General features: G+C 72.4%; 93 protein-coding genes and 4 pseudogenes (2 of these 97 running past the window's edge). 46 read left to right on the top strand and 51 right to left on the bottom strand.

What is annotated here, in order from left to right:
* The 5 genes from ACSMXW_RS32225 to ACSMXW_RS32205 all read right to left on the bottom strand — a co-directional run.
* Nucleotides 1-73, bottom strand: partial view of an aldo/keto reductase gene (locus ACSMXW_RS32225; protein WP_485801542.1) — the 5' portion only. The gene continues 914 nt to the left of window position 1, outside the view; the window shows 73 of its 987 coding nt (coding positions 1-73); its start codon is at nt 71-73; its stop codon lies beyond the left edge, outside the window.
* A 121-nt stretch (nt 74-194) separates the two neighbouring features.
* A complete protein-coding gene (locus tag ACSMXW_RS32220; protein ID WP_485801540.1) occupies nt 195-1,211 on the bottom strand; it encodes an NAD-dependent epimerase/dehydratase family protein in 1,017 nt (338 codons plus the stop codon).
* Nucleotides 1,212-1,399: 188 nt separating this feature from the next.
* A complete protein-coding gene (locus ACSMXW_RS32215) occupies nt 1,400-3,133 on the bottom strand; it encodes an IlvD/Edd family dehydratase (protein ID WP_485808447.1) in 1,734 nt (577 codons plus the stop codon).
* 187 nt (nt 3,134-3,320) lie between these two features.
* Complete coding sequence (locus ACSMXW_RS32210; protein WP_485801539.1) at nt 3,321-4,151, bottom strand: SDR family NAD(P)-dependent oxidoreductase; 831 nt, start codon at nt 4,149-4,151, stop codon at nt 3,321-3,323.
* 162 nt (nt 4,152-4,313) lie between these two features.
* Nucleotides 4,314-5,459, bottom strand: a complete 1,146-nt coding sequence (locus ACSMXW_RS32205) for a LacI family DNA-binding transcriptional regulator (protein ID WP_485801537.1) — start codon at nt 5,457-5,459, stop codon at nt 4,314-4,316.
* Nucleotides 5,460-6,021: 562 nt separating this feature from the next.
* Here ACSMXW_RS32205 and ACSMXW_RS32200 point away from each other — a divergent pair.
* The 4 genes from ACSMXW_RS32200 to ACSMXW_RS32185 all read left to right on the top strand — a co-directional run bounded on the left by ACSMXW_RS32200 (nt 6,022) and on the right by ACSMXW_RS32185 (nt 10,728).
* Nucleotides 6,022-7,407, top strand: a complete 1,386-nt coding sequence (locus ACSMXW_RS32200; protein WP_485801535.1) for an ABC transporter substrate-binding protein — start codon at nt 6,022-6,024, stop codon at nt 7,405-7,407.
* A gap of 31 nt (nt 7,408-7,438) precedes the next feature.
* Nucleotides 7,439-8,395, top strand: a complete 957-nt coding sequence (locus ACSMXW_RS32195) for a carbohydrate ABC transporter permease (RefSeq protein WP_485801533.1) — start codon at nt 7,439-7,441, stop codon at nt 8,393-8,395.
* Nucleotides 8,388-9,176 (top strand): carbohydrate ABC transporter permease, encoded by a 789-nt coding sequence (locus ACSMXW_RS32190; RefSeq protein WP_485801532.1) that lies wholly within the window; start codon nt 8,388-8,390, stop codon nt 9,174-9,176. The genes ACSMXW_RS32195 and ACSMXW_RS32190 overlap by 8 nt, the downstream gene beginning before the upstream one ends.
* A gap of 106 nt (nt 9,177-9,282) precedes the next feature.
* The gene (locus ACSMXW_RS32185; protein WP_485801530.1) at nt 9,283-10,728 is read left to right on the top strand and encodes a glycoside hydrolase family 5 protein; all 1,446 of its coding nucleotides are present in this window, start codon (nt 9,283-9,285) and stop codon (nt 10,726-10,728) included.
* A 57-nt stretch (nt 10,729-10,785) separates the two neighbouring features.
* Here ACSMXW_RS32185 and ACSMXW_RS32180 read toward each other — a convergent pair whose 3' ends face one another.
* Together ACSMXW_RS32180 and ACSMXW_RS32175 are read right to left on the bottom strand one after the other, a co-directional pair.
* Nucleotides 10,786-11,598: an FHA domain-containing protein gene (locus ACSMXW_RS32180; protein WP_485801528.1), complete on the bottom strand. Its 813-nt coding sequence runs from the start codon at nt 11,596-11,598 to the stop codon at nt 10,786-10,788.
* A gap of 19 nt (nt 11,599-11,617) precedes the next feature.
* Nucleotides 11,618-13,534: a serine/threonine-protein kinase gene (locus tag ACSMXW_RS32175; protein ID WP_485801526.1), complete on the bottom strand. Its 1,917-nt coding sequence runs from the start codon at nt 13,532-13,534 to the stop codon at nt 11,618-11,620.
* Nucleotides 13,535-14,312: 778 nt separating this feature from the next.
* Here ACSMXW_RS32175 and crcB (ACSMXW_RS32170) point away from each other — a divergent pair.
* The 3 genes and pseudogenes from crcB (ACSMXW_RS32170) to ACSMXW_RS32160 form a co-directional block, all read left to right on the top strand.
* Nucleotides 14,313-14,813, top strand: coding sequence for a fluoride efflux transporter CrcB (gene crcB, locus ACSMXW_RS32170; protein WP_485801524.1), 501 nt, complete (start codon nt 14,313-14,315; stop codon nt 14,811-14,813).
* On the top strand, nt 14,810-15,184 hold the full coding sequence (gene crcB / locus ACSMXW_RS32165) for a fluoride efflux transporter CrcB (RefSeq protein ID WP_485801522.1): 375 nt from the start codon (nt 14,810-14,812) through the stop codon (nt 15,182-15,184). Before crcB (ACSMXW_RS32170) ends, crcB (ACSMXW_RS32165) begins: the two co-directional genes overlap by 4 nt.
* A 36-nt stretch (nt 15,185-15,220) precedes the next feature.
* Nucleotides 15,221-15,481 (top strand): annotated as a pseudogene (locus ACSMXW_RS32160) (class I SAM-dependent methyltransferase); the annotation flags it as partial.
* Nucleotides 15,482-15,955: 474 nt separating this feature from the next.
* On the opposite strand, the gene ACSMXW_RS32155 reads toward ACSMXW_RS32160, so the two are convergent.
* Complete coding sequence (locus ACSMXW_RS32155; RefSeq protein ID WP_485798791.1) at nt 15,956-17,158, bottom strand: IS110 family RNA-guided transposase; 1,203 nt, start codon at nt 17,156-17,158, stop codon at nt 15,956-15,958.
* Nucleotides 17,159-17,678: 520 nt separating this feature from the next.
* Between ACSMXW_RS32155 and ACSMXW_RS32150 the strand changes: the two genes are divergently transcribed.
* On the top strand, nt 17,679-18,134 hold the full coding sequence (locus ACSMXW_RS32150; RefSeq protein WP_485801520.1) for a hypothetical protein: 456 nt from the start codon (nt 17,679-17,681) through the stop codon (nt 18,132-18,134).
* 385 nt (nt 18,135-18,519) lie between these two features.
* On the opposite strand, the gene ACSMXW_RS32145 is transcribed toward ACSMXW_RS32150, so the two are convergent.
* Entirely contained in the window at nt 18,520-19,374 is an 855-nt protein-coding gene (locus tag ACSMXW_RS32145) for an SDR family oxidoreductase (protein WP_485801518.1), read from the bottom strand.
* A gap of 624 nt (nt 19,375-19,998) precedes the next feature.
* Between ACSMXW_RS32145 and ACSMXW_RS32140 the strand changes: the two genes are divergently transcribed.
* Nucleotides 19,999-20,208 (top strand): hypothetical protein, encoded by a 210-nt coding sequence (locus tag ACSMXW_RS32140; RefSeq protein ID WP_485801516.1) that lies wholly within the window; start codon nt 19,999-20,001, stop codon nt 20,206-20,208.
* A gap of 289 nt (nt 20,209-20,497) precedes the next feature.
* Here ACSMXW_RS32140 and ACSMXW_RS32135 read toward each other — a convergent pair whose 3' ends face one another.
* Genes ACSMXW_RS32135 through ACSMXW_RS32120 form a run of 4 tightly spaced genes read right to left on the bottom strand, consistent with a single transcriptional unit; the run spans nt 20,498 to nt 23,015 of the window.
* On the bottom strand, nt 20,498-20,659 hold the full coding sequence (locus tag ACSMXW_RS32135; RefSeq protein ID WP_485801514.1) for a hypothetical protein: 162 nt from the start codon (nt 20,657-20,659) through the stop codon (nt 20,498-20,500).
* 39 nt (nt 20,660-20,698) lie between these two features.
* Complete coding sequence (locus ACSMXW_RS32130; RefSeq protein ID WP_485801512.1) at nt 20,699-21,589, bottom strand: TIGR03619 family F420-dependent LLM class oxidoreductase; 891 nt, start codon at nt 21,587-21,589, stop codon at nt 20,699-20,701.
* 22 nt (nt 21,590-21,611) lie between these two features.
* Complete coding sequence (locus ACSMXW_RS32125) at nt 21,612-22,247, bottom strand: NADPH-dependent F420 reductase (protein ID WP_485801511.1); 636 nt, start codon at nt 22,245-22,247, stop codon at nt 21,612-21,614.
* 33 nt (nt 22,248-22,280) lie between these two features.
* Nucleotides 22,281-23,015, bottom strand: coding sequence for an SDR family NAD(P)-dependent oxidoreductase (locus ACSMXW_RS32120; RefSeq protein ID WP_485801509.1), 735 nt, complete (start codon nt 23,013-23,015; stop codon nt 22,281-22,283).
* A gap of 145 nt (nt 23,016-23,160) precedes the next feature.
* On the opposite strand from ACSMXW_RS32120, the gene ACSMXW_RS32115 reads away from it, so the two are divergent.
* Complete coding sequence (locus ACSMXW_RS32115; RefSeq protein WP_485801507.1) at nt 23,161-23,772, top strand: TetR/AcrR family transcriptional regulator; 612 nt, start codon at nt 23,161-23,163, stop codon at nt 23,770-23,772.
* Between the two features lie 502 nt (nt 23,773-24,274).
* On the opposite strand, the gene ACSMXW_RS32110 is transcribed toward ACSMXW_RS32115, so the two are convergent.
* Complete coding sequence (locus tag ACSMXW_RS32110) at nt 24,275-25,186, bottom strand: LysR family transcriptional regulator (protein WP_485801506.1); 912 nt, start codon at nt 25,184-25,186, stop codon at nt 24,275-24,277.
* A 450-nt stretch (nt 25,187-25,636) separates the two neighbouring features.
* On the opposite strand from ACSMXW_RS32110, the pseudogene ACSMXW_RS32105 reads away from it, so the two are divergent.
* From ACSMXW_RS32105 to ACSMXW_RS32095, 3 genes and pseudogenes are all read left to right on the top strand, one after another.
* Nucleotides 25,637-26,529, top strand: a pseudogene (locus ACSMXW_RS32105) (SDR family oxidoreductase).
* Nucleotides 26,530-26,579: 50 nt separating this feature from the next.
* Nucleotides 26,580-27,266 (top strand): NADPH-dependent F420 reductase, encoded by a 687-nt coding sequence (locus tag ACSMXW_RS32100; RefSeq protein ID WP_485808446.1) that lies wholly within the window; start codon nt 26,580-26,582, stop codon nt 27,264-27,266.
* Between the two features lie 247 nt (nt 27,267-27,513).
* Nucleotides 27,514-27,705 carry a hypothetical protein gene (locus tag ACSMXW_RS32095; protein WP_485801505.1) on the top strand — a complete coding sequence of 64 codons (192 nt, stop codon included), beginning with the start codon at nt 27,514-27,516 and terminating at the stop codon, nt 27,703-27,705.
* A 290-nt stretch (nt 27,706-27,995) separates the two neighbouring features.
* Here the strand turns inward: ACSMXW_RS32095 and ACSMXW_RS32090 are convergent, their stop codons facing one another.
* The gene (locus ACSMXW_RS32090) at nt 27,996-29,195 is read right to left on the bottom strand and encodes a LacI family DNA-binding transcriptional regulator (RefSeq protein ID WP_485801504.1); all 1,200 of its coding nucleotides are present in this window, start codon (nt 29,193-29,195) and stop codon (nt 27,996-27,998) included.
* A gap of 220 nt (nt 29,196-29,415) precedes the next feature.
* On the opposite strand from ACSMXW_RS32090, the gene ACSMXW_RS32085 reads away from it, so the two are divergent.
* The 3 genes from ACSMXW_RS32085 (at nt 29,416) to ACSMXW_RS32075 (ending at nt 33,088) form a co-directional block, all read left to right on the top strand.
* Complete coding sequence (locus tag ACSMXW_RS32085) at nt 29,416-31,476, top strand: glycogen debranching N-terminal domain-containing protein (protein ID WP_485801502.1); 2,061 nt, start codon at nt 29,416-29,418, stop codon at nt 31,474-31,476.
* 302 nt (nt 31,477-31,778) lie between these two features.
* The gene (locus ACSMXW_RS32080; RefSeq protein WP_485801500.1) at nt 31,779-32,483 is read left to right on the top strand and encodes an SH3-like domain-containing protein; all 705 of its coding nucleotides are present in this window, start codon (nt 31,779-31,781) and stop codon (nt 32,481-32,483) included.
* Nucleotides 32,480-33,088, top strand: coding sequence for a nitrile hydratase subunit alpha (locus tag ACSMXW_RS32075; RefSeq protein ID WP_485801499.1), 609 nt, complete (start codon nt 32,480-32,482; stop codon nt 33,086-33,088). Before ACSMXW_RS32080 ends, ACSMXW_RS32075 begins: the two co-directional genes overlap by 4 nt.
* A gap of 117 nt (nt 33,089-33,205) precedes the next feature.
* Here ACSMXW_RS32075 and ACSMXW_RS32070 read toward each other — a convergent pair whose 3' ends face one another.
* The 9 genes from ACSMXW_RS32070 to ACSMXW_RS32030 form a co-directional block, all read right to left on the bottom strand.
* Nucleotides 33,206-34,801, bottom strand: a complete 1,596-nt coding sequence (locus tag ACSMXW_RS32070; protein ID WP_485801498.1) for a flavin monoamine oxidase family protein — start codon at nt 34,799-34,801, stop codon at nt 33,206-33,208.
* Between the two features lie 306 nt (nt 34,802-35,107).
* Complete coding sequence (locus ACSMXW_RS32065; protein ID WP_485801496.1) at nt 35,108-35,848, bottom strand: FadR/GntR family transcriptional regulator; 741 nt, start codon at nt 35,846-35,848, stop codon at nt 35,108-35,110.
* A gap of 93 nt (nt 35,849-35,941) precedes the next feature.
* A complete protein-coding gene (locus ACSMXW_RS32060; protein ID WP_485801495.1) occupies nt 35,942-36,829 on the bottom strand; it encodes a carbohydrate ABC transporter permease in 888 nt (295 codons plus the stop codon).
* Nucleotides 36,826-37,782, bottom strand: coding sequence for a carbohydrate ABC transporter permease (locus tag ACSMXW_RS32055; RefSeq protein ID WP_485801494.1), 957 nt, complete (start codon nt 37,780-37,782; stop codon nt 36,826-36,828). Before ACSMXW_RS32055 ends, ACSMXW_RS32060 begins: the two co-directional genes overlap by 4 nt.
* Nucleotides 37,779-39,128: an extracellular solute-binding protein gene (locus tag ACSMXW_RS32050; protein WP_485801492.1), complete on the bottom strand. Its 1,350-nt coding sequence runs from the start codon at nt 39,126-39,128 to the stop codon at nt 37,779-37,781. Before ACSMXW_RS32050 ends, ACSMXW_RS32055 begins: the two co-directional genes overlap by 4 nt.
* The gene (locus ACSMXW_RS32045; protein WP_485801490.1) at nt 39,125-40,327 is read right to left on the bottom strand and encodes an enolase C-terminal domain-like protein; all 1,203 of its coding nucleotides are present in this window, start codon (nt 40,325-40,327) and stop codon (nt 39,125-39,127) included. Before ACSMXW_RS32045 ends, ACSMXW_RS32050 begins: the two co-directional genes overlap by 4 nt.
* A gap of 39 nt (nt 40,328-40,366) precedes the next feature.
* Nucleotides 40,367-41,356: an aldo/keto reductase gene (locus ACSMXW_RS32040; protein ID WP_485801488.1), complete on the bottom strand. Its 990-nt coding sequence runs from the start codon at nt 41,354-41,356 to the stop codon at nt 40,367-40,369.
* Nucleotides 41,340-42,968: a GH39 family glycosyl hydrolase gene (locus tag ACSMXW_RS32035; protein ID WP_485801487.1), complete on the bottom strand. Its 1,629-nt coding sequence runs from the start codon at nt 42,966-42,968 to the stop codon at nt 41,340-41,342. Before ACSMXW_RS32035 ends, ACSMXW_RS32040 begins: the two co-directional genes overlap by 17 nt.
* A gap of 222 nt (nt 42,969-43,190) precedes the next feature.
* Entirely contained in the window at nt 43,191-44,219 is a 1,029-nt protein-coding gene (locus ACSMXW_RS32030; RefSeq protein ID WP_485801486.1) for a LacI family DNA-binding transcriptional regulator, read from the bottom strand.
* 205 nt (nt 44,220-44,424) lie between these two features.
* Between ACSMXW_RS32030 and ACSMXW_RS32025 the strand changes: the two genes are divergently transcribed.
* Together ACSMXW_RS32025 and ACSMXW_RS32020 are read left to right on the top strand one after the other, a co-directional pair.
* Complete coding sequence (locus tag ACSMXW_RS32025) at nt 44,425-47,004, top strand: PA14 domain-containing protein (RefSeq protein ID WP_485808444.1); 2,580 nt, start codon at nt 44,425-44,427, stop codon at nt 47,002-47,004.
* 322 nt (nt 47,005-47,326) lie between these two features.
* Nucleotides 47,327-48,496, top strand: coding sequence for a PP2C family protein-serine/threonine phosphatase (locus ACSMXW_RS32020; RefSeq protein ID WP_485801484.1), 1,170 nt, complete (start codon nt 47,327-47,329; stop codon nt 48,494-48,496).
* Between the two features lie 305 nt (nt 48,497-48,801).
* Here ACSMXW_RS32020 and ACSMXW_RS32015 read toward each other — a convergent pair whose 3' ends face one another.
* From ACSMXW_RS32015 to ACSMXW_RS32005, 3 genes are all read right to left on the bottom strand, one after another.
* Nucleotides 48,802-49,602, bottom strand: coding sequence for a DUF427 domain-containing protein (locus tag ACSMXW_RS32015; protein ID WP_485801483.1), 801 nt, complete (start codon nt 49,600-49,602; stop codon nt 48,802-48,804).
* A gap of 263 nt (nt 49,603-49,865) precedes the next feature.
* On the bottom strand, nt 49,866-53,216 hold the full coding sequence (locus tag ACSMXW_RS32010) for a glycoside hydrolase family 172 protein (protein ID WP_485801482.1): 3,351 nt from the start codon (nt 53,214-53,216) through the stop codon (nt 49,866-49,868).
* Nucleotides 53,217-53,597: 381 nt separating this feature from the next.
* The gene (locus ACSMXW_RS32005) at nt 53,598-55,358 is read right to left on the bottom strand and encodes a glycoside hydrolase family 183 protein (protein WP_485801480.1); all 1,761 of its coding nucleotides are present in this window, start codon (nt 55,356-55,358) and stop codon (nt 53,598-53,600) included.
* A 484-nt stretch (nt 55,359-55,842) separates the two neighbouring features.
* On the opposite strand from ACSMXW_RS32005, the gene ACSMXW_RS32000 reads away from it, so the two are divergent.
* The 4 genes from ACSMXW_RS32000 (at nt 55,843) to ACSMXW_RS31985 (ending at nt 63,184) form a co-directional block, all read left to right on the top strand.
* Complete coding sequence (locus ACSMXW_RS32000) at nt 55,843-56,991, top strand: glycoside hydrolase family 3 N-terminal domain-containing protein (RefSeq protein ID WP_485801478.1); 1,149 nt, start codon at nt 55,843-55,845, stop codon at nt 56,989-56,991.
* 56 nt (nt 56,992-57,047) lie between these two features.
* Nucleotides 57,048-58,856: a serine hydrolase domain-containing protein gene (locus ACSMXW_RS31995; RefSeq protein ID WP_485801477.1), complete on the top strand. Its 1,809-nt coding sequence runs from the start codon at nt 57,048-57,050 to the stop codon at nt 58,854-58,856.
* Between the two features lie 375 nt (nt 58,857-59,231).
* On the top strand, nt 59,232-62,555 hold the full coding sequence (locus tag ACSMXW_RS31990) for a lectin (protein WP_485801475.1): 3,324 nt from the start codon (nt 59,232-59,234) through the stop codon (nt 62,553-62,555).
* Nucleotides 62,556-62,785: 230 nt separating this feature from the next.
* Nucleotides 62,786-63,184: a DUF2255 family protein gene (locus ACSMXW_RS31985; protein ID WP_485801473.1), complete on the top strand. Its 399-nt coding sequence runs from the start codon at nt 62,786-62,788 to the stop codon at nt 63,182-63,184.
* A 784-nt stretch (nt 63,185-63,968) separates the two neighbouring features.
* Here the strand turns inward: ACSMXW_RS31985 and ACSMXW_RS31980 are convergent.
* On the bottom strand, nt 63,969-64,613 hold the full coding sequence (locus ACSMXW_RS31980) for a TetR/AcrR family transcriptional regulator (RefSeq protein ID WP_485801471.1): 645 nt from the start codon (nt 64,611-64,613) through the stop codon (nt 63,969-63,971).
* 112 nt (nt 64,614-64,725) lie between these two features.
* Here ACSMXW_RS31980 and ACSMXW_RS31975 point away from each other — a divergent pair, with 112 nt between their 5' ends.
* Nucleotides 64,726-65,946 carry a glycosyltransferase gene (locus tag ACSMXW_RS31975; protein ID WP_485801470.1) on the top strand — a complete coding sequence of 407 codons (1,221 nt, stop codon included), beginning with the start codon at nt 64,726-64,728 and terminating at the stop codon, nt 65,944-65,946.
* 212 nt (nt 65,947-66,158) lie between these two features.
* On the opposite strand, the gene ACSMXW_RS31970 is transcribed toward ACSMXW_RS31975, so the two are convergent.
* The 5 genes from ACSMXW_RS31970 to ACSMXW_RS31950 form a co-directional block, all read right to left on the bottom strand.
* Nucleotides 66,159-66,782 carry a DsbA family oxidoreductase gene (locus tag ACSMXW_RS31970; protein ID WP_485801469.1) on the bottom strand — a complete coding sequence of 208 codons (624 nt, stop codon included), beginning with the start codon at nt 66,780-66,782 and terminating at the stop codon, nt 66,159-66,161.
* Between the two features lie 90 nt (nt 66,783-66,872).
* A complete protein-coding gene (locus tag ACSMXW_RS31965) occupies nt 66,873-67,727 on the bottom strand; it encodes an alpha/beta hydrolase fold domain-containing protein (protein WP_485801467.1) in 855 nt (284 codons plus the stop codon).
* Entirely contained in the window at nt 67,724-68,443 is a 720-nt protein-coding gene (locus tag ACSMXW_RS31960; RefSeq protein ID WP_485801466.1) for a nitroreductase, read from the bottom strand. Before ACSMXW_RS31960 ends, ACSMXW_RS31965 begins: the two co-directional genes overlap by 4 nt.
* Before the next feature lie 22 nt (nt 68,444-68,465).
* Entirely contained in the window at nt 68,466-68,975 is a 510-nt protein-coding gene (locus tag ACSMXW_RS31955; RefSeq protein WP_485801464.1) for a DUF4863 family protein, read from the bottom strand.
* A gap of 98 nt (nt 68,976-69,073) precedes the next feature.
* Nucleotides 69,074-69,688: an NADPH-dependent FMN reductase gene (locus tag ACSMXW_RS31950; RefSeq protein WP_485801462.1), complete on the bottom strand. Its 615-nt coding sequence runs from the start codon at nt 69,686-69,688 to the stop codon at nt 69,074-69,076.
* Between the two features lie 172 nt (nt 69,689-69,860).
* Here ACSMXW_RS31950 and ACSMXW_RS31945 point away from each other — a divergent pair, with 172 nt between their 5' ends.
* Together ACSMXW_RS31945 and ACSMXW_RS31940 are read left to right on the top strand one after the other, a co-directional pair.
* Nucleotides 69,861-70,541 carry a TetR/AcrR family transcriptional regulator gene (locus ACSMXW_RS31945; protein WP_485801461.1) on the top strand — a complete coding sequence of 227 codons (681 nt, stop codon included), beginning with the start codon at nt 69,861-69,863 and terminating at the stop codon, nt 70,539-70,541.
* A gap of 271 nt (nt 70,542-70,812) precedes the next feature.
* Complete coding sequence (locus tag ACSMXW_RS31940; protein WP_485801460.1) at nt 70,813-71,529, top strand: nitroreductase family protein; 717 nt, start codon at nt 70,813-70,815, stop codon at nt 71,527-71,529.
* An 85-nt stretch (nt 71,530-71,614) separates the two neighbouring features.
* On the opposite strand, the gene ACSMXW_RS31935 is transcribed toward ACSMXW_RS31940, so the two are convergent.
* Together ACSMXW_RS31935 and ACSMXW_RS31930 are read right to left on the bottom strand one after the other, a co-directional pair.
* The gene (locus ACSMXW_RS31935; RefSeq protein ID WP_485801459.1) at nt 71,615-72,151 is read right to left on the bottom strand and encodes a cupin domain-containing protein; all 537 of its coding nucleotides are present in this window, start codon (nt 72,149-72,151) and stop codon (nt 71,615-71,617) included.
* A 129-nt stretch (nt 72,152-72,280) separates the two neighbouring features.
* Nucleotides 72,281-73,165: a PDR/VanB family oxidoreductase gene (locus ACSMXW_RS31930; RefSeq protein WP_485801457.1), complete on the bottom strand. Its 885-nt coding sequence runs from the start codon at nt 73,163-73,165 to the stop codon at nt 72,281-72,283.
* Between the two features lie 277 nt (nt 73,166-73,442).
* Between ACSMXW_RS31930 and ACSMXW_RS31925 the strand changes: the two genes are divergently transcribed.
* The 6 genes from ACSMXW_RS31925 (at nt 73,443) to ACSMXW_RS31900 (ending at nt 78,844) form a co-directional block, all read left to right on the top strand.
* On the top strand, nt 73,443-73,676 hold the full coding sequence (locus tag ACSMXW_RS31925; protein WP_485801455.1) for a hypothetical protein: 234 nt from the start codon (nt 73,443-73,445) through the stop codon (nt 73,674-73,676).
* A gap of 2 nt (nt 73,677-73,678) precedes the next feature.
* Nucleotides 73,679-74,767, top strand: coding sequence for a response regulator (locus ACSMXW_RS31920; RefSeq protein WP_485801454.1), 1,089 nt, complete (start codon nt 73,679-73,681; stop codon nt 74,765-74,767).
* A 108-nt stretch (nt 74,768-74,875) separates the two neighbouring features.
* Nucleotides 74,876-76,042: a Nickel transporter NicT gene (gene nicT, locus ACSMXW_RS31915; RefSeq protein WP_485801452.1), complete on the top strand. Its 1,167-nt coding sequence runs from the start codon at nt 74,876-74,878 to the stop codon at nt 76,040-76,042.
* A gap of 395 nt (nt 76,043-76,437) precedes the next feature.
* Nucleotides 76,438-77,433: a DUF1996 domain-containing protein gene (locus tag ACSMXW_RS31910; RefSeq protein WP_485801451.1), complete on the top strand. Its 996-nt coding sequence runs from the start codon at nt 76,438-76,440 to the stop codon at nt 77,431-77,433.
* A 119-nt stretch (nt 77,434-77,552) separates the two neighbouring features.
* Nucleotides 77,553-78,113, top strand: coding sequence for a sigma-70 family RNA polymerase sigma factor (locus ACSMXW_RS31905; RefSeq protein WP_485801449.1), 561 nt, complete (start codon nt 77,553-77,555; stop codon nt 78,111-78,113).
* Nucleotides 78,110-78,844 (top strand): anti-sigma factor family protein, encoded by a 735-nt coding sequence (locus ACSMXW_RS31900; RefSeq protein ID WP_485801447.1) that lies wholly within the window; start codon nt 78,110-78,112, stop codon nt 78,842-78,844. Before ACSMXW_RS31905 ends, ACSMXW_RS31900 begins: the two co-directional genes overlap by 4 nt.
* Nucleotides 78,845-78,955: 111 nt before the next feature.
* On the opposite strand, the gene ACSMXW_RS31895 is transcribed toward ACSMXW_RS31900, so the two are convergent.
* Complete coding sequence (locus ACSMXW_RS31895) at nt 78,956-79,708, bottom strand: N-acetylmuramoyl-L-alanine amidase (RefSeq protein WP_485801445.1); 753 nt, start codon at nt 79,706-79,708, stop codon at nt 78,956-78,958.
* 215 nt (nt 79,709-79,923) lie between these two features.
* Between ACSMXW_RS31895 and ACSMXW_RS31890 the strand changes: the two genes are divergently transcribed.
* The gene (locus tag ACSMXW_RS31890) at nt 79,924-80,844 is read left to right on the top strand and encodes an SCO0930 family lipoprotein (RefSeq protein ID WP_485801443.1); all 921 of its coding nucleotides are present in this window, start codon (nt 79,924-79,926) and stop codon (nt 80,842-80,844) included.
* Nucleotides 80,845-80,957: 113 nt separating this feature from the next.
* Here the strand turns inward: ACSMXW_RS31890 and ACSMXW_RS31885 are convergent, their stop codons facing one another.
* From ACSMXW_RS31885 to ACSMXW_RS31860, 6 genes are all read right to left on the bottom strand, one after another.
* Nucleotides 80,958-81,884, bottom strand: coding sequence for an alpha/beta fold hydrolase (locus ACSMXW_RS31885; RefSeq protein WP_485801441.1), 927 nt, complete (start codon nt 81,882-81,884; stop codon nt 80,958-80,960).
* A 146-nt stretch (nt 81,885-82,030) separates the two neighbouring features.
* A complete protein-coding gene (locus tag ACSMXW_RS31880; protein WP_485801440.1) occupies nt 82,031-82,891 on the bottom strand; it encodes a fumarylacetoacetate hydrolase family protein in 861 nt (286 codons plus the stop codon).
* Nucleotides 82,888-83,721, bottom strand: a complete 834-nt coding sequence (locus ACSMXW_RS31875; protein ID WP_485801439.1) for an enoyl-CoA hydratase/isomerase family protein — start codon at nt 83,719-83,721, stop codon at nt 82,888-82,890. Before ACSMXW_RS31875 ends, ACSMXW_RS31880 begins: the two co-directional genes overlap by 4 nt.
* 42 nt (nt 83,722-83,763) lie before the next feature.
* A complete protein-coding gene (locus ACSMXW_RS31870) occupies nt 83,764-84,252 on the bottom strand; it encodes a winged helix-turn-helix transcriptional regulator (protein ID WP_485801437.1) in 489 nt (162 codons plus the stop codon).
* Between the two features lie 649 nt (nt 84,253-84,901).
* Nucleotides 84,902-85,300 carry an SseB family protein gene (locus ACSMXW_RS31865; protein ID WP_485801436.1) on the bottom strand — a complete coding sequence of 133 codons (399 nt, stop codon included), beginning with the start codon at nt 85,298-85,300 and terminating at the stop codon, nt 84,902-84,904.
* A gap of 224 nt (nt 85,301-85,524) precedes the next feature.
* Nucleotides 85,525-85,932: a hypothetical protein gene (locus ACSMXW_RS31860; protein ID WP_485801434.1), complete on the bottom strand. Its 408-nt coding sequence runs from the start codon at nt 85,930-85,932 to the stop codon at nt 85,525-85,527.
* Nucleotides 85,933-86,119: 187 nt separating this feature from the next.
* Here ACSMXW_RS31860 and ACSMXW_RS31855 point away from each other — a divergent pair, with 187 nt between their 5' ends.
* Entirely contained in the window at nt 86,120-90,529 is a 4,410-nt protein-coding gene (locus ACSMXW_RS31855) for a cation-translocating P-type ATPase (protein WP_485801432.1), read from the top strand.
* A 187-nt stretch (nt 90,530-90,716) separates the two neighbouring features.
* Nucleotides 90,717-91,277 (top strand): annotated as a pseudogene (locus ACSMXW_RS31850) (PaaX family transcriptional regulator); the annotation flags it as partial.
* A gap of 278 nt (nt 91,278-91,555) precedes the next feature.
* Here the strand turns inward: ACSMXW_RS31850 and ACSMXW_RS31845 are convergent.
* From ACSMXW_RS31845 to ACSMXW_RS31825, 5 genes are all read right to left on the bottom strand, one after another.
* A complete protein-coding gene (locus tag ACSMXW_RS31845; protein ID WP_485801430.1) occupies nt 91,556-93,100 on the bottom strand; it encodes a DEAD/DEAH box helicase in 1,545 nt (514 codons plus the stop codon).
* Nucleotides 93,101-93,334: 234 nt separating this feature from the next.
* Entirely contained in the window at nt 93,335-93,538 is a 204-nt protein-coding gene (locus ACSMXW_RS31840; protein ID WP_329315148.1) for a cold-shock protein, read from the bottom strand.
* Nucleotides 93,539-93,886: 348 nt separating this feature from the next.
* Nucleotides 93,887-94,225: a MerR family transcriptional regulator gene (locus tag ACSMXW_RS31835; protein ID WP_485801428.1), complete on the bottom strand. Its 339-nt coding sequence runs from the start codon at nt 94,223-94,225 to the stop codon at nt 93,887-93,889.
* A 344-nt stretch (nt 94,226-94,569) separates the two neighbouring features.
* Complete coding sequence (locus ACSMXW_RS31830; protein WP_485801426.1) at nt 94,570-94,926, bottom strand: hypothetical protein; 357 nt, start codon at nt 94,924-94,926, stop codon at nt 94,570-94,572.
* Between the two features lie 62 nt (nt 94,927-94,988).
* Nucleotides 94,989-96,530 (bottom strand): aromatic amino acid lyase, encoded by a 1,542-nt coding sequence (locus ACSMXW_RS31825; protein ID WP_485801424.1) that lies wholly within the window; start codon nt 96,528-96,530, stop codon nt 94,989-94,991.
* A gap of 257 nt (nt 96,531-96,787) precedes the next feature.
* Here ACSMXW_RS31825 and ACSMXW_RS31820 point away from each other — a divergent pair, with 257 nt between their 5' ends.
* The gene (locus ACSMXW_RS31820; protein ID WP_485801423.1) at nt 96,788-97,216 is read left to right on the top strand and encodes an organic hydroperoxide resistance protein; all 429 of its coding nucleotides are present in this window, start codon (nt 96,788-96,790) and stop codon (nt 97,214-97,216) included.
* 142 nt (nt 97,217-97,358) lie between these two features.
* On the opposite strand, the gene ACSMXW_RS31815 is transcribed toward ACSMXW_RS31820, so the two are convergent.
* Complete coding sequence (locus ACSMXW_RS31815; RefSeq protein ID WP_485801421.1) at nt 97,359-99,569, bottom strand: hypothetical protein; 2,211 nt, start codon at nt 99,567-99,569, stop codon at nt 97,359-97,361.
* Between the two features lie 416 nt (nt 99,570-99,985).
* On the bottom strand, nt 99,986-100,720 hold the full coding sequence (locus ACSMXW_RS31810; RefSeq protein ID WP_485801419.1) for a hypothetical protein: 735 nt from the start codon (nt 100,718-100,720) through the stop codon (nt 99,986-99,988).
* A 238-nt stretch (nt 100,721-100,958) separates the two neighbouring features.
* Between ACSMXW_RS31810 and ACSMXW_RS31805 the strand changes: the two genes are divergently transcribed.
* Entirely contained in the window at nt 100,959-102,161 is a 1,203-nt protein-coding gene (locus ACSMXW_RS31805; protein WP_485798791.1) for an IS110 family RNA-guided transposase, read from the top strand.
* On the opposite strand, the gene ACSMXW_RS31800 is transcribed toward ACSMXW_RS31805, so the two are convergent.
* Together ACSMXW_RS31800 and ACSMXW_RS31795 are read right to left on the bottom strand one after the other, a co-directional pair.
* A complete protein-coding gene (locus ACSMXW_RS31800) occupies nt 102,131-102,667 on the bottom strand; it encodes an ABC transporter substrate-binding protein (protein ID WP_485801418.1) in 537 nt (178 codons plus the stop codon). The genes ACSMXW_RS31805 and ACSMXW_RS31800 overlap by 31 nt on opposite strands.
* 1 nt (nt 102,668) lies before the next feature.
* Nucleotides 102,669-102,935, bottom strand: a pseudogene (locus ACSMXW_RS31795) (carbohydrate ABC transporter permease); the annotation flags it as partial.
* A 545-nt stretch (nt 102,936-103,480) separates the two neighbouring features.
* On the opposite strand from ACSMXW_RS31795, the gene ACSMXW_RS31790 reads away from it, so the two are divergent.
* The 10 genes from ACSMXW_RS31790 to ACSMXW_RS31745 form a co-directional block, all read left to right on the top strand.
* A complete protein-coding gene (locus ACSMXW_RS31790) occupies nt 103,481-104,524 on the top strand; it encodes a fatty acid desaturase family protein (RefSeq protein WP_485801416.1) in 1,044 nt (347 codons plus the stop codon).
* 704 nt (nt 104,525-105,228) lie between these two features.
* Nucleotides 105,229-106,068, top strand: coding sequence for an ABC transporter ATP-binding protein (locus ACSMXW_RS31785; protein ID WP_485801414.1), 840 nt, complete (start codon nt 105,229-105,231; stop codon nt 106,066-106,068).
* A complete protein-coding gene (locus ACSMXW_RS31780) occupies nt 106,040-106,873 on the top strand; it encodes an ABC transporter permease (RefSeq protein WP_485801413.1) in 834 nt (277 codons plus the stop codon). The genes ACSMXW_RS31785 and ACSMXW_RS31780 overlap by 29 nt, the downstream gene beginning before the upstream one ends.
* A 16-nt stretch (nt 106,874-106,889) precedes the next feature.
* Nucleotides 106,890-107,909 (top strand): ABC transporter substrate-binding protein, encoded by a 1,020-nt coding sequence (locus ACSMXW_RS31775; protein WP_485801412.1) that lies wholly within the window; start codon nt 106,890-106,892, stop codon nt 107,907-107,909.
* A gap of 1 nt (nt 107,910) precedes the next feature.
* Nucleotides 107,911-109,368: a UbiD family decarboxylase gene (locus tag ACSMXW_RS31770; RefSeq protein ID WP_485801410.1), complete on the top strand. Its 1,458-nt coding sequence runs from the start codon at nt 107,911-107,913 to the stop codon at nt 109,366-109,368.
* 65 nt (nt 109,369-109,433) lie between these two features.
* Complete coding sequence (locus ACSMXW_RS31765) at nt 109,434-110,138, top strand: GntR family transcriptional regulator (protein ID WP_485801409.1); 705 nt, start codon at nt 109,434-109,436, stop codon at nt 110,136-110,138.
* Between the two features lie 62 nt (nt 110,139-110,200).
* The gene (locus tag ACSMXW_RS31760; RefSeq protein WP_485801408.1) at nt 110,201-110,692 is read left to right on the top strand and encodes a (2Fe-2S)-binding protein; all 492 of its coding nucleotides are present in this window, start codon (nt 110,201-110,203) and stop codon (nt 110,690-110,692) included.
* On the top strand, nt 110,692-113,160 hold the full coding sequence (locus ACSMXW_RS31755) for a xanthine dehydrogenase family protein molybdopterin-binding subunit (protein WP_485801406.1): 2,469 nt from the start codon (nt 110,692-110,694) through the stop codon (nt 113,158-113,160). Before ACSMXW_RS31760 ends, ACSMXW_RS31755 begins: the two co-directional genes overlap by 1 nt.
* Nucleotides 113,157-114,077 (top strand): FAD binding domain-containing protein, encoded by a 921-nt coding sequence (locus tag ACSMXW_RS31750; protein WP_485801404.1) that lies wholly within the window; start codon nt 113,157-113,159, stop codon nt 114,075-114,077. Before ACSMXW_RS31755 ends, ACSMXW_RS31750 begins: the two co-directional genes overlap by 4 nt.
* Nucleotides 114,074-114,315, top strand: partial view of an alpha/beta fold hydrolase gene (locus ACSMXW_RS31745; protein ID WP_485801402.1) — the 5' portion only. It continues 604 nt past the right edge of the window; only the first 242 of its 846 coding nucleotides appear in the window; its start codon is at nt 114,074-114,076; the stop codon falls past the right edge of the window. Before ACSMXW_RS31750 ends, ACSMXW_RS31745 begins: the two co-directional genes overlap by 4 nt.

Genomic DNA, 114,315 nt, shown 5'->3' with positions numbered 1-114,315 from the left:
CGGTGCGGCCGAACGGCCGGGGGACGGCGGGGTCGGGGACACCGGAGGCCGGTGTGGGAGGGTGCGCGGTCATCGTGGGTCACCGCCTCGGGGGGATGCCGGCGGAGTGCGGGGCCGGTGCTCTGTGACCGGGGGCCGGTTCTCCTGGGTGCTCATGGCCCGCTGCCAGGGGCCCGGCGCGGGCGGGCTCGTCCTCATGGCGCGAGCGCCGCTGCCGCCTCGGCCGCGGCGTGCCTGGCCCGCACCAGCCGGTCCAGCACGGCGTCGGTGACCGCGTCGGGGCGTGCCGCGTCCTGGTGCCCGGCGCGCCACTCGCGCAGCCGCCGGGCCCCCTCGGACCAGGTGATCACCGGGCGGAACGCCGGCACATAGCGCCGTATCTTGCTGTTGTCGAAGACCACGCTGTGCTGGAGGTCGCCCACGATCAGGTCCGAGAAGAACCAGTCGGGGGCGATGGCGGGCAGCAGCTCCGAGGGCAGGTGCAGCAGCCGTGCGGGGGATCCGGTGACCCGGCCGACGACCGTGTATATCTCGTTCCAGGACAGCACCTCGTCGGACGTGATGTGGAAGTCCTCGCCGACGGCCTGCCCGTTGCCGATCAGGCCGGTGAGGCCCACCGCGAAGTCGTCGGCGTGGGTCAGCGTCCAGACGCTGGTGCCGTCGCCGGGCACCACGATCTCGGCGCCGCGCGCCACCCGGTCCCATGCCGTCCAGTCGCCGGGCAGCGGCGGGTGGGCGTCGTCGTAGGTGTGCGAGGGGCGGACGACGGTGGCCGGGAAGTCCTCCTCCTCGTAGGCGCGGCGCAGGACCTCCTCGGCGGCGATCTTGTCCTGGGCGTAGCGGAGGTAGGGGTTGTGCAGGGTGGTGGACTCGGTGATCGGGAGCCGCCTGACGGGCTTGTGGTAGGCGGACGCCGAGCTGATGTGGATGTACTGGCCGGTGTGCCCGCGCAGCAGGCGGACCATCGCGGCGGTGTCCTCGGCGCCGAAGGCGAGGAAGTTGACGACGCAGTCGAAGTCCCGGCCCTTCAGCGCGCGTTCGAGGGAGTCGGGGTCCTGCACGTCCGCGGTGACGGTGGTCACCGCGCCGGGCAGCGGTCGCTTCTCCGTGCGGCCCCGGTTGAGGACGTGGACGTCCGCGCCCTGGCGCACCGAGGCGCCGACGCAGGCCGAGCTGATGGTGCCCGTGCCGCCGATGTAGAGGACTCTCATGTGCTGCTCCTGTGGGATGTGGTGCTCGGGGCGGGGCGGGGCGGATGCGGTTGCTGGAGTTTTGCGCGGTTCCCCGCGCCCCTTCGGGGTCCGTCGTGCCTCTTCGGGATTCGTAGCCGGCTTGCGGCCGGTGGGGCTTGTCGCGCAGTTCCCCGCGCCCCTGATTGGGGCGCGGCTTACAGGAGGGGTCAGTGGGAGTCGCGGGGTACGGCGTGGCCTCTGGTGCCGGTGAGGAAGTCGAAGTCGGCGCCGAGGTGGGCCTGCTGGACGTGTTGCCGGTAGAGCCAGGCGTAGCCGCCGGCGGTGCCCGCGGTGCCGCCCGGACCGGCCGGGGCGCCCGGGGCCTGCGTTGCGGACGCGGCGTCCGCGTCCGCCTGGGCGCGGGCCTGGGTCCTGCGCCGCTCCAGCTCGGCGTCGTCGACGAGCAGGGACAGCTCGCGCGCGGGCACGTCGAGCCGGATCCGGTCGCCGTCCCTGACAAGGGAGAGCGGCCCGCCGACCGCGGCCTCCGGGCTGACGTGCAGCACCACGGTGCCGTACCCGGTGCCGCTCATCCGGCCGTCGCTGATGCGCACCATGTCGCTGACGCCCTGCTTGAGGAGCTTGGTCGGCAGGGCGACGTTGGCGACCTCCGGCATGCCCGGGTAGCCCTTCGGGCCCGCGCCCCTGACCACGATGACGTCCTCGGCGGTGATGTCGAGGTCGGGGTCGTCGCTGACGGCGTGGTAGGCCTCGGGCGAGTCGAAGACCCGCGCCCGGCCCTCGTGGACCAGCAGCTCGGGGCTGGCCGCGGACTGCTTGAGGACCGCGCCGTCCGGGCAGAGGTTGCCGCGCAGCACGGCGGTGCCGGTGCCGGCCGGCTGGTAGGGGTCGGCCCAGGTGCGGATCACGTCGTCGTTGAAGCACTCGGCGTCGGAGACGTTCTCGCCGATGCTCCGGCCGGTGACGGTCAGGCAGTCCGGATGCATCACACCGGCCTCGACGAGCCGCCGCAGGACGACGGGGAGGCCGCCCGCGTAGCAGAAGTCCTCCATGAGGTACTTCCCGGACGGCATCAGGTTGACGAGGGTGGGCACCTCGCGGCCGAGCGCGTCGAAGAGGTCCAGGTCGAGGTCGACGCCCTCCAGGCGGCCGGCGAGTGCCATCAGATGGACGAAGGCGTTGGTGGACCCGCCGATCGCGGCATTGGCGCGGATGGCGTTCTCGAAGGCCTGGCGGGTGAGGATGTCGCTGGGCCTGATGTCCCGCTCCACCAGGTCCACGATCCTGCGGCCGGCCTCCTGGGCCAGCTCCATGCGCCGGGCGTCCACCGCGGGGTAGGCGCCGCCGCCGGGGAGCTGCATGCCGAGCGCCTCGGCCATGCAGGCCATCGTGGAGGCGGTGCCCATGGTCATGCAGTGTCCCTTGGAGCGGGCCATGCAGCCCTCCGCGGCGCGTGCCTCGCACTCGCTCATCCGCCCGGCGGCCATCTCGGCCTCGAACTTCCAGACGTGGGTGCCCGAGCCGACGTCCTGGCCGCGGAACTTGCCGTTCAGCATGGGGCCGCCGGTGACCATGATCGTGGGGAGGTTCACGCTGGCCGCGCCCATCAGCAGGCCCGGGGTGGTCTTGTCGCAGCCGGACAGCAGGACGACGCCGTCCAGCGGGTTGTTCCTGATGAGCTCCTCGGCGTCCATCGCCATCAGGTTGCGGAAGAGCATCGCGGTGGGGCGGATGATGGTCTCGCCGGTGGAGAGCACGGGGAACTCCAGCGGGAAGCCGCCGGACTGCCACACCCCGCGCTTGACGGCCTCGGCGATCTCGTCCAGGTGGGCGTTGCAGGGCGCGAGCTGTGACCAGGTGGTGGCGATGCCGATCACCGGGCGGCCGTCGAAGACCTCGTCACCGTAGCCCTGGTTGCGCATCCAGGAGCGGTGGATCATGCCGGCCCGTCCCGAGGCGCCGAACCACGCCTGGCTGCGGCGGTCGGGGCGGGGTGTGCCCGCGCGGGGCCCGGGGGTGCCCTCGCCCGCGGTGGTCGCGCGGGGGCCGGACGTGCCCTCGCCCGCCGGAGTGTCCGTGCCGTGCGTGTCGTTGCTGCTCATGCTGGTGCGGCCCCTGCCTTTCGTGTCAGATCCATCCGCCGTCCACCACCCAGTTCTGCCCGGTGCACAGCGCGCTGTCGTCGGCGGCCAGCCAGAGCACCATGCGGGCCACATCGGCCGGGACCAGCCGCTGCGGCAGGCTCTGCGAGGCGTCGATGAGCCTTTCCGCCTCGGGCGTGACCCAGTCCCGCAGCTGGCGCTCGGTCATGATCCAGCCGGGTACGACACAGTTGACGCGGATGCCGTCCGGGCCCAGCTCACGGGCGAGGGTGCGGGTGAGGCCCTCCACGGCCGACTTGGACGCGATGTAGGCGGGCATGCGGGTCAGCGGGATGTGGGCCGAGCACGAGCCCATGTTGACGATCGAGCCGCCGCCGAGATCCCGCATGCCGGGAGCCACCGCCTGGATGGCGAAGAAGTGGTGCCGCAGGTTCACCGCGACCTTGTCGTCCCAGTAGGCCTCGTCGATCCCGGCGCTGTCCCTGCGCTGGTCGTCGGCCGCGTTGTTGACCAGCACCGAGATCGGGCCGAGCGCCCGGGCCGCGGTGGCCAGCGCCTCGGTGTACGCGGGCACGTCCCGGACGTCCGCGGGCAGGAAGAGCGGGCGGCTGCCGGTCTCCTCGGCGACCGTGTCGCACAGCCGCGCGGCGGCCGGCTCGTCGATGTCGGCGAACGCCACCGTGGCGCCCTGGGCGGTGAACTGCCGGACGAACTCCGCGCCGAGGCCCGTGGCGCCGCCGGAGATCCAGACCACCTTCTCCGCCAGGCTGGGATAGCGCGCGTACCGCTCCGGCCGCTCCCCGCGGCGGGGTTCCTCGGCTCCGGCGGTTCCCGACAGGGTGCTGTGGTCCGGCACGGCATCCCCTTCGCAGAAAGTTTCTGACCTGTATCGGAAATTTCGCCGCAACCGTAGAACGCGCTTTCCACGGGGGTCAAGAGGCCCCGCAGAGGTCGGGCGGCCCACACGGGCCGAGCGGCGACGGAGGAGAGTGCGGCGACGCCACGGCCGTCGCAGCGCTCAACGCCGTCCGCCCGTGCGCCGCCGGGGGGCCGAGGTGCTCTCCCGCACCACGAGACGAGTGGCCAGTTCCAGTCGCAGCGGCTGCTCGGGGGAGTCGGCGGCGGGCTCCAGGACGCCCCGCACGGCGAGCATCGCCATCTGCGCCAGCGGCTGCCGCACGGTGGTCAGCCGGGGCGTCATCCAGATGCACGGGTCGACGTCGTCGAAGCCCACCACGCTCAGGTCGTGCGGGATCCGCAGCCCCCGCTCGTGCGCCTCGTCGTAGACGCCGCGGGCCTGCAGGTCGGACAGCGCGAAGACGGCGGTGGGCGGGTCGTCCAGGTCGAGCAGCCCGGCGGCGGCGCGGCGGCCGCTCTCGGCGTAGAAGTCGCCGGTGCGCACCAGTTCGGGGGCGTAGTCGAGGCCGGCCCTGACCAGCGCGGCGCGGTAGCCGTCCAGCCGTTCCCTGCTGCACCGCACGTCGTCGGGGCCGGTGACGACGCCTATGCGGCGGTGGCCCAGCCCGGCCAGGTGCTCGGTGGCGGCGAAGCCGCCGGCGAAGTTGGAGGCCCCGATGGTGGGGACGTCCCGGTCGTACCCGCCCATCTGGTCGATGACCACGAGGGGCGTGCCGACCGGGCTCAGCCGCTCCGCGGCGAGCTGGCGTGCGTGCGAGACCACGAAGACCACGCCGTCGGTCGGGCGGGAGGCCAGCGTGCGCATCCAGTCGCGGGGGCGCGCCTGGCTGTCGTGGGTGACGCTCAGCACGAGACTGGCGCCGAGCCGGTAGGCCTCCTGCTCGGCGCCCGTGAGGAGTTCGCGTGCCCAGGGGGTGTCCACGGTGCTGATCACGAAGTTGACCAGGCCGGTGCGGTCGGCCCTGGCGCGGCCGCGCCGCCGGTATCCGGTGCGCTCCAGGGCCTGTTGCACCCGTTGGCGGGTGTCGGCGCCCACGTGGTGACGGCCGTTGAGCACCTTGCTGACGGTGGGGACGGAGACGCCCGCCTCCTCGGCGACCATGGCGATGGTGACCCGGGCGTCGGCCGCGCCCCGGGCCTGCGGTGCGGGCGCCGGCGCCGGCGCCGGGCGCCTCGTCCCGCTCTGTTCGGGCTGTTGGGGCTGGTCGGGGGCGTTCGCGGTCGCGTCTCGCCGTGCCGCCGTCACAGTGCTCTCCCGATGCCCGGATCCGTGGTACAGAAAGTTTCTTTACCCTAGCACCGGTTTTTCCCTGCGGCCCCGCCTGCGGCGGGGCATCGGGTCCAGCCCCGTGCGGCTTGTCTTCCTTCCACCCGCCGGTGGGGGCTTGGCGCGCGGTTCCCCGCGCCTCTCGTCGGGGCCCGCCGTATCCCCTGCGGTCTCATGGCCGGCCGCCCGACGGTGGGGACCGTCCGCGCCCGCGCCGCGGAGCCGCGGTGCCGGTCCGCCCCACCCACGCTGCGGCCCCGTGCCGGGAGGCCGTTGGCGACGACGTCTTGACACCGGAGCGCCGTCGGTGGTTCGTTGTTTTCAGAACAGTTTCCGAAAGTTTCGCACTCGTTTTGCGGCTCTGCGGGGCGTTCACCGTGTGCCGGCCGGCCGCGTTCCGCTGCGCCCCGCGGCCCTCCCGCGAGCGTGCCTCCCGTGCCGCGGCCGCACCCCGACCAGCCCCGCGCACGGGCGCCACGGCAAACCCACCGCACCGAACGGCACTCCCCCACGAGCGGCCCAGGCCCGAAGGAGAGCGCATATGCCCGGATCCGCGACAGTCCCGAGGCGGCGGCTGATGGGGGTCGTGGCGGCCGTCGCCGCCCTGCTGCTCAGCGCCTGCGCGGGCGGCCCGCTGCCCGAGACGAAGGACAGGGGCCCGGCCGACTCCGGCTCGCTGACCTGGTGGGGGTGGACACCGGACGAGGCCCCGGCCAAGGCCTACATCAAGGCCTTCAACAAGGTCTATCCACGGATCAGGGTGACGTACAAGAAGCTCACCATCGACGGCTACAACGCCGCACTGCGCCCGGCGCTCGCCTCCTCGGTGGGCCCCGACGTCTTCGCGGTGGCTCCCGGCTCCGGCAACGGCCCCGTCAAGCAGTACAGCGTCTTCGCGGTCGACCTCGCGCCCGAGGTCAGGAAGGAGCTCGGCCCCGACTGGCGGTCCAGGCTGGCCCCGATCGGCGTCAGCAGCCTCACCGCGGACGGCAAGCTCGCGGCGCTCTCGGCGGGCGCCGCCTACGCGGGGCCCCTCTGGATCAACAAGGACCTCTTCGACGAGTACGGCCTCAAGGCACCTGCGGACTACGCCCAGTGGAAGCACGTCTGCGCCGTCTTCAAGGCCCACCACGTCGGCTGCTTCGTGCAGGGCGCCGCGCAGACCGCGTTCAACGAGGACACCCTCCAGGCCCTCGCGGACAACGTGCGGCCCGGTGTGTGGGAGAAGGCGATGGCCGGCCGGGTGCCATGGACCGACCCCACCATCGTCAAGGCACTCGGCCTGTGGCAGCGGCTCTTCAAGGACGGGATCATGCAGAGCGGCGCCCTGGGCACCATGCAGTACCCGGACGCCAACAACGCCTTCATGTCGGGCAAGTACGCCATGATCATGATGGGCACCTGGTACATGCAGTACGCGACCAGGCAGGGCGCGACCGCGGCCATCTCGGGGGCGGGCGTGGCCCATCCCAGGCCGTTCGCCCTGGTCCCGGTCCCGTTCCCCGACGTGGCGGGCACCGGGCACACCGGGGCGCTCTTCGGGGACGCGGACTTCGGGCTCGCCGTCAACCGGCGCTCCCGGCACATCGCCGCGGCCACCACCTTCGCCACCTGGCTGGGCACCTCGGCGGCCGGCCAGCAGACGGTGGCCAACGTGCTCAACGACGTTCCGGCGCGCAAGACCGCCACCCCCGACTGGGCCGCGGTCAGGCTGACCGATCCCGCCGTCCAGCAGCCGGCCCTGCAGAAGCTGCTCGACGACGTCGGCAGGTCCACCGAGCCGCGGTTCGCCACCGTCAGCGCCGACATGCAGACCGCGATCGGCGAGGCGTCGACCACGGTCGCCGGCGGCACCTCCCCCGAGAAGGCCGCGGCCACCCTCCAGAAGGCCGCCGAGAAGGACGCCGCGGCCCGCCGGACGCACTGAAGACCGCCACCGACCAGACGGGCAGGAGACGATGACGTCGACCATCTTCAAGGCGAGCGGGGCGCCCGGAGCCACGTCCGGCGTGGACGGGGCCGGGGCACGCGCCCCGCGCAAGAGCGCGTTGCCCTCCGGAGTGCCGTGGATCATGCCGGCGTTCGTGCTGGTCGTCGGCCTCATCTACTACTGCATCGGCGAGACCGGATATCTCTCCACGCTCGACTGGGACGGCACCTACCCGTATCCCACGCACGTCGGCATGGCCAACTACCGGGCCATCCTGCACGACCCGGTGTTCTGGCAGGCCATCTGGCACACCGCGGTGTTCTTCGTGGTCACCTTCTTGGTGCAGACCTTCCTGGGTTTCCTCTTCGCGGCCCTGCTGCACTCCAGGATCAGGCTGGCCGGTCTCTACAAGGTCATCGTGTTCACGCCGGTGGTGCTGGCGCCGGCCACCATGGCGCCGGTGTTCCGGCAGATGTTCGCAGCGGACGGGCAGTTCAACTGGTTCCTGCACCACATCGGTCTCGGCTTCGCCGCCCAGCCCTGGCTGGCCCAGTCGAGCACCGCACTGCCGGTGATCATGTTCATCACCGTCTGGCAGTTCACCGGCATCACCTTCGTGCTCTACTACGCCGCGATCGCCCAGCTCGACCCGCAGACGCTGGAGGCCGCCCGGATCGACGGCGCGGGCAACGTCAGGACGCTGGTCAGCATCGTCTGGCCCGGGGTGCGCGGCACCACCGTCGCGCTGGCGATGCTGGGGGTGATCGGGGCGCTCAAGACCTTCGACGTGCCCTACCTGGTGACGGCCGGCGGGCCGAACTACAGCACCGAGTTCCTCGGCACCTACATCTACCGCGTCAGCCTGCCGCTGGCCCATGTGGGCTATGGCGCCGCGCTGTCGGTCCTGCTGCTCGTGCTGGCGCTGCTCGGCGCGTTCGTGATCGCGTCCCGGGCCCGCCGGGAGAAGGGAGACCCCCGTGTTTGAGGCGCGCAGGATCCCCACCAGGGTGCTTCTGCAACTGCTGGCGACGCTACTGGTGGTCCCGTACCTCTTCCCGGTCGTGGTGATGGTGCAGGGCGCCCTGTCGGGCCGCGGCTGGGGCAACTTCAGGGCGGTCCTCACAGTCGGTGCCGTGCCCACCTTCTTCAGGAGCAGCGCGATCATCGCCGTCTGCACCATCGTGATCGTCTGGGCGCTCACCATGGCGGCGGCCTTCAGCTTCGCCAAGCTGCCCATCCGGGGCAAGGAGGTCTACTTCTGGATGATGGTGGCGGCGCTCACCCTGCCCGAGGTGGTGCTGCTGACGCCGCTGTTCGCCACGACCGTGCACATCGGCCTCTACGACACCTACGGGGCGGTCGTCCTGCCGCTCGCCGCGGTGCAGCTGCCGTTCACGGTGCTGCTCGCCCGGAACTACGTCGCCGGGATCCCCGACCAGCTCTTCGAGGCCGCACGGGTCGACGGCGCCGGGGTGTTCGCCGCGTTCCGGTACATCATCCTGCCGATGACCCGGCCGATCGCCGCGGCCATCGTGGTGCTCGTCCTGATCAACTCCTGGAACGACTACCTGCTGCCGCTCGTGATGCTCCAGGACCCGGCCAAGCAGACCGTGACACTGCTGCCGCAGTACTTCGTCAGCCAGTTCAGCAACGACCAGACGAAAGTGCTGGCCAGCGCCGTGATCACGGCCGTTCCGGAGATCGTCGCCTATCTGTGCCTGCAACGGCTCTTCGAGCGGGGCCTGGCCGCCGGTGCGCTGAAGTGACCGCACCGGCCCCGCCCCGGCCACCGCCGGCACACCGCGTGCCGTCCCCGCGGCGCGCCGCGTGCCGCCCACTCCCCCGCCCCCCATCCCGATGAGGACGCACCCCATGACACCGGACTCCACGCCCCTGCTGCGCACCGAGGGAACCCGATTCGTCGACGGCTCCGGCGGCACCGTCCGGCTGCGCGGCACCGCCGTCGGCGGCTGGCTCAACATGGAGAACTTCATCACCGGCTACGCGGCCAACGAGGCGCTGATGCGCTCCACCGTGCGCGCCGTGCTCGGCGACGAGCGGTACGAGCTGTTCTTCGAGCGGCTGCTCACGGCGTTCTTCACCGAGGACGACGCCCGGCTGCTCGCCGACGCGGGCCTGAACTGCGTACGGCTGCCCGTCAACTACCGGCACTTCGAGGACGACCGGCGGCCCTTCGAGTTCCGCGCGGAGGGCTTCAGGCACCTGGACCGGGCCGTCGCGGCCTGCGCCGCGCACGGCATCTACACGGTCATCGACCTGCACGCCCTGCCCGGTGCGCAGAACCACCACTGGCACTCCGACAACTTCACCCACCGCCCCGCCTTCTGGGACCACCCGCACTTCCAGGACCGGGTGGTGGCGCTCTGGGAGGTCATCGCCGACCACTACAAGGACGACCCGTGGGTGGCGGGCTACAACCTGATCAACGAGCCCGCCGACGAGTCGCGCGAGGTCGTGGGACCCTTCTACCGGCGCCTGGTGGCGGCCGTGCGCGCGGTGGACCCCCGCCACATCCTCTTCCTGGACGGCAACACCTACTCCACGGAGTTCGACGTCTTCGACCGGCTCCGGCGGAACGGAGCGCACGCGGACCGGGCGGACGGGGAGAGCGGGGGCAGCCGGGAGGACTGGGAGAACGTCGTCTACGTCTGCCACGACTACGCGGCCCCCGGCCTCGGGGGCGGCGGCGACTACCCGGGCACCACCGACGGCCGGTACTACGACAGGGCCGCGCTGGAGGAGAAGTACGCGGAGCGCACCGCCTACAGCAGGCGGACCGGTACACCCGTCTGGGTGGGCGAGTTCGGGCCCATCTACACGGGCGACCCGCGGGTCGACGCGATGCGCGCGCGGCTCCTCGACGACCAGCTCGACATCTACCGGCGCGACGGCGCCGGCTGGTCGATCTGGATGTACAAGGACCTGGGCAGGCAGGGCCTCACCACGGTCGACGCGGACACCCCCTACCGCAGGCGGTTCGACGCCTTCGTGGCCAAGAAGAACCGCCTGGGCGCCGACAACTGGGGCAGCGACGGGAGGGGGATCGCGGAGGTCACGGAGCCCTTCCAGGACATGATCGCGAGGGAGTTCCCCGGCTTCGACCCCTATCCCTGGGGCCGCTTCGACTGGGTGCGCACCCTGATCCTCAACGTGACGGTCGCGCAGCCGCTGGCGTACGAGTACGCGGAGCTCTTCCGGGGCCTCGGCGACGACGACCTGATCGCCCTCGCCGACTCCTTCGCCCTGGCCAACTGCACGCCGCGCACCGGCCTCCTCCAACAGCTGCGGAACGGGTGAGGGATCCGGGAGCGTCAGGCCGGCGCGGGCCGGGGCCGCCGCGCCGGCCCGCCCCCGTCAGGTGAGGTCGATCAGCGCCAGGTCCATCGGCACCAGTGTCATCGACGCCATCAGCGCCCGGATGAGGTGGTCGTTGAGCGCGTTGCCGACCGGCTCGCCGACCTCCTCGCGGGTCAGCCAGGGCACCCCGTCCCTGGAGAGCATCAGCCGCACCTTGTTCACCATGTGCTCGACGCGCTTCTCCCGCCAGTCGGCCCAGGGCTGCAACTCGGCGAGCTGGGCCGCGGTCTGCCGCCAGGTCAGGGGCTGGGGACGCGGGTGGTGCAGCAGGTAGCGCTGGCCGAGCACGACGAGGGCCAGCCGCTCCTCGTCGGTGAGCACCCACACCCTGGGCGGGCGGGTGACGTCCTCGTGCCTGGGCGCGGGCCGTGCCCCCTCGGGGCCGGAGACGTAGACCTCCATCAGGTGCTCGCGGTTGCCGGTGCCGCGGACGAAGAGCGGGGTGTAGCCGGTGGCGAGGGGCAGCGGCTCCTCGCCCTTGAACAGCAGCCGGCCACCGGCGCAGCGGATCGGCAACCGCCCGGTGGTCGTCACCCACCACTGGCCTCCGCGGTGGGTCAGCGTGCCCTGTCTGCGGCTGACCTGCGCGTCGTCCTCACCGAGGCAGACGTGCACATCCGGGCGGTTGCGGCCGAAGACGACCTCGCGCCCCTCCCCGGGGCCCAGGGTCATGCCGCCGGTCAGCGAGAGCGCGAAGACGGTGCCGGGTACCGCCTGCGGCACACCGCGGGCGAGGCTGCCGTGCGAGGCGGGCAGGGGGGACCCGCCGGGCGCCCGGCGGGGGCCGCGTGCGCCGGGTGCCGCCCGCATGCCGTGGCCGTCGGTCCGTTCATACCGTCTGCAGCTTCCTGACCACGGCGGTCGCCAGCGCCTCCGCCGTGTCGCACAGCTTCTCGTCCGGCTGCGGCCCGTAGGTCTCCAGGTAGACGTACTCGATGGTGTGGTCGCCCGCGACGTCCACGTAGGTGCGGTGGACCGACATGACGACGCAGGTGTGGTCGCCCTCGTACCCCGGCGCCACGTAGGCGTCTCTGCCGCCCAGTGTCCTGCGGTCGCCGTCGTCCGCCAGGTCGTCGTCGCGGTCGAACTTGAGGTGGACGCCGGTGTCCGAGGACGTGCCCTCCCAGGTGCATCCCCAGCTCGCGAAGTCGGGTTTCCTGCCGGCCTCCGTCACGCCGGGGAAGGCGGCCAGCGAGGCGGAGTCCAACAGGTCGCACGCGTCGAGCCGGGCGAGGGAGTCCGCCGGGAAGGGACTGGGCCGCCGGGGCACCGGGCCGCGGTTGAGGACGCCCACGGCGTGATCGGTGGCGACCCGGGCGAGCGCGCACGGGTCGATCTCCCGCGAGTCGAGCTGCTTGGCCGTGATCCAGACCTGGTTGCCGTCGGCGAGCCGGAGGTTCCGGTCGCACGCGCCGTCCTCGCCGGGGAGCTCCACCACGGTGACCTTGCCGGCCTCGTGGGCGCGCGACTGGGAGTCCAGCTCCGCCGGCTCGGAGGCGAAGTTCACCTCGACGTCCGCGATGTCGCCGTCGCCCTTGTTGATGAGGACGTCGCAGCGGTCGAACTCGCCGTAGTCCGTGTCCATGTAGGGGTCGCCGCCGAACACCTTGAAGGACTTGGTGTCGAGCAGCCCGCAGGGGTCGGCCGTGCGGACGTCGCCGAGCGAGCCCGCGGTGCCGGGGGCGGGCGACGTGCCCTCGGGGGCCGGGGCCCCGGGCGCCCCGGAGTCCCACGGCTGGAGGACGAAGAGTCCCAGCAGCACCGCCGCCACCGCCGCGAGGGCGACACTCGTGACCGTCCACGGGCGCCAGGGCCTGCCGAAGGGCGCCGGCCCGCGCAGCGAGTGCCGCTGCTCCGGCGCGGGACGCAGCCGCATGGTGAGGGAGGCGTCGATCAGGGTGCGCTCCTCGTGCAGCCGCTCCTGGACCTGGCTGGACAGCGGCGTCACGCTGCTCAGCAACTGCCGCGCCCGCACCGCGTCGGGGCGTTCGAGGGGATCGCCCGCCGTCAGGGCGAGCAGCGGCTCCCTGAGCCGGCCGGCGCGCTGCGGCTCCCTGACCGCCGCCCGGGCGGCCAGCTCCACGTACTTCTGCGGGGTCCGCCCCGCCCCGTAGGGGGAGTGGCCCTCCACGGCGGCGTACAGGGTCGCGCCCAGCGAGAAGACGTCGGACGCCTTGACGGGGGGCCGGCCCTGCGCCACCTCCGGTGGGAGGTAGCTGGGCTTGCCGTGCACGCCGATGGCGCGGGTGCCGTCGTAGGTGGGCTCGGACCACAGGGCGCGGGAGATGCCGAAGTCGGTCAGCTTCGCCACGCCGTCCGCCCTGACGAGGACGTTCTCCGGGGTGACGTCGCCGTGCACCACGCTCTCGGCGTGCGAGGCCGCCAGGGCGTCGGCGATCTGGCATCCGATGGCGCCCACCTCGCCGGGGTCGAGGAGGCCGCGCTCCGCCATGATCCTGGCGAGGCTCGGGGCGGGCACGTACTCCAGGACGATCATGCAGGTGTCGCCCTGTTCGACGAAGTCGAAGACACCCACGATGTTGGGGTGATGCAGGCGCGCGGCGTTGACGGCCTCCGTTCTGAGCTTGGAGGCGTCGGCGACGTTCGCCAGGTGGGCGAACTTCACCGCGACGGGGCGCTCCAGCAGCTCGTCATGGGCCCGCCAGACCTCGCCCATGCCGCCTCTGCCCAGGGGTTCCTCCAGGCGATAGCGGTCGGCCAGCCGCTCGCCCCTTGCCCTTGCCACACGCCACCCCGTCGCTTTCGGACTCCGCGTCGCCACGGAGCGTACTCCAGCATGGAGTTGGGCGGGCAGCCTGTGGACGGAGACATGCCGGGGGCGGCGGACCGGGCGGCGCCGCGGTCGGGCAGGACGCGCCGGGCGAGGGCGCGGGCGCGCACCGTCAGGGTCGGGCCCGCCCCGCGCCGGCCGCAGGCAGTCGCACGCCACCGTGTCACGCTCCGCCGATCACACGACGACATGGTCGACACACGCGCCGTCGAGGTCCCGCGGGGCCGCCTGGACGGGCGTCGGATCGCCTTCCAGCAATCAGGGCACGGGACGAATGCCGACCATTCGGGGATAACAGGACAAGGAATGTCATCCGTACGGGCACCGCACCGGTGATCACGTGAGCCGCGCGCCGCCCACCGCGGCGGGGCGGGCCACCCGACCGCTCCGGGCGGACGTCCGGGACCCCGCGACAGGCATGACGCCCTGGACGGCGGTGGGCGTGAGGGCCGGGACGGGCGGCGGCAGGCGGGGTCCCGGTCCGGCGGCAGGCGTGCGGCCCGGACCGGCGACAGGTGCGGCCCGGACCGGCGACAGGTGTGCGGCCTGGACCGGCGGCAGGCGTGAAGTCGGGGATTCGGGCAGGTACCATCGCCGTGCGGTGCCCGGGGCGCCGCACGGCGGTGGGGCTCGCCGTACCCGAACCGCGGCGACGGCGCCGCCGACAGTCCCTACTTGCGACACGCATCCGGTGCAGTGCGAGCATTCCGGTGCCGGCGAGTAGGAGACGCGCATGGCCAAGGCCCGGCCCCTGAGGGGCGAACCCGTCGACCCCGACGTCGATCTGCATGTCCCCGCGCAGCGGCGCGAGCTGCGCCGGGGCCATGGGGCGGTGGTGGCGGTGGTCGCGCTCGGCGGCGCGCTCGGCGCCACGGCCCGTTACGGAGCGGCCCTGCTCTGGCCCACGGCGGCCGGCACCTTCCCGTGGACGACCCTCCTCGTGAACGTCACCGGGTGCGCGCTGATCGGCGTCCTGATGGTGCTGGTCTCGGAGGCCGGGGCGGCGCACCCGCTGGTCCGGCCGTTCCTCGGCACCGGCGTCCTCGGCGGCTTCACCACGTTCTCCACGTACGCCGTGGACATCGACCGCCTGATCGACGGCGGCCGTCCTGGTACGGGCCTCCTCTACCTGGCCCTGACGCCGGTCGCGGCGCTGGCGGCGGTGTGGGCCGCGGCCGTCGCGACCCGGCGCGTGCTGCGGTGGCGGCGTCTCGGAGAGCGGGGTGTCTCGTGAACTGGCTGCTGGTGATCGCGGGAGCGGTGGTCGGCGTCCCGCTGCGGTATCTCACCGACCGCGCCGTCCAGGCCCGGCACGACTCCGTGTTCCCCTGGGGCACGTTCACCGTCAACGTCGTCGGCTGCCTGGTGCTGGGCCTGGTCACCGGCGCGGTCACCGCGGGGGCGGCCTCCTCCCAGGTGCAGCTGCTCCTCGGCACGGGGCTGTGCGGCGCGTTCACCACCTACTCGACCTTCTCCTACGAGACGCTCCGCCTGGCGGAGAGCGGCGCGCGCCTGTTCGCCGCGGTCAACGCCGTGGGCAGCGTGCTCGCGGGGCTGGGCGCCGCGTTCGCGGGTACGGCTCTGGCCGGGGCGTTCTGGGGCTGAGGCGCACCGGCCGGCGGCCGGCACGGCACCGGCTTCTACGCCCGCCACGCCAGGGCCCTGGGCGCCTCCAGGGTGCTGGGGATGGACGTCTCGGAGGCCATGCTGGCGTACGCCGGGGATGTGGCGGCCCGGAATCCCGCGGGCATCGAGTACCTGGCGGCCGACGCCGCGGCGCTGCCGGCCTCGCTCGACGCGTTCGACGTCGTGACCGCGGTGTTCCTGCTCGACTACGCGGCCGACCAGGAGGCCATGACCGCGTTCCTCCGCAGCGCGCGGCGGCATCTCGCCCCGGGCGGGGAGCTCCTGGCGTACGGCATGGACCCGGACTTCGCCTTCGACCGGCCGTGGCCGGCCAGGTACGGCCTGGAGATCGCCGTGGAGCGGCGGCTGCCGGACGGCGTCCAGGCCCGCGCCACGGCCGGCCTCGACCCGCCGATGAACCTGCGGGGCTTCGTCCTGGCCCGCCGGGCGTACGAGGCGGCGGCAGCGGCGGCCGGCTTCGGCGCCCTGGAGTGGGTTCCGGTGACGGCCCCGGGCGGGGCGCGAGTTCCCCCCAGGCTTCTGGGACGAACTGCTCGACAACCCGCCGTGGGTGATGCTCCGTGCCCGGGCGGAGGCGGCACGGCAGCGGCAGCGGGTGGTGGGCGGGGCGTTCTGGTGAGGGCAGGCGCACCGAGGAGGGCAGGCGCGCCGAGGGGGCGGCGGCGGTGGTCGCCGGGATCGAGGAGCGGGTCGCGGCGGGCACGGGTGGGGGTGCCTCTATGTCTTTCGTCAAGCGAGGCGTGGGGTTCTGGGTTCGTAGAAGGTGCCGTCGCGGAGCATGGCGAACAGGACGCTGATGCGGTGGCGAGCGAGGCGGAGAAGGGCTTGTGTGTGGGTTTTTCCGCGGGCTCGGCAGCGGTCGTAGTAGGTGCGGGAGGCGGGATCGTGCAGGGCGGCGAATGCGGAGAGGAACATCGCGCGTTTGAGTTGCCGGTTGCCGCCTCTGGGTGCGTGTTCGCCGTGGATCGAGGTTCCCGACGACTTCGTTGTCGGGGCGAGGCCGGCGTAGGAGGCCAGGTGGGCGGCGGTGGGGAAGCTGGTGCCGTCGCCGACGGTGACCAGCAAGGTGGCTGCGGTCCTGACCGCGACCCCCGGAATCGAGGTCAGGACCTTCGAAAGAGGGTGGTCCTCCAGCAGTGTCCCGATCTGGGTTTCCAAGGCCCGGCGCTGGTCGTGAACGGCGGCGAGGGAGCGGGCCAGGGACGGGATCACGACGTCGAGGGTGCCGGTGCCTGGGACCACGACGCTCTGTTCGTCGAGCGCGGTGAAGACGTCGTCGATCAGTCGCTGGGCCATGCGTGGGGCTTTGGGCCGGATCACCTCCACGAGCCTGCGACGACCTGCCCTTCGCAGGGCGGCTGGGGAGCCGTAGCGTTCCAGCAGCCAGGTGATGGCCTGGTGGTCCAGACGTGGCCCGAGCACGCGTTCCAAGCTTGGGTGGAACTGGGTGAGCAGGCCGCGTATCCGGTTGGAGGTGCGGGTGGCCTCGGCCGCGAGGTCCTGGTCGAAGCCGACCAGGACGGTCAGCTCGGCGGTGATCTCGTCGGTCATGTGAAGCGAGCGCAGGGTGTGCGGCATGGTGCGGGCGGCATCCGCGATCACCGCGGCGTCCTTCGCGTCGGTCTTGGCCTCGCCCGGGTAGAGGTCGGCGATCCGGCGCATGGCCAGGCCTGGCAGGTAGGCGACCTTGCAGCCGGCGTTGCGGGCGACGGTGAGTGGGAGGGCTCCGATCGAGGCAGGCTGGTCCACGATCACCAGGACGGTGCCGAACTTCGCGGCGAGCTTGTCGAACACCGCTCGCAGCTTCGTCTCGCTGTTGGGCAGCGGCTTGTCGAAGATCTTCTTGCCGGCAGGAGTCAGGCCGTGTCCGTGATGGGCGCTCTTGCCGACGTCCAGGCCGAGGAAGACGCCTACGTCGTCGATGTCGTACAACCCGTCCTCCCGAACAGGGCTCGTGCGGTGCTGGCCAGGGCGATGGAGCCGTACGCGCGCATCCACGTTATGCAGACCTGCCGCCCGCAGGATGCCGGGCGTTGCGCCCGGCCAGGCGGTAGTCGGACCTCTCATCAGCGTCTCCCACGGCACCCCACGGGCCCGGTGACACCACCCCCCAGGTCATCCCATCGACAGGGGGACACAGTCATACCGGACCCGGAGGCCAGCGGCCCTCTTGCAGGACCGCGAAGAAGATAACGGGGGCTGCCCCCGGTGCCGGACGACGAACCGGCACCGCCGGTGCGGCGGAACGTGCCGCTGGGCGAGATGTTCCGCGGCGCGTACCGGCGCCGCACCGTCATGCTGTGGATCTTCCAGGTGCTGCAGACGGTGGCGTACTACGGCTTCGGCTCGCTGGCACCGGTGGTGCTGGTGTCCAAGGGCTACGAGGTGACCGAGTCCCTGACGTACGCGGCGCTGAGCTTCCTCGGCTTACCCGATCGGCTCCGCGCCGGCGGTGCCGCTGACCGACCGGATCGAGCGCAAGCTGCTGATCACCGGCTCGGCGGCGGGGATCGGCGTCTTCGGCATCGTGTTCGCGGCTGCGCGCCTGCCCTGGCTCATCGTCGCCGCCGGGTTCCTGCTGACGGTGTGCAGCAACGTCTTCTCCAACGCGTTCCACACGTATCAGACCGAGATCTTCCGCACCGGGATGCGCAGCTCGGCGGTCGGCATCGCCTACTCGCTCTCCCGGCTCACCTCGGCCGTGCTGCCGTTCGTGGCCGTGCACGTCCTGGACTCCGCGGGGCCGACCGCCGTTCTTCACCGGCTCGGCCGTACTGATCGTGCTGCTCTGCGTCGACATCGGCGTGCTCGGCCCGCGTACCACGGGCCTCGCCCGCGTACCACGGGCCTCGGACTGGAAACGGTCGCCGAGGAGCCGTCCGGGACCTCGGACGGCTCCTCGTCCTGAAGTGACGGCCCGCGCCGCCCCCGCCAGGGGCGCGGGGACTGCGCGAGCAACCACCGGCCCACCGGTCGGCCCGGACACGGCAGAACCTGCCCCTCCGGGACGGTGCCGGCCTGACGGTCTCGTCGTGGCTGATCGCGCCCAGGCGGCGAACCGCACGATGGCACAGCCCCGCACCCCTGTCGGGGCACAGCCCCGCCCGGCAGGGCGCGGGGAACTGCGCGAGAACCCCACCGGCCGGTGGTCCGAACACGACGGAAAAGCCCCTCCGGGACGGTGACGACCCGCCCCTCTCCTCGCGGCTGATCGCGCCCACGCGGCGGAACCGCACAAGGACGCAACCCCACATCCCGGCCGGGGCGCAGCCCCTTCGGCGCAGCCCCTTCGCTCAGGCCCGGAGGGCCGCCCTGATCGCATCGGCGATCGGTGTGGTCGGGCGGCCGAGAAGCCGGGAGAGGTCCCCTCCCGTGCCGGCCAGTTCGCCCTTCTCGATGGACGCGTCCACACCGGCGAAGACCGCGGCGGCACCCTCGGGCACCCCGGCGCCGACGAGGATGCCGGTGTACTCCTCGACGCTCACCGGACGGTAGACGATCTCCTCACCGGTCTGCCGGCTCAGCTCGGCGGCGTACTCGGCGAAGCTCCAGGCGGTGTCGCCGCCCAGCTCGTACGTCCGGTTCTCGTGCCCCTCACCGGTCAGCACCGCCACCGCGGCGCCCGCGTAGTCGGCGCGGGACGCGGAGGCGACCCGGCCCTGCCCGGCGGCCTGGACGACGGCACCGTGCTCCAGGACCGGGGCGAGCTGGGCCGTGTAGTTCTCGTGGTACCAGTTGTTCCGCAGCAGCACATACGGCAGGCCGGACCGCAGAAGCACCGCCTCGGTGCCCCGGTGGGCGTCAGCGAGCGCGGCCGTCAGGCTCCCGGGGGCGCTGGTGTACGCGAGGAGCGCCGCGCCGGCGGCCTCGGCGGCCTCGATGACGACCGTGTGCTGGGCGACGCGGTCCTTGTCGACCTCGCTGCCCGAGATGAGCAGCACCCGGTCGCCGGCCGAGAAGAGGCCGTCGAAGGTCTCGGGGGCGTTGTAGTCGGCGATGTGCAGCCCGACGCCCCGCGCGGCGATCGCGGCGGCCTTCTGCTGGTCGCGTACGACGGCGACGATCTGCTCGGCCGGGACCGTGTCCAGCAGCCCGTCGACGACGTGACGGCCGAGGTGTCCGGTGGCTCCGGTGACAACGATGCGCATGGCTGAGATCTCCTTGTGGGGCGTGTCGTCAACCGACCCTAGACGGACGAGCCCACAGCCAGACCAGCGCCCCGCCGCCGGACCTCGCTGACGCTTGCCCGGGGCGCCGCGGCGGGACGATCCTGCGGTAGCGGGCCGGGCCCGCCGACCGCGAAGGCGGCATCGGCAACCAGGTCCCCATCGTCCTGCAGCAGCCGACTCCCGCCGGTCGGTTGCAGGCCCTCGACCCCGGGCCCGGCCCACCAGCTCGTCGGCCCGAGTCGGTTCGGCCGGCGGCGACACGGCGGAGCCTGTACGGCCGACAGGCTGCTTCACCGGTTGATGACCGTATCCTCCTGCGCCGGGCGGGTCATATCGATGCGGGGCGTACATCGCCCTCAGCCGGGCCGACCACGACCCGTCATCGCCCAGCAGTACCTAGTGCCGCAACAGGCAACGTTCGCCCCGTCGCGACGCCCGGCACGCCCTCTCGCCGCACCGGCCCAAAGCCCAAGTACATCCAGTACGAGGACTTCCGGCCGGCACACCGAGAGCACGCACCGGACGCCGCTCCTTGACGGGCAAACGTCGCCTGCCGCGGCACTAGTCCGCCTCGCCGCCGTCGGCGCCTCCTCGGCAAGGTTGATGACCGTCGGCTACGCGGCCCGGTGGTTCGCGATGTTCCTTCGTACCCTGCCCGGCGAGGGCCGAAGGCCGGGCGACGTCGGCCGGGACGGCGTGCTCGCCTACCTGCGCCGGCTGACGCACCGAGCCCGCGACACCGGCGACTTCCAGCTTCTCGACGAGGACGACCCGGTACGGCAGATCGTCGCCGAGTCGGGAACAGCCGGCTGATCGCCGCAGATGCTCCGGGACCACCCCGGACAGCCCCAGCCACCCGCAAGCCGCCCGGCCCTTGAGAAGAGGAGCGGCCGCCGGCGCGTGGAGCCGCTGCCGCCGACCGACCTCTGACCGACCCCCCCGGCCGCCTCGAACCCGACGGACGGAGTCGCTGCGGATGTGACCGCATGACCAGGTGAGGCCCCTCCAACGCTCCGGAGAGGCCTCACCGATATCCGGAACCACCGGTACACGCCCCGGTCACGGTCTCGAACTCCTGAGACCGAAGAACTCGGGCGGTCGGTCAGGACCGATCTTCGCCTGCCACGATCTCGCTGATGAGCATCGCCCTGGAGGTGAGGTCCGCCAGTCTGTGGACAGTCTGTTTGGCTTCCACGACGGACTCGCGACTGATGAGCGGCTCATCGCCGAGCGGGCTGTTCGGCACCGCGTTCTCGGCGGGCAAGCAGGCGAGGACGTCCTTTGTTGTCCGGCTCTTGGGTGGTCACAACCGACCGGTGCGCGCGATCACCTGGCTGGCGAAGTCAAGCATCTGGTCAAGGCCGGTGAACAGTGCGAAGGCGTCCACGAACGCCTCGTCCGCACCGGACCCGGCGAAGCGCTTGAGCTTGTCGGCCAGCGAATCAACGGTCGTGCCCGGTTCGAGGTTGATACGTATGGCCTTCTTCAGCGCGTCGGGATCGCGGCCGGCCTCCTGCGCCGCCTGGCGCGCGAGCGACCACAATCGGTCGGCGACCTCGTCCGGCAGAAAATCGACCCCGAGCCAGCCGGTGGCGCTGCGGCCGACCCGGCGCATCGCGGCCTCGCTGGCGCCGCCGATCCAGATGGGCGGCCCGCCCGCTTGCACCGGGCGCAGGTCGGCGTGGACCGGCGGCAGCGAGAAGAACTCGCTGTCCCAGGACACCGGGTTGGCCGTCCACCACTCGTGCAGGAACGCCAGCAGGTCATCGAGCATCCGCCCGCGCCGGCGCCAGTCCGCGCTGCGGGCGATGTCGTGCTCGTCCTTCATCCACCCGAGTCCCACGCCGACCTCGAGACGGCCGTCGCTGAGCACGTCGAGCGTGGTCAGCATCCGGGCCAGGTGCGGCGGCTCGTAGTAGAAGGTGCTGAGCGTGCTGGCATTCAGCCGTACCCGGCTGGTCGCCGTCGCGGCGACGGTCCACAGCAGCACCGGGTCGAGGTAACGCTTCATCTGCGGCGGGTACGGCTGCTCTTTGCCCGGATAGACGCTATGCATATCGACCGGCTGGACCAGGCGATCGCCGACCCACAGCGTGTCGTAGCCAAGGTCCTCGATCCCTCGACAGAACGCGCTCAGGCCGGCTGCGCTGCTGATGGCGGGCCCGATTATGGGAAGTGTGAAACCAAGCTTCATGACGAGTCCTCTCGGCGGTCCGTCAACCGTTCACGCGGACGGGAAGCTCGGTGATGCTGAGGGCGAAGTCCAAGTTCCCCACCCCGTGGTTGGCGAGGCCCACCGTGACCACGCCCGCTCCTTCCAGCCAGTGCGCCATTCTCAGGCCGCCGACGTCCAGCGGGCGCAGCCCGATGCTCTCGATGAACGCCTCCACACGTGCCTTGGCCTGCGCATTGTCGCTGGCGATGAAGACGTCGGGCCGGCCCTTCTCCAGGACATGGCGGAAGATGGTGTTGAACGCCTTCACCACGCTGGCGCCGGCCGGGGCTGCCTTGGCGACTTCCTGCGCGATCGAGGTCTCCTCGCGGTGGGCCAGCCCGTCGAACGTGGAGTTGAACGGATTGCTGATGTCGACGATGACCTTGCCCGCGAGAGCGTCTCCGTACTGGGCGACGGCCGGCACGACACCGTCGTACAGCAGGGCCACGATGACGATGTCCCCGGCCGGGGCGGTGCCCCATTCTCCCGTCGTGGTGCCGCCGCCGAGAGCCTTGGCCAGGTCAGCGGCCTTGGCCTGGTCGCGGCCCATGATTTCGACGGTGTTGCCGCCCGCTATCGCCCGCGCGCCTAGGGTGCGGGCCATGTTCCCGGTGCCGATGATGCTGATGCTGCTCATGAGATGTCCTGCCCTGGTTGTGGGTCGTTCGGTTCAGATGGCGGTGGTGCCGCCGTCGGCGACGAGTTCCATGCCGTTGACGTAGCTGGAGTCGTCGGAGGCGAGGAAGAGGGCAGCGGTGGCGATCTCGTCGGGGCGGCCCATCTGGCCGCGGGGGATGAGGGACTCGAAGTGGCGCTTGGTGGCCTCGTCGAAGAGCTCTTCCTGCTTGGCGGTGGCGACCTGGCCGGGGGTCAGGACGTTGACGCGGATGCGGCGGTCCTTGAGTTCGTTGAGCCAGATGCGGGCCCAGGCCTGCTGGACGGCCTTGCTGCCGGCGTAGACGCTCCAGCCGGGGAAGGCGCCGAGGGAGGCGTTGGAGCCGGTCATGAGGATGGAGCCGCCGTCGTTGAAGAGCGGGAGGGCCTTCTGGACGGTGAACAGGGTGCCGCGGGCGTTGAGCCCGAACCAGGTGTCGAACTGGGCCTCGGTGATCTCGCCGAGCGGGGCGGGCTCGCCCCCGCCGGCGCTGGCCCACAGCACATCGAGACTTCCCTTCTCCCGCTTGACGGTGTCGTACAGGCGGTCAAGGTCGTCCAGGTCGGCGGCGTCGCCCTGCACGCCGGTGACGTTGCGGCCGATCTGCTGCACGGCCGCGTCCAGGGCGTCCTGGCGGCGGCCGGTGATGAAGACGTGCGCTCCCTCGTCGACGAACAGCTTCGCGCCGGCCAGCGCCATGCCGGTGGTGCCGCCGGTGATGACCGCGACCTTGCCGTCGAGCTTTCCCATAGTCGTTCCCTTGAGTCGGTGGTGCCGTGTGCACCTGGGGAGACGGTGCTATGTACACCGCCCTGTGTGCTTACCGTACGGGGCGGGGCGGCCGCGACGCAAACTATGTACACCGGTCGTTACCTAGCTGCGGTACTCTGGATCCATGACGGAGTTGGAGAAGGGCCCCACGGGCCGCCGCCGCGGCCGGGGCGCCCGCGAGCGCATCCTCAGCGCGTCCCAGCAGCTGTTCCGCGAGCAGGGCATCAACCGCACCGGCATGGACCAGCTCTGCACGGCGGCCGAGGTGTCCAAGCGCACGGCCTACCAGCACTTCGGCAGCAAGGACGAACTCGTCGCCGAATACCTGCGCAGGTTCGACCCCTCCGTTCTGTCCGGCGTGTTCGACCGCACCGACCTCACGCCCCGCGAACGGCTCCTCGCCGCCTTCGACGTCCCCGCCACCACGCCCCTGTGCCCCTACATCGCCGCGGCCGTCGAACTCCACGACCCCGAGCACCCCGCATCCCAGTACGCGCGCGACTACAAGAAGGCCGTCGCCGCGCGGCTCGCCGACGCCGCCCGTGAAGCCGGCGCCGCCGACCCCGAGCAGCTCGGCGAGCAGCTCGCGCTGCTCATCGACGGCGCCGCGGCCCGCACCCGGGTCCTCAACGCCGACGCCTTCCCCACCGCCGCCGCCATCGCCGCCGTCCTCATCGACAACGCCATCCCCGCCACAGCCGGCGATGACCGGCGACGGGAGGAAGTGCCGAGTTGACTCGGCACTCCACGGGCGGGCTGGACGCGCTGCCGATCGGGCGGCCGCACCCGCTGGTTCGCGACACCAGCCGCCGGGCACCTCGCCCAGATCTGCCGGCTTTCACGCTGCCCGCCCGCCTGCTGCAGGCCGCAGCAGAAGCGGCGGGGAGACGGCGACCCCGAAGGCTTCAGGAGTTCGAGGCCGTCATCCCGGCCCAGGGCGCTGACGGGCCGCCGGTTCGAACAGACGGCTGATCGCATAAGTCCGTCATCCGGCTGTAACCCGCCGTCGGGTTCTGGATCCCGTGGACCGCTCCCGCCACCACGAACGGCGGACCGCCGGCGATCAGCCGACTCGAGCCGCGTCCGCAGCACGTACTTCCAGTCGGCCTCAGATGCTTCGGGGCCCCTCGGGCAACTGCCGGCCGAAGAACGGCCGGCTCAGAGGACACCCGCAACGGCACCACTCCGTCAGGCCACTTCACTCTCCAGCGCAGGCGAGCGGGGGTCAGCCGAACTACTCAGGCGTGCCTTGAGACGGCATCGCCTCCAAGCTGCCACATCTCATAGTTCCCGCACTCCGCCGTGACCTCGGCCGTCGACCGAGCCGCAGTGACGAAGTCATCCACTACCGGCGACGTGTGCGATGCCGCCACTGCGATGCACACCTGTTCGGGCGCCAGATCCGGGATGGGCACATAGACGACGTCTGGATGCGAGTAGAACACGGACGCCGAACGGGCCAGGAAGGAGATGCCCCGTCCGGCCGCGACGTGCTCGAGCGTCTCGTCCACCCCGCGCACCGGGTACCCGGCATTGGGGAGCGGGCGCTTGGTGGGCTGCGTGCTCGGGTCACCGTGCCAGACCAGTGGTTCGCCGGCCAGGTCGGCCTCGGTGACCTGCTCCTTGCCGGCGAACCGGTGTCCGGCGGGCAGTACCGCTACCCGCGGCTCGGTGTACAGCGGGGTGACGCGCAGGCCTGCATCGTCGATGGGCAGCCGCACATAGCCGACGTCGATGCGGCCGTGGAGCAGCATCGCGGCCTGGTCGTCCCCTTCGATCCGCTGCACGTCCACGACCACGTCCGGGTGCCGGTCCTCGAACGCACGGGCCGCCGGGGTGACTGCGACGCCGGCCCGGAAACCGACCATCAGCCGCCGCTTGCCGCCGGCGGCCGCGGACACCCGGCGGCGGACCGCGTGGGTCGAGGCGAGCAGCGGACCGGCGTCGGCCAGCAGTTGCCGGCCCGCATCCGTCAGCTCCACGCCGTGGCGATCCCTGGTGAACAGCGAGGCGCCGAGATCCTGCTCGAGCGCACGGATCTGCCGGCTGAGCACCGGCTGCGCGATGTGCAGCTCGTCGGCGGCGCGGCCGAAGTGCAACTGGTCGGCCACGGCGACGAAATAACGCAGTTTGCGCAGGTCCAGATCCATGGCGCCCCCACTTGGTGATGCCTCCAGGGCATCACCACGACTGAAAGAAGTCTTGGACGCCCACTCAGGCCAATGGCAACCTGAATAGGTACCTAATAGTCCGAGCGAATTCGGCACAAGAATTCGACATCGGAGGCCCAGGCCCAGAACGAGCACATCAGGAATTGAACGCCCCCCATCGCGTCATTCGACGGCGTCGACGACACAACCGTCAACAACGACGGGGTGGGCATGGCGTCCAATCCAGCCCCAGAAAGCAGGAACTCCATGAGCAGCACACCAATTTCTCCCTCGGCATCACCCTTCTCGGCTGAGCAAACCCCTTACCCCTACCTTTCGTGCCGCGTTACGCCATTTCACTTGCGGCACGAAAAGACCCTGCACCTACCCTCACAAGGACAATGAGATGCGCGTTTTGTCGCCGGAGGGACCGGCCATTCCGGTTCGTACATCATCCCCGAGCTGATCGCCGCCGGGCACGAGGTCACCGGCCTGGCCCGGTCGGACGCTTCCGCGGCGGCCTTGTCCGCGCTCGGCGCGAAGGTGCGTCGCGGCGACCTTCAGGATCTCGACGGGCTCAAGGAGGCAGCCTCGGGCTCCGATGGCGTCATCCACGTTGCCCACAGGCAGGATCTGCTGCCCTCCGGCGGGATGGACGCCGTGGCCGCCGCGGAGCTCCCGATCATGCTCGCGTACGGCGAGGCACTGGCGGGAACCGGAAAGCCACTGGTCACGGCGGGGAGCATTGGCTCACCCGGGCAGCACCTGGGCCGGCCGGCCACCGAGGAGGACCCGGCCCTCCCCGCCGGCGAGGAGCACAAAGGCACCCTGCGGATCCGCAACGTCGTGGAAAGGGCCGTAGTCGACCTCGCCAAGCAGGGGTGCGGTCTTCGGTCGTGCGGATCGCCAACATCGCGCACGGCACGACCGATCGTGCCGGCTTCCTCCCCACGCTGATCGCGCTCGCGAAGGAAAAGGGGTTCGTCGGCTACCACGGCGACGGCGCGAACCTGTGGAACGCCGTGCACATCCGCGATGCCGCCACCTTGTTCCGCCTGGCGCTGGAGAAGGGGCCGGCCGGCAGATACTGGCACGCGGTTGGGGACGGGGCCATCCCGTTCCGCGAGATCGCCGAGGCCATCGCCAGCCGTCTGGGCCTGCCCGCCGTGAGCGTTTCCAACGATGCCTTGATGACGCCGGGGTACTTCGGGTTCCTCACGAATATCGTCACGCAGAGCTACCCGGCGTCGAACCTCATCACCCGCCGGACCCTCGGCTGGGAACCCGCCCAGCCCGGCCTGCTCGCCGATCTGGACAACGGCCATTATTTCCCCGCCAGCTGACGGCAGGAACCCGGATCCAACGAGCCCGGCAACCGGCACGTTCGGCTCTTCTGAAGGACGTTGAGTATATGACGACTGTGGGATTCATCGGAAGCGGAAGCATCGGCAGGACCATCGAGCGGCTCGCTGTCGGGGCCGGGCACCAGGTGGTGCTCAGCAACTCGCGCGGTCCCGGAACGCTCGTGGACACGGCCGAGGAACTGGGGCCGCGGGCGTCCGCGGCGACGAGCGAAGAGGCCGCGGCGGCCGGTGACGTCGTCGTGGTCGCGGTGCCGGTCAGCGCCTTCCCCCACGTGCCCGCCGCGCCACTGGCCGGGAAGACGGTCATCGACACCTGCAACTACGGCCCCGAGCGTGACGGGCACATCCCCGAGCTCGCCAGAAAGTCACTCACCTCAAGCGAGTTGCTTCTGCGGTACGCACCGGACGCCCTGCTCGTAAAGGCGTTCGACAACATCTTCTTCAAGCACCTGCTGTCACTCGCACGCCCGGTAGGGGCGGCCGACCGCTCCTACCTGCCGATCGCCGGTGACTTCGCACCGGCGAAGGCGGCGGTGACCGAATTCATCGACTCCATCGGCTATGGCGTGGTGGACGCGGGAACGCTGGCCGACAGCTGGCGGCAGGCGACGGGCACGCCGGTGTGGGGAATACCGTACGGGCCGTACTCGAACGAGAAGGGCCAGCCGGCCGGCGAGGACGCCATCCGCGCGGCACTGGCCACCGCAACGCGGTAACCGTCGATCAACGCGGACCGTGATGTGGTCCGGCCGTGACATGGCCCCGCCCGGTGATACCGGGCGGGGCCATGTTTCGCACGCAAAGGAGTCGAATCCAGCGAAGGGTTTGCCCCTGCGTCTCGTCGCGCGGAGTCAGCTTCGACGTCGCCGGGTCAGGTCGCGGACTGCTCCCTGGGCGGCCAACTGCCCGCGCAGATTCGCGTCAGCCTCCTTAGCTGGTGACTTGGCCCCGCAAGCTGCCGTAGTGCTGAACATCCTCAGCGCCCTGCCGGACAGATCAGACGAGACGATCGGGCGGCAGCAGTCGATCGGCGGGGCCGCCGTCACGGACGACGCCATGCTCGCCGTCGCGCTCCACATCTGCGCTCAGGAACTGAGCCTGCGGGAGATCGCCGAGCGGCTCGTCATCTCCACCGAGAAGAGCAGCGTGCCGTGAACTGCTCGTTGGCCCATGGCAGTCGACGGGCGGGGCGAGGTCGCGACGGGCGAGGGCGCCATGGTGGATTTCCAGGCCCAAGCGGCCGGCGATCCCCCACTCGCCGCACCGGGCACAAGCCCACGTACGCCCAGCACGAGGACTTACACCCGGCACTCCCCCAAGCTCTTCGAGCAGGAGGCACCCCCAGAACACGCACTGGGGGCACCTCCCACGCCTTCGAGGCAGTGGGGGAGCCGCTCCTTCTGCCACCGAGATCCATCAGAAACCCCCTGATCCATCAGAAACCCCTAGCGGGCGCGGCGTCGACCGATGGGTGCCGGGCTCGCGCTGGACGCGCGGATGACCAGCTGCGGCGTGAGCAGTTGCCCGCCCGGAGACGAACGCGTGGCGGCCGTACGGGAGACGGGTCCGGGGGCCACGCCAAGGGCGGGTGCGGTGGCGGGGGCCGGGCCAGGGACGGGTCCGGTGGCCGGGCCGGGACCGGGGGCCGCGCCGGGGGCGGGTGCGGGTGCGGTGGCGGCGAGGAGTGCGGCCATCACCTGCCGCCCCGCCTGCTCGACGGGCTGCCGGACGCTGCTGAGGTCGAGCGCCGCCGCCGTGGGGGTGTCGTCGAAGCCGACGATCGCGAGGTCCCGGCCGACCTCGGCACCCCACTGCCGGGCGGCGCGCAGCACGCCCACCGCGAGGGTGTCGGTGGCGGTGACGACGGCCGTGGGCGGCTCGGGCCTGGCGAGCAGGGCGTAGGCCATCTCGGCGCCGGCGGTCACCGAGTCCTCGCCCCGGACGTCCAGGGCCCCGGACTCGGCGGTGAGGCCGTGGCGCTCGATCGCGGTGCGCCAGCCCTGCGCGCGCCGGTCGCCCACGGTGTCCCCGGCGGGCCAGCCCAGGTACCCGATCCGGCGGTGCCCGCGGAGCACCAGGTGGTCCACGGCTGCCGCGGTGCCCGCGGTGTTGTCGACGTCGACCCAGGCGTACCGGTCGGTGTCCGCCGCGGTGCGGCCGAAGGCGACGAACGGCACGCCGAGGCCGAGCAGCGCGCCGGGGCGTGGGTCGTCCGCGGCGACCTCGTACAGCACGAGCCCGGCCGCGGTACCGCTGCGGCGCAACCGGGCGGCCGCCTCGACCTCGGCGCGGGCGTCGTCGGCCGTGAACAGCAGCAGGTGGCGGTCCGCGGCACGGCCGGCCTCCGCCAGGGCGTGCAGGAAGCGGTCGTGGAGGGAGGTCAGCGCGCCCGGCGCGACGGGCCTGATGCGGTAGCCGATCATCCGTGAGGCGCTGGCGCGCAGATCCTGGGCGGCGCGGTTGGGCTGGTAGCCCAGTTCGGCGATGACCTGCTCCACGCGCCGGCGGGTCTCGGCGCGTACCCGGTCCGGGGCGTGCAGGACGTTGGAGACGGTCTGCCGGGAGACCCCGGCGGCCAGGGCGACGTCCACGAGTGTGGGCTGGGCGGCCGGCGCCGCCGCGCCCCGCTGCCGCTGGTCCGCCATGGATCCCTCGCCTCCCTCTCGACGAACGCGCCGCCGGGCCGCCGTCGGAGCGCCCCGAGCTCACCCGCCCCCGGGCTCCGGGCCCCGGCCGGACGTCGGCGCCGGCCCCCGGGCGTTGGCGCGGCCCGCACCGATCAGGTACGGTTCCGGCCATATTGCACGTTCAAATTTGTCCCGCGGCACAGCCTACCAAGGCGCGCGGCGGGTCTCCGGAGGCGAAGTGAGCCACTACCGCCAGCCCCCTCTGCACGAACTGGTGACCGTCCTGCGGGCGCCGTCCGTCTGCCTGAGCGCGCCGGACGGCCAGATCCGCGCGGCCGGGCTCGACGGCTTCTACGACAGCGACCGCAGGGTCGTCTCCCGCCTGGAGGCGGCGGTGGAGGGCGCCACGCTGGTGCCGGTGGGGCAGCGCATGGACGGCGCCACGGCGGCGGTCTTCAGCGCCCAGGTGCGGCCCGGCACCGCCGAGGGCGCCCCGGTGCTGCTGCACCGGCACCGGACGGTGCGGGCGGACGGCCTGGCGGAGCGGTTCGAGCTGGTGGCCGCGGGCCCGGACCCGGTCACGGCCCGGCTGCTGGTGCGCTGCGCCACCGACCTCGCGCCGGTGCACGAGGTGCGCGGCGGCCGGCCCCCGGCCCCGGTCCCGCCGCGGCCCACCGCGGACGGCGTGCGCTGGTCGGACGGCGGCAACGAGGTGGTCCTGACCGCGGACCGCCGCCTGGAGGCGGTGCGCACCGAGGACGGCGCCGCGGAACTGGCGTTCACCTTCGCCCTCACCCCCGGCCGCCCCCTCTCCGTGACCCTGCACGTCTCCGCACACGGCACCACGCCCCAGACCGGCACCACGCCGCACGCCACCGCGCCCGGCACCCGCACCGCGCACGACGCCCCCACGGCGGCCTGCTCGGGCCCCGCCACCGGCGCACCCACGCCGGTCACGCCCGCCGAACCCGCCACCGACGTCCCCGCGCCGGCCACCCCCGGAGAGGCCTTCCTCCCCCTGCCCGCCGGCGCCGCGCCGGTCCTCCCCACCGCCCCGCCCGGCGTGGAGCCCCCGCGGGACCCGCTGCGCCGCAGGCTGCTCGAGGTGAGCCTGCGGGACCTGGAGGCGATGCTGCTCGCGGATCCCCAGGACCCGGCCGACATGTTCGTGGCGGCCGGCAGCCCCTGGTACTTCACCCTCTTCGGGCGTGACTCCCTCTGGTCGGCGTCCCTGCTGCTGCCGCTGGGCACCCGGGTCGCCGCGGGCACCCTGCGCGCCCTCGGCCGCCGGCAGGGCAGCCGCAGCGATCCGGGGGCGGAGGAGCAGCCCGGCAAGATCCTGCACGAGGTGCGCCGGGAGACCCTGCGGCTGCGGGACATGGTCATCCCGCCGCGCTACTACGGCACCATCGACGCCACCATGCTCTGGGTGCGGCTGCTGCACGACGCATGGCGCGCGGGCCTGCCCGCGGCGGAGGTGGCGGAGTTGCTGCCGCGGCTGCGCGCGGCCCTCACGTGGATCACCGAGTACGGCGACGCGGACGGCGACGGCCTCGTGGAGTACCGGCCGTCCGGGCACGGCGGTCTGGCGAACCAGGCGTGGAAGGACTCGGCGGACGCGGTGCGCTGGGCCGACGGCCGGCACGCCCGTGCACCGCTGGCGCTGTGCGAGGTGCAGGCCTATGCGTATGCGGCCGCGGCGCGGGGCGCGGACGTGCTGGACGCGTTCGGGGCGCCGGACGCGGACCGGTGGCGGGAGTGGGCCGCGCGGTTGCAGCAGCGGTTCCGTGCGGCGTTCTGGGTGGACGACGCCTCCGGGCCGTACCCGGCGATCGCACTGGACGGCGAGAAGCGGCCGGTGGACGGGGCCGCGTCCAACATGGGCCACCTGCTGGGCACCGGGCTGCTCAGCCGCGAGGAGGCCGGCCTGGTCGCCGCCCGTCTCGCCCGGCCCGACCTGGACAGCGGCTACGGGCTGCGCACGCTGTCGGCGGACAGCAGGGCGTTCGACCCGCTCAGCTACCACTGCGGCAGCGTCTGGCCGCACGACACCGCGATCGCCGTGCTCGGGCTCGCCGCCGAGGGCCACCACACGGTGGCGCGCTCCCTCGCCGACGGCCTGCTGACCGCAGCCGAACGGTTCGACTTCCGCCTGCCCGAGCTCTACGGCGGCACCTCCGCCGCGGACGGCGACCCGGTGCTCGCGTATCCGACGGCCTGCCGCCCACAGGCCTGGGCGGCGGCCGGCGCGGTGGCGGTGCTGGGGTACCTGGAGGGCTGGCCCCGCGAGCGGCCGTGACGCGCCTGCGGCGCGCCGACGCGCCGAGCCCGCGCCCCCTTGCGGTCTCGTGTCCGGCACCGGCCGGTGGGGCCGGGCGCGCGGTTCCCGGCGCCCCCTGCCGGGTCGAGTTCGCGCACGCGGACTCCACCCGGGTGGAGTTTCCGGGTGGAATTTGAACGCTCAAAACCGGCTGCCGCCGCACCGCATGCGCTCTGGCGGAGCGAGCGCCCGCGCGCCGATCATGGTCCTTCGGAGGCGGCCCACAGGCCCCTTTCCCGCCGCAGCACGGAACGCAGCACCGCACGGAGAGGCCAGCAGTCATGCAGAGTCCCCCACCGAACCCGCCGGGCCCGCTCCCCGTCCACCAACTAGGCGGGCGTACCGACATCGACGACCCGATCCCCGGCATCGACGACCCGGAGCGGTTCCACGAGGGCTGGGAGGCGCGGATCTTCGGCCTCTGGCGCACCGTCTCCCTCGCGGGCCTGTTCACCACGGACGAGTTCCGGCACGCCGTGGAGCGGATGCCGGCGGAGAGCTACCGCACGATGACCTACTTCGAACGCTGGGTGCACGCCGTCACCCAGCTCTGCCTGGAGAAGGGGCACATCACCGCCGCGGATCTCGCCGGCGGCCACGACCGGGCCGTGGCGCACGCGCACACCCACCCCTCCCCCACGGTGGACTTCGCTCCGCGGCCCGCGCCCGGTGTGCAGGCACCGCCCGTGCGGGAGCGGTTCGGCGTCGGAGCCCGGGTGCGGCTGCACGACGGGCCCGGCGCGCACCACCGGATGCCGGTCTGGGCGCGGGGCCTGACCGGTGTGGTCGGCGCCGTCCGCGGGCATTTCCCGCTGCCCGACCTGATCGTCGACCGGGGCGCGGCCGGGGCCCCCGACCAGTACGCGCTGTACTCGGTGGAGATCCCCGCCGCCGACGCCTTCCCGGACGCCGACCCCCGGGACGTGCTCGCCCTCGACGCCTACGACCCCTATCTGGAGCCTGTCCACGAGGAGGCGGACCGATGACCACCTCGGCCGAGAAGCGGCAGGAGCTGACCACCCGCGTCGCCGCCCTGGAGAACGCGCTGACCGCCGCGGGCAGGGTGACGAGCGCCGACATCGACGACGCGGTCGATCTGTACACCAACCGCCTGGGACCGCGCCGGGGCGCCGCCATGGTGGCCCGCGCCTGGTGCGACGAGGCCTACCGGCACCGGCTGCTCACCGACGCCACCGGGCTGCTCCGCGAGGAGGGGTACGACGGCGCGGGCACCGGGAACCCGGCCCTGCCGTTCCTGCGCCTGGTGGTCGTGGAGAACACCCCTGCCGTGCACAACCTGATCGTGTGCACGCTCTGCTCCTGCTATCCGCTCGCCCTGCTCGGGCCCCAGCCGCGCTGGTACAAGAGCGACGCCTACCGGGCCCGTGCGGTGCGCGAGCCGCGGGCCGTGCTGGCCGAGTTCGGCGTCCGCCTGGAGGACGGGGTGTCCGTGCGGGTGTGGGACTCAACGGCCGACTGCCGGTACATGGTCCTGCCCGAGCGGCCGCCCGGCACCGAGGGTCTCCCGGTGTCCGAGCTCGCCGGGCTGGTCACGGTGGACTCCCTGATCGGCACCCGGCGGCACCTGTAGGGGCCGCGTGGACCGGTGGCCGGGGTGGCGCGGGTGTGCCGGGTCCGGCCCGGAGCCGAGGGGCGGGGCACCCCGAGGGGGCGGGGCGCCGGCGGTCCGGCGGTCCGGCGGCCGTGCCTATCCCTGGCTGCTCAGCACCCTCTGGTGCAGTGCGGTGACCGCCCTGCGCGCGGACGCGAAGGCGCCGTGCTGCCAGGCGTCCATGTAGCTGAGCCAGTCGCCCGCGAAGTAGACATGGCCGGTGGGCTCGTTGAGGGGCTGGTAGCGGGGTGCGTCGGGGCCGCCCGGGGTGGTGTGCCAGGAGGCCTCCTGGTAGGGGAACTGCCGCCAGTGGTGCGAGAACGACGAGACCAGTTCGGTGCGGTACTTCTCGCCGTAGATCTTCACGCCGGCCGCGACGGCCCGCTGCTCGCGGGCGGCCGGGCTGAGCGCGGCGTAGGAGTCGGCGTTGGCGCCGGTGTTGTAGTAGCCGACGATGACGCCGCGTTCGCCGTGGAAGCCGTGGGACGGGTGCCAGATGTGGGTGACGTCGAGGTCGGTCTCGGTGATGCCGCCGTAGATGTGGTGGTCCCTCTCCCACCACCGCGAGGCGTATTCGAGACCGATCTTGCCCGCGGACGACGGGGTGATGGCCACCAGCGCGGACTGCACACCGGAGCCGAGGTTGTGGGGCACCTTGGCGAGGATGTTCGGCGGCATCGCGGCGACGCAGTAGTCGGCGTCGACGGTCCGGGTGCGGCCGCCTTGGCGGTAGGTGACGGTGACCCCGTCCTGCCGGTCGGTGACCCGGGTGACGGCGCAGCCGGTGTGTATCCGGTGGGTGCCGATGGCCCGGGTGAGCGCGTGGGGGATGCGGTCCATGCCGCCGACGGGCTGGAACATCAGCATGGCCTGGTCGAACTCGAACTCGAAGGAGAAGTAGCGGCCGACCCCGGTGGAGAAGATCTGTGCGGCGGTGGGCAGGTCCCCGGTCACCACACCGGGGGTACCGGCGGCGCCGGGCCAGACGGAGTAGCCGCGGCGGGTGCTGCCGGTGTAGTCCAGGGTGTCGCCGAGGTCGCCGTACTCCTTCAGGAACTCCACGAGACGGTCGCGGTCGTCCGCGGTGAGGGCCTTGTCGAGGGCGCCGGAGTCGGTGGCCTTGGCGAGCAGTTCGGTGACGTAGCCGAACATGTCGGCCTTGGCGGTGCGGTAGCGCATGGGGCGGGTCATGCCGGCCGACTCGTTGTACAGGTAGGTGTCGGCGTTGACGTTGGTGAAGACCTCCACGGGCACGCCGAGTTCCCGGCAGTAGTCGAGGGTGAGCATCCACTGCGCGATCCTGGCCGGCCCCGCGTTCATGTACTGGCCCTCGGAGAACCGGGCCGTCTGGCGGTTGCCGTACAGGTCGACGGTGGTGTCGCCGCCGCGGACGGTGAAGTTGCGGCCGCCGGTGCGGTCTCTGGCCTCCAGGACCGTACAGTCGTAGCCCGCCTTGCCGAGTTCGTATGCGGTGGTGAGGCCGGCGATGCCGCCGCCGAGGACGACGACCTTGGCCGCGGCCTTCCCGGTGAGGGTGAAGTCGCCGGCCCGCGGCGCCCGGTACCGCCCGTCCCGGGCGGCCGCCGCGGCGGTGGGCGCCAGGCCCAGGGCGCCCATGGTGGCGAAGAGGGTGCCGGCTCCGGCGGTGGTCCCGACGGCACGCAGGAAGTCACGGCGCATGAGCTGGGTCATTGCTTGATCCCCTTTCGTTGTGGTGCGCAGGGGACTGTCGCAGCGCCGTGTTACGCGTGCTCTTTCCGCATGTGTCACTCGAGTAAGACCCGAAACTCAGTGCGAACACATCAGGCCAGCGGGCAGGCCGATTCATGCGGTGCCGGGGAGTCAGGCGCGCCCCGGAGCACCCCGGAGCATCCCGGAGCACCCCGGAGCACGCCGGGCGCACCCCGGCGGCCACCGGCTCGGCATCCCAGGGCGGCGTCTGATCGGCGTCAGGGCGGCGTTCGGCTCGGCGCCAGGGCGGCCGCGTTCAGCTCGGCGTCAGCCGTCGCCCGGGGCGTCCTCGACCGGCAGGGTGCTGCGCAGCCGCTCGGTCGCGCGGGCCATGTGGTAGGCCATCGCGGCGCGGGCGGCGTCGGCGTCGCCGTCCCGGATCGCCTCGAAGACCGGCGGGTGCAGCGCGAGGCTGTCCTGAAGGGCGGCCTGGTCGGTGACGACACGGGTGGTCCACACCCGCAGCAGTGAGCGGATGTTGGCGAGCACCCCGGACAGCACCGTGTTACGGCTGATCGTGGCGACCGCCAGATGGAAGTCGACGTCCGCCTCGACGTAGGCCTGCCGGTCGTGGACGCTGTCCCGCATGGCCTGAAGGGCGCCGGACAGGGCGGTGACGTCGGCGTCCGTGCGGCGCAGCGCGGCGAGGCCGGCCAGGGAGACCTCGATCTCCTGACGGGCCTCGACCAGATCGAGGAGGTGCTGTTCGCCCAGCAGGATGCCCCACTCCACGATCCGCGGCAGCAGGCTGGAGTTGGTGCTGGACAGGTAGGTGCCGTCGCCCGGCCTGACCTCGATCAGGCCCAGCAGCGTCAGCGACTTCAGCGCCTCCCGCAGCGCGCTGCGGCCCACCCCCAGGGTCTGGCTGAGGCTGCGCTCGGAGGGGATCCGGTCACCCGGCCTGAGCTCGCCGGAGAGCAGGTAGCCGAGCAGGCCGTGCGCGACCTCGACACTCCTGCTCGGCCGGCTCAGGTCCAGCCGGCCCAGGGAGCCGCCGTCTTGCGTCAACGTCTTACTCCTTTACGCCCGGGCCCTGCAGGACCCGGGGCCTTCCGCTCCGGTCCCTCCCCCGGCGGGAGCCTCGGGAGCCGGAGCACACGGTCAGGTGAACGCGCCGCCGAGCAGGCCTTCCCGCCAGTAGCGCTGCAGGACGAGGAAGAGGACCACCAGCGGCAGGATGGAGAATACGGCGCCGGTGACGACCAGCGGGTAGAGCTGCTCGGCCGAGCCGCCGGCCACGGTCTGGGTGGCCCACAAGGAGAGGCCGACGGTGACCGGGTACAGGTCCTGTCTGCTGAAGATGACGAACGGCAGGAAGTAGTTGTTCCATGTCGCCACCACCGTGAGCAGCAGCACGGTGACGGCGCCGGGCACCATCAGCGGCGCCGCGACACGGGCGAAGATCACCGGCTCGCCGGCGCCGTCGAGGCGTGCCGCGTCCAGCATGTCGGACGAGACCGAGCCGTCGATGAACACCCTCATCAGGTAGATGCCGATCGGGCTGACCAGGCTGGGGATCAGCATCCCGAAGACGTTGTTCACCAGGCCGATCTTGCTGTAGAGGATGTAGGTCGGAATGGTCAGCGCAGTGACCGGCACCAGCAGGGAGGCCAGGACCATCGCGAACAGGCCCCGCTTGCCTGCGAACTCGAACCTCGCGAACGCGTAGCCGCCGAGCGCGGACAGGACGGTCGCGCCACCACCGCCGACCAGGGAGTAGACCGCTGTGTTCAGCAGCCAGCGGCCGAAGATGTCGTTGCGGTAGGTGAACAGGTCGTGGATGTTGCGCAGCAGGTTGAACGGGCCGTGGAACCACAGGCCGAAGGAGCCGTAGAGCGCCGTCTGGTCCTTCGTCGACGACACCACGATCCAGTACAGCGGCAGCATCATGACGATGAGGAACACGGTCATGGCGCAGATCAGCAGGGCCCGGGCCGGGCGCCGCAGACCGAGGGTGCGCCGGACGTACCGTTCGCTCTGCCTGCTCATGGCCTCGCCTCCCGCGCGGCGTCGGCGCGGCCCCGCCGGTGCCGGACCACCAGGGCGACCGCGGCGGCCGCGACGGTGACGAGGCCCAGGACGAAGGAGATCGCGGCGGCGTAGGTGAAGTCCTGCGCGCCGAACGCCGAGCTGTAGATGTACATGTTGGGCGTGAAGGTGGTGCTGATGGACGGGGTGAAACCGGAGAGCACATAGGGTTCGGTGAAGAGCTGGAGGGTGCCGATGACGCCCAGGAAGACGCTGACCATGACGGCGTTGCGGACCATCGGCAGCTTGATGCGGACCAGGACGCGGGTCAGCGTGGCACCGTCCACGACGGCCGCCTCCGTGACCTCCCGGGGCACGCTGCGCAGCGCGGTGTAGAGGATGATGATGTTGAAGCCGGTGGTCTGCCAGATGGTGATGAAGCCGATGGTGGGCAGGATGCCGGCCGGGCCGAGGAAGTCCGGCGCCTCGGTGCCCAGCGCGTGCGCGATGGTCACGAACGGCCCGAACTGCGGCTCGAAGATGAACCCCCACATGATCGTCCCGATGACGCCGGGCACGGCGTAGGGCAGGAAGTAGGCGAGGCGGAAGAAGTGGCCGAGGCGGGTGATCCCGAGGTCGAGCAGCATGGCGAAGAAGACCGCGAGGAAGAGCATCACCGGGACCTCGATCAGGCCGAAGACCACCACCCGCAGCACGCCGTCCCAGAAGGGCCCCGAGCTCAGCGCGCGGGCGTAGGTGGACAGCCCCGAGAAGACGGTGCCGCCCACCAGGCGGCTGGTGAACAGGCTGGTGTAGAGGGCGTAGAGCAGGGGCCCGAGCACCGCCGCCACGTAGAGCAGGAGGAACGGCGCGAGGTAGACATAGGGGGTGGCACGCCCTCCGGGGCGGTGGTGCCCGGGGCTTCCCGCACGGGGGCGGGGCCGCCGGCGCACCAGGATCGGCTGGGCTGTCATCGCGTCACCGTGAATCCTTCCCGCTTCGCATAGGCCACCAGGTTGTCCTGGAGGGCGTGGAGTGCATCGGTCATGGTCGCAGTGTGCTGGACGACCTTGGCGAACTCGTCCATGACGGCGTTGGTGACATAGGTCATGAAGGGCGGCCAGTTGATCGGCTCCAGGTGATCGGCGGCCGCGGTGTAGCTCTGTTCCAGCCGCTGGTCGCCGGTCAGGGGGATGGTGCGCCGGCTGAAGTCGGGGCTGTGCAGCGCCGCGGTGTTGGAGGGGAACTCCAGGGACGGGGCGGAGGCGAGGATCCGCCACGACCGCGGGGATGAGGTCAGCCAGCGCAGGAACGCGGTGGCCTTGGCCTTGTGCCGGGACTGGGCGGTCACGGCGTAGGCGGAGCCGCCCCACATCGGCGTCACCGGCCGGGCGGGCGACCACTGCGGGAGGGCGGCCGTGCGCCAGTCGCCGACCGACGCGTCGGCCGCGGACGCGAAGTACTTGGGGCCCCAGGCCGCCCGGGGCACCGCCGCGACGCGGCCGGAGTCGAGCAGGCCGAACTCCTGGGCGGCGTCGTCCGGCACCATGGTGACCTCACCGGCGTCGATCAGGTGCTGCCAGTAGCGGGCGAAGGCCAGGCAGCGGGCGCAGTCGAGGTCGATGGTCAGGCGCCGGCCGCCCGGCCAGTCGAAGGGCACGGCCCCGTTCTGACTCATCAGGCTGAAGACAAAGTTGGCGTTCTCCGGCCAGAAGTTGGTCATGGCGATCCCCGGGTCCCTGCGGTGCAGTTCGGCCGCGGTGGCGGCGAACTGCCGCCAGGTGCGCGGGACCGTGAGCCCGTACTTCTCGAAGATCCGGGTGTTGTACATCAGGGCGGTGGGGCCGCTGTCCAGCGGCAGGGCGCTGATCCGTCCGCCCGGGCTGACCTGGCGCCAGAGCGCGGGGGTGTTGACCCGCGCCAGGTCGGCGGCACCGTACGCGCCGAGGTCCGCGAGGTCGTGGGTGACGACGAAGCCGGAGAGGTTGAGGTACTCCACCTCGGCCACGTCCGGTGCGCCGGACCCGGCGTGGAAGGCCGTGACCAGCTTGGTGTACTCGGTGGTGCCCGCCCCCACGTTCTGCAGGTCGACACAGGTCCCGGGATGGCTCCGGTTGAACGCCTCGACGGCACGCTCGAAGCCGGGCACCCAGCCCCAGAAGACCAGCCGTGTCGCGTGCGGGGCGCAGGAGGCGGTGGTGTCCGACGAGAGCGAGCCGCCGCCGGAGCCGGAGCAGCCGCTCACGACGACCAGCAGGAGACACAGCCACAGGAGCCGCGCCCGCCGGGCGCCGCGCCGCCGTTCCCGCCGCCCGGTCATGGCGCGACGTCCAGCCATCCGCTGTCGTGGGTGGTCAGCGCGTCGGCGAGGTCCTCGTCGAGTTCCACGCCGAGCCCGGGGCCGTCCGGCGGGCGCAGGGTGCCGTCCACCGCTCGGGGGTTGCCGGTGAAGAGCTTCCAGAACAGCTCGTTGCCGGTGTCGGGCTCGGCCTCGGGGAAGTACTCGACGAGCGGGCAGACGTGCGCCGGCTGGCTGAAGACCAGGGCCAGGTTGTGCGCCTCGTTGGAGTGCGGGATCAGCGGCATCCCGGCGGTCTCGGCGAGTGCGGCGATCTTGCGTCCCTCCGTGAGGCCGCCGGCGCGGTTGAGGTCCGGCTGCAGGATGTCCGCCGCGCCCCGTGCGATCAGCTCCTGGAAGTCCCATTTGGTGTAGCTGTGTTCGCCGCAGCTCCAGCGCTGCCACGGGGCCCTGGCGCGCAGTTCGGCATAGCGGTCGGTCTCGTGCGGCATCAGCGGCTCCTCCAGCCAGGACAGGTGGAACTCCCGGAGCCGGCCGGCCATTTCCAGGGCGTAGCCGACGTCCCAGCCCATGTAGGCGTCCGCGGCCAGCTCCACGTCGTCGCCGACGGCCTCGCGCACGGCGCGGACCAGTGCGACGTTGCGCCGCATGCCGGGCTCCCCGTCCCGGGGGCCGAAGCCGAACCGCTGCTTCATCCGGGTGAAGCCCTGGGCCAGGTAGCCGCGGGCCTCCTCCGCGACCGCGTCGGGATCCCTGGCGTACAGCCGCGAGGCGTACACGGGCACGGTCTCCTGGGCCCGGCCGCCCAGCAGCGCCACCACCGGCTTGCCCTCGGCCCGCCCGTGCGCGTCCCAGCAGGCCAGGTCGACGGCGGACAGGGCGCTGACGGCGGGGCCGCGGCGGCCGAAGCGCACCAGTGTCCGGTACAGCCGCTGCCAGATGCGTTCGTGGTCGCGTATGTCGACGCCCGCCACGAGTTCGGGGACGTAGTCCGTGAGCACCCCGTGTGCGGCGCCGCTGAACGCTCCGGCGGTGGCCAGGCCGCGGACCCCGTCCGTGGTCTCGATCTCCACGACGGTGCAGAACACCCGGCCGAGCCAGCCGCCCGGTTTGGTGTGGAAGTCCTCCAGGATCGAGGTGTTGCCGACCAGGTTCTCGGCGAGTGTGCGGGGCGGTTGCGAGTAGCGGATGTTCCGCGCCCTGAGGCGGGCGATCTGCATGGCGGCCTCCGTGGGGGTGTGCGTGTGGTCGTCGGGGAGTCACCAGCGGTCGGCGACCGAGGGCGCCACGCGGGTCTCGTAGATGCGGGCGATCTCCGCCATCGTGTCGGGCGGCAGCGGTGCCAGGGCCCCCGCGGCCAGGTTGGAGCGCACGTGCGCCGGGCTGCTCGCGCCCGGGATGGTGCAGCTCACCTCCGGGAACATCAGGATCCAGCGCAGCGCGAGCTGGGCGAGCGCGGCGCCCTCGGGCACCAGCGGCCGCAGTTCCGCCACGGCGGCGAGACCGGTCTCGTAGGCCACGCCCGCGAAGGTCTCGCCGACGTCGAAGGCGGCGCCGTGCCGGTTGAAGTTGCGGTGGTCGTCCGGGGCGAAGACGGTGTCCGCGGTCAGCTTCCCGGTCAGCAGCCCGGAGGCGAGCGGGATCCGTGCGATGACGCCGACTCCTGCCTCCCGCGCCCGTGCGAAGAAGGCCCGGGCGGGCCGCTGGCGGAAGATGTTGAACACGATCTGGACGGCCGCCACGCCGGGGTGCCGCAGGACGGCGAGGGCCTGCTCGACGGTGGACACGCTGACCCCGTAGGCCGCCACGGCGCCCTCCGCCACCAGCCGGTCCAGCCAGTCGAACACCTCCGGCCGGTCGTACACGGCCGGCGGGGGGCAGTGCAGCTGGATGAGGTCGAGCCGGTCCGTGCGCAGGTTGCGGCGGCTGCTGTCGACCCAGCTCCGGAAGTTCCGCAGCGTGTACTCCCCGGCCGTGGCCCGCCGGCCCATCTTCGTGGCCACGAGGAACGGCGCCTTAGGGCGCTCCGCGCGCAGCCTGCCGAGCAGCCGCTCGCTGTGTCCGTCGCCGTAGTTGTCGGCGGTGTCGAAGAAGTCCACGCCCAGGTCGAGAGCGGTGTGCAGGGCGGTCATGCTGGTCTCGTCGTCGCGCCGGCCCCAGCTGCCGCCCATCGACCAGGTGCCGAGACCGATCGGGTTGATCCTGTGGCCGGTGCCGCCGAGCGGCCTCGGCTCACTCCCGGGTGTCATGGGGCACCACCTCGATGAGGACCGCGCCCGGCATCGGCAGGTCGAACGACAGCGCCAGCTCGGCCGGACAGGACTCCTCGGTGCGGGCCGGGACCGCCTCGGCGAGCGTCTCGCCGGCGCGGATCCTGGCGAGTTGCGACGGGGACGGGTCCTGCGGGGCGCCCTCCCGCAGCCAGAGCGTGTGCGTGTTGGTGTGCTCGTCGTCGAGCAGGTACCGGTGGACCGTCACGGCCCGGTCGGCGGTGGGCAGGTTGCGCAGTGTGAGGGTGACGGGGCCCGAGCCGTGCGCGTACTGGTCGTCGTCGTGCCGCCACACGATGAGCGTGACGCCCCCGCCCGGGGCCATCGCGGCGAGTCCCCCCACCTCGCCGGGACCGGCGGCGGCGACGTCGACCGGCAGCCGGTCGGTGCCGAGGCGGGCGAGCATGCGGTAGCCGGCGAGCACCGGCGCCGCGACGTCACCGGCGGTGAAGAAGCTGCGGGTGCCCTCGAAGTACCGGTCGCCCTCCAGGTACCAGGTCCAGGCCGTGGCCCGGGTGATGCCACGGCGCTCCGGCCGGTCGAGGTCCAGCAGCTTCCGGGTCAGCTGGAGCTGGAAGACGGGGTAGTAGGCGGTGTTGCGGAACGCGTAGTCGGGGTGGTCGAACACGCCGTGGTGCGCGGGCACCCCCGGGTCGCACTCGTCGACCAGGACCGGCACCTCGGCGAGGGACGGGAAGGAGCGGACGATGTCGAGACCGGTGCCCACCTCGGCCAGCATCTTGGTGCTGTCCGGAGACCGGGCAGGCCCCTGGCCGGCGCCGCGCGTGGCGCCCTGGGGTCCCACGGGCGAGTAGAGCCGGGGGAACCCCTCGGCACCCTTGGTGTGGAAGGAGACGAAGTCGAGCGGGATGCGGGCGTCCGCGCAGTGCGCCAGGAAACCGCGCAGGAACTCCGCGCCGCCTCCGGTGGTGGCCGGGCCCCCGACGGGCGCGTCGGGCAGGACCCCTTTCACGGCCGCGGCCGTGACGTCGTACAACTCGCAGTACTCCTGGAGCGTGCCCTGCCAGTACAGGATGTCGGGTTCGTTCCACAGCTCCCAGTACCAGCGGGAGACCTCGGCCGTGCCGTACCGCTCGGCGAAGTGCCGGGCGGTCGCCGCGACCAGGTGGCCCCAGCGGTCCGGGTCCCTGGGCGGCGACGCCCACAGGAACGACTCGTAGGGCCCGTACAGCGACGGCATCGGAACGAACTCGGGGCGCGGCAGGTCCCGGGTGAGCGCGACGGGACAGAAACCCAGTTCGACGATGGGCCTGAAGCCGGCGGCGATCCACGCGTCGAAGGCGTCGTCGACGATGCGCCAGTCGTAGTACGGCGTGCCCGAGGCGTCCTCGTGGTAGACATTGCCGCTGCTCCAGTGGGGAACGGCACGGCCGTTGCCGCTGGTGTAGATGTTGTGCGCCCGCACCAGGGCCTGCTCGCCCAGGACGTCGCGGAGCCGGGCCAGGTTCTTCTTTCCGCGCGGTGTCGCGGTCCAGTTCAGCTCGTCGTAGCCGAAGCTCGCCCAGATCCGCTCCAGCGGACCGAGCGGGGCGGCGCAGTCGACCAGCACTTCTGACGTGTCATCAGCCAAGGTACAGACACCTCTTCCGGCTGTTGCAGGCAGGTGCTCCGACCGTAGGAGCGGCTTGGTCGACCGGTCAACCGGTCGACCAATTTTTCTGCGACGCGTGCGGGCGGGGACCGTGACGGAGTTTCACACTGGTCCTTGCATCGTTGGAAGCACGGTCGGGCACCACGGCGACCGCCGCCGCGGCGACCCGCGGCCGGAAGGCGGCCGGCGGCCCGGCTGCGGTCAGCGGGCCGCGCGGCCCAGCGTGCTCTCCCGCTCCACCAGCGTGAATCCGGGCTGGAGTTGCCTGGTCGGCCGGGGGGACCCCGCGGGGGCGCCGGCGAGCCGTCCCACCACGGACTCGACGGCCAGCCGGGCGATGGCCTGCTTGTCGGGGGCGACGGTGGTGAGGGTGACGGCACCGTAGCGGGACTCGGTGATGTCGTCGAAGCCCACCACCGCGATGTCCTCCGGCACTTTGAGACCCCGCTCGAAGAGCACCCGCATCGCCCCGATGGCGATCAGGTCGTTGTAGGCGAAGACGGCGTCCGGCCGCTGCCCGGAGTCCAGCAGGCGCGCCATGGCCGCCGAGCCGTCCTCGTGCTCCCAGCCGTGCGTGGTGGCCACCAGCGCGTCGTCGACGGGCACCCCCCAGGCGGCCAGCTCCGCCTGCCAGCCGACGAGACGCAGGTGGGCGGGCTGGTGGGCGCGGTTCTGGCGGGCGCCGAGGAAGGCGATGCGGCGCCGGCCGAGGGTCAGCAGGTGCCGGACGGCGGCCCGGGCGGCGGCGATGTTGTCGATGGCGATGTGGTCGTAGGGCAGGTCGTAGCGGCGCTCGCCGAGCAGCACCAGCGGGGCGCGGTCGGTGCGCGCGGCGAGGTCCTCCGGCTCCAGCTCCAGCGGACTGAGGATCAGGCCGTCCATGACCCGGGCCGAGAAACCCTGGCAGACCTGGATCTCCCGCTCGCGGCGGCCCTGGGTGTGGTCGAGCAGCACGGTGTACTCGTGCTGGGCGGCGGCGTCGATCACGGCCGCGGCCAGCTCGGCGAAGTAGGCGTTGCCCAGCTCCGGGATGGCCAGGGCGATCAGCCCGGTACGGCCCTTGCGCAGGTGACGGGCGGTCAGGTTGGGCCGGTAGCCCAGCTCGTCGATGGCGCGCTGCACCCGCTCCCGCATGGCGGGCGTGACGTGCGGGAAGTCGTTGACGACATTGGAGACGGTCTTGACGGAGACGCCCGCACGCTCCGCCACATCCCTGAGACTGACGCTCATGTGCTGTCCTCCGCCGCTGTGTCGGGCATCTGGACAGAGCGTAGGAGGCGTGCTGTCATGCCAACGACCCGGTTTTACAACGATATACAGATGGTGTGGCAAGAGGCAGAGCAAGCACCCGCTTCCCCGTTCCGGAGGTACCGTGCACTCACCGTACCCACCCCCGCGTCCGTCAGGGCGCCGTCTGCGCACCTGGGCGACGACGCTGTGCGCCGCGTTGGCCCTGGCCGCCACCGCGCTCGGCGGCCCGGCCGGCGGCGAGGCCGCCGCTGCGGAGCCCACCGTGGTCCACGGTCTCAAGGGCGAGTACTACACGCAGAGCGCCCCCGGGGCCTTCGACTTCGGCACCCTCGAGGCGACCGCCTTCGACCCGTCCCTCACCTTCGACGACCTGGAGCCCCGGCTCCAGGCACGCACCGGCCGGAGCGACGACGACAGCGTCCGCTGGACCGGCAGGATCACCCCGGACAGGACCGGGGACCACGTCTTCGCGATCTCCGCCGACAACGGCTTCCGGCTCTGGATCGACGGCTCCCTCGTCATCGACCACTGGGTGGACGACTGGGACACCGAGCAGACCTCGGCCCCGGTCGCGCTCCAGGAGGGCCACGCCTACGACATCAAGCTGGAGTACTTCGAGCACACCGGCGGCTCCAACCTGCATGTGCGGTGGACACCACCGGGCGGTGAGAAGCAGCCGATCCCGCAGTCCGCCTTCACCCTCCCGGACGGCTTCTCCTACGACGGCCCGACGGACGCGGCGGTCCAGCCGGACGGCAGGACCCTCGTCCTGGACTTCGCGCAGGACGTCGCGGAGCCCCTGGCCGGGCTCGACGACCACCTGGACATCGTGATCGGCGGCTCCCGGTGGCCGCGCGGCGCCACCCACCGGGACCCGGCCGACCCGACCCGGCTGATCGTGCCGCTGAGCGAGCCGGTCGTGGGCGGCCACGGCGGCCAGGCCGACATCCGCTACGACGGCGCGGGCGGCCTCGCGGACGCCGCCGGCCGGCCGATCGACGGCTTCTGGACCAGCGGCGGCAACGACTCCGCGTACGAGCTGCGCACCAGGTGGGCCGACGACGTCTCGCCCTCCCACGCGCACCCCGAGTACCCGCGCCCCCAGCTCACCCGCGAAGCCTGGCGGAACCTCAACGGCACCTGGCAGTTCGCCGCCGCCGAGGCCGGCGAGCAGCCGCCGTTCGGCAAGCGGCTCGGTGAGAGGATCCTGGTGCCGTACCCGGTGGAGTCGCAGCTCTCCGGGGTGGAGCGGCACGAGGACCGGATGTGGTACCGGCGGACGTTCACGGTGCCGGCCGGCTGGCACGTGGGCGACGGCAGGCGGCTCCAACTGAACTTCGACGCCGTCGACTGGCAGGCCACCGTCTACGTCAACGGCCACCGGGTCGCCACGCACCAGGGCGGCTACGACCGGTTCAGCGCCGACGTCACCGACGCGCTCACCCGGGGCGGCCCGCAGGAGCTGGTGGTCGGCGTGTACGACCCCACCGACGCGGCGAACGGCGAGAACCCGCCGATCGGCAAGCAGCGCCTGGACCCGAGCGGCATCTGGTACACGCCCACCTCCGGCATCTGGCAGACGGTGTGGATGGAGCCGGTCGCGCCGGACCACGCACAGGACGTGAAGACCACGCCCGACCTGGCGCACGGCACGGTCGGCGTGTCGGTGCGGGGCGTCCGGGACGGCGTGCCGGTCACCGCGGTCGCCTACGACGGCTCCCGTGCGGTGGGCCGGGCGACCGGGACCACCGGCGGCACGCTCTCGGTGCCGGTGCCGCACGCCCACCTGTGGACCCCGGACGACCCGCACCTGTACCGGCTTCGCGTCACCCTCGGCCGGGGCGCCACGGCGGACCGGGTCGGCAGCTACTTCGGCATGCGGTCCATCGAGGTCGAGAAGGTGGACGGCACGCCGCGCACCCTGCTCAACGGCCAGCCCGTGTTCATGATGGCCACCCTTGACCAGGGCTTCTGGCCGGACGGCCTCTACACCGCGCCCACCGACGACGCCCTGGCGTTCGACCTGAGGACGCACAAGCAGCTCGGGTTCAACGCGGTGCGCAAGCACATCAAGGTGGAGCCGGACCGCTGGTACTACTGGGCGGACAGGCTGGGCCTGCTGGTGTGGCAGGACATGCCCGCGATGAACACCGTGAACCCCTCGCAGGCGGCCCGCACCGAGTACGAGCACGAGCTGGCGGAGATGATCCACCAGCACGACAGCCACCCGTCGGTGGTCATCTGGGTCACCTTCAACGAGGGCTGGGGCCAGTACGACCAGGCCCGGATCGCCGACTACGCGAAGCGGCTCGATCCGACCCGACTCGTCGACAACATGTCCGGGCTCAACTGCTGCGGCGCGGTGGACGGCGGCAACGGCGACATCGCGGACGCACACGGCTATCCGAGCCCGCAGCTGCCCGCGCCGGACGGCAGCCGCGCCCTGGTCAGCGGTGAGTACGGGGGCCTGGGTCTTGCGGTGCCCGGGCACTCCTTCCCGGTGCAGCAGAGCTATGTCTCCGTCGACCCCGCGGTCTACACCGACACGTACCTGGACCGGCTGGAAGAGGTGCAGCAGCTCGCCGTCTGCCACGGCGGCAACGGGGCCGTCTACACCCAGATCTCGGATGTGGAGGGCGAGCTCAACGGCCTGCTGACCTACGACAGGTCCGTCCTCAAGCCCGACGCGAAACGGCTCGCGGCGGCGCATGGCGCCCTGATCAAGGGCGCGGAAGCGGGGACTCTCACCTGCACGTCGCCCTGACGCGCCCTTCCCCCGCGCCCCTGCCGGGGCACGACTGCTGCTCCGTCCACCACGAGGGGGCGAGGGGCCCGCGCGACCGGTCACGACGAGACCCGCCGGGTCGCCGCCCTCCCGAGAGCGCAGCGTCTGTCGCGTCCGGAGCACCGGCGGGTGGGTGGTCACCGGCGCCCGCGCGCTTTCCGGGAGGGGCGGTACGAGGCCGTTCGTAGGCGGTGTGACCGCTCAGGCCACAGGTACGGGCCCGGTGCACACTGGATACCGACCCATTTGCAACCTTATGGGATGTGCTGTGGTGAGGGAACGGGACAGTGGTACCCAGAGAATGCTGGCGGGGCTGCTGACCGCCGTGGGCAACACCGCACTGGACGACCTTCCGGATGTGGTGAGCGAGCACGCCAAGAGCGCCGGCTTCGCGGAGGTGCGGCTCTACATCGGGGACGTGGAGCGCCGCGCCCTGCACCTGCTGGCCGGCCGGCGCACCCCGGCGTCCGCCGAGCAGGTCGTGCCGGTCCAGGGGACCCTCGCCGGCCGCGCCTACCAGTACGGCGAGGTAGTGGCCGACCACACCGGGTCATCGGCCGGCTTCCCGTACTGGGTGCCGCTCTACAACGGCCTGGAACGCGTCGGGATCATGCTCGTGGTCAGCACCGACGAGGGCGACTGGGTCCCCGCCGATGCGCTGCTGCTCGCCTCACTGGTGGCCATGGCCATCGTCGACAAGCGCGGCCACAGCGACACCTATGCGCGCCTGAACCGCACCAGGACGATGAACGTGGCCGCCGAGGCGCTGTGGCATCTGATACCGCCGCGCAGCTACTGGGACTCACGGGTGGCCCTCACCGCGACGCTGGAGCCCTCCTACCAGATCAGCGGCGACGCCTACGACTACTCCCTCGACGGCCCCCTCGTCCATCTGTCGATCTTCGATGCGATGGGCCACGACACCGCCGCGGGGCAGGTCGCCGCCCTCGCCCTCGCGGCGGCCCGCAGCGCCCGGCACCGCGGTGCCGGGATCGCGGAGGCCGGGTACGCCATCGAGCGCGAGCTGGTCCAGCAGTTCCACGGCAACCGCTTCGCCACCGCCGTCCTCGCGACCCTGGACACCCGCTCCGGGACGCTGGCCTGGGCCTCGTTCGGGCACCATCCGCTGCTGGTGCTGCGCGGCCCGAAGGGGATCAGGATGGCGTGCCCGCCCGCCTACCCGCTGGGCACCGGCCTGGACGGGCTGGCGGCGACGGTCTGCCATGTGCGGCTCGAACCGGGCGACCGGGTCGCCCTCTACACCGACGGCATCACCGAGGCGCGCCGGCCGCAGGGCAGGGAGTTCGGCATCTCCCGTCTGATCGACGCCCTCACCCGCCACCACGCGGACGCCCTGAGCGTCCCGGAGACCGTGCGCCGCTTCGTGCACAGCTTCCTCGACTACCACGACGGCCACCTCCAGGACGACGCCACGGTACTGCTGTGCGAGTGGCTCGGGCCCGACGAGTAGCGCGCCCCGCCCCTGCCGGTGGCCCGGCTGCGACGGAGACTGCCCCCACCGCGACGGCGCCGACCCGACGGCCCGTCGTGGCTGGTCGCGCAGCTCCCCACAACCGGGTAGGCCACGGCACAGCCCCACCCCGAAGGGGCGCGGGGAACTGCGCGGGCAACCACCCACCCCGCCCGCCGTCCGGACACCACAGCAACAACCCCCTCGGGACGGCGACCACCGAACGGTCTCGCCGGGGGCTGAGCACGCGGCTCCCCACGCCCGGGTAGGCCGGTGCACAGCCCCGGTAGAGGGCGCGGGACGCGTCAGAGGCTTCGCTTCGGGCCGGACGGCTTGCCGGGCGGCACCGGGCGCGGCTGGAGTCTGTCGTCGACGTAGAGGTCGACGTGCTCGTTGTAGAACGCCACCATCGTCGCGATCGGGGCGACGTGCCGGGTGGGGAAGTCGTAGACCCAGGCGAGGTCGGTGTAGCTGGCACGGTCCGTGGTCACCGACCAGTAACCGCTGGTGGTGCCCTTGTAGGGGCAGCTCGTGACGGTGTCGGTGGGGGTCATGCGGGACCAGTCGACATGCACGCGGGGCAGGTAGTACCGCGTGGGCAGGCCGGTCTCGAAGACCATCACCGAGTAGGGCGCGTCGGCGAGCACCGCGCCGTCCAGCTCGACGCGGACGTTCCGTCCCGAGTGCAGGGCGTCGACACGGGTGTAGGGGTTCCTCGGGTGGACGAAGATCTCCTCGTCCTCCTCGAACCAGGCGTCGAGCGCGTCCCAGCGGAAGCCGGCGTGCCCCACCACGGGCGCGGGCGCGCCCTGCTCCCACACCCAGGCCGCGCCGTGCCGGGTGGTCTCGCCGAACATCAGGGTGTGCCGCCGCGCGGGTCCGGGCGCCAGCGAGATGGTCTTGCCCTCGTCGGCGAGCGCCCCGTCCGCGACGTCCTCGGGGGGAACCGCGTACTGCGGGTAGCCCGGCCAGAGCCACACGTACCAGGCCCGCAGGGTGTCGAAGACCGGCCGGCCGTCGACGAAGCCGCGCAGCCGGCGCGGCACGGGCTCGACGTGCCCGGTCGGCACGATCATCTGCGGGTAGTCGGGTACGTACTCCGGCATGGGCTCTCCCGTCGCCTCGTCAGCCCGTCGGCGGCGGTGGTGCGGGTTTGCCGACCGCCGGCCGGCACGGCACGGCGGCGGCCGTCCGGCGTCGCCACCGCGTCTGACTTCCTATCAGACGTCCGGGCGTCCGGCGGGGCGGACACGCCAGCCCGTGGCCGTGGCGGTCTCCGGCCGCCCGGGAAACGGCGGTGCGCCGGCCGCCTCGCGGGGGGAAGGGCGGCCGGCGCACGGTTCGGGCCCCGGCGGGCCCGGGCGGGGGGTCAGGACAGGTACTGCACCTCGCTGGGCTGCGGCCACTCGCCGCCGACGGCGAAGTGGTCGTGCCAGGTCCCGGCGGGCGCGAACCGCTGCCCGTCGGAGAGCGACACCAGGGCATCCGCGGTGTCGCCGCGGGTGAAGGCGACGATGTCGGCCCGCCCGTCGCCGTCGAAGTCCCCGACGCCGGGCACCTGGTCGCCGGCGGCGAAGCCGTCGTGCCACTGCCAGGCGTCCTGGACGAACCGGGTGCCGTCGGAGAGGGAGACGAAGACGTCGGCCGCGTCGCCCCGGGTGAACGTGACGAGGTCGTCGCGGCCGTCCCCGTCGACGTCGCCGACCTCGGGGACCTCCGTGCCGGCCGCGAAGTGGTCGTGCCAGAGCCAGCCGTCCTGCCGGAACGCGGTGCCGCTGGACAGGGACACGTACACGTCGGCGGAGCTGCCGCGGGTGAAGGTGACGATGTCGTCGCGGCCGTCCCCGTCGAAGTCGCCGACCTCGGGCAGCTCGGTGCCCACCGCGAAGTGGTCGTGCCACTTGCGGGGCGCCGCGAAGGACGTGCCGGTGGACAGCGACACGTAGACGTCGGCGGCGTCGCCCCGCGTGAACGCGGCGATGTCGTCCCTGCCGTCGCCGTCGAAGTCGCCGACCGCCGGCACCGCCGACCCGGCCGCGAAGTCGTCCTGCCACTTGACGCCGTCGCCGCGGAACGCGGAGCCGTCCGAGAGCGCCACGTGGACGTCGGCCGCCGTGCCGCGGGTGAACGTCACCGCGTCCTCGCGGCCGTCGCCGTCGAAGTCGCCGGTCAGCGGGATCTCGTCGCCGGCCGCGAAGTGGTCGTGCCAGCGCACGCCGTCGCCGGTGAACGCGGACCCGTCGGAGAGCGCGGCGAAGACGTCGGCCGTGTCGCCCCGGGTGAAGGCCACGGCGTCGTCGCGCCCGTCGCCGTTCAGGTCGCTGCGGGTCGGCCGCCCGCTGCGGCCGGAGAGCACACCGCCCAGCTGGGCGGTGTGGCCCGCGGTGTCCACCGCGATCACCCGGTAGTGCCGGCTGGTGCCGGCCCTGAGGGGGCCGTCGGTGAAGCCGAGCGTGTGGGCGGTGCCGAGCAGGGTGCCGGCGCCCACGGGGACGTCGGGCGCGGCGGACCCGTAGACGCGGTACTCCCGTACCCCGGTGTCGTCGCCGGGCTCCTGCCAGGTCAGGTGCAGGGCGTGGTCGGTGCCGCCGGTCAGGGCGGCGGTGCCCGCGGGGGGCGGCGTGGCGTCGGTGTGGGCGGTGACGAGGCTGTCGGCCGCGTACCGGGCCGCGGTCCAGGGCGGTGCGCCCGCGGCCGGGCGCAGTTCCACGGTGATCCGGCTCTTGCCCGCGGTGGCGCCGGCCGGCAGGGGGAAGGCGTCGGAGAGCCAGCGCTGGGTGGGGTTGCCGAGCGGCTGCGTCCAGGTGCCGACCTCCCTGCCGTCGACGAGGACCGTCGCGGACTGGTAGGCCGCCGCCTGGTCGGAGGTGCGGCGCAGCAGCACGCCCTGGTTCTGTCCGTCCAGGTCGAGCCGGAAGGAGAGTGGGGCGGTGGTGGCGCGTACCGCGTCGCTCACCGGTGTGTCGTCCGCGTCGCCCTCGTACCCGGAGTCGACGGTGGCCTGGGTGGCGGCGCCGCTCTCCCGGTATCCGGCGGCCGTCCGGCTCGCCGGGTCGCCGGTGTCGATGACGGTGGTGCGGTGCAGTCCGGCGCCGTCCGAGGCGTCCTTGGCGTACAGGAACGCGGTGGAGCCGTAGACCGCCGCCGCGTCGTCCTGCGCGCCGTGCTCGATGCCGAAGCGCAGCGCGGAGGAGTAGGAGACGGCGTCGGCGAGCATCAGCCGGTAGGCGCCGTCGCACTCGTACCGGCAGCCGTCGGCGGCCTTCTCGTGCCTCGGGTTGCCGTTCATCGGGTTGGTGTAGGTGCCGCGGTTGAAGTACCAGCCGGATTCGTAGAAGTCCTCGGTGCCGGTGCCGTGCAGCTGCGGGCTGAGCTGGCCGTCGGTGTGGACGCGCTCGTCGCCCTCCAGGTAGCCGCGGGTGTTGCCGGTGGGGATGCGGCCCTGCATGGTGTCGGAGACGCCGACGAACTTGCCGCGTCCCGTGCGGTCCGAGAAGAGCCAGTCGTGGTCGGTGACGGTGTTCCCGAGGTGGGACTCCGCGGTGAAGTAGCCCGCGCCGCCGGCCGCGCCGAGCGCCGCCGCCCACTGGTCGTCCGGCGCGGCGGTGACCTCGGTGTCGAGGCCGGTGAGCACCTTGCCGGTGCCGTTGACCAGGCTCACCGTGGCGTTGCCGCGGTACGGCATGGGCCACCAGGTGGTGTACCAGCCGTCGGCCGCGGTGTCCATGGCGAACAGCAGCGAGCGCACCGGGCTCTCGCCGAGGCCGGAGCCGAAGAACTCGCCGACCGGTGCGTCGGCGGTCCGCCTGCCGTCGAAGCTCAGCCGCAGCCGGAGCCCGGACAGCACCGCCTCGGTGTCCTCGCCGTCCGGGATCCGCACCCGCAGCGCGCTGATGCTGCCGGGACCGCTCAGCCGGGCCGCCTCCGCCTGCTGTCCGGGGGCGAGGTCCAGTGTCCTGCGCACGGTGGCGCTGCCGGCCCGCGCGGGCTTGGGGTCCTCGGTGCCGGCCGCCTTCAGCATGTCGATCACGTCCGTGGCGGGGTCGGACGGGTCGAAGCGCGGCACGCCCACGGCGTCGGTGAAGTGCCGGTAGGTGACGTGGTAGAAGAGCGGGTTGTGCTGCACGGTGACCCGCATCGAGGTGCGGTACGGCATCGGTACCTTGATGTAGACACCGCCGGAGGACTGGTCGGCGTCGGCCACCAGCGGATACACGAAGGGCGCGCCCTTCGTGCCCTCCACCACGTCCTGGAGGGGGGTGCTGAGCACGGTGGTGCCGTCCAGTTCGACGGTGATGGTGCCGGTGGCGGTGACGTCGCCGTTGTCGCGGGTGAACCAGATCGAGGAGATCTCACCGGCCCCGTGGTCCTCGGCGAGCACGCAGCCGGACGAGACGGTCTTCAGGCAGGAGTAGGTGCCGTCGAAGCCGTCGCCGTTGCCGCCGGTCCTGTCGAAGCTGGAGAACTGCCGGGTCTGTGTGCCGGGGCTGAGGTACGGCAGGCGGTCGAGCCGCCGGTAGGTGTCCCAGCCGACGGGGCCCTTGTCCGCGGCGGCGCGGGGCGTCCCGGCCGCGGCCGGAGCCGGGGCGGGAGCCGCGGCCTGGGCCGTGGGCGGCGCCGCCTGGGCCGGTACGGCGATCGCGAGAGTGGTGAAGAGCAGTCCCGCGAGGAGGGCCACGAGGGGCGGCCAGGCCCCGGGGCGTGTGATCAGGCTTCTCATGGCTGCTGCCCGCTTTCTCGAAAGGTGTGTCTCGCCGTCGAGTCCGAAGAGGTCGTGCCATGTCCGGGGTGGTGCCGTGGTGCGGTGGTGCCGTGGTGCGGTGGCGCCGTGCCGCGGTGGTATGCCGTTGTCGCACGTCATTCGGTGTCGCGGGTCATTCGGTGTCGCGGGTCATTCGGTGTCGCGGGTCATGCGGTGTCGCGGGTCATCGTGGCGTAGCTGCCGTGCCGCGTCGCCGGTGCCGCCGGACGCCGGGCCGGGTGGGCGGGGCGACGGACACATCATCGGCCGGGCGGGGGGCGAAGGCGGTGCGCCGCCCCTGCCGTGCCCGCCCGGGTCGCCCGCACAGGCGAACTCGCCGCGGCGTCGGGCACCGGCCGGTTACCGGCGGCCCTGCCGCGTACCGGAGGACCGAGCGGGGGTGGTCGCGTAGTACACCCCGAGTTCGGCGATGGACGTGAAGGTCCGGGTGCCGCCGGGCGTCCCGATGACGCGCACACCGTCGCCGCCGACCGGGTCGAACGTGAGCGTGTAGGTGTGATTGGTCCCCGCGCCGCTGTCGTACGGGTACGCGGGCGACACCCGCAGCCCGCCGGCGTCCACCCAGGTGTGGTCGCGGCGCACCTGCACCCGCAGGCCGCCGGCGAACCAGCCGCCGTCGCCGAACATGGTGCCGGTGGTGTAGACGACCTTGTTCATGGTGACGGCACGCGGCCAGGTGTAGCCCCACCAGCTCGCGGGCTTGTTCTCGTCGTTCCAGTCGTCCTCGTTCTGGGCGAGGTTGCCGTCGTTGTAGAAGCCGGTGTTCCCGAAGTGTGTGGCGCGCTGGATGCCCACCGTGCCCGGGTCGCGGGCGAGGTCGTGCGCGTCGTCGGGGGCGTTGGCGGGCGTGCTGGGCGTGTACGGCTCCAGGTGCGTCCTGCGCAGCGAGAAGGTGTAGGCCCACTGGTCCGAGATGCCGCCGCCGCAGGGGCAGACGTTCGACTGCAGCCACACCGACCTGCCGTCGGCGCTGATGTACTTCGACGGGATGGAGGTGGCGTACCCGCCGTGCTTGGTGTGCGTCCAGGGGTAGCCGCCGAAGTCCTTCGAGTCGAACCGCTTCCAGGGGCCCCAGGGCGTCGGGGACTCGTAGAACTCGAAGGTGTACTCGGTCCAGGAGGTGTAGATGTAGCGGTTCAGCGGCTTGTCGTAGACGATGCCGCCCTGGCTGAGCACGCTGAGGTTCTCGATCCGTCCGTCGGTGTACACCTCCGGGTAGACCCGCCGCTCGTCATGGAGGACGGGCACCTTCCTGGTGATGTCCGAGGACCAGGTGGGCGTGCCGTCGGCGGCGAAGCCGCTGGCGAACTGCCAGGCCGAGCGGGTCTGGACGGAGTCCTCGGGCACCCGGGCCAGGTAGAGGTCCTGGGGGTCCTTGACCCGGTCGTCGAACGAGTCCCGCCAGTTGCCGTCGAGGCCGTAGGCATAGACGTAGCCGTCGGGGGCGTTGCCGTACGCCTTGCCGTAGTCGAGGAACATCACGGTGGTGAAGACACCGCCGGAGAACATGGGCGCCGCGTGGTCCCAGGTCCATGTCCTGCCGTGGTCGGTGGACTTGGCGACGGTGGCCGCGGGCGCGTCGTCGAAGTCGGACGCGAGGTCCTGGACGGCGAGGTAGAGGGTGCCTCCGACGCAGGCCATGCCGGTCGGCTTGCGGCTGTGCCCGGCGGTCCACACCTGGCCGACGCCGTCGCCCTTGGCGAGTTGGGTGCCCGTCAGGTCGCCGGGGGTGCCGGAGATCCGGGCGACGCCGATGTCGCTGCCGTTGTCGTCGCCGCCGAAGCCCACGCCGTCGCCGTAGGCGCCGTAGACGTTGTCGTCGTCGGACCAGCAGTTCGGCCAGAGGTCGCCGTGGCTGCGGTCGTCGCCGACGGCGGGCGCGCCGACGGTGGCGCCGGAGTCGATGTCCACGGTGGAGAAGAAGGAGCTGTCCGGCGGGCTGGGGTCGGCCGCGGCGAGCCGGGCGCCGGCCACCGGGCCCGCGGGCGCCGCCGACGCGGCCGGCAGTCCGGCCAGCAGCACGGCGAGGGCGATCAGCCCGGGGGGCAGGACGCGGCGCAGGAACCTCCGGGACGACAGGCGTCCGGCGAGCGTGTGCATGGCTGTCTCCGTGGGCCGGCGGGGCGCGGCAGGGTCGGGCGGGCGGGCGGGCGGGCGCGGGCAGGTTGTTGGGAATCGATTTCATGGCGGACCGTATAATTACTGCATGTTCGCGTCAAGACAGTCCGCAACGTAGCCACGCCACCTCATCGAATTGCCCCTCTTGTCGGACTTTCAGCGCGGAGGGTGAGGGAGGCCGGCCGGATGAGCAGCTAATGATGGTGCTGAAATCGATTACCTGTCGGCCCGTCAAGCGGTCCTCACACGCGGCGAACGCGGATCGGACGGGCGGGCGCGGCCGGAGCCGGAGGGCGCGGCGCGCCGGCCGTTCGGGGATCCGACGTTCATGGTGACGACTCTGCAAATAATTTTCTTCGCTCTTGTGCAAGTGGGGAAGTTTCCTTCACCGTGGACGCCGCGCCCGCACGACGGGGCGCTCCTGTGTACTCCGGCGAGGCATGGACAGCAGTTCGTGAGGAGAGAGATGAGCACAGCGAGGAAGCCCATCAGCAGACGTGGTGCCCTGCTCGCCGGTACGGCGGCGGTGACCGGCGGCATCGGCCTGAGCGGGCCGGCCCTGGCGGCCACCGCGGACCACCGGCCCCGGCCGCGCCCGCGGTCCGGGCTCGCGCTGACGCCGGTCCAGCAGGCCGGTCAGCGCGTCATCTTCTCGTACCCCGGCCTCACCCCGCCGCAGAGCCTGCTCGACGCGATCAGCGAGGGCAGGGCCGCCGGGGTGATCTTCTTCGGCGAGAACATCTCCAGCCTGAGCCAGATCAGCGGTGTCGTCGACCAGCTGAAGCAGGCGCACCGGGCGAGCCCCGTCACGGCGCCGCTGCTGCTCACGACCGATCAGGAGGGCGGCCTGGTGCGCCGCCTGCCGGGCGAGCCGGTGCTGTCCGAGAAGGAGGTCGGCGCCTCCGACGACCCCGAGGCGGCGGCACGGGACGCGGGCACGGGCGCCGGTGAGAACCTCGCGGGCGTCGGTATGAACGTCAACCTCGCCCCGGTGCTCGACGTGTACCGCACGGCCGGTGACTTCGCCGACCAGTACAAGCGCTCCTACAGCACCGACCCGGTGGTCGTGGCCACGCTCGGCAGGGACTTCATCACCGCACAGCAGGCCACCGGCGTGGCGGCCACCGCCAAGCACTTCCCCGGGCTGGGCGCGGCCTCGGCGACCCAGAACACCGACCTGCGGCCGGTCACCCTGAACGTCTCCTGGTCCCAGCTCCGCGGCACCGACGAGCTGCCGTACTCCTCCGCCATCGCCGCGGGCGTCAAGCTGGTGATGCTGTCCTGGGCGATCTACCCGGCGCTCGACGCCCACCTGCCCGCGGGCCTGTCCCCCACCGTGGTCCAGGAGCTGCGCGGCCGTCTCGGCTTCAAGGGCGTGACGGTCACCGACGCCCTGGAGGCCGGCGCGCTGACCGCCTACGGCGACTCCCCGCAGCGCGGGGTCAAGGCCGCGGCGGCCGGGATGGACCTGCTGCTGTGCTCGGCGCGCGACGTCTCCCAGGGCGAGGACACCGTCACCGCGCTGGCCGGGGCGCTCCAGGACGGCACCCTCGACGCCACCGCTTTCCAGGCCTCCGTACAGCGCGTCACGACGCTGCGGAACGGGCTGGCCTGACCTGCCGCGGAGCACGGCGCTGTGCTCCGCACCATCTCTCCACCGACGAGGTTTCTATGCGGATCCCTGCGTACACCGTGGCCACCGCCCTGCTGGCCGCTCTCGCGCTCCCGGCCGGCGCCGGCGCCGTGCCGGCCCTGGGCCACGGCACCGGACCGGCCGCCGACCGTGCCGTCATACCGGCCGCGTACCACGGCTCGGGACGGTTCGACCAGCCCTACAGCGGCTTCGCGCCCGCGAGCACCGTGCTGCGCCCGGCCACGCCCACCCGGGCGGGACTGGACCCGGCGCCCATCAAGGCGTTCGAGCAGCAGGTCGCCACCTGGGAGGACCCGGCGAGCGGGGCGAACTACCTCTTCCCCGGCGCCACCAGCCTGATGGTCCACGACGGCAAGGTGGTGGAGCGCAGCGCCTCCGGCTACGCCGTGAAGTACGCCGACGCCACCACCGAGCTCCCCGAGGACCAGCGGGTGCCGGCCCGCACGGACACCATCTACGACCTCGCCTCGCTGTCCAAGCTGTTCACCTCGATCCTGGCCGTGCAGCAGCTGGAGGCGGGCCACATCGACCTGGACACCCCGGTCGCGCACTACCTGCCCGAGTTCGCGGTGAACGGCAAGGGCGGCATCACCATCGAGCAACTGCTCACGCACACCTCCGGGTTCGACGCCGACCCGGTGCCGTCGCTCTGGCAGGGCTACCCGGACGTCGCCGCGCGCAAGAAGGCCATCCTCGACGCCAAGCCCATCAACCCCCCGGGCACCACCTACCTGTACTCCGACCTGAACATGCTCACCATGCAGCTGGTGCTGGAGAAGGTGACCGGCAGGCCGCTGGACGCCCTGGTGCGCGACGACATCACCCGGCCGCTGCACATGACGGACACCGGCTACAACCCGCCGGCCTCGAAGCTGCCCAGGATCGCCGCCACCGAGTACGAGTCGACCCCGCCGCGTGGCATGGTGCGGGGCACGGTGCACGACGAGAACGCCTGGGCACTGAACGGCGTCGCGGGCCACGCCGGCGTCTTCTCCACCGTGGACGACCTGGCCGTGCTCGCCCAGACGATCCTCAACGGCGGTGTGTACGAAGGCCACCGGATCCTCAGCGAGCACGGTGTGACGCTGATGGAGCAGAACTTCAACCAGAAGTTCCCCGACGACTCGCACGGCCTGGGCTTCGAGCTGGACCAGATCTGGTACATGGGTGGCCTGTCCGGGCCGGGGACGCTGGGGCACACCGGGTTCACCGGCACCTCCCTGGTGATCGACCCGGCCTCGCGGTCGTTCGCGATCCTGCTGACCAACCGGGTGCACCCGACCCGCAACACCCCGTCCACCAACCCGGCGCGGCGGGCCGTCGCGACGGCCCTCGCGCAGGCCATGCCCGTCGCGGCACCGGGCGGCGGCAGGTCGTGGTTCTCCGGGCAGGGCGGCGGCACCACCAGCACCCTGACCACGGGGCCGCTGAACGCCGCGGGTCCGGTCGACGTCGACTTCGGCGCGTTCGTCAACACCGAGTCCACGGACCTCGTCTCGCTGGAGGCCAGCACCGACGACGGCGCCACCTGGCAGCGGGTGCCCCTGGAGGTGTCCGGCACCGGCGCGCCGTCCGGCGAGGTCACCACGCTCTCCGGGCAGTCGGTCCGGGCCTGGTGGCGGGTGCACGCCCGGGTCCCGGGGGCCTCCGACGGCCTGCGGCTGCGCTGGCGGTACACGACCGACTCGTCGTACGAGGGCCGTGGGGTGAACCTCGCGGGGCTGCGCGTCACCGACGCTTCCGGGGTGCTGCTCGACGGTGACCGGGCGGACGCGCCGCTGACGTCCGTCGGCTGGCAGCAGTTGCCGGCCACCGCCCGCCACTGAACCGGCCGGGGCCACCGCCCGGCCGGCCCCGGCCGGGCGGTGGCCCCGCCCACGCGGCGGAGCCGTACATCGAGCACAGCCCCGCTCCCGAAAACGGCCCCACCGGGCCGGTGACGACCCGACGGTCTCGTCGCGCTGGCTCGCGCGGTACCGCGCACCTCTGTCGGAGCGCAGCCCCCACCGTCATGCGAGGGCCCATCCCGCCCCAAGCGCAATCCACGCTTCGGTCAAGTGCGTTGACACGCACCGCCGACGGGGATCTACTCATCGCTCGTGCAGCTTGGCAACGTTGTCACAACGAGAGCACGGAGGCAACGGATGGTCAGACGACGGCGCTCGAGTGCGCCACCCCGCAGGAGCAGATTCCGTCAGCGCTTGGCCCTGCTGTCCGTCCTGGGCCTGGCGGCGCTGCCGTTGCAGGCGGCCGGCAGCGCGTCCGCGGCGTCCGGTCCCGCACCGGTGCGGGACCCCGCGGCCCTGGTCAACCCTCTCATCGGCACCTCCGGCGCGGTGGACACCTTCCCGGGCCCGGACATGCCGTTCGGCATGCTCCAGTGGGGGCCCGACACCACCCCGGACCGCCCCTCCGGCGGCGGCTACGAGTACCAGGACGGCAAGATCTCCGGGTTCAGCCTGACGCACGTCTCGGGCCCCGGTTGCGGCGTGGCGGGTGACGTGCCGATCCTGCCCGTCACCGGGGAGCTGTCCGGTGACCTCTCGGCCACCTCGGCGGCGTTCAGCCATGACGACGAGCAGACGTCGATCGGCTACTACGGCGTCACCGACGCGGCCGGTGTCAGGACGGAACTGACCGACACCACACGTTCCGGGCTCGGCAGGTTCACCTTCCCGGCGGGGACGCGGTCGAACCTGCTGCTCAAGCTGAGCGGCGGCGCCACACCGGTGGACGGCACCCGCGCCCGGGTGGTCGGCGACCGCGAGGTCACCGGCTCGGTCGACAGCGGCCACTTCTGCGGCGCGAACAACCGGTACACGCTGCACTTCGACATCAAGTTCGACCAGCCGTTCACGGCCAGCGGCACCTGGGTCGGCGGCAGCATCCACCCGGACGCCACCTCGCTGACGGCGGGCCCGGCCCGGCAGGCGCCCGCGCAGCGCCCCGCCGCCCCGCTGCACGAGAAGCGCTTCACCCTGCCGGCCACCCCGTCCCCGATCGTGCACGGCGCCACGGCACCGTCCACCGCCGGCGGCGGCTCCGCCGCGAAGGGCGGCACCACGGACGCACCGCCGGTCACCGGTGCCAACGGGATGTACCTGACGTTCGACACCGGCAAGAACCGGACGGTGACCGCGGCCGTCGGCATCTCCTACACCAGCGACGCGGGCGCCGCCTCGAACCTCTCCTCCGAGGTGAAGGGCTGGGACTTCGACGCGATGCGCCAGGCCAACCACGACGCCTGGAACAAGGTGCTCGGCCGGGTGGCGGTCGGCGGCGGCAGCCACGACCAGCAGGTGCAGTTCTACACGGCGCTCTACCACGCACTGCTGCACCCGAACGTGTTCTCCGACGTCGACGGCCGGTACATGGGCATGGACGACCAGGTGCACCGGCTCGCCAAGGGCCAGCAGGCGCAGTACGCCAACTACTCGGGCTGGGACACCTACCGCTCCCAGACCCAGCTTATGGCGATGGTCGAGCCGAAGGTCACCGGTGACGTCGTCACGTCGATGCTGAACGGCTACGACCAGACGGGGCTGCTGCCCAAGTGGGCCTCCAACAACGGCGAGAGCTACGTGATGGTCGGCGATCCGGCGGCCGGCATCATCGCGGACGCCTATGCGTTCGGCGCCCGCGGCTTCGACACCGCCCACGCCCTCGACGCCCTCCAGCACGAGGCCACCGCGCCGAACAACGACCGTCCCGGCGAGTCGGTGCGGGACGCCAAGGGCTACCTGCCGGTCGACGAGACCGACTACGGCTGCTGCAACTTCTACGGCCCGGTCTCCACACAGCTGGAGTACGACAGCGCCGACTACGCCCTCGCGGCCTTCGCGAAGTCGCTGGGCGAGGACGCGGTGTACCGGAAGTTCGCCGCCCGCGCCCAGGACTGGATGAACGTCTTCAACCCGCAGACGGGCTACCTCCAGGGCCGCACCAGCAACGGGCAGTTCGCGGGGGCCTTCACCCCGGGTACGTCCAACGGCTTCGTGGAGGGCACGTCGGCGCAGTACACGCCCATGGTGCCGTTCAACGTGCGGCAGCTCATCACGGCCCGCGGCGGGAAGGACGCCTACTCGTCCTACCTGGACAGCCTGCTGCGCGACGTGGCGCACCCGTCCGGCACCAGCGCCGACCTGAGCAACGAGCCCAGCGTCGAGATCCCCTGGGAGTACGACTACCTGGGCGAGCCGTGGAAGACCCAGGCCGCGGTCCGGCAGGCACAGCAGAAGCTCTACTTCAACGCCCCGGTGGGCTCGTTCGGCAACGACGACCTGGGCGCGATGAGCTCCTGGTACGTCTGGTCGATGCTGGGCGCCTACCCGGAGACGCCGGGCACGGACACGCTGGTGCTGGGCAGCCCGGCCTTCCCCCTCGCCAAGGTCACCTTCGGCGACGGCAGGCAGCTCACCCTGAACGCGCCGCAGGCGGCGCCCGACGCCCCGTACGTGCAGTCGCTCAAGGTCGGCGGCGCTGGGTGGCAGAAGTCCTGGCTGACCTTCGGCCGGTTCCAGAAGGCCGGGCAGCTGGACTTCGCCTTGGGCACGCAGCCGAACACGTCCTGGGCCGCCGCGCCGGACAGCGTCCCGCCCTCGGACACCACCGGCGGTGACAGACTGCTGGCCGCGACCGGACCCGGCAGCGACGGCCTGGTCGTCGCCCCGGGCGGCTCCGGCGACGCCACCCTGACGCTGACGAACCTGGGCACGAAGCCCGTCACGGCCGACTGGACGGCGAAGGCACCGTCCGGCGTGCACGTCGGCACCGCGTCGGGCTCGGTGACCGTCCCGGCCTCGGGCACCGCCCGCGCCGAGGTCACCCTCACGGCCGGGGACACCGAGGGCAGCTACCCGGTGAGTTTCGCCGTCACCGACCACACGAGCGGTGCCGGCCTCGCCTCGGCGACGCTGCGGGTGGCCGTGGCCGAGCCGGGCGAGCTGTGGCCGTACGAGACCAACAAGGCGGAGTACCCGGACGGCACCACCTTCACCGGCGGCTTCGACGACGGCGGCTGGGCGTACTCGCAGAACGCGCTGGCGGCGGCCGGCGTGACCGGCGGCTCGCAGCTCACGGCCGACGGCATCACCTACACCTGGCCGGGGATCGCCGCCGGGCAGGCCGACAACCTGGAGGTGGCGGGGCAGACGCTCGCGCAGCCCGCCGGCGCCTCCGGCTCGTCGCTCGGGCTGCTGGGCGCCGCGGCCAACGCCCCGACGGACGGCAGCGGCACCCGCGGCACGCTGACCGTCACGTACACCGACGGGACCACCGCGAAGGCGGACGTCACCTTCTCGGACTGGACCCTGAACGGCGGCTCCGCGAAGCCCGTCGACGGCGACACCACGGCCGTCACGACGGACTACCGGAACACCGCGTCCGGCGGCAGGGACACGGTGAAGGCGTATGTCTTCGCCACCAAGGTGCCCCTGGACCCGGCGAAGACGGTGGCGTCGATCACCCTCCCGGAGATGGGCGGCTCGGGTACGGTCCACCTCTTCGCGCTGGCCTACGGCAAGTGAGCCGGCGCGGCCGGTGAGGCCCTGAGAGCAGCCGGTGCCCCCGCGTCCCGTGACACGGGGGCACCGGCTGCGGCCCCGCCCGTGAGGTGGTCCTCTCCGGTGAGGTGGGCCCTTCCGGTGAGAGGGCCGGCGCGGACGGGCCCGCCTCGTTGCCGTGGCCCCACGCCTTCGTTTGAATCGAGGCGGAGGCCCCTGTCGACCGGGGCGCCGTCCGACCTGGGAGAGAGCACATGCGAGACGGGAACTGGGACGCCGAGGACCTGGCGGCCTTCCGCGACAGCGACGAGATCCTGGTGCGGGTGCAGCGGCCCGATGGAAACCTCGACGAGGCCCGTCCCATCTGGGTCGTGGAGCGCGAGGGCAACGTCTTCGTGCGGGGATACCGGGGGCCGGACAGCGTCTGGTACCGCAGGGCGCGGACGAGCGGACAGGGCGTGGTGCGCACGAACGGGCGGTGGCGGCCTGTGCAGTTCACGCCGGCCGAGGTCACGCGTGAGGAGATCGACGACGCCTACCGCGCCAAGTACGCCGATTCCAGCTATGTGAGCGCCATCCTGGAGGACGGTCCCGCCGCCGCCACCCTGCGGGTCGACGCCGCGGGCGGGTCCACGGGGCCGCAGGCGGCGTAGGTACTGGGCGGCTGGCCCAGCCGTCCGACCACGCCGGCTGACCCCGCCGTCGGTCGCCGCCACCGGTCGCCGCCTTCGGCCGTCGTCTTCGGCCGACTCCCTCCGCCCGGCGCGTTCCGGAGACGCGTCGTTCCAGCACCGCGTCCGGAGGGCCGACCCGTGGCAGACCGCCGCGGGTCCTCCGGGCTTCCGGCCGGACCCGGGGCGAACCCGAGAAGTCGGGGGCGTGCGGAGGTGGAGCAAGAGGCCCTTGCGGACGACCTCGCCCGGCCGGCTGATCCGGGGCGCCGGCGCACTCCGCGCCACCGCCTCGACCTTCACGCTCTGCGCGTCCACCACGGCGGCGGACGGGGCCGACGACCGCTGCCGCACGCGACGGGCCGTAACACGCAGCAGGTCGTACGCGCCCGGCGGTGCCGTCGGCTCCCACGTGGCGTGGTCGTCGTACCCGGTCCCGCCTCCTGAGCGGTCCCGGCCGGAGACCGACCGCAGGGCCATGACCTCGCGTACCGGCAGGGACCGCGCGCCCTCGCGCCGTGCCCCTTCGGTGCACCTGCGCTGCCCAGCGCGAAGCTGACGGTCGGCCTGCGCGATGCCGAACCGGTGGCGGACCTGAGAAGCGGACACAGCTGGGAGTCGGCCGCCTTCGGGTGAGTCCGGGGGCGTGGGCGACCTGTCGGCGCCGTCGGCCCCGCAACCCGAGGTGGTGGCCTCTGCCCCCGGAACGCGCCCTGCGCGTCGGTGCCTCCGCGGGGCCCGATGCCGCAGGCGCCCCGAGGGCCCGTCAGCCGAGCAGGCCGGTGAGGATCCGGCGCAGCGCCTCGGGCAGGGGGTCGCCGTCCCCGGGGCCGGGGTTGAGGGCGGCGAGGTGCGGGTGGTTGCCCTGGGCGGCGACGTGCGCGACGTAGCGGGCGCTGCGGAGTGCGTCGACGGGGGAGGCCTCCGATCGTGCGGCTGCGGCGACCACCGCGTTGAGGATCCCGAGGGCGACCAGTTTCTCCCCGTCGGTCGCGGGGTGGTCGGCCAGCGCGGCGAAGAAGTACTCGGTCACGTCGATGCCGTTGGGGCCGACCACCGGCCTGGTGAGGGTGAGTTCGGCGAGCCAGGGATGGCGACGGTGGATCTCGCGGGCCTGCAGGCCGAGGCCCACCAGGTCGGTCAGCCAGTCTCCCGAGGGTTCGCCGAGGTCGTACTCACTGCACACATGGTCGGCCATCAGGTCGAGGAGGTCGCCGTGGTTGTCGACGTAGCGGTAGAGCGAGCCGGCCCCCGTGTCCAGTTCGGCGGCGACGTTCCGCATGGAGACCCCGGCGAGTCCATCCCGGTCGGCGACTCGCACGGCGGCCTCGGTGATCTCGGCGCGCGTGCGACCGGCCGGACGTCCGATCCCCGACTTGCTCGGCCTCATCCAGATGAGATCCGACTCCATGGAGCCTCCGTGTCTCGCCCTTTGCGAACAGTGTATGCGTCGCGATATATTCGAGAACACTGTTAGCGAACACTGGTTGCAAAATGATTCGGCAGTCCCATGGGGAGGCGGCATGAAGGTCCTGATCCTGAGCCCCGGCACCCGAGGCGACGTCGCGCCCGCGGCCGGGCTGGGGGCGGCGTTCGTCGGCGAGGGACACGAGGTCACCCTCGTGGCCAACAGCGAGTACGAGCCGCTCGTGACCGCGGCCGGATGCGCACTCGCGCCCATCGCGACGCCGCTCGGACCGGAGGGCGACGATGCCGCCGACGCCCCGTCCGGGGTACGCGCCCACCTCTCCGCACTGCGGACCTACATGGACCACGCCGCCACCGTGGCGCTGGACGCCGCACCCGGCGCGGAGGCCGTGCTCACCAACGCCATCTCACCCTACGGCCACGACATCGCAGAAAGCCTCGGCGTACCGTCCGTCGAAGCACTGTTGCAACCCTGGCACCCCAGCGCCGCCTATCCACCCGTGATCTTCAGCTGGCGCGACCTCGGCCGTACCGGCAACCGGCTCGCCGGGCGGATCGCGCAGAAGGTACCGACGCCCTACGACAGTGCCTGCGCACGGGTACGCTCCGAGCTCGGCCTGCCTCCCGAGACCCGTCGTGCCGCACACCGCCGGCGCCGCGCCCGTGGAATGCCCGTCCATCACGGCATCAGCCCCGCCGTGCTGCCCCGGCCGGCGGACTGGCCCGACCACTTGACCCTCGACGGCTTCTGGTGGCCCCACACCCCCGAGGGCTGGAGCCCGCCGGCCGCGCTGTGCGAGTTTCTCGACGCCGGCCCCGCACCCGCCGTCATCACGCTCGGCAGCTTCCCGCCGAGCTCAGCCACCCTGCGGGTGGTGGAAGAGGCACTGCGCACGAGCAGGGGGCGCGCGATCGTGCAGGGCCCCCGACTACGCGCCGTCGCCGACCGGCTCGACAGCGACGATGTCATGCACGTAGGGGACGTGCCACACGACTGGCTCCTGCCCCGTGCCGCCGCGGTCGTGCATCAGGCGGGAGCGGGGACCACCGCCGCGGCTCTGCGGGCCGGTGTCCCCTCGGTTCCGCTGCCCACACACACGGACCAGCCCTTCTGGGCGCGCCGCCTGGCCGCCCTCGGCGCGGCGACCGACCCGATCCCTGTCAGGAGAGCCGACGGCCCCCTCCTCGCGGCCGCGATCACGTACGCGCGCTCGAACCGGCAACTGCGTGACGGCGCCCGCGCCGTCCGGCAGGCGATGCACGGCGAGGACAGCACCTTGCCGCTGCGCGACTGGCTCCGCCGAGCCGCGGGCTGACGGGTGCTCACCCAGTCCGGTCGACGAGGTGCCCCGGCATCGTCAGCGGCGGATCCGAACCGCCCGAGATGCCGGGGTCCCGGGGCGGCTCCCCGCGCCCGGCGGGCCGGCCCGCGGCACGGCCCGCCGGGCTGCCGAGCGCGTGGCGTCCCGCGCCCCCGGGTCCGCCTTCGGCGTGCCCTCCTGTGCTCAGCTCCTGAGTGCCGTTGTGCTCAGCTCGTGAGTGCCGTCGCCCAGTGCTCGAACCACTCCCGGGGACGCAGGCCCGAGATGGCTCGGTTGCCGGTGATCCAGGTGGGTGTGCCGGTGATGCCGTGCTCGTGGGCGCGGGCCTCCGAGCGGGACAGGGCGTCGTCCGCATCCGGCGAGGCCAGTGCGGCGCGGAGTGCTGCCGCGTCCGCCCCGGACTCCCCGGCCAGCGTCGCCAGGAGATCGACGGACTCGATGTCCCGGCCGTCGGCGAAGTAGGCGGCGAACACGGACGTGGCGAACCGTTCCGCGGCCTCGGGGTCCCTCGTGCGGAGCCACTCGAAGGCGGCCAGCGCCGGGCGCGAGTACGCGATGCGGTCCGTCCAGCGCAGCGGGAGGCCGGCCGCCGCGGCCTCCCGGGCCAGGAAGTCGTAGGCCGGGCCCGAGCGCGGCCCCGCAGGGGTGCCGCCGGGGCCGATCTCGGGGTGGATCTGCAGGCCGTGCTCGACCAGCCGGATGCCGTGCTCGCGCAGGACCCGGTTGCGGTCCTGGGCGACGTAGCAGTACGGGCAGCTGAAGTCGAACCAGTGCTCGGCGGTCACGATGCGTGACGGCGAGCCGGTCACGGCGGCGGTCGTGGCGGACATTCCGTCCTCCTCACCAAGAAGCATTCGATACGTTCGTATGTCGTAACGAAATCTGGCCGGAGATTCATTCCCGCCGCGGGCGGCGCGGCGTCAGCCCAGGACGGCCCGCAGCCACGCCGCCGTACCGGCCAGCGTGGCCGGGCTGTCGAACTCCGCGTCCTCGTGCCCGGCACCGCCCAGCAGCTCGAAGCGGCTGCGCGCGCCGGCCCCGACCAGCGCCCGGTGCAGGGAGAGCCCCTCCGACGGGGGCACCAGGCGGTCCCGGTCACCGTGGGCGATCAGGAACGGCGGCGCCCCGGGCGAGACCCGCGACAGCAGGCTGAGCCCCCGGGCCCGCTCGGCCAGCTCCGCCGGATCGCCGGTGCCCAGCAGGTCCGCCTCGAACCGGAACGGCAGCAGCCGCGCCTCCACCTCGCTGCGCGCCGCCGACGCCGCCAGGTCCGCCTGGCCGAACCAGTGCACCACCGCCTGCACCGCGCTGGACTGCTCCAGGTTCCCGCCGACGGTGCCCTCCAGTCCGTCGTCCCCCTCGGAGAGCGCCAGCAACGACGCCAGGTACGCCCCCGCGGAGGCACCCCAGACGCCGAGCCGCCCGGTGGCGAGCCCGAGGCGATCGCCGTGGGCGCGCAGCCACCGCACGGCCCCCTTGAGGTCGTGCACCTGCTGCGGGAACACGGCCTTGGGCGCGAGGCGGTAGTCGACCGCGACCACACTCACCCCGTGGGCGGCGAGCGGTGCCAGCCGCTTGGCTCCGTCGGTGCGCCTGTCGCCCCGGGTCCAGCCGCCGCCGTGCGCGTACACGACGACCGGCGCGCCGGGCTCGGCCGAACGGTGGACGTCCAGGCGCAGTTCGGTCCCGTCGACGGTCGCATAGGTCAGGTCACGCTCGACCGTGACCGACCGCCCTTTGCCGTTGATGCCGACGGCACGCCCCGCGCCCGTCATGCCGAGTCCGCCCGCTGTGTCACACCGGAATCGTAGAAGGTGGCGAACACCTCGACCGGTTCCCGTGCGGTGCGCAGGGCGCCGAGCCGGTGACTGTCGTCGGCATGGCCCAGCGCGACCCCGCACACGATCACATGGTCGTCGGGGATCAGCACGTGCCCGCGCAGCACCGGGTGGTAGTCGATCAGCGACGCCTGGGCGCAGGTGTGCAGTCCGGCCCCGCGAGCGGCCAGCATCAGCGCCTGCAGGAACAGTCCGGCGTCCACCAGCGCGCCCTGCAGCGGCGCGCTGCTGACGGTGAGGATGATCCCCACCGGTGCGCCGAAGAAGTCGTAGTTGCGCCGGTGGTGCCCCCGGCGGCCCGCGGTGTCGTCCGCCGCGATCCCGAGCGCGTCCCGGTACAGGCTCTCGCCGAAGCTGCGGCGCCGCCCCCGGAACGGCTCGGGCCACTCGTCCGCGCGCGGCTGGTAGTCGAACTCACCGGCCTCGGCCCCGCACTGCGCGTCATACGCGGCCAGCAGGTCCGCGGTCAGGGCCCGCTTCGCGGCGCCGGTCAGCACGTGCACCTGCCAGGGCTGGCAGGTGGAGTTGCCGGCCGACCGGGCCGCCAGGAAGAGCAGCCGCTCGACCTCCGCACGCGGCACCGGCGTCGGCAGGAACGCCCGGCAGCTGCGCCGGGTGAGCAGCGCGTCCTCCACCGTCGCCACGGAGTCCATGACGTGTCCGCTCCCCCGCGCGTCAGGCGGACGGCGGGGTGATGTCGTACGAGATCCGCCCCGCGGGCAGGTAGAACAGCGCGATGAGGGCGCCGCCCTTGACCTCCGGGTAGTGGTGGCTGCCCGGCCCCGGCGCCGTCCAGCCGGCACCGCTCCAGCCGCGCGGCCCCATCAGCGTGGCGCCCTCGTCCAGCGGCACCACCAGGTTCAGCTCGCCGTACGGGTGCTGGTGGTACTGGCCCCGGTACGGCACGACGCTGTCCATGTAGACGGCCGTGATGCTGAACCAGTTGAGGACGTCGCGGGGTTCCGCGATCCGGCTGCGCCGGTACCTGGGGCCGTCCACCTCGATGTTCGCCGCCCAGCCGGCGCGGACGCCGTCCCTGATCAGGGTCGCCAGGTCGTCGTAGACCGCGCTGCCGGGGCCGTACCGCTCGTTCAGCCAGTGCTCCAGCTCGGCGCCCGCGGTCCGGTTCTTCACCTCTTCGAGGAACGGGATGCTCCGGTCGATCAGCTCCTGAGCGGTTGTCATCGTCGACTCCCCTTTCCGTGCCGATGGTCGGACCACCGTGCGTGGCATGGTCCGACGGTATGCCTCCCGTTCCATTACAGTCAATATCTGTAACGTAACTACCGCACGGCGGGCCTCTGGGCCGCGGCGGCCGCCCGGCCGGCCGGGAGCCACGCCGAGATCGCCGCCAGCATGGCGTCGGCGCCGGCCTCGATGACATCGTTGGGAACGAAGCGGCGGTCGTCGCCCGAGCCCTCGATGAAGGACCCCACGAACGGGATGATGACACCCTCGTGCACCGGGATCATCTTCAGCGCCGCCAGCACGGGCTTCAGCGCGTGGACGGCCCGCACCCCGCCCGACACACCGCCGTAGCTCACCAGGCCGATCGGCTTGTGTGCCCACTCGTGGAGCAGGAAGTCCAGCGCGTTCTTCACCGGCGCCGTATAGCCGTGGTTGTACTCGGGCACCACCAGGACGAAGGCGTCGGCGCGCGAGATGGTCGCACTGAAGTGCTTGGTGTGCTCCTTGGTGTACCGGCGGGCGCCGGGATGGTGGGGCTCGTCGAGCATCGGCAGGTCGACCTCGGCGAGGTCGACGGTCTCGACCCCGAAATCCCCCGTCTTCGCGGCGTACTCGGCCACCCACCGGGCGACCGGCAGGCCGGCCCGGCCGGGGCGGGTGCTGCCGATGATCACCTCGAGTACGGGCAGGCGCTTGTCCTCGTGGTCCATCGCGGTTCCCTTCGTCGCGCGGGTGACACCCGGTCGTCCGCGCAGCAGTCCCTGCACGTCACCCCCGGGCCCAAGTTCCGTTACAAGCAAGTATCGTAATCATATACGTAACGGCCAATCCCTGTAACGGGATCGGATATGATGGCCGCGACATCGTCCACGAGGTGGGGTCATGGTCCGAGCACCCGAAGCGGCGAACGAGCAGGCGGAGCCCAGCGCCCCGCGCTCCGGCGGGCGGCCGCGCGACGCCGCGCTCGACGAGGCGATCATCCTGGCCACCCGCGAGCGTCTCGTAAAGGACGGCTACTCGCGCATGACCATCGGCGACATCGCCGCCGACGCGAAGGTCAGCCGCCCCACGCTCTACCGGCGCTGGAGCAGCAAGTTCGATCTGGTCGTGGACGCGCTGGACTACGGCTTCCGCAAGCAGCGCGACTTGTACACCCTCGACCTGGGCCGGCTGGGGCCCCGGGAGGCCCTCGTCGAGGCCGTCCGCCGACTGGACCCCGAGTACTTCAACCCGGACGCCATGATGCTGATGGGCAACTTCGCCGGCGAGGCCAACCGCACCCCCGAACTCCTGGATATCCTCCGCAGGCACGCGGTCGAACCCCGCGTCACCCTCGTCGAGAACGTGCTCTCCGAGCTCCAGGACCGCGGCGCCGTGCAGGACGGGATCGACAGGCACACGATCGCCACCATGTGCTTCGGCAGCTACTTCGCCGCGTTCTACCGCGGTGAGAGCAAGGACGAGATCCCCGAGTCGGTCGTCGCCGTGCTGTGGCCGGCGATCGCCGAGAGGGCCGGCGGCGCCGGACGGCACGGCGCCGGGACCCCCAAGCGCACTCGCTGACGCCGCACGAGGGCGGACCCCCGGCACCCCCGGAGCCCCCGGAGCACCCGGAGCACCCGGAGCACCCGACTCGCGCCCCGTCCCGCACCCCCGACCCGCACCCCCGACCCGCACCCTGTTCTGTTCGGATTTCCTATTTCGTTCCAGTTATTGACTGTAACGTAAAGGGAAGCAGAATGGTGGCGGGCGCCGGGCGGCCCGGCCCCGCGGGCCCCGCCCGCTTCCCCGCCGGCCGTTCTCCCACGGCCGCGAGCCGTGAGGAGCGTCAGCCATGGACGTCCACGAGGCGCTGTACACCACGCGGATGATGCGCCGTGTCCACCCCGACCCGATTCCGCTCGAAACCCAGGCCCGGATCCTCGACGCCGCGATCCGGGCGCCCAACGGCGGCAACACCCAGCGCTGGCACTTCCTCGCCGTGGACGACCCGGACACCAAGGCGGAACTCGCCGCCGCCTACCGCCGGTGCCGGGCCCGCGAGTACGCCGACATCGCCGCCGGCAGACTGGCCGCTCCGGTGCACGACCCGCAGGCGCACGCCGAGACGATGCGCAGGATCAAGGCGTCCGGGGACTACTTCACCGAGCACTTCGCCGAGACACCCCTGCTGTTGTTCGTGTTCGCGATCGACGACCACGGCGGCGCGAACATCTACCCCGCCATCTGGAGCGCCATGCTCGCCGCCCGCGCGGAAGGGGTTGGCAGCGTCATCACCACGGTGCTGCGCTACGAGGAGGACGAGGTGATGAAGCTGCTCGGAGTGCCCACCGAGGAGGGCTGGCGCATGACCGCGATGCTCGCGATGGGCTACCCCCGCGGCCGGTGGGGGGTGGCCGCCGACCGGCGCCCCGTGCAGGAGGTCAGCAGCCGCAACCGCTGGGGACGGGACTTCGGCCTCGCCGTCCCCGAACCGCTCTGGCCCGGCGGGCCGACCGGCACGGAACCCCACGAGCCGACCGGGCCGGCACCCCGCGCGTCGTCCGGCTGACGATGCCCTGCCCGGGCCCTTAGGGCTTCCGGCCCGGCCCCGGTGTCCGGCCCCGGTGTGATGTACGGCGCCCGCTTGTACGGCGTCAGCGCGTGGGCGGCCTCAGCCCGTACCTGCGCACGACGTCGTCCAGCCACTCGGGTGCGCCGTAGGTGAGCCCGTACTTCTCGGCCAGCTCGATGAACTCGGGCAGTTCGCGCAGGTTCGAGGCGCCCGGACCGCCGGGCTGGGAGGCGAGCAGCTCACTCAGCTCCCTGAAGTACGTCTCGAAGCCGCCCGGGGTGATGATCTCGACGATTCGGCCCGGTGTGCTGCCGGCGTTCCACATGGCGTGCATCTGCCCGCGCGGCTTGGTGATGTAGCCGCCCGGCCCCAGGACCACTTCACTGTCGTCGGAACGGAAACCGATCTCGCCCTCCAGCACGAGCGAGTGCTCGTCCTCGCGGGTGTGCCGGTGCGCCGCGGTGATGGTGCCGACCTCGAAAGGGTGCTCGACGATGGCCACCTCGCCCTTGTTGGCCCGGCTGTACAGCTTGTACACAGCCCCGAAACCGGGCAGCGGGACGGAGTCGCCCTCACCGGGCTGTACCACCGTCACCTCGGTGGGTTCGTTGTCGGCCACCTCGTGTACCTCCTGGTCGGGGGAATCCCCTTACGGAGGCTGATCGTAATCTCATCGAGCGCCGCCGCCGCGCACGCGGTGCCGCGGGGGACAGCGAGGAACCCCGGACGGCCGAGGAGCCCCGGACGCTCAGAGGCCCAGGACGAGCCTCCTGCCGCACGCACGGCTCACGCACGGCATGAGCGTCCGCCCCGCCGCCCGTTCCGCCTTCGAGAGCACGACGTCGCGGTGGTCGGGTTCGCCGTCGAGGACGCGGGTCTCGCAGGTGCCGCAGTAGCCCTCCTCGCAGTCGGACTCGATCTCCACGCCCGCCTCGCGGACCGCCTCCAGCAGCGTGGTGTGCGGGCCGGCCACCACGGTCGTGCCGGTCCGGCGCAGCTCCAGCTCGACCTCCTCCGCGGGCCCGGTGTCCGGGGCCGCGGTGGCGGCGCCGAAGTGCTCCGTCTCGCACCGGGCGCCCGCTGCCGCACAGCTCCCGGTGACCTCTGCCGGCAGGCCGTCGGGGCCGCAGCAGTACACGACGGCGCGCGGGCCGAGTCCGCCGATGAGCGCCTTGAGGTCGGGGCGCGGTTGCCTCGTCGTGTCCACGCACCGGACCCGGTCCCCGCCGAGGGCCGTCAGCTCGTCGCGGAACGCCATCGTCGCGGCGCCCCGGCCGCAGTAGACCGCGGACCACTCGGCGCCGCCCGGCGCGAGGGCGCGGGCCATCGGGAGGAGCGGCGTGATGCCGATGCCGCCGGCGATCAGCAGGTACGCGTCCGCGATGGCGAGCGGGAAGCGGTTGCGCACCTCGGTCACCAGCAGCTCCCGGCCGACCAACGCGGTGCCGTGCACCTCGGCGGAGCCGCCGCGTCCCGCGGCTTCGAGCCGCACCGCGAGGTCGTAGTGCAGACGGTCCCGCGGGTCGCCGCACAGCGAGTACCGGCGGACGGCCCCGGACGGCAGCCGGAGTCCGATGTGCGCGCCGGGCTCCCAGGGCGGCAGCGGGTCCGGGCCGGGGGCGGACAGCCGCACCCCGGCCGTGGGGGCCCGGCGCCGCGGTCCGGGCCGGGAAGCCGGGCCCACGGGCCGAGTCCGGCGCCCACCGCCCCTCCCCCACCCGTCCCGCGGGCGGCACCGGGGTGTTGCGCGGTGCCCGGACGCGGGGACGGCAACGGCCGGCGGTGTTGCCGGTTTGCCGGTTTCCCGGCGCAACGGGTGCCCATGGCCCCATTCTGTGGCTCGTCCTCGGGCGGTCCCGTCCGGGGAGCGCCGTCCCGGCCGCCGTCCGGCCGGGTGAGGGAGGGTTGTGATGGACCGTTCGCTTGTGTCGGTGAGGGCGGCGCTCGTGCTGTTACTCGCGGTGCTGGCCGGGGTGGCGGCCGGGGTGCTGTCGGTACTGGCGGGCGGCGGGGCGGCGGACGGCGTGCTGTGCGGGCTCGCCGCCGCGGGAGGGGCGGTACCGGTGTTCAACCAGGTGATCGCCTCGGACACCGCCGACGACGGGCGGGACCGTGCTGTGGACGCGTTCGAAGGGCGGCGCTGAGCATGGCGGAACTGCGGCCGCTGGCCAAGGACCTGACGCCGGAGTCCCGTGCGCTGGCGCAGGCGCTGCGGGAGCTGTTCGAGGGCCTTGAGGTCTCGGTGCGCCGTTATGCGGCCCGCCGCGTCCGGGACGCCGGCACCTTCTCCCGCTACCTCGGTGGCACCCGCGTGCCGCCGTGGGAGGTGGTGATGGACCTGTTCACGGACGTCGCGGAGCACCGCGGCACGGCCGCCACCCCGGAGGCCATCGAGCTGGTGCGCCGCCTGCACCGGGCCGCCGTGGAGACCAGCACCTCCCCCCGCCACGCGGTGGAGGTGCTCGAACAGCAGCTCGCCGCGGCCGACCGCGTCTCGCGCCGCTCGACCGCCCGCGGGGACGCCCTGGGCGATGCCCTGCTGGACCGCAAGCACCGCATCGCCGACCTGGAAGTGCGCCTGAACCAGCTGGAGGCGGAGTGGTGCGCCGAGCGGGAACGGGCCGACCGGCTGGCCGCGGCCAACCCGGACGTCACCGAGCTGCTGCGCGAACGCGACCAGTTGCGGGACGACGTCGCCCGCCTCTCGGCCCAGCTGCACGAGGCCAGGAAACGGCGCGACGAGGCCGAGGAGCGCTGCAAGCTGCTGGAGCGCCAGTTGGAGGCCGTGGAGCAGGTCCAGCAGGCCACCGCGGCGCCGCCCGCCCCGCGGACCATGCCCAGGATCCTCGTCGTCGACGACCAGCCGGACAACCTGCTGGCCATGACCGCCGTCCTGTCCACCCTCGACCAGGAGCTGGTCGCGGTCTCCTCCGGCCGGGAGGCGCTCAAGGCCCTGCTGGACCACGACGACTTCGCCGTCATCATCATGGACGTCCAGATGCCCGACATGGACGGCTACGAGACCGCCGCCCACATCAAGCGCCGCCCCCGCACCCGTGACGTCCCCATCATCTTCCTGACCGCCATGGGCACCGACCCCGAGCACTCCGCCCGCGGCTACGCGGCCGGCGCCGTCGACTACATCGGCAAGCCCTTCGACCCCTGGGTGCTGCGCGCCAAGGTCGCCGTGTTCACCGGCATCTACCTCGAACGCCGCCTCGCGACCGACCGGTGAGCACCACTCCTCTTGCCAGCCTCAGCCAATTGCGACCTTCTTGCAATAAAGCGCGGGCCGATGTTAGCCTCGTGGCGTTTTGGCTGGTCATCGAGGAGAGGAGGTGCCTTGAGCGGCGACATAGCTGCCGAGCCGACGCTGGGTGAGCGTCTTGGGCTGTTCCGGCGTTCGCTGAGCCGGAGGGACTGGCGGGCGCTCGGCGGGATGGCGGGCTTCATCGTGCTGCTGCACGTGGTGGGCTTCGGCGTCCTCTTCGGGCTCGTCGTGCCCCACCACTACCATCTGGGCGGCGACCACCCGGTGTTCAACGTCGGCGTGGGTGTCCTGGCCTACACGTTCGGGCTGCGGCACGCCTTCGACGCCGACCACATCGCCGCCGTCGACAACACCACCCGCAAGCTGCTGGCCGACCAGGCGGACTCCGAGGCCGCGGGCCGGCCGCGCGGGCGCCGGCCGCTGTCGGTGGGCTTCTGGTTCTCGCTCGGCCACTCGACGATCGTCTTCGCGCTGTCCTTCCTGCTCTCGGTGGGCGTCAAGGCACTCGTCGGGCAGGTGGAGGACGACGACTCCAGCCTGCATTCGGTGACCGGCATCATCGGCGCGTCGGTCTCCGGCGTCTTCCTGTGGATCCTCGGCATCCTCAACCTCGCCGTGCTCGTCGGCATCATCAAGATCTTCCGGCAGATGCGCAGCGGCCGGTACGACGAGCAGCAGTTGGAGGAGCAGCTCAACAAGCGCGGCCTGATGAACCGCTTCCTCAACGGCCTGACCAAGTCCGTGCGGAAGGCCTGGCACATCTACCCGATCGGGGTGCTGTTCGGACTCGGCTTCGACACCGCCACCGAGGTGGGGCTGCTGGTGCTGGCGGGCGGCGCGGCGGCCTTCAGCCTGCCGTTCTACTCGATCCTGGTGCTGCCGGTCCTCTTCGCGGCCGGCATGTGCCTGATGGACACCATCGACGGAGTGTTCATGAACGCGGCCTACGGGTGGGCCTTCGCCAAGCCGGTCCGCAAGGTCTTCTACAACATCACCATCACGTCGATCTCCGTCGCGGTCGCGCTCATCATCGGCACCATCGAACTCATCGGCGTGCTCACCGACCAGGCGAACATCACGTCCGGGCCGCTCGCCGCGATCGCCGGCATCAACCTCGACTACGCCGGCTACGGCATCGTCGGACTGTTCTTCGGCTCCTGGCTGATCGCGCTGCTCGTGTGGCACTTCGGCCGGATCGAGGAGAAGTGGTCGGCCGACCTCGCCCCGGACGGCGACTGACCGGCTGACGCACCCCCACGCCCGCCCCCGCGCCCCTTGTCGGGGCGCGCCCGTATGCCGCTCCCGCTCGGCACGGACCTCGCGGCCGGCACGCTGCGCCGGTCCGGCGAACGGCCGTCCCCGGCACGGGTGCTGGCGGCGCGGGGCGAGCCCGATGCGGCACGGGGGCGCGGGCGCGCACGGCGGTGGCGTGGGCGGCGTGGGCGCAGGTGACGGCGGCGTGGGCGCGGGTCACGGCGGCCCGGGCGCGGCACGCGGCACGGCGTTCTCCTTTGCGAAGCGTTTACTTGGACGCAACCTGCCCCGGGGACGATGCGGAGGTGCGCCCTTGCCCGCCTCGGCGGCAGCCGCCGGGCGCGTGCGGGGCACCGACGGGCGTGTGGCACCCTGAGGTCGTGGAAAGACGGTATCGGGTCGGCCCCTTCACGATCTCGTTGTCGGTCTTCGCCGTGGTCTCGGTGGTCGCGGCGCTTTTCCTGGTGTGGGCGGCGGGCAGGCCGCACGCCGCGGGGCGTTCGCCGGACGTGGGCCCGTTCCCGAACGACTTCGTCGACATCCGCGATGTGCCCCGCTCGCAACCGCCCGCGCCCGGGCCCGGCGCCGCCACCGGCACCTTCACCGAGGATTGCGGCCGCAACCAAGAAGGGCACCGCAACTCCGACAACCTCGTGATCTCCCCGGGCCTGCGGAACGGCGCCCACCACACCCACGACTACGTCGGCAACCTGTCCACCACCGCGTTCTCGACCGCCGCCAGCCTCGCGGCGGCGGGGACCACCTGCCGCGACGGCGACAAGTCCACGTACTACTGGCCCGTGCTGCGCCGCCAGGACCGCCCGGCCTCCCCCTCCGGGGGCGACGCCGGCGAACACCACGGCAACATCGGGCAGATCCTGCCCCCGGCCTCGGTCACGGTGGAGTACCTCGGCAACCGGGCCAGCCACGTGGTGCCGATGCCCCGGTTCCTGCGGATCACCACCGGAGACCCGGCCGCGGGCACCGCCGGCACGGAACTCGCCCACGCGCAGTGGGGGTGCGCCGCGTTCCCGGACCGGGTCACCACGCGGTATCCCAGGTGCCCGGACGGCCGGCTCACCCGCACCCTCGACTTCCCCAGCTGCTGGAACGGTCTCGACACGGACAGCGAGGGCCACCGCGGGCACATCGTCTTCCCCGGGTCCGACGGCGCCTGCCCGTCGGGCACGTTCCCGGTGCCGCAACTGCGGCTCGTGATCGCCTACCGGGTGCCGAAGGGGGCGCCGATCGCCCTGGACGCGTTCCCCGAGCAGAAGCACAACCCGGTCACCGACCACGCCGGCTTCGTGGACGTCATGACCGACGACCAGATGGACAGGGTCGTGACGTGCCTGAACGACGGCCGGCACTGCTGACCCATGGCATATGTGAGACGACCCCACCCCTTGGCCCGCGCATGTGACCTGAGTCATATGAACGATCCCCTGCGCCGCCTCGTGTTGTGGTCGAAGCAACAGGAATTCGGAGTGGGTGGATGGCGATACTGCGGTCCCGCGCCCAGCAGAGCGCGAGTCACGAAGCGCTGATCCGTGCGCTCTACGCCGAGCACGGCAAGGCCCTGCTGGCGTACGCAACACGGTTGACAGGAGACCGGCCCGCGGCCGAGGACGTGGTACAGGAGACCTTGATCAGAGCGTGGCGGCATCCGGAGGTCATCTCCAACGCCCAGGGATCGGTGCGCGGCTGGCTGCTGACCGTGACCCGCAACATCGTCACGGACCGGTACCGCGCCAAGGCGGTGCGCCCCACCGAGGTCGCCGAGTCCGAGTCCACGCCGCCGGTGCAGCGCGACCACGCCGACGCCGTGGTGGAGTCCGTGGTGCTCATGGACGCCCTCGACCGGCTCTCCCCCGAGCACCGCGACGTGCTCGTCGAGATCTACTACCGGGGCCGCACGGTGCCGGAAACCGCGGGACGACTCGGCATACCGGAGGGTACGGTCAAATCCCGGGCGCACTACGCGCTCAAGGCGCTGCGCAAGCTGTACACGAGCAAGTCCGGCGGCGCGGTCCGGCTCAAGGAGGTGGCGGCATGAGCGTCCAGCACCAGCACGGCGAACTGCTCGGCGCGTACATCCTCGGCATCCTCGATCCCGGAGAGCGGCGGGAGGTGGAGGAGCACACCGCCACGTGCGACGCATGCCGGAAGGAGCTGGACGAGCTGCGGGAGATGGAGACGGCGCTCGGCGAAGTGCCACCGGAGGCGTTCCTCGACGGCCCGGTGGAGGACGGCGACCTGCTGTTGCAGCGCACGCTGCGCCGGGCACGCGAGGAGGACGCCGCCGCCCGGCGACGACGCTCATACGCCAGGGGCCTGGCGGCGGCGGCCTCGGCCGTGGTGGTCTTCCTCGGCGGATACCTCGCCGCCGGCGCCGGCTCGTCCTCCGAACCCCAGGCCGGCGGTCCGCCGGGACCTTCCATGTCGTCGTCCCCCCTGCCCTCGCCGGCGCCGACCGGTATCCGGGTGGGCTCGGCGACGGACGCCACCACCCGGGCCGGCATGACCGTCCGCCTCACCCCGGCCACCGGCTGGGTGCGGGTGAACGCCGCGGTCACCGGGGTACCGGCGGGTGAACACTGCCGACTGGTGGTCGTCGCGGCCGACGGCGAGCGGCAGACCGCGGGCAGTTGGGTGGTCGCTCCCGGGGCGAAGGGCAAGGGCAAGGGTGCGGACCTGGACGGGTCGGCCGCGATCGCCCCGGACGATGTGCGGTCCATCGTCGTCGAGAACACCGCCGGCAAGCAGTACGTCTCCGTCCGGCTCTGACGCCGGGATGCGAACGGGCCCGGGACCTGGCGGTCGCGAGCGGGCCCGGGAGCGGGCGGCGGACCGGGTTCCGGTGTGCCGCCCCGCGGGGTGGACGGTCGCCATGCGCGGTCATCCCGGGGGCTGGTCGCCGAGGTCCTCGCGGAGCCGGGCGGCGTGCCGGCGGATCTCGGGCAGCGCGTCGTAGAGCGCCTGGCCGGGGCAGTCGGTGCTGTCTCCGTCGCGGTGTCCCGAGATGACGTTCAGTTCGACGGAGCTGCCCTTGGCGTACCGGCCGCCGTTGCTGCCGGAGACCAGCCGGACCGTGCTCAGCGGGCTCACGTCCTGGGGCAGCTTCCAGGCGGCGATGGCGGCTATCGCCTCGATCATCGGCGCGGGGACCTGCTGCCCGGCGCCGAACGTGCCGACCGCGGCTATGCCCACGCTGTGGGCGTTGAATCCCTTGGTGTGCGCACCGCGCACCGGCTGGGTGGCGCCGCCGGCGCGGCCCTCGTAGATGGTGCCGCAGCGGTCGACGGCGAAGTTGTAGCCGATGTCGTCCCACCCCATGTCGGCGATGTGGTGGGTCTCTATGGAGCGGAGTATGCGGGGCACGTCGCGCGCGCAGTCGTAGTCGTTGGGGTGGTTGGTGTGGTGGACGAAGACGATCTCGACCGGTGCCGTGTAGACGGGCCCGGCCCGTACGGCCGCCTCGTCCGCCTGCCAGGCCTGCCGGGACACGAAGGCGGGGGCGGGCACCACAAGCGGCACCGGCGCCGGTATGCGGAGCGGCTGCGGCTGCGCCTGCGGCCGATGGGTGTCGCAGGCAGCCAGCAAGGACAGGGACAGCACCAGGACGCCGTACCGGGGCTTGCGTGGCCACATGCCCCCACCGTGCCCCCGCCCCGTCACCGTCCGCATCCGGAGGGGTCCGTTCGGGTGCCCCGCTCGCGCGGCAGGCGCCTCCCGGGGGTCTCACGGCGGTGAGACACATCTGTTACAAACCGTGGAAAACCGGGATGAACGATGCCCGCCGACCAGCCCGTGTAGAGGGAGAAGGCACCGCTCAGGAGCGGGCGCCCCGACCTTCTGGGAAAGTGATGACGAAGAAGACCTTGCACGGCCTGTTCTTGGGTGTGTCGGCCATGACGCTGCTGACGGTGTCGGCGTGCGGCAGCGGTTCGGGAGGCTCGAAGGCGGACGCCGGGCCCGCCCCGGTGATCAGCGCCTCCGCCGGCGCGGCCACCGGCTCCGCGGCGCCCGCCGCCGGGTCGTCGCCGGGGCGGCTGGCGGTCCACGACGACAGCGCGCTCAAGTCGGTGGTGACCGACGGCGACGCCAGGACGGTGTACGTCTTCGACAAGGACACCACCCCCGGCCGGTCGAACTGCTACGGGGAGTGCGCGACGATGTGGCCGCCCGTGCCCGCGAGCAACGCCACCGCGGGGACGGGGCTCAACAGGGACCTGCTCGGTGCCGTCACCCGCACCGACGGCACCGAACAGCTGACGCTGGCCGGCAAGCCGCTCTACTACTACGCCAAGGACACCAAGCCGGGGGACATCAAGGGCCAGGGCGTCGGCGGGGTGTGGCACGCGTCGGCCCCCGACGGCTGGAAGGCCGGCGTGGCCCGCCCGGCGCTCGGCGTTCTGAACGACCCCAAGCTCGGCCCGGTCCTGCAGGACGGGAACGGCATGACGCTGTACCTGTTCACGAAGGACACACCGTGGCCGATGAAGACCGCGTGCGACAGCGCCTGCCTGCAGAAGTGGACGCCCAGCGGGCCGGTCTCCCCGGCGGACGCGCGGGCGGCGGGGATCTCCCCCGCCGCGCTGTTCACCTTCACCACGCCGGCCGGCACCAAACAGGAGGCGTACAACTGCTGGCCGTCGTACACGTTCAAGGGGGACACGCTGCCCGGGCAGACGAACGGCCAGAACGTCGGCGGGGTGTGGTTCGGCATCAAGGCGGACATCACCAAGATCGACCGTGGCAGGACGATTCCCGCTGCGCGGGGCTGATGCGGGGCCGGGTCACGGACGGGGGTTTCGTGACCCGGCGTTCGGCCCTGCGGGCCGGGGTGGCCGTTGCCTGCGGTTCTCGTCTTCGGCTGCGGGACGGTGGCGGCGAGTCGTCAGCCGAGGAATTCCGCGAGGGCCGCGAGTATACCGTCGGGATCTTCCTCGGGGAGGAAATGGCCGGCGTCCACAGCCGTGCCGAGACGGTTGTGCGCGTACTCGTGCCATACGTCCAACGGGTCGTAGGTTCGGCCGACAAAACCGCGTTTCCCCCAGAGCACGAGCAGGGGACAGGTGATCGTACGGCCCGCGGCGGCGTCCGCGCCATCGTGCTCCAGGTCGATGGTGGCGCCCGCGCGATAGTCCTCACAGATCGCGGCAATGGCCTGCGGGGCGCGGAAGCACCGTGCGTATTCCGCCCAGGCCGAAGAGGGGTCGGCGATCGTGCCGAGGTCTCCGCCGACCAGCCGGCGAAGAAAGGATTCGGGCGCGCCACCGATGAGCGTTTCGGGTAGATCGGCTGGCTGCGTGAGGAAGAACCAGTGGAAGTAGGCCTCGCCGAGCGCTCGGTTGACCGTCGCGTAGACGTGCCGGGTGGGGACGATGTCGAGGACCGCCGCCCGTTCGACCGCGTGCGGATGGTCCAGAGCCATCCGGTGCACGACGCGCGCTCCGCGGTCGTGCCCCACTGCGGCGAACCGGTCGAATCCGAGCCGCGCCATCAGGCCGACCTGGTCCGCGGCCATCGCCCGCTTGCTGTACGCGGAGTGGTCCTGACCGCCGGGCGGCTTGTCCGAGTCGCCGTAGCCTCGCAGATCGGCGGCGACGACGGTATGGTCGCGGGCGAGCCGCGGGGCCACGTACCGCCAGGTGAGGTGGGTCTGCGGGAAGCCGTGCAGGAGAAGCACGGGAGGCCCCGATCCACCGACCCGGCCGTGAATCCGCACACCGTCGACATCCACGTCGAAGGCCTGGAATTCCGTGAGGAACGCGGACTCTGCTGAAGAAGTGCCTGGCCCAGAAAGGCGATCGGCGCCGTTCATGCTGTACTCCTTGGTCTCGGGCCTGTGCAACAAAAGCGCGCCTGTTCTGCTCTACGGACCGACCGAGGCTGCAACAGGGGGTGCAAGCCACAGGCCGATTGAACCATGACTCCCGGAGCCTTCGGGGGGATGCGCGATACAGGAGGTCATTCGCTGATGACCGGGTTGCGCAGGGTGCCGACTCCTGTGATCTCCACCTCGATCAAGTCGCCGGGGTGAAGGTAGTGCTTCGGCTCGCGGAACGCGCCGACGCCGCCGGGGGTCCCGGTGGCGATCACGTCGCCGGGTTCGAGCGGGGTGAAGGTGGAGATGTAGGAGACCAGTTGCGGGACATCGAAGATGAGGTCCCGGACATCGGCGTCCTGGAGGGCTTCGCCGTTGACCCGGGTCTGCAGGTGCATCGCGTCGGCGGGCCCGGCTTCGTCGGGGGTCACCAGCCACGGGCCGAATCCGCCGGTGTGCGGGAAGTTCTTGCCGGGGGTCCACTGACTGGTATGTGTCTGAAAGTTGCGGACGGTGCCGTCCTGGTAGACCGACCATCCGGCTACCGCGTCGGCCGCCTGCTCAGGGGTCTCGCGGTAGACCGGCCGGCCGATCACTGCGGCCAGTTCGCCCTCGTAGTCGAACTCCTCGGTGACTGGGGGCATGACGATCGGCTGGCCGTGGGCGACGTGGGTGGAGGGCAGGCGGAGGAAGACCGGTGGGTGTTCCTGCACGTCGAATCCGGTTTCCCCGCGGTGCGGCACATAGTTGACCCCGGCGCACAGCACCTTGGCCGGTGCGAGGACCGGTGGGGCGATGTCCACCCCGGCCAGCGCGACATCCGCCGTGCGCCCGGCCGCCCAGTGGCGCAGTTCGTCCAACACCCCGGCGCGCAGCACGTCGTCGACGCTTGCCAGGGCCGAGTCGAAGCGGGCGGCGTCGATGGCGTACCCGTCGCTCGGCCCTCCTCGGCTGACGATGCCGAATCCCCTCCGACCGCTGCCGGTCCAGTTCACGAGCTTCACTGTGTGTCTCCTTCCGGCTGGCGTCCGAGGTGGTAGCCCAGGCGCATTTCGTAGTCGCCCGGCTGATTGCGTCCTGCGGCGAGCGCGGCCGGAAGCCTGCGCTTGGACCCCGGCCAGTTGAATGAGTGCATGTAGATGTCGTAGGAGGACTGCAGATCCTCAGCGGACGGCAGCGTGTACCGGTTGACCTGCTGTTTGACCGCGGCGATCGACTCCTTGTCAAAGGAGGCGACCCTGCGGGCGAGCTCGTCGACCAGCGCGTCGAGTTCGCCGTCGGGGACCGTGCGGTTGACCCATCCGTACCGTTCGGCCAGCTCGCCCGGATAGTCGTCGCTGGACAGGGCCACCTCCAACGCGCGGGCACGGCCGAGCAACAGGGGCAGATGCTCCAGGCCGCCACCGCCGGGCAGGTTGCCGTTGGCGGTCTCAGGCTGGCAGAACAGCGCCCGTTCACTGGCGAAACGCATGTCCATCGCCTGGATCAGCTCGCTTCCCACGCCCCTGACCCGTCCGCGTACCTTCGCGATGGACACGACGGGCAGCCGGGACAGCCGCGAGGTGGCGTCGATCAGCAGAGGGTAGCCGCTCACGCCCAGTTCCTCGGGGGTCTCGGCGACCCGAGAGGTGTCATAGTGGTTCAGGAAGTAGTCGGGATTCGCCGACTCGAACACCACCACGCGCAGCCCCGAAGCAGCCTCCATCTGATCGACCAGCCCCGGAAGCTCGGTGAGCATCTCCGGGGACACCAGGTTGATCGGCGGGCTGTCGAAGGTGACTCTCCACAGCCGCCTGGTCTCGACGGTCACGGAGAAATGGGTCCATTGCTTCACGGATTCGTCTCCCTGGCTGGAACGTGACTCGTGGCGAACAGGTCATACGGCAGTGGCGAGACGTACGGGCGGCCCGCCACGGCCGGGCCGCGTCCATGCGGTCCGCTCGGCGGTCAACGGCTCGTCGCAACTGGTGCACCAGTCCGCGGACCGCGCCGACTGGCCGCACTTGGTGCAGGTGATCCTCATCGGCCGTGCCCCTTCCGGCGCCGCGGTGTGCTTCGCGCCCCAGTGGGCCAGGGCGTGGAGTACGGGCAGGGCGTCATGCCCGGAGTCGGTCAGGCGGTACTCGACCCGCGGGCGCACCGTGCCCCCGTAGGGGATCCGCACCACCAGGCCCGCCTCGGTCATGCGCCCGAGGCGGGCCGCGAGCACGTTGTCCGATGCGCCGAGTTCCGTGCGCAGACCCTCGAAGCGGGTGTTGCCGGCGAACAGCTCACGCAGGATCACCAGCGTCCATGCGTCACCGAGAACGTCGAGGCCGCGAGCGATCGGGCAGGGCTTGTCCGACCAGTCCGATCGGAGAGGCATACAGATTCCCTTTCTTAAAGAAAGCTAATACCGGGACTGTATACCTCTGGCCGACCGGCCCGCAACCCGCAGCCTCCTCGTCCGCGCTGCCCGACGGCAGCCACCGTTGGCACGCGCACGCCGGTGGCCGTCCCGGGCTGATCCGCGCGATTATCACGCGCAACACCCTGGTACGGCCCGGGTCCGGGACGGCGCGGCGGTCAGATCACGAGCACCGATTCAGCCGGTCGGCGTAGTGATCCTCCGAGGCGGCGCATCGACGACGCACAGGTGTTCCCAACCCGGCCGGACCACCTCTCCGGTTGCGCCCACGAGATCCCGCACCCCGGACCTGCGGACCTGCGGTGTGGTGCCGGCCGGGCTGGGCCGCGCCGCACGAACCACCACCCGGCGAGGGGTCCGGCTGTGCTCTGGCGCGTGAGGGCGGAGGCGGCCGCGACACGGGGCGACCGCGGTGGCGGCCGGCAGCCTTCGACCGCGGGACTCACAGGGAGCGCAACCCGTCGAGCGGCGCGTCGACCGCCTCGACCAGGGGCGCGCCACCGCCGCCCGCCGCGAGAAGGCAGCGACCATCCGCCCGGCTTCCGCCTGGCCGGACTCACATCGCCGGCATCCCCTTGGGCCCGCCCGATGACCCAGACGAAACCCCCTAGGCGTCGCGGTCCAGCAGGTCCTTGACACCCTGGGCCGTGAGTGCCAGTTCCTCCGGGGTGCCGGCGTCGATGACCAGGGACAGCTTCTCCGACGGCCAGCCGTGGGCGAGCGCCCCCAGGACCACGCTGCGATGGCGCCTGGCCCCGGGGACCGCCTGCTCCATGCGTGCGTGGGTGGTGAAGACCGGCACCAGTTCGGTGCCGTCATCGAGTTCGTAGACGGGCAGGCTCAGGGACTTGGGGTCCGGGCCCACCGCGTTGATGTCGGCGGGGAGCAGCACCTCGCTGCCGGCCAGCGTACGCAGCGCCGCGTCGTCCGCGCCGTGCTCGACGACCGTCCGCAGGGCCTGCTGGGTGGCGGAAGCGCCGCCCCCGGGTTGTGGGTCAGTCATCATGCATCCGATCACCGTGTGGAACGTGCTCTCCGATCGGGCCCGCCTTCCGGGCTCCGGCCGGAGTCCCTCCCGGCTACCCGGGCCGGCGGGTGTCATGCGTACGGTCGGCACGGCGGGCCGGCACGCGCGGGGCCGGCACGCGCCGCCGTCACACCCCCGCCCTGGTCGCGAGCGGGCCCGGAGCGTGGTCCGTGGCCCCCGGCCCTCTCCTGCCCCTCCCGGGGTCACTCCTTCTCGCGCCGCCCCCGCCGGGCCACCGCCGTCGCCACGCCGATGGCCGCGGCCACCGGCCATTCGACCGCCCCGGCGACGGCGAGCGCGCCGAGGCCGCCGTAGAAGGCCAGCCGCTCCGGCGGCGGCAGCTTGACGCCGGGCAGCGCCGACTCGGCGGCGTGCATGGTGGCGGAGAGGTCGTCCTTGGTCACATACGGGACGGGGATCGAGGGGTGCGCCATGTGCACGTGCGGCCGTTCCTCCTCGGGCTCCTTGGCCCGGCTGCGGGCCGCCGTGGCACGGGTACCGGTCCTGGACTTCTCGCGGGCGCTGGTCCTGGACTTCTGGGGGCCGGATGCGCGCGACGCGGCGCCGCCCGTCGTCTTCCTCTTCCGGCCGGTGCTCGCGGTGGTCGTCATGCGACTCGCCTCCTCGGTGCTGCGTCTCCCATGTCTCCCCTACGTGTCCCGTGCCTCCCCTACGTGGGGGCCAGGGGACGTCCCCCCACGCGTACCAGGGCCACATGGGTACAAACAGGCTCATATCATTACATTTCGTATAGATACCGGTACGCTTCGCTTGTCGGCGAGGTGTGGGCGGTGATCCATGATGGCGCCAGCAATCGGACTGCTGAGCGGGTTCCTCACCGCCTGCGCCCAGATCGCGGGCCGGCCCGCGGCCGCCGCCGACTCCCGGGTGCTGAGCTTCGCGGACGGCCGCAGGCACATCGTGGTCCGTGGACTGCGGGGGCCGCGGGCGGACCGGATCCTGGAGGAGGTCGAGCGGCGGCTCGCCGCACACCCCGCCGTCGAGTGGGCCGTCGTGAACACGGCGCTCGAAGCGGTCGTGCTCGCCACCGGGGCCGACGCCGAAGAGGAGGCCGGCCTGCTGGAGGAGCTGCTCGGCGTCGTCGAGGAGGTCGAGCGTGCGCATGACGCCGACGGTGAGTCGCTGCCGTCCGCCCACCCCGCCGCGCCCCGGCCCGCGGGCAGGGCCGTCTGGTCCCTCGCCCTCCAGGCCGCCGCCCTGCCCGTCGCCGCCGTCAGCCGTCTCGTCCGCTTCTCTCCGCTGCCGCCGGAGGTCGCGGCCGCCATCTCCGAGATCGACTACGAGCCCCGGCTGCGGCGGCTGGCCGATGCGGTCATGGGCCACGAGAACGCCTCGGTGGCGCTCTCCGCGCTCAGCGCCGTCCTCCAGGCGAGCGCCGGCGGGGTCCTCGGCCTGACCATCGACGTGGTACGGCACGGGCTGGTGGTCGCGGAGCTGAAGAGCGCGCGCACCGCCTGGTTCAAGGCGGAGCCCGACATGGCCGGGGCACGGGAGCGCGCGGCGGCCGGCGCGCCGCCCAAGGTGCCGCCGCGTGAGACCCCGCTGCGGGACGGCCCGGTCGAGCGATACGCGGCCCGGTCCGGCTACGTGGCCGGTGCCGGCTTCGCCGGGGTCCTCGGCATCGGCCGCCGCCCGCGCGCCGCCGTGGCCGCCGCGCTCGCCACCATCCCCAAGGCGCCGGTACTGGCCCGCGAGGCCTTCGTCTGCACCCTCGGCGGTGCCCTGAACGCGCGCGGCACTCCGGTCCACACCCCTCAGGCGCTGCGCCGCCTCGACCGGATCGCAACGCTCGTCCTGGACACCCGCGCCCTGTCGGACGGCGCCCACCGCCTTGCCGACCTCGTGCCGCTGGACGACGACGCACCGGCCGGGCAGCTCGCGGCGACCGGGCACCGGCTGTTCGACCCGCACGACCCGGACCGGCTCAGCACCGCCGGCCGCTGGCGGCTCGGCCCCCTCGAACACCTGCGGGTACGGGGCCGCACCGGCAGCCGGGCCGCCGCCGCGCTCGCGGAGGAGGACGCCCGGCTGCTCGGGCTCGCCGAGGGGGACCGGTTGATGGCCGTCATCAAAGCCGTCCCGGCGGTGCCCGACGCCGCCCGCCTCCTGGTGGCCGCGGCCCACCGCTCCCGGCTCCGGGTCGTCGCCCACGGGCCCCGGGCCCGGGCCGTCGTGCCCGGTGCCGACGAGGTCGCGCCGGACGGCGAGGCGGCCGCCGACACGGTCCGCCGGTTCCAGGCCGGCGGGCGCGGGGTGCTGCTGGTCTCCGGCGACCGTGCCGCTCTCGCCTGCGCGGACCTCGGCGTCGGCGTCCCGTGCGCTGACGGTGTCCCCGCCTGGGGAGCCCATGTGCACGCCCCGTCCGCCGGTGCGGCCCTGCTCCTCGCCGAGGCGTGCGGCCCGGCGCGGACGGTCTCCCGTCGCGGTGTACGGCTCGCCCAGGCCGCCGCCGGGGTCGGCGCCACGACCGCGCTGGCCACCCCGGACAGCCGCCCGGCCCTGAAGAGCATGGCCGCCGTCAACGGTGCGGCCGCGCTCGGCATGGCGCACGGTGTCTGGAGCGCCGTGCAGTTGCTGCGCCGCCCGCCGGATCCGGTGCCCGCCCGGGAGCCCTGGCACGCGATGCCCGTGGAGACCGTGCTCGCGCGCACCGGGAGCCGGGCGGACGGCCTGACCGACGCGGAGGCCGCGCGGCGCGCCACCCCCGGTCAGGACGGGCCCCGACAGCCCTCCCTCGTCCGGTCCGTCGCCGCCGAGCTGGCCAACCCGCTCACCCCCGTCCTGCTCGGCGGCGGTGTGCTGTCCGCGGCGGTCGGGGGCGTCGTGGACGCGGCCATCGTCATCGGCGTGACCGTGCTGTCCGGCGTGATCGGCGGCACCCAGCGGCACATCACCGAGCGCGAGGTGCGCCGGCTGCACGAGCAGTCCGAGACGACCGCCGTCGTCGTGCGGGACGGGCAGGAGCGCACGGTGCCCGCCGGTGAACTCGTCGTCGGCGACGTCGTCCGCCTCGCCGGCGGCGATGTGGTGCCCGCCGACTGCCGGCTGACGGACAGCGGCGGAATGGAGGTGGACGAGTCCGCGCTCACCGGTGAGTCCATGCCGGTCACCAAGAGCCCGGAGCCGGTCCTGGCCGTGGACGTCGCCGACCGCACCTGCATGGTCTACGAGGGCACCACGGTCGCCACCGGCCGCGGCACCGCCGTCGTCGTCGCCACCGGGGCCGACACCGAGGCCGGGCGGAGCGCGCTGACCGCCCGCGGCGCCGCCCCGGCGGTCGGCGTCGAGCGCCGGCTGGCCCGGATCACCCGCACCGCGCTGCCCGTCGCACTGGGCTCGGCGGCCGCCGTGATGGCCGCCGGGTTCCTGCACGGCCGCCCGGTGCGGGACAGCATCGGGGCCGGGGTGGCCCTCGCCGTCGCCAGCGTCCCGGAGGGCCTGCCGTTCCTGGTCTCCGCCGCCCAACTCGCCGCGTCCCGGCGGCTCGCGGCGCAGGGCGTGCTGGTGCGCGACCCGCGCAGCATCGAAGCGGCCGGCCGCGCCGACGTGCTGTGCTTCGACAAGACCGGCACCCTCACCCAGGGCCGCATCGAACTCACCGGTGTGGAGGCGGACGGAGCCGGCCGGCCGTTCCCGCGCCTCACGCCCGAGCAGCGCGCCGTGCTGGCCGCCGCCCTGCGCGCCACGCCGCGGGCCCGGCCCGGCCGGCCGCAGGAGCACTTCACCGACCGTGCCGTCACCCACGGCGCACGGCGCGCGGGTGTGCGCGGCACCGAGGGCGCGCCCCGCTGGCGCCCGGACGCCCACCTGCCGTTCGAGCCCAGCCGCGGCTTCCACGCCACCCGCGGCCGTACCGGACCGATCCGGCTGCTGTCGGTCAAGGGCGCCCCGGAGGAGGTCGTCCAGCGCTGTGCCACCTACCGAGGGCGCCGTCTCGACGCCGCGGAGCTGCTGGCCCGTGGCGAGCGGCTGGCCGCGGCGGGCCACCGGGTCCTCGCGGTCGCCGAGCGCCGCGACGCGGCCGGCGGAGAGCTCGACGACGACGCCGTGGCCGGCCTGGACTTCCTCGGCTTCCTGCTGCTCAGCGAGGAGGTCCGCAGCGACGCGGCCCGCTCGGTCCGGCAACTCGGGGACGCCGGTGTGCAGATCGTCATGATCACCGGTGACCACCCGCAGACCGCCGAGGCCATCGCGCGCGAGCTGAAGGTGCTCGACGGGCACCGGGTCGTCACCGGTGCCGAACTCGACGGGCTCGACGACGACGCCCTGGACGCCCTGCTGCCCTCCATCGGCGTCGTAGCACGGGGCACCCCCGCGCACAAGGTCCGGGTCGTGCAGGGCTTCCAGCGTCTCGGCCGCACGGTCGCCATGACCGGCGACGGCTCCAACGACGCCCCCGCGATCCGGCTCGCCGACGTCGGCATCGCGCTCGGCAGGCGCGGCACGCCCGCGGCACGCGCCGCCGCCGACCTCGTCGTCACCGACGACCGCCTGGAGACGATCCTGGCCGCGCTCGTGGAGGGCCGCGCCATGTGGGCCTCGGTCCGCCAGGCGCTCGCCATCCTCGTCGGCGGCAACTTCGGCGAGATCGGCTTCACCCTGCTCGGCTCGGCCCTGGGCGGCTCCTCCCCGCTGACGGCCCGTCAGCTCCTGCTCGTCAACCTCTTCACCGACCTCGCCCCCGCCATCGCCGTCGCCCTGCGCCGGCCGGCCGCGAGCGCCGAGGAACGGTTGCTCCACGAGGGTCCCGAGGCGTCGCTCGGTGCCGTGCTCACGCGCGAGATCACGGTGCGGGCGGTCACCACCGCCGCCGGCGCCGGCGCGGCGTGGATGGCGGGGCGGGCCACCGGCCGTCCGGCACGCGCCCGCACGATCGCGCTCGCCGCGCTCGTGGGCACCCAGCTCGGCCAGACCCTGCTGGCCGGCGGCCGGAGTCCGACGGTCCTCGGCTGCGTGGCCGTCTCCGCCCTCGCGCTCGTCGCCGTCGTCCAGACGCCCGGCGTCAGCCACTTCTTCGGCTGCGTCCCGCTCGGTCCCCTCGCCTGGGCGACGGCCCTGGTCTGCGCCGGGACCGCCACGGCGGCGTCCGTCCTGTTCGCTCCCGTGGCTCCCGGACCCGGCCGCGGCGCCGCGAGCACCCCCGAACGTGCGCCCGGCCCCCGGCGCGCCGCGGGGGCGGCGACGTAGTCGTCGGGGAGAACCGGAGGTGGTCCGGCGGTCGTTGCGGGGGGCGCAGGTCGCCACCGAGGCGGCTGCCGCGCCGGGCTCGTCGCGGCGTCGGCCGAGCCTCTTATGGTTCTACAACTTCCTTCCGCAGCGACACGATAAAGCGCAAGAAAGTGGCTGCGGCGCGGGGTGAGGGGAGTGGAGGACGATGGCGGACGGCGCATCGCGCGGAGCCGGCCGGAGGGCACGCGGGGGCCCGGCGCCGGCCCCGGGCGCCCGGCCGGTGGTCAGCCGGCGGCGGGAGATCGGCGATGCCAGCGCCCGGTCCCTGCTGATGACCGTGCTCGGTGAGTACGTGCTGCCGGGCGGGCGCCCGGTGTGGACGTCCGAGCTGGTGGACGCCCTGGCGATCTTCGGCATCGAGGAGAAGTCGGCCCGTCAGGCCCTCGCGCGCACCGCCGCCGAGGGCTGGCTGAGCTCGGAGCGGGTGAGCCGCCGGGTGCGCTGGTCGCTCACCCCGCCCGGGCGCCGGCTGCTCACCGAGGGCGCCCAGCGGATCTACGGCTTCGGCAGCGGCGAGCGCACCTGGAACGGGACGTGGCTGGTGGTCCTGGTCTCCGTGCCGGAGGCCAGACGCGAGCTGCGGCACCGGCTGCGCACCCGGCTGAGCTGGGCGGGCTTCGGCTCGCCCGAGCCCGGGGTGTGGGTCACGCCGCACGCCGACCGCGAGGCCGAGGCGGTCGGCGTCCTGAAGGAACTCGGACTCGCCGACGACGCGATGTCCTTCACCGCCTCGTACGGCGGGGTGGGCAGTGAGGCGGCCATGGTGGCCCGCGCCTGGGACCTCAGCGAGGTGGAGGAGCGTTACGAGGCCTTCATCGACGAGTTCACCGGGGTGCACCCGCTGCTCCCCCGCGATGGCGTCCTGAGCGCCGGCAGCTGCCTCCTCCTCGCCGAAGCCCACGCCCTCCGGGGCCCCACTCCGCACCGCCTCATCCGCCGTGCTGGCCGGCGGATGAGGGGTGGGTGGGGGCCGGTACGGGCGGGTCAGCCGGTCTTCGCGGCCCGTGCGGAGCCGGGCGTGGCCGTCCGGGTGGCGGTGGTGGACCGGCGGGACTGGGCGGTGCGGCCGCGGCGGGCGCCTGACGCGGGGGCGCGGCGCTTGGCGCGTTCGGCGACCGGTGCGGCGATGGTGACGGGGATGCCCGACGGGGTCTGCGCACCGGTGATGCGGCGCAGTTCCGCTTCGCCGGAGCGCACCTGCGCGGTCCGGGGGGTGATGCGCGCGTCGGCCATCAGCCGGGTCATGGCGCGTCGCTGCTGCGGCAGCACCAGGGTGATGACGCTCCCGGACTCACCGGCGCGGGCGGTGCGGCCGCCGCGGTGCAGGTAGTCCTTGTGGTCGTTCGGCGGATCGATGTTGACCACCAGGTCGAGCTGGTCGACGTGGATGCCGCGGGCGGCGACGTTCGTGGCCACCAGCACGGTGACGTGCCCGGTCTTGAACTGCTCCAGGGTGCGGGTCCGCTGGGACTGGGACTTGCCGCCGTGCAGGGCCGCCGCGCGCACACCGTTGCGCAGCAGTTCCTTGGTGAGGCGGTCGGCCGCGCGCTTGGTGTCCACGAACATGATCACCCTGCCGTCGCGGGCGCCGATCTCGATGGTGGTGGCGCGCTTGTCGTCCTCCTCGACGTACAGGACGTGGTGCTCCATCGTGGTGACCGCCGCCGCCGCGGAGTCGACCGAGTGGACCACCGGGTCGGTCAGGTAGCGGCGCACCAGCAGGTCGACGTTGCGGTCCAGGGTGGCCGAGAACAGCATGCGCTGACCGCCGGGACGTACCTGGTCGAGGAGCGCGGTGACCTGCGGCATGAAGCCCATGTCGGCCATCTGGTCGGCCTCGTCGAGCACGGTGATGCCGACCTGGTCGAGGTGGCAGTCGCCGCGTTCGATGAGGTCCTTCAGCCGTCCGGGGGTGGCGACCACGACTTCCGCTCCGCTGCGCAGGGCTCCGGCCTGCCGGCTGATGGACAGGCCGCCGACCACGGTGGTCATCCGCAGCCGCAGCGGCCGGGCGTACGGGGTGAGCGCGTCGGTGACCTGCTGGGCCAGCTCGCGGGTGGGCACCAGGACCAGGGCCAGCGGCCGACGGGGCTCGGCGCGCCGGCCCGCCGTGCGGGCGAGCAGGGCCAGGCCGAAGGCCAGCGTCTTGCCGGAGCCGGTGCGGCCGCGGCCGAGCGCGTCTCGTCCCGCCAGCGTGTTCGGGAGCGTCGCCGCCTGGATCGGGAACGGTACGGTCACGCCCTCGGCGCCGAGCGCCGCCAGCAGGGGCGCGGGCATGTCCAGTTCGGCGAACGTCGTCACCGCGGGCAGTGCCGGAGTGGTGGTGACGGGCAGCGCGAACTCCGTCGGCCGCGCCGGGCGACGCCCGGGACCACCGGAACGGCCGGAGCCGCCGGAACGCCCGGGGGCGTCGGACCGGCCCCCCGCCGAGCGGCGCGGGGCGTACGAGCGGGAATTGTTTTTCATGGTGGACCCTGCGCCACCGCCGCTTCGGATGCGGCGGTCTTTGGCACTGGCTGTGCGGTTCATGCAGAACCTTCCTCGATGCGGCACGTATCGAGGAATTCCCGGCATCGGCATGCCGAACGGAGAATTGCAAGTACGAGCCGGAGAAAAAGAAAAATGTACGCGGGGAAAACGGTGCCTGCCCGGCACGTGGCCGGTGGACGGGCGGCGCTGCCCCGGGAGAGGCGTGGTGCGAACAGACGAGCTGGGGCCCGCACCCTTCAGGTGCGGGCCCCAGCTGCGTCGTGCGCGCCAGCGTCAGGCGGGAACGATGTTCTCCGCCTGCGGGCCCTTCTGGCCCTGGGTGACGTCGAAGTTCACCTTCTGGCCTTCATGAAGCTCGCGGAAGCCCTGGGCGGCGATGTTCGAGTAGTGGGCGAACACGTCGGCGCCGCCGCCATCCTGCTCGATGAAGCCGAAACCCTTTTCCGCGTTGAACCACTTCACGGTGCCAGTAGCCATGCCATATCTCCTTCGGGGCGGTGTCCCGAGCCCGCACCTCGCGCGCTCGGCGTCGCCGTGATGATTGCCCCGTCCGGAAAGCACCGGCAAAACAAAAGCACTCTCCACCGGTACGCAAAGGACCGGTGAGGCCACTCAAGCTCCTGGGAACCACAACTGCAACTGATATTTACGGTAGCACAGCGCGGGCGACCACGCGCGACGGCCACTTTCGGTTTTGCGGCGGCCCGCGGAATACCCCGCCGAGAGGGCGGGTTTTTCTGCTGTCGCGACACCAGATATGTGTCCGCCGGTGAGGGAAGAAGGAACGGCGCCGCGCGTTCGCCGCGGGGTCGGCGGTCGGGCGGGTCAGGAGTCCGTCCCGTGTCCGGATCCGGCCGTGCGGCTGCGCAGTTCCTCGTTGATGCGCTGGGCTTCTTCGAGTTGGTCCTCGAGTATGACGATGCGACAGGCGGCCTCGACGGCGGTGCCCTGGTCGACGAGTTCACGAGCGCGGGCGGCGATGCGCAACTGGTAACGGGAGTAGCGGCGGTGACCGCCCTTGGACCGCAGCGGTGTGATCAGCCTGGCCTCGCCGAGGGCCCGCAGGAAGGCCGGCGTGGTGCCGAGTATCTCGGCCGCCCGCCCCATGGTGTAGGCGGGGTAATCGTCGTCGTCGATACGGTCGAGCGGACTGTCTGCGGTCATCTGCACCTCTGTACGGGGGCCCTGCACGCGAAATGCTAACCTCAGCAAGCCAGCATGTCTATTCTCGCCATGGCAGATTTCCCCGGCGGCATCTTCGGTCCACTCCCGTCCGCGGCGGCAGAAGGCTGCACCGGAGGACACCGCTCCGGGTGTGACCGGCATCGGAGCGGGTCCACCGCCCGGCACGGAGCAGCGGCGGGTAGGGGGCGGGTCCCACCGACCGGCACGCACGGAGAAGTGACGGGGGGAGGCGGGTCCCACCGACCGGCCCGGAGCAGCGGCGGTACGGGATGCCGCCCTGGCCGCAACGGGATGCCGCCCTGGCCGCGCCAGGGCCCGACGAGCTAGTCCACCGGCTCGACGAGCAGGGTCGTGTGCTGGTTGTCCACGCCGTCCACCATGACGAGCGTGCAGGCCCTGACCACCGCACGGTAGACCCGGGCCACCGGGAGGTCGGCGCGCGGGGTCAGCGGATAGGGATCGGGCCGGTAGCCGCCGTTGCCCCCTCTGCTGGCGTGCACATGACTCAGGTAGCGGATGCCGGTGTCCACGTCGAGAATGGCCGGGTACTGGCAGGCGTCGGCCCAGGTCAGGGTCTTGTGCCTGTTCTTCTCCGGCCGCGTGTCGGCGAACTCGGTGATCTCCACCGTGTGCCCGGCCGGTATCGCGGCGGGATAGTTCAGGTCCAGCGTGACGGCCATGCGAGGAGCCTAACGGGCGGCCGGTACGGCGCCCACGGTACGGGGGCACCGGATCCGTTCCGCTACCGGCCGGAGCCGTCCGGCCGGACGCTCCCCGGCCGGCCGTCGCGCAGCAGCTCCCGCAGGCGGGCGACGTCCTCGCCGAAGAACCGGTCCTCGGGGGTGCCCGGCAGCACCTGGGCCACCTCGTCCAGCGCGTCGGTGAGCCCCGTCGCGTCCGCGGGCGGCGTGGCGCCCAGGCAGCGTGCCTGGTGCAGCGCGAGGAGCTCGCAGGCGACGACGTCCATCAGCCCGTCGAGGGCACGGCGGCAGCACTCGGCGGCCTCCACCGAGAACGTCTGGACGTCCTCCTGACCGGCCGACGTCTCCACGGTCCCCACCAGGGACGGCATGGTGAGACGGCGCAGGTCGTGCACCACACCGACGGCACGCTTGTGGACGGGCGAGACGCCGGTGTGCGGACCGGGCCGCGGTGAGAGCTGGGCCGGCAGGCCGGTGACCTTGGGATCGAGCATCCGGTGCAGGCGGGTCGCCCCGAGTTCCGCGGCCCCGACCAGAGCCACCGTCAGCATGTGCAGGTGGGAGGCGAGGTCGTAGCCGTGGAAGCCCGCTGTCCCGAGGAAGCGGCCCACCCGGCCTTCCTCGATGTACGCGGGTGAGTCGGTGATGCCGTCCAGGGCCCGGTCCACGGCGGCGTCCAGCAGGCCCACCGCGCGGTCGAGCTGGGCCAGCACCTGACCGGAGACCCGGAACGACACGGGTGGCTGGAGGGACCGCGAGCCGGTGGCGGTGCCGGCGAGCCGGCGCAGTTCGGCGGTGACGTCCCCCAACACGGTGTCCCCTCGTGCCAGGGCCGGGTGCAGCGCGTCACGCGAGGCACCGGTGAGGGCGAACTCGCCCGCCACGATCCGCAGGCACCGGCGCAGCGCGGTCCTGGCACCGTCGGCACACAGCACGGCGAGCGCGGTGGTCACGGGTACGCCCTGGATCAGCGCCACGCCCTCCTTGGGGCCGAGGGGCAGCGGGGCGAGTCCCGCGGCCGCCAGTGCCGGTCCGGCGGGATGGGCGGTGTCCGGGCCGGCGCCCGCCGCGGGCGGCGCCTTCGGCAGCACCCTGCCCCGTCCGCCGAGCGGGGCCGCCAGATGGGCCAGCGGGATGATCTCGCCGGCCGAGCCCAGGCCGCTGCGGGGCACGGCCGGCAGGACGTCCCGCGCGAGCAGCTCGGCGAGCCGCACGCACAAGCCGGCGCCGACGCCGCTGTCGTCGTTGAGGAACGTGCGCAGCCGGACCGCGAGGACCGCACGTGTCTCCTGCCCGGTGAGCCAGGGGGGACCACCGGCGGACCTGGCCAGCATGAGGGACTCCTGGTGGCGGGCCTGCTCCGTCTCGTCCAGGCGCTGCTCGCTCAGGGCGCCCATGCCGGTGTTGACGCCGTACACGGGTTCCCCGGACGCGAGGGCGGCGAGGACCCTGGTGCGGCGCTCCGCGATACGGGCGGTCAGCTCCTGGGACAGCACGGGCACGTGTCCTGCGTGGGCGATGCGCAGTATCGCGGCGGGGCCGAGGTCGGCGGGCCGTTCGACGGTGAAGGTGTGCGGGGCCATGGTCACCGAGATCTTGGCACGCCTTCCGGCCGGGTGGGACTCCGCCGCCGGCACAAGCTTGCAGTACCTGTGCGATGGTGTCCCGACCGCGGCGGTTCTCGGCACCGGCACCGTATACCGCTATGGACGCCGGTCGGGACGTCCCGGGAGCGGACGTCCCGACCGGGGCGGCCGGAACGGGAATCGATCACACCGCGGACACGTTATAGAAGCGGCCGCGTGCAATTCCGATCAGGTCCGATCAGGAGGACTCACCCATGACCATCCAGCCCGTAGACGTCCTGTACACCGCCGTCGCCACCGCGGAGAACGGCCGCGACGGCCGGGTCGCCAGCGACGACGGCAAGCTCGACGTCGTCGTGAACCCGCCCAAGGAGCTGGGCGGCAGCGGTGCGGGCACCAACCCCGAGCAGCTCTTCGCGGCCGGCTACAGCGCCTGCTTCCAGAGCGCCCTGGGCGTCGTCGCACGCGCCGCGAAGACGGACATATCCGACTCCCGGGTGACCGCCAGGGTCGGCCTCGGCAAGATTCCCTCCGGGGGCTTCGGCCTCACCGTGGAGCTCTCCGTCGCCCTGCCGAACGTGCCCGAGGCCACGGCCAGGGAGCTGGTCGAGAAGGCACACGAGGTGTGCCCCTACTCCAATGCCACCCGGGGCAACATCGAGGTGCGCCTCTCGGTCGCCTGACGCGGCACCGCGGGACAGGGCCGGGACGGCGCCCCACAGGGGTGCGGCCCCGGCCCTGTTCGGCGGCGGGCGCGGGGCGCCGGCGTCCGGCCCCGCGTGTCGAGAAGGTCCTCGGCCGGCGCGAGGCGGCCGGTCGGGCAGGTCAGGCCTCCCGGCGGGCCCGCACCGAGTGGTACGGCCGGTTGGAGAACGTCTCGTCGAAGCCCGGCGACAGCCACGCGTCGCCGGCCGGGTCGGCGAGGACGAACAGGTACACCAGCGGGTACGGCGAGTCGGTGTACTCGACCGGGATCACCGCCTCGTACCTGCCGTCGCCGCGGGGTGCCATCGCCGCCTCACGGAAGGACTCCGCCTGGTTGGCGTGCCGGTACTTCAGGGTGACCGCCCCGGCGAAACCGTCGCCCTCCACGACCACCGTGAGGGGCAGCCCGGCGCCCGGGGTGAAGTACGCGGGCGTGATGTGAGCGAGCGCCGGGCGGTCCGAGCGCGGCGGCACCGGGCGGGGTGCCGCGGTCCGGTCGCCGGCGGCCTCGGCCAGCTCACGGCGGAGCTCGACGAGGTCGCGGTCGACGGCGGGCAGCCGGTCGGCCCACCCGCCGTGTTCGGAGTCGCGGATGCCGAAGGTGAGGTCCGTGCGGTAGACACCGGTGACGGCGTCGACCACAGCCGCGAACGCGTCCCTGGCGCCCTGGGCGAACTCCACCGCCTCGGCGAGCCGGGCGCGCTGTCCGGTACGCCGGTAGAGGGCGTGGGCAAGGCCGGCGCGGAACCTGCCCGCGAAGGAGCGGCCGAGCCCGGCGAGCGCGGTGACGTCCACGTCGATGCGCCGGTACTGGGCACCGGCCGGCCTTGCCACCGCCGTACGTGCCGCGGCCAGTGCCCGCTGCGCCGCGTCCGCCAGCCCGTCGAGCCAGTCGGCCACCTGGTCCGGGCCGTACCTGCCGTCGAGCCGTCCGGCGACCAGGGTGTCCGCGTAGTCGTCGATCGAGCTGAAGAGCGTCGGGTCGAACGGGCTGACGCTGCCGAACGTGCCGGGCTCCGCGCTGTCCGCCCTGTACTGCTCGGAGACCGCGCCGCGCGCGATCGGCATGTGGATGGGGATCTCCGGCCAGTAGCCGTTGTTCGACGCGCCGGCGCCGTGGGCGACGGTCACCAGCGGCAGGATCCTGCCGGCGTGCGCCAGCGCGTCCTCCACGGGTGCGGCGGCCGCGCCGAGCGAGGCCCGCAGGAAACGCCGCCAGCCGTCCGGGTCGGCGTCGGGGTCGGGGTCGTACATCAGCCGGCCCCACAGCCGGAACGTGTAGCGGTACTTGTGCCATTCGCGGCCGCCGAGCCGCAGGCTCTCGTCCAGGTAGGGGCCCCGGCCGCCGGGGCTTCCGCTGCCCTTGCGCCCCTTGAAGTACAGCGGCTCGCAGAGCTCCGCCCCGAGGGCGCCGCCGAACGTGGAGTGGCGCCCGAACCCGGCGGCGAGCGCCGGGTCGCCCCACAGCAGGACCTTCTGGGTGCCCGGCCAGATCCGGAAGACCAGGTCGAAGGTGCGGTCCTCATGGAGGAAGTCACCGTATCCGTAGCGGGTGAAGCGCCGTTCGAACTCGGTGACGGCGGTCAGATCGGCTCCTTCGGGCGCGGGCCTGGCCGCCTCCTTCTGCCTGATGGAGGTCTGGTGGTAGGGCAGGCCCATGTGCTCGGCCCAGTACTTGGCGGACAGCACCGTGTGCAGGCCGGGCTGGTCCGCGGCGTTGAGCAGGGCCTCGTCCACGCCCTTGGCGTGCATGTCGATCTCCAGGGGCCGGCCCGCGGAGGACGCGGCCGCCATCATCTTCTCCCAGAAGACCTCGTGCCCCACATCCGGGATACCGCCCTCGTGGTGCACCCGGAAGGTGAGCCCGTCGATCGAGGGGCAGGCGCGCAGCAGCAGGGCGAGTGCCTCGGCGCAGTAGGCCGCGTGGTTGCCGTCGTCCAGGCCCGTGATCGGGTACCGGTGGTGGGAGTCGGAGCCGTAGTCGTAGGCGTGGTTCCACAGCCCGAGCTGGAAGTGGATGCCGCGCCGCTTCGCCTCGTCGCTGATGAACCGCAGCATGGTGAGGTTCCGCGTGCGCTCGGCGTCGGACAGGCCGGTCGCGCGCACCCGGTAGGCGGGCACGTCGAGAAGGAACGGGTAGGCCAGGCAGAGGTAGTTGTCGGTGGCGCCGTGCCGGTCGGCACCGTAGTTGTACTGCATGCCCAGGGCCAGCATGCACCTGTTGACGCGGTTGGTCGCCAGTTCGGTGAAGTACTCGGTCCAGCCCTCGCGGTCGAGGAACCAGCCGGTGTCCTCCTCCTCCGAGCAGAACGCGCGGGCGATGCCGCGCACCCGGGCGGCGGGGTCTCGGTCGAGGACGGGACCCGGCGCAGCGCCGTGAGCGGGTCGGCGCCGTGCGCGGCGCGGTCGGCGAGTTCCAGGAGCCCGTAGGACAGCCCGCGGGGGTCGGCGCCGGCGACGACGAGGGTGTCCGGGTCGGCGGGGTCGCGGGCGATCACGAAGGACTCGGGTGCCCGGGGCACCGTCGTGCCGTCGGGAAGCCGCGCCCCGGCCGGGCCGCACGCCACGATCCGCAGCGCCGTGCCGTCCGCTCTGTCCCGCACCGCCAGCCTCGCGCCGCCCAGCACCCGGGTGAGGTGCTCGCACGCCCATGTGCCCGTCGGGCTGCCGACGACGGTGTCGGAGGGATCGGCCAGGAGGCCGACCGTCGCGGATTCTGTGCCGGTGGTTTCTTCAGACACTGCGGTTCATCCCTGCTTCAGTAGTGCCGTCGACTGACTGATCACGTTGGAGGCCGCGTCGGCGGCCTTCTGCTTCCCGAAACCGATGTCCTGGTTGGTGCGCAGCAGCAACTGGCTGATCTGGGTGAACGCCTGGGGCTGCGGAGGGGGCGCGGGGAAGGCGTGCTCAGCGGCCTGTTCGGTGTAGGAGGTGAGTGCCTTGTCCGCCGCGTCGAGCTTGGTCTTCAACAGGGTGTCCAGAGCCCGGCGGGACGCCGGGGGGCCGCTGATGAGCTGGAGGAGCCCGGTGGCCTGTGCGCCGTTGACGAACCAGTCGATGAACTCCGCGCCGGTTTTGGGGTCCTTGCACCTGACGTTGAGCGCCAGCTGGCTGCTCGGGGCGGCGTACTGCGGCTGTCTGCCGCCCTTGCTCGCCACCGGCGGCAGCACCAGTTCCAGCCGGTGCTCGGTGAGGGCCTGGAAACCGCCGGTGAAGTTGGGGGTCATGATGTGCGCCAGGACAGCCGTGCGGTTCACGAGCGGGCTGTTGGGCCAGTCGCCGTAGGAGTACTGGGAGCCGATGTCGGCGGGCACGCAGCCGCCGCTGTGCCGCAGTCTGTCCCAGAAGTCGAACCACTCGGTGAGGGTGTCGGCCGTGAAGCCCGGCAGTCCTCGGGCGTCCATGAGCGCCTGGCCGCGACCGCGCAGGAAGATCTCCAGGCTGCCCAGGTCGCCCCCGTTATCTTCTTCGCGGTCCTGCAAGAGGGCCGCTGGCCTCCGGGTCCGGTATGACTGTGTCCCCCTGTCGATGGGATGACCTGGGGGGTGGTGTCACCGGGCCCGTGGGGTGCCGTGGGAGACGCTGATGAGAGGTCCGACTACCGCCTGGCCGGGCGCAACGCCCGGCATCCTGCGGGCGGCAGGTCTGCATAACGTGGATGCGCGCGTACGGCTCCATCGCCCTGGCCAGCACCGCACGAGCCCTGTTCGGGAGGACGGGTTGTACGACATCGACGACGTAGGCGTCTTCCTCGGCCTGGACGTCGGCAAGAGCGCCCATCACGGACACGGCCTGACTCCTGCCGGCAAGAAGATCTTCGACAAGCCGCTGCCCAACAGCGAGACGAAGCTGCGAGCGGTGTTCGACAAGCTCGCCGCGAAGTTCGGCACCGTCCTGGTGATCGTGGACCAGCCTGCCTCGATCGGAGCCCTCCCACTCACCGTCGCCCGCAACGCCGGCTGCAAGGTCGCCTACCTGCCAGGCCTGGCCATGCGCCGGATCGCCGACCTCTACCCGGGCGAGGCCAAGACCGACGCGAAGGACGCCGCGGTGATCGCGGATGCCGCCCGCACCATGCCGCACACCCTGCGCTCGCTTCACATGACCGACGAGATCACCGCCGAGCTGACCGTCCTGGTCGGCTTCGACCAGGACCTCGCGGCCGAGGCCACCCGCACCTCCAACCGGATACGCGGCCTGCTCACCCAGTTCCACCCAAGCTTGGAACGCGTGCTCGGGCCACGTCTGGACCACCAGGCCATCACCTGGCTGCTGGAACGCTACGGCTCCCCAGCCGCCCTGCGAAGGGCAGGTCGTCGCAGGCTCGTGGAGGTGATCCGGCCCAAAGCCCCACGCATGGCCCAGCGACTGATCGACGACGTCTTCACCGCGCTCGACGAACAGAGCGTCGTGGTCCCAGGCACCGGCACCCTCGACGTCGTGATCCCGTCCCTGGCCCGCTCCCTCGCCGCCGTTCACGACCAGCGCCGGGCCTTGGAAACCCAGATCGGGACACTGCTGGAGGACCACCCTCTTTCGAAGGTCCTGACCTCGATTCCGGGGGTCGCGGTCAGGACCGCAGCCACCTTGCTGGTCACCGTCGGCGACGGCACCAGCTTCCCCACCGCCGCCCACCTGGCCTCCTACGCCGGCCTCGCCCCGACAACGAAGTCGTCGGGAACCTCGATCCACGGCGAACACGCACCCAGAGGCGGCAACCGGCAACTCAAACGCGCGATGTTCCTCTCCGCATTCGCCGCCCTGCACGATCCCGCCTCCCGCACCTACTACGACCGCTGCCGAGCCCGCGGAAAAACCCACACACAAGCCCTTCTCCGCCTCGCTCGCCACCGCATCAGCGTCCTGTTCGCCATGCTCCGCGACGGCACCTTCTACGAACCCAGAACCCCACGCCTCGCTTGACGAAAGACATAGAGGCACCCCCCCGCGTCCTCGCTGCCGTACAGGGACGGTCCGCCGGCCTTGTGGATGTCCACCGCCAGGGCGGCGAAGTCGTCCCAGGTCCATGTCCCGTCGGGGGCGGGGATGCCCAGGGCGGTGAGCGTGGTGGCGTCGTAGCCCATGGCGTAGGTGCTGGTGGCCACCGGCACCCCGTACTGCCTGTCCTTCAGCCTGCCCTGGTCGAGCAGTCCCCTGGTGAAGTACGAGGTGTGCAGGATGCCGGGCACATAGGGGTCGAGCGGGGCGAGTTGCCCCGAGCCCCCGTACTGCGCGATGTGCACGCCGTCGATGTTGATGATGTCGGGGGCGTTGGCCCCGGCGAACTGTGTGGACAGCTTGTCCCAGTAGTCCGCCGTCGGAGTGCCCTCGAAGGAGAGGTCGACGCCGGCGTGGGTGGTGTTGAACCTCTTGACGACCTTCCCGCGCAGGGTGAGCTTGGTCGCGTCGCCGTAACCGCTGACCCGCATCCCCAATGATCAGCAGCAGGATCCATGCCATCGCCGACGCGTAGCCCATCCGCAGGTTGGTGAAGCCCTGCATGTACAGGTAGAGGGTGTAGAAGAGCGTGGCGTCCGAAGGACCGCCGGTGCCGTTGCTGACGATGTAGGCCGGGGTGAACGCCTGGAACGCCTGGATGATCTGGAGCACCAGGTTGAAGAAGAGGATGGGCGTGAGCAGCGGCAGTGTGACGCCGAAGAACCGGCGGACCGGTCCCGCGCCGTCCACCGCGGCGGCGGTTTTCCCATATGGGAAAGGAAATCTCGCTTGGTGGAAGTTGCGGAACGACCTTACGCGCCGCACGCACGGCGGCGAAAGGACGGTGCAGCGAGATTTTCCGGCCCCGCCGGAATCGCACGCGGTGAACGCGCGCTCCGGCGTGACCCCACCCCTGCCTGCTCCCGCCGTGAGGGACCCGGCGGGCGGTGTACTGTGGCAGCCGTGGCCCCAGCCGGGGCAACCGCGCACACCCGAGGGTCACCAGACGTCCGCCTCGGACACACGCGCCTCGTCCACCGCACCGTGACGGGCCGATTGCCCGCGCGAGGCCCCGGCGGATCGCCCAGTGGAGTCCACCGGCACAGCGCCCGGCGAGGAGTACCACGCCCGGGACCACTCCTCCGACCCCAGGCGCAAGCCGTCACGCTCCACGTCACGAACGGCGACCGGACCGCCGAGCATGCCGCCGGCGGCACCGCCGGGCATGTGCCCCACCAGGGCGTCCGCCCATCCGGACACGGCTTGTCTCCCGTGCCCGCCCCGACAGACAGGGATCCCTCACCATGACTGTGCGTACCGCGGAGCGTCCCCCGCCGCCGGGCGGGCCCGGCAGCGACTTCGCCCGGCTGTCGAAGAAGATCGCCGCCGCGGGGCTGGTGGATCGCCGTCCCGGGTACTACGCGGTGCGGATCACGGCGGTGGCCGCGCTCTACGCCGGCGCATGGACCGCGTTCGTGTTCCTCGGCGACAGCTGGTGGACGCTGGCACTCGCGGCCTTCCTCGCCCTGGTCTTCGGCCAAGTCGCCCTCGTGGCCCACGACGTCGCCCACCGGCAGGTCTTCCGGCTGCGCAGGGCCAGCGAGATATCCGGGCGGATCGCCGGGGCCGGCATCGGAATGGGCTACGCGTGGTGGCAGGACAAGCACACACGCCACCACGCCAACCCCAACCACCAGGAGCTCGATCCCGACCTCTCCCCCGACCTGCTGGTCTGGTCGCAGGACCAGGCCCGTGCCGCCACCGGGCTGCCCCGCCTGATCGGCCGCTTCCAGGCCGTCCTGTTCTTCCCCCTGCTCACGCTGGAGGGCTTCAACCTGCATGTGGCGGGCGTGCGGGCGCTGGCCAACCGCTCACTGAAGAACCGCCCCCTGGAGGGCGCTCTGCTGTTCGGGCACTTCGCGGTCTACCTGGCCGCGCTGTTCCTGGTGCTGCCCCCCGGCATGGCGGTCGCGTTCCTGGCCGTCCACCAGTGCCTGTTCGGCGTCTACCTCGGCGCCATCTTCGCCCCCAACCACAAGGGGATGCCGATCCTGACCGGCGAGGACCGCCCGGACTTCCTCCGCCGCCAGGTGCTCACCTCGCGCAACGTACGCGGCGGCCGGCTCACCGACCTCGCGCTCGGCGGGCTGAACTACCAGATCGAACACCACCTGTTCCCCAGCATGCCCAGCCCGCACCTGCGCAGGGCGCAGGCCATCGTCCGGCGTCACTGCGAGGACCTGGGCGTGGCCTACCTGGAGACCGGGCTGATCGCCTCCTACCGGCAGGCACTCGCCAGCCTCCACCAGGCCGGTTCCCCGATCCGGCAGGCCGAGGCCGCGGCCTAGCCGTCCCGGGTCCGCACGCCCTGTGGGCCGGCGCCCGCCCGGCCATGGCCGCGAGCCCCGCCGCGCACGTTTCCGGACCCACAGCCCGCACCGCACGAACCGGACCCTGGATCCGGGACCCGGTCGGCAGGACGTGGCCGGCGGGCCCGGTGGAGTGTTCGTCACCGAGAAGGAGCTCACGGCGTTCCGGCCGGGGACCTTCCGCAGACCGCCTGACGGCCTGACGGCCTGACTGCCTGTCCGCCTGACCGCCTGACCGCCTGACCGCCTGACCGCCCCTGGGCGCTTGCACCTGCCACGGCACGGATAGGCGTGAATCAGCCATCGGCCGCCCTACCCACCCAATAGATGAAGTGTCGACACTTTGCGGTGGCCCCGAGGGGACGCGCCTGCCGCGCCGGCCGTCTCACCCCGCTCGGCGGGCAACAGCGGGCCGGTACGCGGGGCGGCGGGTCGGGGGCCACGGACGATGGGATCAGGACCGGCGTTCTCCCTGTTCACACGGCCCCTGTATGGCCTGAGCGGCCCGGTGGCACGACTCGGCGGCGGCAGGCGGTGCCGCCGGAGGGGACGGAGCGGGGCGGGGAACAGCACGGACGCTCTTCGGTAACCCTCTGGACACAAGCAGGCGGCGCTGCTTGAATCCTAGTGTCGACACTTCCCCTCCAGGGCGGTGCTCGGCACCCCTCTCCGAGGAGGTATCTGTGCATCTTCCGCGACAAAAACTGGTCGTCGAGGACCTCAGGCTCGGGCACTGGTCACGTCGGTCCCACTCCTTCTCGCTCGCCTGCGACGGGCTGAGCTTCCACGTCGCCGAGAACGAGTTCGTGGCCATCGTCGGGCCGAGCGGCTGCGGCAAGACCACGTTCCTCACCGCGCTCGCTGGGCTCACCCCGGTGACCTCGGGCCGGCTCGAGTTGAACGGCGAGCAGATCCGGGGACCCGCACCCGACCGCTCACTCGTGTTCCAGCAGGCCTCGCTCTTCCCCTGGCGCAACGTCGTGGCCAATGTCGAGTTCGGCCTCAAGGCCCAGAAGCGCCTGGACCAGCGCGGCAGGGCCCGCGTCGCAGAACTCGTCGAACTGGTGGGACTCGCGGGCAAGGAGGACAAGTACCCGCGCGAGCTGTCCGGCGGCATGAGCCAGCGGGTCAACCTCGCCCGGGCGCTCGCCACCGACCCCGATCTCCTGCTGCTCGACGAGCCGTTCTCCGCCCTGGACGCGCAGACCCGCGAGGTGATGCAGGACGAACTCACCCGCATCTGGCAGGCGGACGGCGCGGGGACCGGCAAGACCGCCGTCTTCGTGACGCATGACGTCCCCGAGGCGGTCTTCCTCGCCGACCGTGTCGTCGTCTTCTCCAGCGGTCCGGCCCATCTGGTCGAGGTCGTCGACGTCGACCTGCCGCGCCCCCGCGGCTCGGACATCAAGCGGACCCCCGAATTCCAGGCGATCCACGACTACATCCTGGGGCTGGTGATGAGCCAGACCCAACCAGGTCGAAGGGCGAGTGACCATGACAGCAACGCACCTGTCGTCGGATAGCGTCCGCGCCCAGGACCCGCCGGCCGTGAGCCGCCGGCGCGCCCTGGGAAGCCGCCACCTGAACCTGATCCTCGGCGTCATCGGCCTGGTCGTGGTCCTCGCCGCCTGGCAGATCTGCGCCGTGACCGGCATCGTCGACCCGAACTTCAGCAGCTCGCCGTCAGGGGCGTTCACCGCCCTGATCGACTCCATCAGCACCGGAAGCGTCTGGGGCCCGCTGGGCTCGACCCTGTCCATCGTGGCCTGGGGCATGCTCATCTCGATCGTCGTGGGCATCCCCGCGGGCCTGCTCATCGGGCGGAACAGAGTCCTCTACGGGCTGACCGACCCTCTGATCAGCATCCTGTACTCCGTTCCCTATGTCGTCTTCCTGCCGATGCTCATCTTCTGGTTCGGCATCGAGATGAACGCCCGCATCGTCATCGTGGTGTGGAGCGCGCTGTTCCCGCTGCTCATCAACGTGATCGCGGGCGCCCGCAACCTGGAGACCAGCCATACCCAGGTGGCCAAGGTGTTCTGCGCCTCACGGCTGACGACCCTGCGTTCGGTCGCCTTCCCGGCGACCCTCCCCTACATCCTCGCCGGCATACGGCAGGCGGTGGGCCGGGCCCTGATCGGCGCGATCGTCGCCGAGCTGTTCATGGGGTCCGCCGGGCTCGGCTACCAGGTCCAGCTCCAGACCTCGAACTTCGAGATGGACGACGCCATGGCGTCGATCGCCGTGATCGCCGTGGTGGCCATCGTGCTCACCCGCGGTGTCGGCTACCTGGAGCGCCGCTTCACGTTCTGGTCGGGCACGGACTGAGAGGGACGAGCCGCCCATGCGCATCGCCACACCGCTCACCACGTCGCTGGGACTCCTGCTCTTCCTGGCCGTCTCCGGCTGCGCCGTGACACCGAACGCCTCCGTGCACTCGTCCAGCATGAAGATGACGGTGGGGTACACGGCGATCGGAGCCGCCTACTCGGATCTCTACATCTGCGAGGACCAGGGCGTCTTCAGGAAGAACGGCCTCGACGTCAAGATCACCCTGCTCAACAGCTCCTCGCAGCTCGTCGCCGCGCTGGTGAGCAACGGCGTCCAGGTCGGCGTGGGCGCGACCACGTCCACGGCGGCCGGGGCCATGAACCTCAAGGGCGTCGACCTGCGGTACATCGCCCTGCCCATCAACCGCTACTACCTGGAGATGTGGGGCAGGAGGTCGGTCAGGCCCGGCGACGGCATCAAGGGCCTCAAGATCGGCCTCAGTTCACCGGGCTCCCTCGGGGACGCGGCCGTCGACGCCCTCGTCAAGCGCAACGGCTGGCGGCAGGGCGACGTCCACAAGGTCTTCCTCAAGAGCACCCCGGCCGAGGTCTCGGCGCTGGAGAACGGCGCGGTCGACGCGATCGTCACCCAGCCGCCGACCGGCACCAAGACCCGCGAGAAGGGCTTCAAGAAGGTCATGGACTTCACCGGCATCCCCTCCGCGGCGAACGCCTACACGGTCAAGTCCGACTACATGTCCGCCAACAGGAAGGCCGTGACCGCCTTCGTGAAGTCGGAGACCGAGTGCCTGGCCATGCTGCACAACGACAAGGCGGCGGCGCTCAGGAGCATCATGAAGCACAGCGGAGTGAGCAGCCGGCCGCTGGCCGAGTACTCCTACGACTTCTTCAACCCCCTCTGGGCCAGGACGCCACGGGTCGACCCCCGTCTGGTCCACGACGCGTTCGCCGCCACCGTGGCCAAGGGCGTCGGCACGATGCCCAAGGACACCGACGTCTTCATCGACAACTCCTACGTGGACGACGAGCAGCGGTCCGGCTTCATCAAGTCCCTCTATCCGGGAGGCGAGTGACATGACGTCACTGGAGGACATCGACGACCTGCGGGGCTGGCTGGCGCTCGCCGACAAGCTCGGCGAGGTCAGAACCCTCTCGGGCGCCCACTGGGACAAGGAGATCGGCGCCGCGTCCGAGGTGAACTACAAGCGCCCCTCGCCACCGGCGCTGCTCTTCGACGACATCGTGGACTACCGCCCGGGCCAGCGCGTCCTCACGGCCTCCATGGCGGGCGCCCGCCGCCTCGGCATGACCCTGCGGCTCGGCACGGACTTCGACGACCGGTCCCTGGTCGAGGCGCTGCGCACCAAACCGGGAGAGTGGGTGGCGGCCGCGGCGCGCCACCCCGTGCGCGAGGTGCCCACCGGCCCCGTCCGTGAGAACGTGCTCCGTGACGGGGCCGTCAACCTGCTGGACTTCCCCGTCCCGCAGTGGCACGAGGCGGACGGCGGCCGCTACATCGGCACCGGCTGCGCGGTGTTCACCACCGACCCGGTCACCGGCGTCGTCAACGCCGGCGCCTACCGGATGCAGGTGCAGAACGAGGGCCGGGCCGCGAGCGTCAACATCGAGGCGGGCAAGCACGGTGCCGCGCACGTCAGGGAGTGGTTCGCGCGTGAGGGGCGGGCCCCGGTCACCGCCTCCCTGGGCCACGACCCGCTGCTGCTCGTCGTGGCCGGCACCGAGGTGCCCGGCGGCGTCAGCGAGCTGGAGTACGCGGGCGCGGTGCTCGGCCGGCCCGTGGACGTGATCCGCGGCGAGGTCACCGGCCTGCCGATCCCGGCCACGGCGGAGCTCGCGGTGGAGGGCTGGCTCCGTCCCGAGCGGCGGGAGCAGGAGGGCCCGTTCGGCGAGTGGACCGGCTACTACAGCGGCGGCACCGAGCCGGTCCTCACCCTCGACGTGGAGCGCGTCTACCACCGGGACAACCCCATCCTGCTCGGCGCCCCGCCCGGCAAGCCGCCGCACGACTACTCGTACATGCGCAGCGTGATGAAGTCCGCCATGATCCAGGACGCGCTGGTCAGGACGGGCCTGCCCGGCGTGGAGGGGGTGTGGGCGCACGAGGCGGGCGGCGGGCGCCAGCTGCTCGCGGTCGCCATCCACCAGCAGTACGCGGGGCACGCCCGGCAGGCCGGCTACCTCGCCGCCCAGCTGCCGGCCGCCGCGTACATGAACAAGTTCGTGGTGGTCGTGGACGCCGACGTGGACCCGCGCAGCCTCAACGACGTGGTGTGGGCGATGTGCACCCGCACCGACCCCGCCGACGACATCGAGACGATGCGCCGCACCTGGGGCAGCCGGGTGGACCCGCTGCGGGAGCGGGACATGCCGCCGTTCAACACCCGTGCGGTGATCGACGCCTGCCGGCCGTGGACCCGTCTCGGGCAGTTCCCGGCCGTCGCCGAGGCCAGCAGGGAGCTGCTGGACAGGGTCACCCGGCGCTGGCCCGACGTGCTGGGCGGCGCATGGTGACGGCCCGGACGGCACCACCCTGGCCGAGCGGGCAGCATCCGCCGCCCGGCACCGGCCGCCCCCCGATGGGCGAGAGCGTCGGCAGGCTGGAACTCAGCCGGGCGTTCGGCCGGGGCCCCTCCGTCCCCAGCATCGCCGACGAGATAGCGCTCGCGGTGGCCACCGAGATCATCGAGGGCCGCCTGTCACCGGGCGACGACCTCAACTCGGTCGAGCTCGCCCGGTCGTTCCACAGCAGCAGGACCCCGGTGCGCGAGGCGCTGCTCGTGCTGGAGCGGGAGGGCTTCGTCGAGATCACCGCACGGCGCCGGCCGCGCGTGGCCCGGCTGCTGCTGCGCGAGGTCAGGGAGCTGTACAACCTGCGGGCCGAGCTGTACTCACTGGTCAGCCGGGCCGTCGTGGCGCGGGCGACCGAGGCCGACCTGGAGACGCTCCGCGGCCACCAGCGTGCCCTGGAGGACGCCGCGGCCGACGACGACGTCGACCGCTACTTCTGGGTCAATGTGCAGTTCCGGACCACCGAGGCGGACATCGCCCGCGACGCCACCCTGCGCCGCGTGCTCGACTCGCTGGGCCTGCGGGCCCTGCAACTGCGCCACCTGAGCCTCGCCCAGCCGGGCCGGCTCGAACCCTCCGTACGCGACCACGCGCGTCTGCTCCAGGCCTACGAGGACCGGGACGCCGACCTCGCCTCCGCCCTCACCCAGTCCCTGGTGCGGGCCGGATACGCGGCGATCGAGCGCTCCGGATGGACGGGAGAAGAACGATGACCGACGCCGCCCCCGCCACCCCGGCCGGCACCACGGCAAGCGAAACCGAGGCAAGGAGGTCCATGGCCGCCCCCGTGCGTTTCCGTCTCAACCAGGAGGACGTGGAGATCCACGTTAAGGACCCGACCACTCCCCTGCTCGACGTCCTCCGGCACGACCTGTTCCTCACCGGCACCAAGTCGGGCTGCGCGATCGGCTACTGCGGGGCCTGCACGGTCATCGTGGACGGCGCGGCCGTTCCGTCCTGCCTGCAGATGGTGGGCCTGCTCGAAGGCCGCGACGTGCGCACCATCGAGGACCTCGGCGGGCCGGACGGCCTGGACCCGGTGCAGAGCGCCTTCGTCGCGCGGGCCGGGCTCCAGTGCGGCTTCTGCACACCCGGCCACGTCATGGCGCTGCGCGCCCTGCTCGACGCGGACCCCGACCCGGGCGAGGAGGAGATACGGCGCACCGTCGACGGCAACTACTGCCGCTGCACCGGCTATGTGAAGATCCTCGACTCCGCGCGCGAGGCCGTCGCCCTGCACAAGGCCGCCACCGAGGAGGAACGCTGATGTCCACCGCCGAACTCCCCGCCGGCGGGCTCGACCTGGGCCGGTCCGTGCTGCCCCCGCTCATCGGCAGCCCGGTCGAACGCCTCGACGCCGTGGAGAAGGTCACCGGGCGCGCGGTGTACGCCGGGGACAGCCGGCTGCCGCGCATGCTGTACGGCGCCGTCGTCCGCTCGCCGCACGCCGCCGCCCGCATCGTGTCGGTGGACACCGCACGCGCCGAGCGACTGCCCGGGGTGCACGCCGTCATCACCGGTGCGGACACGGCGGCGGTCAAATGGGGCGCCTTCCGGCCCGATCTGTATCCGCTCGCCATCGACCGCGTCCGCTACGTCGGCGACGAGGTCGCCGCGGTGGCCGCCCGCGACCTGGAGACCGCCCGCCGCGCCGCGGAACTGATCCGCGTCGAGTACGAGGTGCTGCCCGCCGTGCTCACCCTCGACGAGGCGCTCGCCGACGGCGCACCGCTGGTCCACGACGACGCACCCGGCAACATCGCCCACGAGTTCGGCTTCGACCGCGGCGGCGCGGACGCCTGGTTCGACCGCAGCGACGTCGTGGTGGAGGGCACCTGGCAGAGCGCCCGCCAGTGGCACGGCTCGATCGAGACCATCGGCTGCACCGCGGAGTGGACCCGGGACCGGGTCAGCCTGTGGGTGAACACGCAGACGCCGTTCCTCGCCCGGCAGCGGTACGCGACCGCGCTCGGGCTGCCGCTGCGGGCGGTGCGGGTGGTGCAGACGGAGGTGGGCGGCGGCTTCGGCGGCAAGTCCGGCGACGACAACACATCCGTCATCTGCGCCATCCTCGCCCGCAAGGCAGGCCGTCCCGTGCAGCTGGTCAACACCCGCGAGGAGGAGTTCCTCGCGAGCCGCCCGCGCATCCCGATGCGGTACACGGTCCGCCTGGGCTTCACCCGGGACGGGCTTGTCACCGCCAAGGACATCGAGGTCATCGCCGACAACGGCGCCTACACCGGCAAGGCCCAGGCCGTCCTCGGCGCCGCGACGGTGCGCCATGACGCGCTCTTCAAGTACCGGGCCGTGCGCGCCCGTTCCCGGCTCGTCTACACCAACCTGGAACCGACCGGCGCGTTCCGCGGCTTCGGCAACCCCTCCGCGGACTGGGCCGTCGGCCAGGCCTGGGACCTCGCGGCCGAGAAGCTGGGCATCGAGGTGCCTGACCTGTTCCTGCTGAACGCCGTCGAGTCCGGCAGCGTCTCACCGCACAACCACAAGATCAGCAGTTGCGAGCTGAAGCAGTGCATCAGCAAGGCCGCCAAGGCCATCGGCTGGGAGGCCAAGCGGGCCGAGCGCACACCGGGCAGGGGTCTCGCGATGGGCGTCAGCGTCCATGTCTCGGGCCGCCGCAGCTTCGGCGACTACGACGGCAGCTCCGCGATCGTGCGACTCACCGAGGACGGCCGCGCCACCGTCATCGTCGGCGAGGGCGAGATCGGTACCGGCGCCCGCACCACCCTCGCCCAGATCACGGCGGCCGAACTCGGCATGCCCGTCGCCGACGTCTCCGTGACGCGCCCGGACACGGACCTCGCGACCCATGCGCTGGGCGCGCTGGCGAGCCGGGTCACCTACGTGGCGGGCAACGCCGTCAAGCGGGCCGCCGAGCAGGCCTGCACCAGGCTGCTGGAAGCCGCCGCGCGCCAGCTCGGCCGGCCGGCCGCACAGCTCTGGGTCGAGGACGGCGTCGTGCACGGCCCTGCCGGATCCGGCGGCGAGGGGCCGGTGAGCGCGCCGGTCGGCGTGATCGTGCGGGCGGAGCTGTACCGGCCGGACGGCGAGCCGATCGTCGGCGTCGGCTCGTTCGACAACCCCTCGGAGTTCCCCGACCAGAGCCGCTACGGCAACGAGTCCGGCGCCTACAACTTCGTCGCCGAGGCCGCCGAGGTCGAGGTCGACGAGGCGACCGGCGCCGTGCGGGTCCTGGAACTGGCCGCGGTCGTCGACTGCGGCACCGTCCTCAATCCACCACTCGCCGAGGGCCAGGTCGAAGGCGCCATCGCACAGGGCCTCGGGATGGCCCTCACGGAGCGGTTCGACTGGCGGCGGGGCGCACCGACGCGGCCGAACTTCTCCGACTACAAGCTGCCGACGGCGGGCGTCATGCCGAAGCTGCACATCGAGTTCGCCGACTCCTACGAGCCGACGGGTCCGTTCGGTGCGAAGGGCGTCGGGGAGATCGCCCTGGACCCGGTGCCGTCGATCATCGCCAGTGCGGTGGCCGACGCGGTCGGCGTCCGCGTCCACGAGCTGCCCATCACCGCGGAGAAGATCTACTGGGGCATGCGGCCCGGCGAGCCCGGAGCCGCCGACCCCGGCGGGGTCACCGCGCGGCACCGCGCCACCGGCCCCGGGCGGGTCACCGCGGAGCACGGCGCCACCGGCCCCGGCCCGGTCGCCCCGCAGGGGCGCGCCACCGACCGCACCGACGAACAGGGGGACCTCCTGTGACCGTCCTCGACTCCGGGCCGCTGCCGGCCGGCGCCCCCGCCGGGCCCGTGGCCCTGCTCACGCCCCGGTCGCTCGACGAGGCGCTGCGGCTGATCGCCGACGGCGGTGCGGCCGTCCTCGCCGGCGGCGTCGGTCACGCCCTGCGCCGCCACGACCGACTGCCCCCGGCGCCGGCGCTGGTATCGGTGGCGGCGCTGCCCGAACTCTCCGGCATCGCCCGGCACCACGACCACCTGACCGTCGGTGCGGGTGTCCGGCTCGACGCCTGCGCCGCCGACGGCCGGCTGGCCCGCGCCTGGCCGGTCCTGAGCGAGGCGGCCGGCTCCGTGGCGACCGGCCGGATCCGGCGGATGGTCACGCTCGGCGGCAACATCGCCGCCCGCGACGACAGCCACGATCCGCCGGTCGCGCTCACCGCCATCGGCGCGACCCTCGCGGTGCGCAGCGCGCGGCTGAGCAGGACCCTCGCGCTCACGGAGCTCGGCCGGCTGCGCCCCGACGAACTGATCGAGCACGTCCGGCTCCCCCTGCCCGCCGCCGGCACGGGCTCGGCGTACGAGAAGTTCCTCGTCCGCGGCGTGTGGGAGTACGCCTGTGTGAACGTCGCCGCGGTCGTCACCCTGGACGCGGACGGCACCGCGGAACGTCTCTCGCTCGCGGTCGGCTCGGTGGCCGGCGGCCCGGTCGCCGTCGACCTCGCCGAACTGGCGGGCCACCGCGCCGACCGGGCCCTCGTCGAGGAGGCCGCCACCCGCGCCGCGGCGTCCACGACGCCGTACGGCGACGTGAAGGGCACCGCGGCGTACAAGACCCGCATGATCGCCGAGTTCTCCCGGCGCGCCCTGACCACCGCCATCGACCGCGCCCGGGCCGCCACCGGCCGCCCGGCACCGTCCACCCCGGAAGGAGACCTATGACCGCCACAGCCCTCCAGGGGCAGGCGAGCACGCGGGACGGCGTCCCCCTGTCGTACACCCTGCACCCGGCCAGGAGCGGGGCGCCGCGGATCGCCTTCGTGCACAGTCTCGCCCTCGACCGGTCCCTGTGGTCCGCGGTCACGGACCGGCTCGCGGGCCGGGCCGAGATGGTGACGTACGACTGCCGGGGCCACGGCCGCTCGGGTCGGCCCAAGGGTCCTTACTCCACGGCCCAGTT

Source organism: Streptomyces sp. DSM 116793, assembly GCF_057320905.1.
Note: the sequence above shows the minus strand (reverse complement) of the source record. Positions and strands in the feature narration are given on the sequence as shown.

Bases quoted from the DNA above. Each gene is read 5' to 3' on its own strand.
- ACSMXW_RS32220 (WP_485801540.1), bottom strand. From the start codon at position 1,211: ATGAGAGTCCTCTACATCGGCGGCACGGGCACCATCAGCTCGGCCTGC.
- ACSMXW_RS32215 (WP_485808447.1), bottom strand. From the start codon at position 3,133: ATGATCCACCGCTCCTGGATGCGCAACCAGGGCTACGGTGACGAGGTC.
- ACSMXW_RS32200 (WP_485801535.1), top strand. From the start codon at position 6,022: ATGCCCGGATCCGCGACAGTCCCGAGGCGGCGGCTGATGGGGGTCGTG.
- ACSMXW_RS32195 (WP_485801533.1), top strand. From the start codon at position 7,439: ATGACGTCGACCATCTTCAAGGCGAGCGGGGCGCCCGGAGCCACGTCC.
- ACSMXW_RS32185 (WP_485801530.1), top strand. From the start codon at position 9,283: ATGACACCGGACTCCACGCCCCTGCTGCGCACCGAGGGAACCCGATTC.
- ACSMXW_RS32180 (WP_485801528.1), bottom strand. From the start codon at position 11,598: ATGCGGGCGGCACCCGGCGCACGCGGCCCCCGCCGGGCGCCCGGCGGG.
- crcB (WP_485801524.1), top strand. From the start codon at position 14,313: ATGGCCAAGGCCCGGCCCCTGAGGGGCGAACCCGTCGACCCCGACGTC.
- ACSMXW_RS32145 (WP_485801518.1), bottom strand. From the start codon at position 19,374: ATGCGCATCGTTGTCACCGGAGCCACCGGACACCTCGGCCGTCACGTC.
- ACSMXW_RS32140 (WP_485801516.1), top strand. From the start codon at position 19,999: ATGACCGTCGGCTACGCGGCCCGGTGGTTCGCGATGTTCCTTCGTACC.
- ACSMXW_RS32130 (WP_485801512.1), bottom strand. From the start codon at position 21,589: ATGAAGCTTGGTTTCACACTTCCCATAATCGGGCCCGCCATCAGCAGC.
- ACSMXW_RS32125 (WP_485801511.1), bottom strand. From the start codon at position 22,247: ATGAGCAGCATCAGCATCATCGGCACCGGGAACATGGCCCGCACCCTA.
- ACSMXW_RS32120 (WP_485801509.1), bottom strand. From the start codon at position 23,015: ATGGGAAAGCTCGACGGCAAGGTCGCGGTCATCACCGGCGGCACCACC.
- ACSMXW_RS32115 (WP_485801507.1), top strand. From the start codon at position 23,161: ATGACGGAGTTGGAGAAGGGCCCCACGGGCCGCCGCCGCGGCCGGGGC.
- ACSMXW_RS32110 (WP_485801506.1), bottom strand. From the start codon at position 25,186: ATGGATCTGGACCTGCGCAAACTGCGTTATTTCGTCGCCGTGGCCGAC.
- ACSMXW_RS32090 (WP_485801504.1), bottom strand. From the start codon at position 29,195: ATGGCGGACCAGCGGCAGCGGGGCGCGGCGGCGCCGGCCGCCCAGCCC.
- ACSMXW_RS32080 (WP_485801500.1), top strand. From the start codon at position 31,779: ATGCAGAGTCCCCCACCGAACCCGCCGGGCCCGCTCCCCGTCCACCAA.
- ACSMXW_RS32075 (WP_485801499.1), top strand. From the start codon at position 32,480: ATGACCACCTCGGCCGAGAAGCGGCAGGAGCTGACCACCCGCGTCGCC.
- ACSMXW_RS32070 (WP_485801498.1), bottom strand. From the start codon at position 34,801: ATGACCCAGCTCATGCGCCGTGACTTCCTGCGTGCCGTCGGGACCACC.
- ACSMXW_RS32060 (WP_485801495.1), bottom strand. From the start codon at position 36,829: ATGAGCAGGCAGAGCGAACGGTACGTCCGGCGCACCCTCGGTCTGCGG.
- ACSMXW_RS32055 (WP_485801494.1), bottom strand. From the start codon at position 37,782: ATGACAGCCCAGCCGATCCTGGTGCGCCGGCGGCCCCGCCCCCGTGCG.
- ACSMXW_RS32050 (WP_485801492.1), bottom strand. From the start codon at position 39,128: ATGACCGGGCGGCGGGAACGGCGGCGCGGCGCCCGGCGGGCGCGGCTC.
- ACSMXW_RS32045 (WP_485801490.1), bottom strand. From the start codon at position 40,327: ATGCAGATCGCCCGCCTCAGGGCGCGGAACATCCGCTACTCGCAACCG.
- ACSMXW_RS32040 (WP_485801488.1), bottom strand. From the start codon at position 41,356: ATGACACCCGGGAGTGAGCCGAGGCCGCTCGGCGGCACCGGCCACAGG.
- ACSMXW_RS32030 (WP_485801486.1), bottom strand. From the start codon at position 44,219: ATGAGCGTCAGTCTCAGGGATGTGGCGGAGCGTGCGGGCGTCTCCGTC.
- ACSMXW_RS32020 (WP_485801484.1), top strand. From the start codon at position 47,327: ATGCTGGCGGGGCTGCTGACCGCCGTGGGCAACACCGCACTGGACGAC.
- ACSMXW_RS32015 (WP_485801483.1), bottom strand. From the start codon at position 49,602: ATGCCGGAGTACGTACCCGACTACCCGCAGATGATCGTGCCGACCGGG.
- ACSMXW_RS32010 (WP_485801482.1), bottom strand. From the start codon at position 53,216: ATGAGAAGCCTGATCACACGCCCCGGGGCCTGGCCGCCCCTCGTGGCC.
- ACSMXW_RS32005 (WP_485801480.1), bottom strand. From the start codon at position 55,358: ATGCACACGCTCGCCGGACGCCTGTCGTCCCGGAGGTTCCTGCGCCGC.
- ACSMXW_RS32000 (WP_485801478.1), top strand. From the start codon at position 55,843: ATGAGCACAGCGAGGAAGCCCATCAGCAGACGTGGTGCCCTGCTCGCC.
- ACSMXW_RS31995 (WP_485801477.1), top strand. From the start codon at position 57,048: ATGCGGATCCCTGCGTACACCGTGGCCACCGCCCTGCTGGCCGCTCTC.
- ACSMXW_RS31985 (WP_485801473.1), top strand. From the start codon at position 62,786: ATGCGAGACGGGAACTGGGACGCCGAGGACCTGGCGGCCTTCCGCGAC.
- ACSMXW_RS31980 (WP_485801471.1), bottom strand. From the start codon at position 64,613: ATGGAGTCGGATCTCATCTGGATGAGGCCGAGCAAGTCGGGGATCGGA.
- ACSMXW_RS31975 (WP_485801470.1), top strand. From the start codon at position 64,726: ATGAAGGTCCTGATCCTGAGCCCCGGCACCCGAGGCGACGTCGCGCCC.
- ACSMXW_RS31970 (WP_485801469.1), bottom strand. From the start codon at position 66,782: ATGTCCGCCACGACCGCCGCCGTGACCGGCTCGCCGTCACGCATCGTG.
- ACSMXW_RS31965 (WP_485801467.1), bottom strand. From the start codon at position 67,727: ATGACGGGCGCGGGGCGTGCCGTCGGCATCAACGGCAAAGGGCGGTCG.
- ACSMXW_RS31960 (WP_485801466.1), bottom strand. From the start codon at position 68,443: ATGGACTCCGTGGCGACGGTGGAGGACGCGCTGCTCACCCGGCGCAGC.
- ACSMXW_RS31955 (WP_485801464.1), bottom strand. From the start codon at position 68,975: ATGACAACCGCTCAGGAGCTGATCGACCGGAGCATCCCGTTCCTCGAA.
- ACSMXW_RS31950 (WP_485801462.1), bottom strand. From the start codon at position 69,688: ATGGACCACGAGGACAAGCGCCTGCCCGTACTCGAGGTGATCATCGGC.
- ACSMXW_RS31945 (WP_485801461.1), top strand. From the start codon at position 69,861: ATGGTCCGAGCACCCGAAGCGGCGAACGAGCAGGCGGAGCCCAGCGCC.
- ACSMXW_RS31940 (WP_485801460.1), top strand. From the start codon at position 70,813: ATGGACGTCCACGAGGCGCTGTACACCACGCGGATGATGCGCCGTGTC.
- ACSMXW_RS31925 (WP_485801455.1), top strand. From the start codon at position 73,443: ATGGACCGTTCGCTTGTGTCGGTGAGGGCGGCGCTCGTGCTGTTACTC.
- ACSMXW_RS31920 (WP_485801454.1), top strand. From the start codon at position 73,679: ATGGCGGAACTGCGGCCGCTGGCCAAGGACCTGACGCCGGAGTCCCGT.
- ACSMXW_RS31905 (WP_485801449.1), top strand. From the start codon at position 77,553: ATGGCGATACTGCGGTCCCGCGCCCAGCAGAGCGCGAGTCACGAAGCG.
- ACSMXW_RS31900 (WP_485801447.1), top strand. From the start codon at position 78,110: ATGAGCGTCCAGCACCAGCACGGCGAACTGCTCGGCGCGTACATCCTC.
- ACSMXW_RS31895 (WP_485801445.1), bottom strand. From the start codon at position 79,708: ATGTGGCCACGCAAGCCCCGGTACGGCGTCCTGGTGCTGTCCCTGTCC.
- ACSMXW_RS31890 (WP_485801443.1), top strand. From the start codon at position 79,924: ATGACGAAGAAGACCTTGCACGGCCTGTTCTTGGGTGTGTCGGCCATG.
- ACSMXW_RS31885 (WP_485801441.1), bottom strand. From the start codon at position 81,884: ATGAACGGCGCCGATCGCCTTTCTGGGCCAGGCACTTCTTCAGCAGAG.
- ACSMXW_RS31870 (WP_485801437.1), bottom strand. From the start codon at position 84,252: ATGCCTCTCCGATCGGACTGGTCGGACAAGCCCTGCCCGATCGCTCGC.
- ACSMXW_RS31865 (WP_485801436.1), bottom strand. From the start codon at position 85,300: ATGATGACTGACCCACAACCCGGGGGCGGCGCTTCCGCCACCCAGCAG.
- ACSMXW_RS31860 (WP_485801434.1), bottom strand. From the start codon at position 85,932: ATGACGACCACCGCGAGCACCGGCCGGAAGAGGAAGACGACGGGCGGC.
- ACSMXW_RS31855 (WP_485801432.1), top strand. From the start codon at position 86,120: ATGATGGCGCCAGCAATCGGACTGCTGAGCGGGTTCCTCACCGCCTGC.
- ACSMXW_RS31845 (WP_485801430.1), bottom strand. From the start codon at position 93,100: ATGAACCGCACAGCCAGTGCCAAAGACCGCCGCATCCGAAGCGGCGGT.
- ACSMXW_RS31840 (WP_329315148.1), bottom strand. From the start codon at position 93,538: ATGGCTACTGGCACCGTGAAGTGGTTCAACGCGGAAAAGGGTTTCGGC.
- ACSMXW_RS31835 (WP_485801428.1), bottom strand. From the start codon at position 94,225: ATGACCGCAGACAGTCCGCTCGACCGTATCGACGACGACGATTACCCC.
- ACSMXW_RS31830 (WP_485801426.1), bottom strand. From the start codon at position 94,926: ATGGCCGTCACGCTGGACCTGAACTATCCCGCCGCGATACCGGCCGGG.
- ACSMXW_RS31825 (WP_485801424.1), bottom strand. From the start codon at position 96,530: ATGGCCCCGCACACCTTCACCGTCGAACGGCCCGCCGACCTCGGCCCC.
- ACSMXW_RS31820 (WP_485801423.1), top strand. From the start codon at position 96,788: ATGACCATCCAGCCCGTAGACGTCCTGTACACCGCCGTCGCCACCGCG.
- ACSMXW_RS31800 (WP_485801418.1), bottom strand. From the start codon at position 102,667: ATGCGGGTCAGCGGTTACGGCGACGCGACCAAGCTCACCCTGCGCGGG.
- ACSMXW_RS31790 (WP_485801416.1), top strand. From the start codon at position 103,481: ATGACTGTGCGTACCGCGGAGCGTCCCCCGCCGCCGGGCGGGCCCGGC.
- ACSMXW_RS31780 (WP_485801413.1), top strand. From the start codon at position 106,040: ATGACAGCAACGCACCTGTCGTCGGATAGCGTCCGCGCCCAGGACCCG.
- ACSMXW_RS31775 (WP_485801412.1), top strand. From the start codon at position 106,890: ATGCGCATCGCCACACCGCTCACCACGTCGCTGGGACTCCTGCTCTTC.
- ACSMXW_RS31770 (WP_485801410.1), top strand. From the start codon at position 107,911: ATGACGTCACTGGAGGACATCGACGACCTGCGGGGCTGGCTGGCGCTC.
- ACSMXW_RS31765 (WP_485801409.1), top strand. From the start codon at position 109,434: ATGGGCGAGAGCGTCGGCAGGCTGGAACTCAGCCGGGCGTTCGGCCGG.
- ACSMXW_RS31760 (WP_485801408.1), top strand. From the start codon at position 110,201: ATGGCCGCCCCCGTGCGTTTCCGTCTCAACCAGGAGGACGTGGAGATC.
- ACSMXW_RS31755 (WP_485801406.1), top strand. From the start codon at position 110,692: ATGTCCACCGCCGAACTCCCCGCCGGCGGGCTCGACCTGGGCCGGTCC.